Source organism: Phenylobacterium sp. LjRoot219, from assembly GCF_964252995.1.
GTDB lineage: Bacteria > Pseudomonadota > Alphaproteobacteria > Caulobacterales > Caulobacteraceae > Phenylobacterium.
In genome coordinates this window covers 1-114080 of the sequence record NZ_CAXUQI020000001.1, presented here as the reverse complement: position 1 = coordinate 114080, position 114080 = coordinate 1, and the positions used below count along the sequence as shown (strand labels likewise).

Genomic DNA, 114080 nt, shown 5'->3' with positions numbered 1-114080 from the left:
TGCGCCCGGCGATGGTGGTGGTCGCCGCCAAGGTCCCCGGCGCCGCGCCGGACGCCGCGGGCGGCGCCAACCCCTACGCCGCCAACGACGAGGACGCCGGCGGCGGCTCGGTCGACACGCGCGCCTAAGGCTGAAGCTCCTCCCCCGCTGGGGGAGGTGTCGGCGCAGGCCGACGGAGGGGGTTTCAGCCGCCGAGCCGGCGGGCTTCAACCCCCTCAGTCCCTTCGGGACAGCTCCCCCTCAGGGGGAGCATTTCGCGGCTCCGAACCCGCGTTAACCTTTGCTTCATCACCCCCTCTTCCCCGCCTCGTTTTTTTGGCTAATGTCGCAAGTCCCCTCCAGTCGGGGGGCGCCGAGCGCATGATTCGCGCCGGCGCAGGCGCGAGCGGGACCAAGGCATGAAGCTGACGATTGAACGGGCGGCGCTTCTGAAGGCGCTGGGGCACGTGCAGAGCGCCGTCGAGCGGCGCAACACCATCCCGATCCTGTCGAATGTGCTGCTGTCGGCCGAGCGCGACCGGCTGACCTTCTCGGCGACCGACCTCGACCTGGAGATCATCGACGAGGCCTTCGCCCAGGTCGACCAGCCGGGCCAGATCACCGCCCCGGCCCACACCCTTTACGAGATCGTCCGCAAGCTGCCCGACGGGGCCGACGTCTCGCTGACCTTCTCCGGCGAGGACCCGCGCCTGACGGTGCAGGCCGGCCGCTCCCGCTTCAGCCTGCCGGTGCTGCCGGCCGGCGACTTCCCGGTGATGTCCGCCGACGGCCTCGGCGAGCGCATGACGGTCGACGTCAACGACCTGATCCGGCTGATCGACAAGACCCGCTTCGCGATCTCGGCGGAAGAGACCCGCTACTATCTGAACGGCCTCTACCTCCACACCGTCAGCGACAACGGGGTGCAGAAGCTGCGCGCCGTCGCCACCGACGGCAGCCGGCTGGCGCTGGCGGAAATGCCGGCCCCCGAGGGCTCGGCCGGCGCGCCGGGGGTGATCGTGCCGCGCAAGACCATCAACGAGGCCCGTCGCCTGCTCGACGACGCCGGCGAGAGCGTTGAGCTGGCGATCAGCGCGCAGAAGGTCCGCTTCGAGCTGAACGGCGCGGCGCTCACCTCGAAGGTGATCGACGGCAACTTCCCCGACTACAGCCGGGTCATCCCGAAGGACAACACCCGCATCGTCCGCATCGACGCCAAGCTGTTCGCCAAGGCGGTCGACCGGGTCGCCACCATCTCGGCGGAAAAGAGCCGCTCGGTGCGCATGGCGATCGAGGCCGGCCGGGTGGTGCTGACCGTCCGCAACATGGAAGCCGGTCAGGCCGTCGAAGAGCTGGAGATCGACTACGACGGCGACTCCTTCGAGCTGTCGTTCAACGCCCGCTACCTGATGGACATCACCGACCAGATCTCCGGCGAGATGGCCGAGCTGCGCTTCGGCGGTCCGAACGACCCGGCGCTGGTGCTCGATCCGGCCGACGCCGACGTCCAGTACATCCTGATGCCGCTGCGGGTCTGAGTTAGCTCAACTAACGCCGCTCATCCCCGCGTAAGCGGGGACCCAGGCTTTTTGGTTCGTCGAGCCTTTCGGCGCCACGCGAGCTTCAGGTCAGCAGGGAAAAACACCCGGGTCCCCGCTTGCGCGGGGATGACCGGGTTTTGGGGCGCTAGTGCCCGTGCGCGCCTTCGTAGACGCCGGGGGCCAGGCGCTCGTCCTCGGGGCCTTCGGTGAGGCCGGTGGCCAGCACGAAACGGCGGTCGCAGTAGGGGCACTCGACGAAGGCGGCCTCGCCCATCTCCAGCCAGACCCTCGGATGGCCCAGCGCGCCGCCGACGCCGTCGCAGGCGATGCGGCCCGAGCGCACCTCGATGGTCTCGGGCGCGGGCTGGACCGCGACCTGGACCTGGGTCTCCACAGCCTTGTTGCGAACTCGGCGAGCCATCGGTGCACTTCTCCCGCCGCGGGCCCGCTTGGCGCGGCCGCGGCGCGCGCCTAGGTATGCGACCGCGCCTTTCTCCGTCAATCGAGACGCGGCGCAAAAAGAGGCCGCCGAAACAAGGTCATGACCCTTCCTGAGCACGCCATCGAGGCCCGCAGCCTCGTCAAGACCTATGCGGCGACCAAGACTACGCCGCAGATGCACGCCCTGCGCGGCGTCGACCTGACCATCCCGCGCGGCTCGATCTTCGGTCTGCTGGGGCCGAACGGGGCCGGCAAGTCGACCTTCATCAACATCCTCGCGGGGCTGTCCAAGAAGACTTCCGGCGAGGTGCGGATCTGGGGCCGCGACATCGACACCCGGCCCCGGGACGCCCGCGCCGCGCTCGGCGTCGTGCCGCAGGAGATCGCCGCCGACCCGTTCTTCACCCCGCGCGAGGCGCTGGAGGTGGCCGCCGGCATGTACGCCGTGCCGGCCAAGGAGCGGCGGACCATGGAGCTGCTGACCGCGCTCGGGCTCGCCGACAAGGCCGACGCCTACGTCCGCCAGCTGTCCGGCGGCATGAAGCGGCGGCTGATGGTCGCGAAAGCCATGGTCCACAACCCGCCGGTGCTGATCCTCGACGAGCCGACCGCCGGGGTCGACGTCGAGCTGCGCCGCCAGCTGTGGAGCTATGTGGTCGAGCTGAACCGCAAGGGGGTGACCATCGTGCTCACCACCCACTACCTGGAAGAGGCCCAGGAGCTCTGCGACCAGATCGCCATCATCAACCGCGGCCAGGTGGTGGCCTGCGAGCCGACCCCGACCCTGCTGAGGCGGATGGACACCCGCCACGTGCTGGTGACCCCGGAGGAGCCGATGACGCTGGCCCCGGCGCTGCCGGGCTTCGAGACCCGGCTGATCAAGCAGGGCGGCTTCTCGGTCAGCTACCGCACCGGCCAGTCCAGCGTCGAACAAGTGCTGGCGGCGATCCGCGCCGCCGGCCTGCACATCAAGGACATCTCCACCGAGGACCCGGACCTCGAGGACGTGTTCGTCGCCCTGACCAGCGAGGCGCCGCCGGAGGCGGCGTAGGCCCGAACACCGCTCATCCCGGCGAAGGCCGGGACCCAGGTTCAGCCTGAGCGGTCATCCGCAAGCCGAAACGGCGCTCGTGCGATGCCCTCAGCGTCTTCGATCTGGGTCCCGGCCTTCGCCGGGATGAGCGGTGTTCTAAGGCCTAACCCGTCAACCGCCCGATCTCCGGCCAGCGGTAGGTCACCTCCCAGACCTTGCCGCCGAACCCCGCCTCGTGCCGCGGTTCACCGGCCACGCCGCCGAGCCGCTCGTAGAAGCCGCGCGCGGGGGCGTTCTCCGCCAGCACCGAGATCATCAGCGAGCGTGCGCCATGCGCCGCCAGCGTCCGGGCCGCGTCGGTCAGCAGCCGGCGGCCGACGCCGCGGCCCTGTGCGCTGCGCAGAATGTAGAGGGTAGCGATCTCCGCCTCGCCCTCGACGCCGGCGCGCGACGGGCCGCCGGCGACATAGCCGAACACGCCGTAGGGGTTGATCGCCGCCAGCAGCACGTCGTGCGGCCCCGGCCGGGTCAGCTCGTGGCGGAAGCGGCGGGCATGGCCGGGCTCGCTCATCCGCGCGAGAAACGCCTCCGGCAGCAGGTCGCGGTAGGTTTCGCGCCAGGACGTCACGTGCACGCGGGCCAGCGCCTCGGCGTCGGCGGGGCCGGCCGGGACGATCAGGTAGGAGAAAGCCGCTCCACGGTGCTGCGACATCTACTCACAGCTTGGCGCCCGACGGCCGCGGTTCAAGGGGCTGACGCGAGTCGCCCTTAACGATAGCTTCACCCTTCCCATGAATGCGCCCTCGACCCCCGCTGACGCCCAATCGCCCGGCGTAACGCCCGCCGCCGGCGCTTCGCCGGTCATGGCCCAGTTCTTCGACGCCAAGGCCCGTCAGCCGGACGCCCTGGTGTTCTTCCGCATGGGTGACTTCTACGAGCTGTTCTTCGAGGACGCCCAGAAGGCCGCCGCGGCGCTCGGCATCACCCTGACCGCCCGCGGCCAGCACGGCGGCGAGCCTATCCCGATGGCCGGGGTGCCGGCCCACGCGATGGAGGCCTACCTCGCCAAGCTGGTCCGCGCCGGCTTCAAGGTCGCCCTCTGCGAGCAGATGGAGGATCCGGCCGAGGCGAAGAAGCGCGGCTCCAAGTCGGTGGTGCGGCGCGAGGTGGTGCGGGTGGTCACCCCCGGCACCCTGACCGAGGACGGCCTGCTGGACGCCCGCGGGGCCAACCGGCTGGCGGCGATCGCCGTGCGCGCCGGGGCCGCGGCGGTGGCCAGCGTCGAACTCTCCACCGGCGAGGTCGAGTGCCTGGCGACCAGCGTCGGCGGGCTCGGCTCGGCGCTGGCGGCGCTCGGCCCGTCCGAGGTGCTGGTGCCCGACCGGCTGTTCTCCGACGAGGCGGTCAACGCCGCGCTGAAGAGCGTCGGCGGCTTCGTCCAGCCGCTGCCGCAGGCGCTGGCCGAGCCGTCCGCCTCGGAAGCCCGGCTGAAGCGGCTCTACGGCGTCGACACCCTCGACGGGTTCGGCCAGCTGTCCGGCGCGGAGATCGCCGCGCTTGGCCTGATCGCCGCCCACCTGGAGACCACCCAGGCCGGCAAGCTGCCGGCGCTGTCGGCCCCGCGCCGCGCCGGCGAAGCCGACGTGATGGCGATCGACCCGGCGACCCGCGCCAGCCTGGAAATCGAGAAGTCGACCTCCGGCGCGCGCGACGGCTCGCTGCTGGCGGCCATCGACCGCACCGTCACCGCGCCTGGCGCGCGGCTGCTGGCCGCCCGCCTGGCGCGGCCGCTGCTCGACCCCGTGGCGATCGACGCCCGGCTCGACACGGTCGCCTGGTTCTGCGAGCACCGCGTCCAGCGTCAGCGCCTGCGCGAACAGCTGAAGGGCGTGGGCGACATGGCCCGGGCGCTCTCGCGGCTTGCGCTCGGCCGAGGCGGTCCGCGCGACCTCGGCACGCTGCGCGACGGGCTCTGCGCGGCCGAAAGCATCCTCGGCCTGTTCGCCCAGACCCACGACCCGCTGGTCGAGCCGCCGGCGGAGATCGCCGCCAGCCTCGGCGCGCTGCACCTCGACCTGCATCCGGAGCTGCTGGCCTTCCGCGACCTGCTGGCGCGCGGCCTGTCGGCCGAGCTGCCGGCGCTGGCCCGAGACGGCGGCTTCGTCGCCGAGGGCGTGCGGCCCGAGCTCGACCAGGCCCGCGCCCTGCGCGACGACAGCCGCCGGGTGATCGCCCAGCTCGAGGCCCGGCTGGTCGCCGAGAGCGGGGTGGCCCTGAAGATCCGCCACAACGCGGTGCTGGGCTATTTCGTCGAGGCGACGGCGAAGGCCGCCGAGCCGCTGATGACCGCGCCGCTGAACGCGACCTTCATCCACCGCCAGACCCTGGCCAACCAGGTGCGCTTCACCACCGTCGAGCTGGCCGAGCTGGACGCCAAGATCGCCCAGGCCGCCGGCCGGGCGCTGGGCATCGAGGTCGAGACCTTCGAGGCTTGGCGCAGCGCTGCCGTCGAGGTCGCCCTGCCGCTGCAGGCCGCCGCCGAGGCCGCCGCCCGGCTCGACGTCGGCTCCGGCCTCGCCGAATGGGCCGAAGACGCCGGCGCGGTGCGCCCGGAGGTCGACCGCTCCACCGCCTTCGAGGCCGAACAGGCCCGCCACCCGGTGGTCGAGGCCGCGGTGCGCCGCGCCGGCGACGCCTACACCCCGAACGACTGCCGGCTGGATGGGGCCGGGGCCAGCGGGCCCCGCCTGGCGATCGTCACCGGCCCGAACATGGCCGGTAAGTCGACCTTCCTGCGCCAGAACGCGCTGTTGGCGGTGCTCGCCCAGGCCGGCTGCTTCGTGCCGGCGAAGCGGCTGCGGCTCGGCGTGGTCGACCGGCTGTTCAGCCGCGTCGGCGCCGGCGACGACCTGGCGCGCGGCCGCTCGACCTTCATGCTGGAGATGGTCGAGACCGCCGCCATCCTGACCCAGGCGACGCCGCGCTCGCTGGTGATCCTCGACGAGATCGGCCGCGGCACCGCCACCTACGACGGCCTGGCGATCGCCTGGGCCTGCGCCGAGGCGCTGCACGAGACCAACCGCGCCCGGGCGCTGTTCGCCACCCACTACCACGAGCTGGCGGTGCTCGAGGACCGGCTGGCGTTCGCCGCCAACCTCAGCCTGCGAGCCAAGGAGTGGAACGGCGACCTGATCTTCCTGCACGAGGCCGGGCCCGGCCCCGCCGACCGCTCCTACGGCGTGCAGGTCGCCAAGCTGGCCGGGGTGCCGCCGCCGGTGGTCGCCCGCGCCAAGTCGGTGCTCGAGCGGCTCGAGCGCGAGGCCGGCGCGCCGGCGCACCTGGAAGACCTGCCGCTGTTCGCCGCCGCTGCGGCGGCCGAGGAGGTGGCCAGCGGGCCGAGCCTGGTCGAAGAGGCGCTGAAGGGCCTGGATCTCGACGGCATGAGCCCGCGCGAGGCGATGGACGCGCTCTACCGGCTGAGGGGGCTGCTGTAGCCCGCACCAACGCTGTCATCCCGGAAGCCGCACAGCGGCTGTCCGGGATCCAAGAACACCGCGCGTTCAGGACTGATCGCGGCGGCTACGCTCCAGCCAATCCCCGCTTCCAGTGTTCTTGGGTCCCGGTCTTCGGCGCTTCGCACCGAAACCGGGATGACAGGTGTTTGTGGCCCTTACAGCGGCCCCGACCCGTACGGCCTGGTGATGATCTCCAGGAAGTGCCCGGCGGGGTCGTCGAAATAGACCCCGCGGCCGCCGAAGTGGGTGTTGATCTCGCCCGGCTTGGCCTTCATCGGATCGGCCCAATAGGTCAGCCCGCGATCCTTCACCCGGCCGAAGATCGCGTCGAACTCGGCCTCGGAGACCAGGAAGGCGTAGTGCTGCTTGGGGATCGGCGGCGGGCAGTCGATGTAGTCGAGGCTGACGCCGTTGGCGGTGCGGACCACCAGGAACGGGCCGAACACCTCCGGCTCGGGCAGGCCGAACACCTCGACCATGAAACGCGCCGAGGCTTCGCGGTCGGCGGCGTGCACGATGGTGTGGTTCAGTTCGACGGTCATGAGCGCCTCCGAAGGCCTGTCCGCGCCAGCATACCTCGCCGGGAGCCGGGACGCGCAGCTGCGCGTTAAGGACAAGCTTCTCGTGTCCCAAGGCCGGTCCGCCTGCCTTTGCGCCGAGAAGTTCGGGCTCACAGGGATTGCTGGATGACGATTGAGTTTACGGGGCGCGATGCGGACGCCTCGACGTGCGTGCCTGGTCTGGACGACATTCTCGCCGGCGGGTTCGAGCGCCACCGGGTCTTTCTGCTGGAGGGGAGCCCCGGCACGGGCAAGACCACGGCGGCGCTGAGCTTCCTGCGCGCCGGCGCCGAGCGGGGTGAGCGGACGCTGTACATCACGCTCTCCGAGACCGAGGTCGAGTTGCGCGATACGGCGCGTTCCCACGGATGGGCCCTGGAAGGGGTCGAGGTGTTCGAACTGGTGCCGCCGGAAAGCCTGCTCGATGAGGACCAGCAGCAGAGCCTGCTCTACTCATCCGACCTCGAGCTTGGCGAGACCACGCGGATGATCTTCGCGGCGGTCGAGCGCGCCCGGCCGACGCGGGTGGTGATCGACAGCCTTTCGGAGATCCGCCTGCTGGCGCAGAGCTCGCTGCGGTACCGGCGCCAGGTGCTGGCCCTGAAGCACTATTTCGCCAAGCACGAGGCCACCGTCCTGCTGCTCGACGACCTGACCACCGACGCGCTCGACAAGACGGTGCACAGCGTGGCGCATGGCGTCATCCGCTTGGAAGAGCTGGCGCCGGAGTACGGTGCGGAACGCCGGCGTGTCCGCATCGTGAAGTACCGCGGCCGCAAGTTCCGGGGCGGCTACCACGACTTCACGATCAAGACCGGCGGGCTCGAAGTCTATCCGCGCCTGATCTCCAGCGAGCACAAGACGAGCTTCGATCGCGCGCCCTTGGCCAGCGGCGTCCCGGGCCTGGACTCGCTTCTGGGGGGTGGCCTCGAGCGCGGCTCAAGCTGTCTGATCCTCGGCCCCGCCGGCACCGGCAAATCGTTGATCTCGCTCTATTTCGCGCTCGCCGCCATAGGGCGTGGGGAGCGCGCGGCGATGTTCATCTTCGACGAGGAGCTCGGACTGCTGACCGAACGGGTGCGGCCACTCGGCTTTGATCTTCACCGCCTGGTGGATGAAAAACGGCTGCTGATGCAGCAGGTCGACGCGGCCGAACTGTCGCCCGGCGAGTTCACGGCCCGGGTCCGCGAGTGCGTCGAGAAGAGCGACGTGCGGACCATCATCGTCGACAGCCTGAACGGCTACCAAGCGGCGATGCCGGAAGAGCACTTCCTGCTGCTTCACATGCACGAACTGCTGCAGTTCCTGAATCGCCGGGGGGCCAGCACATTCCTGACCGTCGCCCAGCATGGCCTGGTCGGCGAAATGAAGGCGCCTGTCGACGTGACCTACCTCGCGGACACCGTTCTGCTGCTGCGCTACTTCGAGGCGTTGGGGGAGGTGCGCCGGGCGATGTCGGTGATCAAGAAGCGCTCGGGCCAGCATGAAAAGGCCATTCGAGAGTACGAGATCAGCGACGCTGGCTTGGCCGTCGGGCCGCCGCTCAAGGACTTCCAGGGAATTCTTCGCGGGGTTCCGAATTTCGTCGGTCCTGGGGCGGGCCTCATGGGCGAACGCTCAGCGTGAGTTCGGAAGCCGGGAACCTCACCGAGCGGGCCCTCATCGTCGCCCCGCATGGCCGCGATGGCCAGATCGCCTCGGCCATTCTCGCGGAAGCCGGCGTGTCGGCCAGGGTGTGCTGCGGTCTGGAGGACCTAGTAGGCGAGCTCGACGCCGGCGCCGGGGTCGCCATTGTCGTCGAAGAGGCGCTGCTTGGCCTCGGGTATGGCCGGCTGGTGCAGTGGATCGAGGACCAGCCGCCTTGGTCGGACCTGCCGGTGGTTCTGCTGGCCGGACGAGGCGCCGGGATCGACCGAAACGGCAGCGCCCGGCGGGTGGTTCAGGCGCTTGGCAATGTGAGCTTCCTGGAGCGCCCCTTCCATCCGACGACGCTGGTCAGCGTGGTGCAGGCGGCGCTGCGCGGCCGACGCCGGCAATATGAGGCGCGCGAGCGGCTGGAGACGATCCGGGCGGCCGAGGAGTCGCTGGAGCGGCGGGTCGCCGAACGCACCGCCGAACTCGAAAGCGCCAACCGCCAGCTGGCCAGCCAGATAAGCGAGCGGGAGCGCGTGGAATCCGCCCTGCATCATGCGCAGCGGCTGGAGGCGGTCGGCCAGCTGACCTCCGGCGTGGCCCACGACTTCAACAACCTGCTCATGGTCGTGCTCGGCAACATCCGGCAGATGCAGAAGCGCGAGCGGGACGCTGCTGAGCAGCGGCGACTGTCGTTGATTGTCGATGCGGCCGAACGCGGGGCGCAGCTCACGGCCCAGATGCTCGCCTTCTCCCGTCGTCAGAAGCTCGATCCTCGCTCGGTCGACCTGAACGAGACCGTGCAGAGGATGCACGACCTCCTGCGCAGCACCATGGGCGGCAGCGTCCAGCTGGAGACCGAGCTGCAGGCCGACTTGTGGCCGGCGATGATCGACCCGACGCAGATCGAGTTGGTCATTCTCAACCTCGCCATCAACGCACGGGACGCCATGGCGGTCGGTGGGCGGCTCACGGTGCGGACCGCCAATGTCCGGCGCGGCGCGCCCGAACGCCCCGAGGACCCCCCGGCCGGCGAATATGTGCTGGTCGAGGTGCGCGACACCGGTGAGGGCATGTCGGCCGAGGTTTTGAGCAAGGTCTTCGAGCCCTTCTTCACCACCAAGGAGGTCGGCAAGGGATCCGGCCTTGGCCTGAGCCAGGTCTACGGACTGGCGAAACAGTCCGGCGGCGGCGTCTGCATCGAAAGCGTTCTGGGCCAGGGCGCCTCGGTGCAGGTCTATCTGCCGCGCAGCCATGCGGCGCCCACTGGGGCGGAGCGCAGGTCATGGGCGGTCGCGCCCTTCGGACTGACGGATCACAAGGTCCTCGTGGTCGATGATGACGAGGCGGTGCGCGAAGTCACGGCCGGATTCCTTTTGGACCTGGGCTACGCAGTCATCGAGGCCGGCAGCGGCGGCGCCGCCCTGGAGGTCCTCGACCTGCACGACGGCATCGAACTGTTGCTGCTCGACTTCGCCATGCCGGGCATGAACGGCGCCGAGCTGGCGCGCGAGGCGCGTGCACGTCGCCCGCAGCTGCCGATACTGTTCGTGACGGGCTATGCGGACGCTCAGGCGCTGCCGCAACTCGGCCGCGAGGCAATCCTCCACAAACCGTTCAGCCAGCAGGAATTGGCGGCCAAGGTCTATGCGGCGCTCGGCCCTGATGCGCCGGAACGTTAACCGGTTTCAGCAAATCTCCTGCGGTGCGCTGAAGTCCTTGCAGATATGGCTTATATCACCGCTATGCCGCCGCGCCTCCGACCTACCCGCCTGGAATACGTCGTCGACGGCGTGAAGCTGCGAAGCCAGCTGACCACCGCCTGGCTGGAGAACCTGCACAGCGAGCAGGTGCAGCGAAAGGCGGCGCTGGATATCCTCAAGGCGGCGCTGTTCCGCGGCCGGATGATCGCCAAGGAGCGGCTGGAGAACGGCGCCGGCGGGATCGAGACCGCCCGGCTGCTGTCCGGGGTCACCGACGAGGTGATCACCGCGCTCTACGACTTCGTGACCGTCCACGTGTACCGCGCCCGCAACCCCAGCGAGGGCGAGCGGCTGGCGGTGATGGCGGTCGGCGGCTACGGGCGCGAGACCCTGGCGCCGTTCTCGGACATCGATCTGCTGTTCGTGCGGCCCTACAAGCAGACCGCCCATACCGAGAGCGTGATCGAGTACATGCTCTACGCGCTGTGGGACCTCGGCTTCAAAGTCGGCCACGCCTCGCGGACGATCGAAGAGTGCATGCGGCTGTCGCGCGAGGACTTCACCATCCGCACCTCGATCCTTGAGGCCCGCCGGCTGACCGGCGACCAGGCCTTGGCGGACGAGCTGATCCGCCGCTTCCAGACCGAGGTGGTGAAGGGCACCGGCCCGGAGTTCGTCGCCGCCAAGCTGAAGGAGCGCGACGAGCGGCACGCCCGCGCCGGCTCCAGCCGCTACCTGGTCGAGCCCAACGTCAAGGAAGGCAAGGGCGGCCTGCGCGACCTCAACACCCTGTTCTGGATCGCCCAGTACCTGCACCCAGGCGAACCGATCGAGAAGGTCATGCAGCTCGAGATGTTCGAGCGGCGCGAGGTGCGCGCCTTCCTCAAGGCCTTCGACTTCCTGTGGGCGGTGCGCAGCCACCTGCATTTCGCCACCGGCCGCCCCGAGGAGCGGCTGTCGTTCGACCTGCAGCCGGAGATCGCCCGGCGGATGGGCTACGGCGACCGCGGCGATGCGCCGGCGGTCGAGCGCTTCATGCGCCGCTACTTCCTGGTGGCCAAGGAGGTCGGCACCCTGACCCGGGTGTTCGCCGCCAAGCTCGAGGCCGAGCAGGTGAAGAGCGCGCCGAAGGGCATCTCGCGGCTGCTGCCGCACCGCAAGCCGCCGAAGGTCAAGCCGCTCGACGAGCCGGGCTTCCATGAGCTCGGCGGCCGGCTGAACGTCGACGGGCCGCAGACCTTCGAGAGCGATCCGATCAATCTGCTGCGGCTGTTCCGCCTGGCCGACCGGCGCAACCTCGACCTGCATCCCGACGCCTTCACCCTGGCCAACCGCGGCCAGCTGCTGATCACCTCGGCGGTGCGCCGCGACCGCCACGCCGCCAAGGTGTTCCTCGACATCCTCGCGCGCGGTCGCGACCCGCAGCGGACGCTGACCCTGATGAACGAGGCCGGGGTGCTCGGTCGCTTCATCCCCGAGTGGGGCCGCATCGTCGCCCAGATGCAGTTCAACATGTACCACTCGTACACGGTGGACGAGCACACCCTGCGGGCGGTCGGGGTGATCGCCGACATCGCCGCCGGCCGCCTCGGCGAGGACCACCCGCTGTCGACCCAGATCATGCCGCTGATCGATGACCGCGAGGCGCTGTTCCTGGCGATGCTGCTGCACGACACCGGCAAGGGCGGGGCCGGCGGCCAGGAGAAGGCCGGCGCGCGCGCCGCCCGCCAGGCCTGCGAGCGGCTCGGGCTGGAGCGTTCGAAGATCGAACTGGTCGCCTGGCTGGTCGAACACCACCTGGTGATGAGCGACTACGCCCAGAAGCGCGACGTCTCCGACCCGCGCACCGTCGCCGACTTCGCAAGCATCGTGCAGACGCCGGAGCGGCTGCGGCTGCTGCTGGTGCTGACCACCGCCGACATCCGCGCGGTCGGCCCGGGCGTCTGGAACGGCTGGAAGGGCCAGCTGATGCGCGAGCTCTACATGGCCACCGAGGCGGTGTTCCGCGGCGGCCGCGGCTCCGACGCAGCGGCGGCGCTGAAGCGCTACTACGAAAACCAGGCCTATGACGCCCGGGTGCAGATCGCCAAGGCCGACAGCTCGGCCGAGCCGTGGGCGGATTCGATGGAGGACGCCTATCTCAGCGCCTTCTCGACCCAGGAGGTGCTGGCGCACGCCAGGCTCGCCGCCCGCGCCGACGCATCCGAGGGCGCGGCGGCCGAGGGTCGGATCGTCACCGCGCGCAACGCCGCCGAGGTGGTGGTCGCCGCCGCCGACCGTCCGCGGCTGTTCGCCGATCTCGCGGCGGCGGTCACCGCGTCCGGCGCCAACGTCGTCGGTGCGCGGGTGTTCACCTCGCGGCGCGGCCAGGCGCTCGACGTCTTCTATGTGCAGGATGTGACCGGCCAGCCGTTCGGCAGCGACACGCCGAAGGCGCTGGAGCGGCTCGCCCAGACGTTGGAGGCCGCCGCGCGCGGTGAGCCGACGACGCGCGAGGCGCGGCGCACGCCGGACCTCGGCCGCGCCGCGGCCTTCTCCATCACCCCGACGGTGATGCTGGACAACGACGCCTCGGAGACCTCGACGGTGGTCGAGGCCTCGGGCCGCGACCGGCCGGGTCTGCTGGCGGCGCTTGCCGGCACGCTGTCGGACGCGGACCTCTCGATCCTCTCGGCGCACATCGACAGCTACGGGGAGCGCGCGGTCGACGCCTTCTATGTGGTGACGCCGGACGGCCGGAAGCTGACCGACGCGCGCAAGAAGACCGCCCTGAAGGCGGCGCTCGAGACGGCGCTCGGCGACGAGGGCGACACCCAGGGGCGGCGCGCCAATTTGCAGCGCGCGCGGGCCAGCGTCGCACGCTAGGTTGCGCTCCGTTTTTCCCAGGATTCGCCGCCCCGTGACCGAGACGAAGCCGCTGTCCGCCAGCGAGACCCGGGCGACCGGACCGGAGTCCGCGCCGCCCCCGGCCAAGGTCCCGGCGAAGAGCGGCGGCCTGCTGCGCTCGTCGATGATCTATTCCGGCCTGACGCTGATCAGCCGGTTCATGGGCCTGGCGCGCGACCTGGTGATCACCGCCCGCCTCGGCGCCAGCCAGACCATCGCCGCCGACGCCTACTACACGGCGCTGACCTTCCCGAACCTGTTCCGCCGGATCTTCGCCGAGGGCGCCTTCGCCGCGGCCTTCGTGCCCGACTATTCGAAGAAGCTGGCCGGCGAGGGCAAGGAGGCGGCCGACCGCTTCGCCGCCGACGCGCTGGCCACCGTCGCCGCCGCCACGGTCGCGCTGACCATCGTCTGCCAGCTGGCCATGCCCTGGCTGATGATGGCCTACAGCTACGGCTACGTCGCCGACCCCGAGAAGTTCAAGCTGGCGGTGCTGCTCACCCAGATCACCATGCCCTACCTGCCGTGCATGGCGATCGCCGCGCTGCTGGCTGGCGTGTTGACCGCCCGCGGCCGGTTCATCATCTACGGCTTCTACCCGACAATCCTGAACGTGGTGATGCTGGCGGTGGTGCTGCCGCAGCACGACCCGACCCGCGCCGCCGTCGCCGCCTCGATCGGCGTGGTGGTGGCCGGGGTCGCCCAGGCGGCGCTCTGCTGGTGGGGCGCGCATCGAGCCGGCGCGCGGATCCATGTGCGGCACCTGCGGCTGACGCCGGAGATCCGCCAGCTGGTCCGCCGCATGGTGCCCGGGGTGATCGCCTCCAGCGCCACCCAGATCAATCTGTTCATCTCCGCCATCCTGGCCTCGAAGGTCGCCGGCATGCGGGTGTGGTTGAATGTCGCCGAGCGCTTCTACCAGCTGCCGCTCAGCCTGATCGGGGTGGCGATCGGCGTCGCCCTGCTGCCCCGGCTCGCCACCGCGCTGCAGCGCAACGAGCACGGCGACGTCCAGGGCTCGCTGGACCAGGCGATCGTCTTCGGCATGGCGCTCTGCCTGCCGGCGGCGGCCGCGCTGATGGCCATGCCGGGCTATCTGGTCGAGGGCCTGTTCGCGCGCGGCAACTTCACCGCGGAAGACGCGGCCAATTCGGCGAAGCTGCTGTTCCATTACGGCTGGGGCGTGCCGGCCTTCGTGCTGATCAAGATCCTGCAGCCGGCCTTCTTCGCCCGCGGCGACACCAAGACGCCGATGCGCTTCTCGCTGATCTCGGTGGCGGTGAACATCGTCCTCGGCGTGGCGCTGTTTCACACCATCGGCTTCCAGGGGATCGCGCTGTCGACCACCATCGCCTCCTGGATCACCGTGCTGCAGATGGCGGTCTGCCTGAAGCGCGACGACATCTACCAGCCAAGCGCCAAGGCCTGGGGCAAGCTGATCCGGGTGGTGCTGGCCTGCCTCGGCATGGGCGGCTTCCTGGCGTTCGCCTCGCACTCGCGCGGCACGCTCGAGGGCGCGGTCGGCGGCGTGCTGGCGGGCGGGGCCAAGGAGATCACCGTGCTGGCGGCCTGCCTGGCGGGCGCGGCGCTCTATGCGGTGCTGCTGTTCGCGTTCGGCGGCGTCACCCCGGCGGAGGCCAAGGCGGCGCTGCGCCGGCGCAAGGGCGACAAGGCGATCCCCGCGGGCGAGCTCTGAGGCGCGCCGGCCCGGGACTTGCCCCCGGGCCGCTCTGGGCCTATTCGCTCGGCCATGGCTCATCCCGGTCGCAACACCTGGCGATGGCGCTGAGGCGCCTCATCCCGCCTGCGCGCAGCTGCGCGCCCGTTCGCGTCCCTCTTTCCTCAAAGCCCTAAAGCCAGACCCATGACCGACCAGCCCCCGGCCCCCTACGCGGGTCCCCAGCGCGTGCTCTCCGGCGTGCAGCCCTCCGGCAACCTGCACCTCGGCAACTATCTCGGCGCGCTCGTAAAGTTCGCCCGCCTGCAGCACGAGATCGAGACCTTCATCTTCGTCGCCGACCTGCACGCCATCACCGTGTGGCAGGACCCGGCGAAGCTGAAAGACCAGGTCCGCGAGATCGCCGCCGCCTATCTGGCGACCGGCCTCGACCCCAAGGTGGCGACCATCTTCGCGCAATCCGCAGTGCCGGCGCACGCCGAGCTGGCCTGGGTGTTCAACTGCGTGGCCCGTCTCGGCTGGCTCGACCGCATGACCCAGTTCAAGGACAAGGCCGGCAAGCACAAGGAGCGCGAGAGCGTCGGGCTCTACACCTACCCGGTGCTGCAGGCGGCCGACATCCTGGTCTACAAGGCGACCCACGTGCCGGTCGGCGAGGACCAGAAGCAGCACCTCGAACTGACCCGCGACATCGCCCAGAAGTTCAACAACGACTTCTCCGCCCCGGGTTTCTTCCCGCTGCCGGAACCGGTCACCCAAGGCCCCGGCGCGCGGGTGATGAGCCTGCGCGACGGCTCAGCCAAGATGAGCAAGTCGGACCCGTCCGAGTACTCGCGCATCAACCTGACCGACGACGCCGACGCCATCGCCCAGAAGGTGCGCAAGGCGCGCACCGACGCCGAGCCGCTGCCGGAGACGTCCGAGGGACTGGAATCCCGGCCCGAGGCGCGCAACCTGGTCGGCATCTACGCCGCGCTGGCCGGCGTCAGCGAGGCCCAGGTGCTGGCCGAGTACGCTGGTCAGGGCTTCGGCGCCTTCAAGCCGAAGCTGGCCGACCTCGCGGTCGACAAGCTCGGCCCGATCGGCGGCGAGATGCGCCGGCTGCTCGCCGATCCGGCGGAGATCGACCGGATCCTGGGCGCTGGGGCCGAGCGCGCCAACGCCGTCGCCCGGCCGACCCTGGCCGAGGTGAAGAAGCTCGTCGGCTATTGGGCTGGTTGAGGCCGAACGCCCGGTCATCCCGGATCCGCGCGCCCGCGCGGATCCGGGATGACGGTCGCTAAGACTTCGACAAGGAGACCGCGCCCAAGGTCGTGACGAGGTTTGCGTCGGGGCGGGTCATGAGCAGGCTGGACTTCTCGCACGTTCGATCAATGTCGGAGGTGGAGCGGCTGATAGCGAGCGGAAGCCTCGTAACGGCTCTTCTTCTTCCGTGCGAACTCGGCGGCGAAGAGGTCCCGCAAAACGTCGTCTATGTGCCTCCGGAGACTCTGGCCGCTCAGCGGCCGATCATCGAGCGTATCGAACACTCGGTGAGTCAGGGGCTGGTCACCGAGCTGGACGTGCGCCCTGAATACCGTGGCGACAGTTTGGTGCCATTCCGCATCTTCTATCAGGCGACCCATTTGCAAGACCTGGGACCCGTGTCGGTGCTGCAGATCTGGTAGCTCTGGGCGATTTCGAGCGCCGCGCAGCGGGGCGCTTAACGCCGCTGGCTGTTTGCGACATCTGAGATGTCTCTTCCGAGCGGCCTGCGCTTGCACCGATCTCTCCGACGGGCCACATCAGGCGCATGTTCATTCAGACCGAAGCCACGCCCAATCCCGAGGTGCTGAAGTTCCTTCCCGGCCGCGAGGTCATGGGCGAGGGCGCGCGCGACTTCCGCGACGCCGGCGAGGCGGGCGCCTCGCCGCTGGCCGCCGAGATCTTCAGCGTCGACGGAGTGCGGCGGGTCTATTACGGCCCCGACTTCCTGACCGTCGAAAAGGCCGCCGACATCGACTGGGCGGTGCTCAAGGCGCCGATCCTGGCGGCGATCATGGACCACTTCACCGCCGGCGCGCCGTTGTTCGCCGCCGCGGGCGAGGCCGCCGCGATGGGCCACGGCGAGGGCGACTACGAGGGCGAGACCGCCCAGATCGTCGCCGAGATCAAGGATCTGCTCGACACCCGCATCCGTCCGGCGGTGGCCCAGGACGGCGGCGACATCCTGTTCGACCGCTTCGATCCGAACACCGGCGTGGTCTGGCTGCACATGCGCGGCGCCTGCTCCGGCTGCCCGTCGTCGTCGGCGACGTTGAAGGCCGGCGTCGAGAACATGCTGAAGCACTACGTGCCCGAGGTGACCGGGGTCGAGCAGACTCTCTGATCCGCAAGACCGGCGCGCGATGATCGTCCTCGGACTCGACACCTGCCTGACGGCCTGCTCGGTCGCCGTGTGCGACGGCGCGCGCGTGCTCGCCTACGAGTCCGAGGCCATGGCCCGCGGCCACCAGGAGCGGCTGGCGCCGATGGCCGAGCGGGTGATGGCCCACGCCGGCCTGCCGTTCGCCGCGCTGGAGCGGATCGGCGTGACCGTCGGGCCGGGGTCGTTCACCGGCCTGCGCGTCGGCCTGGCCTTCGCCAAGGGGCTGGCCGCCGCGCTCGGCTCGCCGCTGGCCGGCGTCGGCGCGCTCGAAGCGCTGGCCGCCGAGGCCGACGGCCTGACCTTCGCGGTCATCGATGCGCGCCGCGATCAGGTCTACCTGCAGGGCTTCGAGGACGGCCGCCCGCTGATGGCCCCTGACGCGTTGGAGCTCGGCGCCGCCGCCGCCCGCGTGGCCGAGATCGCCGCCGGCCGGTCGCTGACCCTGGTCGGCTCCGGCGCGCCGCTGCTGGCCGACGTGGCGCCCGGCGCCCGGGTGCTGACGCCCGAGGGCGCCGACGCGCGATGGGTCGCCCGGCTCGCCGCCGTCCGCGCCCCGGGCCCCGCCCGGCCGCTCTATCTGCGCGCGCCCGACGCTCGGTTGCCGGCGTGAGGCTGGTCTGGACCACTCCGGCCGACGCCGCCGCCATGGCCGCGGTGCACGCCCAGGCCTTCCCCGCGCCCTGGGATGCGGCCGCCTTCAGCGAGTTGATGGACGGCGCCGGCGTGTTCGGCCTGCTGGCCGGCGAGGACCCGGTGCTCGGGGTCATCCTCTGCCGGGTCGCGGCGGGCGAGATGGAGGTGCTGACCATCGGCGTCGATCCGGCGGCGCGCCGCCGCGGCGTCGCCAAGGCGCTGGTGGTGGCCGCGGTCGGCGCCGCGCGCCAGGCCGGCGCCGACACCGCGTTTCTGGAAGTGGCGGTGGACAACGCCGCCGCCGCCGCTCTTTATGCCGGCCTGGGCTTCCGCCGCGCGGGAGTCAGGCGCGGCTACTACGACCGTGGCGCTGCGGGTCGGGCTGACGCGCTTGTGATGCGTCTCGACCTCTCCGCTTCTTAGACGTATCAAGTTTCAATATGGACATGGAGCCGAGGCCTGTGCCGGACCGGATCGAACAGCTCTGCATCGAAAAAGGCATGCGCATGACCGAGCAGCGCCGGGTGATCGCCCGCGTGCTGTCGGACGCCCACGACCACCCCGACGTCGAGGAGCTGCATCGCCGCGCCCACGCGGTCGATCCGCACATCTCGATCGCCACCGTCTACCGGACCGTGCGCCTGCTGGAGGAAAGCGGGATCATCACCCGCCACGACTTCCGCGATGGCCGCTCGCGCTATGAGGAGCACGGCGACGAGCACCACGACCACCTGATCGACCTAAAGACCGGCAAGGTCGTCGAGTTCGTCGACAAGGAGATCGAGGAGCTGCAGGAGGCGATCGCCAAGCGCCTCGGCTACAAGCTGGTCGAGCACCGGCTGGAGCTCTACGCGGTGCCGATCGAGGATTAGGGCGGGGATTCCAGCCGCGGAGGCTGCGGGCTTCAACCCCCTCAGTCCCTTCGGGACAGCTCCCCCTAGGGGGAGCACCTAAGGCCGCGAACTTGCACAGGCTTCCCAGCGCCCCCATAACGCCGTCCATGTCCGAGACCGCGCCGCTGAAGCGCCTCTACATCAAGACCTACGGCTGTCAGATGAACGTCTACGACAGCGAGCGCATGGCCGACGTGCTGGCGCCGCTGGGCTATGGCATGACCGACAGCCCCGAGGGTGCGGACCTGGTGGTGCTCAACACTTGCCACATCCGCGAGAAGGCGACCGAGAAGGTCTATTCCGAGCTCGGCCAGATCAAGCGGCTGAAGGAGACGAAGCGCGCCGAGGGCGGGGCGATGACGATCGCCGTCGCCGGCTGCGTCGCCCAGGCCGAGGGCGAGGAGATCCTCCGCCGCCAGCCCGCCGTCGACCTGGTGGTCGGCCCGCAGGCCTATCACCAGCTGCCGGAGCTGATCGCCCGCGCCCACCGCGCCCGCGGCGAGCGGCTCGCCGCCGCCTTCGCGCCCGAGGAGAAGTTCGACGCGCTGAGCGTCGAGCGCCGGCCGACCGGCGTCACCGCCTTCCTGACGGTGCAGGAGGGCTGCGACAAGTTCTGCACCTTCTGCGTCGTGCCCTACACCCGCGGCGGCGAGTGGTCGCGTCCGGCCGAGACGATCGAGGCCGAGGCCCGGTCGCTGGCGGAGAAGGGCGTGCGCGAAGTCACCCTGCTCGGCCAGAACGTCAACGCCTACGCCGGGGAGGGCGGCCTGGCCGGCCTGGTCCGGCGGCTGGCGACGATCCCCGGGCTCGACCGCATCCGCTACACCACCAGCCATCCGCGCGACATGGACGAGGCGCTGATCGCCGCCCATGCCGAGGTCGAGGCGCTAATGCCCTACCTGCATCTGCCGGTGCAGGCCGGGTCGGACCGCATCCTCAAGGCGATGAATCGGGCGCACACCGCCGACAGCTATCTGCGGCTGATCGAGAAGATCCGCGCCGCCCGGCCGGACATCGCCATCAGCGGCGACTTCATCGTCGGCTTCCCCGGCGAGCGCGACGCGGATTTCGAGGCGACCCTGCAGCTGGTCCGCGAAGTCGGCCACGCCAGCGCGTTTTCGTTCAAATACTCGCGCCGACCTGGCACGCCGGCCGCGGCCATGCCGGGCCAGGTGGCCGAAGAGGTCAAGGACGAGCGGCTCGCCAGGCTCAACGCCCTGCTTGACGAGCAGCGGTTGGCGTTCAACGCCGCCCAGGTCGGCCGCACCCTGCCGGTTCTTTTTGAGAAGCTCGGCCGCCACCCTGGTCAAATCATCGGCCGCAGTCCCTATCTCCAGTCGGTGCACGTCGCGGCTCCCGATCGGCTGATCGGCGAGATCGTTCCCGTGCGCATCGAAAGCTCGGCCAGCAACAGCCTGGCCGGCGCCCTGGACCTGGAGACCGTTTGAGCCGCGCGCCTGAATTCCTGCCGATGTCCGACGCCGCCGTCCGTGCGGTGGCCGGAGCCAACAGCCGCCATGCGGCGCTGATCGAGGACGCCTTCGGCGTGCTGGTCGAGACCCCCGGCGGCGGCGTGTCGCTGAGCGGCGACGCGCGCGCCCGGGCGCAGGCGAAGAAGGCCGTGCAGGCGATCGCCGACCGCGCCGACCAGGGCCTGGAGATCGCCGAGGCCGACGTCCGCGTCGCCATCGGCCACGCCCGCTCGGGCCATGGCGCGCCCGGCGGCGCTCTGCCGATCGGACGCCGCGGCCAGGTCGCGCCGAAGACCGCCACCCAGGCGGAATACCTGCAGGCGCTGGCCGCCGACGACCTGGTGTTCGGCCTGGGCCCGGCCGGCACCGGCAAGACCTTCCTCGCCGTGGCGCACGGCGCGGGCCTGCTGCTGCGCGGCGACGTCGATCGGCTGATCGTCTCGCGCCCGGCGGTCGAGGCCGGCGAGCGGCTGGGCTTTCTGCCGGGCGACATGAACGAGAAGGTTGACCCCTACATGGCGCCGGTCTGGGAGGCGCTGACAGACATCCTCGGCGCCGAGCAGCTGCGTCGACGGCGCGAGAAGGGCGAGATCGAGGTCGCGCCGATCGCCTTCCTCCGCGGCCGCACGCTGAGCCACGCCTTCGTCATCGTCGACGAGGCGCAGAACGCCAGCCGCGCGCAGATGAAGATGGTGCTGACCCGGATCGGCGAAGGCTCGCGCATGGCGGTGACCGGCGACCCGACCCAGATCGACCTGCCGAACCCGCAGGATTCCGGCCTGGCCCACGCCGTCGGCCTGCTGGAAGGCGTCAAGGGCATCGGCGTGGTCCGGTTCGGCGCCGAGGACGTGGTGCGCCACCCGCTGGTCGAGCGGATCGTGCGCGCCTACGACGCCGACGCGGCCAAGCGCGGGCGCACCGTGTGATCGAGATCGAGATCGAGGATCCGGCCTGGACCGCGGCGTTGCCGCAGGCCGAGGCGCTGGTGAGGGCGGCCGCCCTGGCGGCGCTGGAGCAGGACGGGGCGCAGGACGAAGGCGTGGTGCTGCTGCTCACCGATGATGCGGCGGTGCAGGATCTCAACGCCCGGTTCCGGTCGAAAGACCAGCCGACCAATGTTCTGTCGTTTCCGGCCCCGCCGAATCTCGAGCGCCATTTGGGCGACGTGGCGCTGGCCTTTGGCGTCTGCGCGCGTGAAGCTGCCGAGCAGAGCAAGCCGCTGGCCAATCATTTGCAGCATCTGGTGGCGCACGGCGTACTGCACCTTTTAGGATACGACCACATGAGCGATGATGAGGCCGAAGCTATGGAAGGCCTCGAACGCGTCGTCCTGGCCGGGCTAGGGGTGCCGGATCCCTACCAGGCGGACGGAAGGGACCATGACTGACCCCGACCCCTCAAGTAGCAACGACCCCCGGACCAAGGGCCGCGGGGTCATGGCTATCTTCAACACCCTCTTCCGCAAGAACCACGGCGAGGGCGAGTCCCATGCCGAGGAGCACGAGACGCCGGAGACCGGCGAGCTCGTCAGCCACGCCCGGGAGTTCCAGGACCTGCGGGTCGAGGACGTGATGACGCCGCGGGCGGACATCGTCGCGATCGAGCAGAGCAGCGGGTTCGCCGAAGTCGTCGCCCGCTTCGTGGAGGCCGAGCATTCGCGGATGCCGGTCTACCAGGAGACGCTCGACGAGCCGGTCGGACTGGTCCACGTCAAGGACGTGTTCAAGCTGCTGGCGCGCAAGACCGGCGGGCCGGCGGCGAACGACCAGATCCTGCAGGACGGGCGGCGCATCCTGCGCAAGCTGCTGTTCGTGCCGGGCTCGATGCGCGCCTCCGAACTGCTCGCCCTGATGCGCGGCCGGCGCACCCACATGGCGCTGGTGATCGACGAGTTCGGCGGCACCGACGGGCTGGTCACCTTGGAAGACCTGCTGGAGCGGCTGGTCGGCGACATCTCCGACGAGCACGACGTCGAGTCCGACCAGGGCTTCGCGCCGATCGCCGAGGACGCCATGGGCTGGATTGCCGACGGCCGCGTGCCGCTCGAGGAGCTGGAGGCGGCGATGGGCGCCGGCGTCGACCTGGCCCCGCCCGACCTCGACGAGGAAATCGACACCGTCGCCGGCCTGGTGAACGCGCTGGCCGGCCGCGTGCCGCAGCGCGGCGAGGAGATCGAGCATCCCGGCGGCTTCGCCATCGAAGTGCTGGCCGCCGATCCGCGGCGGGTGAAGCGGGTCCGGGTCCGCCGCGCCGCCGCGCCGGCGGCCGGGGCGCAGGCTTGAGCGCCGCGGCGTGAAGCGGCGCTCAGCGTGGCCTGAACGCGGCCTGGCGCTGCTCGCCGGCCTGGCGGCCGGGTTCGCCCATCCGCCGTTCGGCCTGATCGTCGGCCTGCTGGGCTACGCCCTGATGCTGCGGATGGTCGACGCGCCCGCCGAGCGGCCGCTCAGGCAGGCTTTCTTCCGCGGCTGGCTCGCCGGGCTCGGGTTCTTCGCCGTCAGCGTCTGGTGGATCGTCGAGCCGTTCATGGTCGACGCCGCGACCCAGGGCTGGATGGCCCCGTTCGCCTTGCTGTTGCTAGCCGGCGGGCTGGCGCTGTTCTGGGGCGCCGCGGCCTCGCTCTATCGCGCCCTGAAGCCGCACGGGTTCATACGAGTGCTGGTGTTCGCCGGCTGCCTGGCCGGCTTCGAATGGCTGCGCGGCCATGTGCTGACGGGGTTTCCCTGGAATCCTCCGGGATCCAGCTGGCGGGCGGGCTCGGCGCCGTCGCAGATCGCCGCGGTGGTTGGCGTCTACGGCCTGAGCTGGATCACCCTGGCGATCGCCAGCGCGCCGGCGCTGCTGTTCGACGCGCGGCCGCGCGCGGCCCGCGCCATGGCCCTGGGCGCCGCCGTGCTGGCGCTGGTCGGCCTCTACGGCTTCGGCGCGGCGCGGCTTGCAGGCGCCCAGCCGGCGTCGGCGTCGGCCCCGATGATCCGCGTCGTGCAGGCCAACATCGACCAGAAGGAGAAGTGGCGGCCGGAGAACCTCGACTCGATCTTCGCCACCTATCTCGAGCTGTCGCGCCGGCCCGCCGCGGTGCAGCCGGACATCGTCGTCTGGCCGGAGGGCGCGCTGCCGGCGGTGGTCGACCAGCTGCTGGCCCCCGGCCTGCCCTATGCGCCGGCGCTGACGGCGACCTTCGCCCCGGGCCAGAGCCTGCTGATGGGGGCCAACCGCGCCGAGCGCGGACCGGACGGCGAATACCGCTACTTCAACAGCCTGGTCGCCTTCCGCCGCGAGGACGTCGGCCTGCGGCTGACCGGCGTCTACGACAAGCACCACCTGGTGCCGTTCGGCGAGTACATGCCGCTCGGCGATCTGGCGACCAAGGTCGGCTTCCGCAGCTTGGTGCACATGCCGGAGGACTTCACCGCCGGTCCGCCGGCGCGGCCGATGATCGCCGCGGGCGTACCGCCGGTGCAGCCGCTGATCTGCTACGAGGCCCTGTTCCCCGGCCTGGCGCGCCGCGGCGTCGCCGAGGCCGGGGTGCGGCCGGCCTGGATCCTCAATGTCTCCAATGACGCCTGGTTCGGCATGGCCAGCGGCCCGCTGCAGCACCTCAACCTCGCCAGCTACCGGGCGATCGAGGAGGGACTGCCGATCGTCCGCGCCACCCCCACCGGGGTCTCGGCGGTGATCGACGCCTACGGCCGGTTGCTGCCGGGCGCGCGGCTGGGGCTGGGCGAGTTCGGAGTGATCGACGCCCGGCTGCCGCCGGCGCTCGCGCCGACGCCCTATGTGCGCTGGAACGACGCCGCCTTCGCGCTGATGTTGCTCGCGTCGATAGGCGCCGCGTTGGCAAATCGCGTCCGGCGAGCATGATTCCTTGAACGTCGTCGTGGATTGTTTCAGAGTTTACGAACTTTGAGGCGGGGACCCATGGACAAGCTCGCAGACCTCGAGGCCGGTCCGAATCCGATCGACCGTCACGTCGGCTTGCGCATCCGTCTGCGCCGCAAAGAGCTGGGCATCAGCCAGGAGAAGCTGGCGGAGTCCATCGGCCTGACCTTCCAGCAGGTGCAGAAGTACGAGCGCGCCGCCAACCGGGTTAGCGCCTCGAAGCTGTGGGAGCTCGCCCGCGCCCTCAACACCAGCATCGCCTACTTCTTCGAGGGGCTGGGGACCGACGGGGCGCTCTGCGTCGACGGCGGCCCGGGGCTCGAGGAGTTCCTGCTGACCAGCGACGGCATGGAGCTCGCCCGCTACTTTCCGCAGATCCAGAAGCCGCGCGTGCGCCGGCAGATTATCGAGCTGGTCCGCACCATGGCGGCCGAGCCGGAAGAGGGCTGAGACGCTCCGTCGCCTGCGGACCTGTCTTGGCGGGACATAAAGATTTCTTTATAGGCTTTGCGACCTATCCTCGGCTGCCGTTCGAGCGGCGCCTCTAGTTCCCGGAGCCTGAGCGTGAGCCGTTCCAGCTACATCTTCACCAGCGAGAGCGTGTCCGAGGGTCACCCCGACAAGGTGGCCGACCGTATCTCCGACACCGTCGTCGACGCCTTTCTGAGCGTCGAGCCGGAAGCGCGCGTCGCCTGCGAGACCCTGGTCACCACCAACCGCATCGTGCTGGCGGGCGAAGTCCGCGCCGGCCGGCCGGGCGGCTCGAAGGCCGAGAACAAGGCACTGACGAAGGAAATCGTCAAAAGCCTGGAGCCGAAGGTCCGCGAGGCGGTCAAGGCGATCGGGTACGAGCAGAAGGGCTTCCACTGGGCCAAGGCCAAGTACGCCTGCTTCCTGCACGAACAGTCCGCGCACATCGCCCAGGGCGTCGACGCGAACGACAAGAAGGACGAGGGCGCCGGCGACCAGGGCATCATGTTCGGCTACGCCTGCAACGAGACGCCGGAGCTGATGCCGGCGACCCTGCAGTACAGCCACAACATCCTGAAGAAGCTGGCCGAGGTGCGTCACAGCGGCGAGTGCGAAGCGCTCGAGCCGGACGCCAAGAGCCAGGTCACCCTGCGCTACGAGAACGGCCAGCCGGTCGAAGTGCTGCAGATCGTCGTCTCGACCCAGCACAAGAAGCGCATCGGCATCCATCTCGCGACGCCCAAGCGCGTCGAGGCGGAGATCCGTCCCTACGTCGAGAGCGTCTTCCCGGCCGGGCTGATCACCAAGAAGACCAAGTGGCACGTGAACCCGACCGGCCGCTTCGAGATCGGCGGCCCGGACGGCGACGCCGGCCTGACCGGCCGCAAGATCATCGTCGACACCTACGGCGGGGCCGCGCCGCACGGCGGCGGCGCCTTCTCCGGCAAGGACCCGACCAAGGTCGACCGGTCGGCGGCCTACGCCTGCCGCTACCTGGCGAAGAACGTGGTCGCCGCCGGCCTGGCCAAGCGCTGCACCATCCAGATCAGCTACGCCATCGGCGTCGCCAAGCCGCTGAGCTTCTACGTCGACCTGCACGACACCGGCGAGATCGACCCGGCCAAGCTGGAAGTCGCCCTGCCGGAAATGCTCGGCGGCGCCACGCCGCGGGCGATCCGCGAGCATCTCGGCCTGAACCGGCCGATCTACGCCCGCACCTCGGCCTACGGCCACTTCGGCCGCGCGCCGGACAACGAGGGCGGCTTCTCCTGGGAGAAGACCGACCTGATCGATCAGCTGCGCGCGCTGGCGTAAGGCGGCGCACTAGGTGCTCCCCCTGAGGGGGAGCTCCCGCGAAGCGGGTGAGGGGGTTGAAGGCCGCAGAGTCGGCGGCTGAAACCCCCTCCGGCCGTCGGCCACCTCCCCCTGTGGGGGAGGATCTCGGCGCTCAGTCCGCCAGCTCGATCCAGACCGGCGCGTGGTCGCTGGCCTTCTCCCAGCCGCGGACCTCGCGGTCGACCTCGGCCGCCTTCAGCCGCGGCGCCACCGCCGGGCTGAGCAGCAGGTGGTCGATGCGCAGGCCGGCGTCGCGCGCATAGGCGTTCCGGAAATAGTCCCAGAAGGTGTAGATCCGCTCGCCCGGATGCCGCGCGCGCAGGGCGTCGGTCCAGCCCTGTGCGAGCAGCTCGGCGTAGGCCTGCCGTACCTCCGGGCGGAACAGGGCGTCGTCCAGCCAGCGCTCCGGCTTGTAGACGTCGAGGTCGGTCGGCATGACGTTGTAGTCGCCGGCCAGCACCACCGGCAGGTCCTGCGCCAGCAGGCCGCGCGCCACCGCCTTCAGCCGCTCGAACCAGGCCAGCTTGTAGCTGAACTTGGGCCCTGGGGCGGGGTTGCCGTTCGGCAGGTAGAGGCAGCCGATGAGCACCCCGCGGACCGCCGCCTCGAGGTAGCGGCTCTGGGTGTCTTCGTCGCCGCCCGGCAGGCCGCGGCGCGTCTCGTGCGGCTCGCATCCGCGCGCCAGGATGGCGACGCCGTTCCAGCTCTTCTGACCCTGCCAGATCGCGCCGTAGCCGGCCGCCTCGATCGCCGCGCGCGGGAAGTTGTCGTGCTGCGCCTTCAGCTCCTGCAGGCAGACGACGTCGGGCCGGGCTTCGTCCAGCCAGCGCAGCAGCACCGGCAGGCGGCCGTTGATCCCGTTCACATTGAAGGTGGCGATCTTCATCATCCCCTCGCTTCAGACGGCAACGCCTGAAGCCGGGCGCGGATCACTCGGCCCCAGCCGTCGGTTTCGGCGGCCGCGGCGCGCCGTCGATCTGGCTGAGCCAGCGCTCCACCAGCGCCTCGGTTTCGGCGTGGCCGGCGCTGATGCCGACGCCGTCCTCCATCCGCAGGAACAGCGACAGGCTGGTCAGCAGGACCGAGACGATCGCCGGCGGATAGAGCTCCAGGTCGACGCCGCGCGCCGCGAGGTGACGGGTGAACGCGGTGGTCTGCATTTCGCGCAGCTTCTCGCCATAGCGCTGGATCTCGGCGGCGATCACCTTGCGGTGGTTGGCCAGCGCCGAGAATTCCATGATCACCGCCGTGCCTTCCGGGTCGCGGCTGATCTCCCACATGGCCCGCAGCGGCTGGTCGGACTCCAGCGCCTGGGCGTGGCGCGCCAGCCCTTCGTCCGTGCGCCGCTGGAACAGCGCCAGGAACAGGTCGTCCATGGTGCGGAAGTAATAGTGGACCAGCTGCGGCTTCAGGCCCGCCCGGCTGGCCACCCGCCGCGAGCTGACCGCGGCGTAGCCCTCCTCGCGCATGACCGTCTCGGTGGCGTCAAGCAGCAGCGCGCGGGTCTTGGACTGCTCCAGACCGATCCGTCGGTTCGACGACACCACACTCACCTCCGCCCTGCGGCATTCTCACGACGGACCCCTCAGGATCAAGGCCGCAGGCCGTAGGCGTCAGGACGCCGGCGTGGCCATCTCGAAGTCGATGTGCAGCCGCGTGAGCTTCAGGGCGGCGATCTTCCACTCGCCGTTCTGGCGCACCCAGCGCTCGTGGTAGTGGCCGTAGCCGGTGAGCGCCTTGCCGGGCCCCCAGACCACCCGGTCCTGCAGGGCCCAGATGGCGAAGGCCTCGTCGCCGTTGATGGTGATCTCCGGCGAGTGGACCTGGTGGGCGGTCTTGGCGGTCAGGATCGACGACTGGACCTGGGCGATGGCGGCGTCGCGGCCGCGGATGATCGGCAGGTCGGTGCCTTCGCTGACGTCCAGTTCATAGTCCTCGGTGAACAGGTCGCGGTAGCCGGCCCAGTCCTTGGTGTCCAAGGTCCGGCAGTAGCGCGCCTTGGCGTTGCAGATCGCCATCCAGTCCTTGATCGTGTCGACGTCGCTCACGGCGCTCTCCTCGTCTCTCAGGTCACCGACCATCCGCCGTCGACCGCCAGCGTCTGGTTGGTGACGCGGGCCGCGCCCGGCGAAGCGAAGAACAGCACCGCCGCGCCGATGTCACGCGGCTCGCACATGCCGAGCGGCGGCCGGCGGCGCGCCGGGCCGTCCGGGGCGGGCCCCTGGGCGCCGATCGCGCCGGGAGTGGCGACCCCGCCCGGCAGCACGGTGTTGACGGTGATCCCATGCTCGATCAGGTCGAGCGCGCTGGCGTGGGCGAGGCCGACCAGCGCGGCCTTGGCGCTGGCGTAGGCCGCGTGGCCCTTGACCAGCGAGCCGATCAGCGCGGCCGAGGCGATGTGGACGATGCGGCCGCCGTCGCCCTGGGCGACCATCGCGCGGGCCGCCTCGCGGCTCATCAGGAAGGGCCCGCGGGTGTTGACGTCGAGCGTGCGGTCCCAGAAGGCGACGGTGCCGTCGAGCAGCATTTCGCGATCCTGCAGGCCGGCGTTGTTCACCAGGATCCAGGGGGCGCCGTAGGTCGCGACGACCTCGGCGTAGCCGGCCACGACCGAGGCTTCGTCGGCGACGTTGATCTGCACCGCGCCGGCGCGGTGGCCGGCGGCGGTCAGCGCCTCGACCTGGGCCTGCGCTTTGGCCTTGTCGAGATCGGCGATCACGACGGTGGCGCCGGCCTCGGCCAGCACCTCGGCGATGCCGACCCCGATGCCGCTGGCGGCCCCGGTGACGAGCGCGGTCCTGCCGCTCAGGTCGAAGATCCTGGTCACGCGTCGTCCCCCCGTCTCTCGTTGCTTGCGCAGGAGATGACACCAGGGCGGCGCGGAGCGCCAGGGGCCCGCTCCGGCGCGATCACTTCATCGCCGGAGCGGTCGCCAGGATCAGCCCTCGGCTTCGACCTCGTAGCGCGACAGGTAACGCTCGAACTTGCCGCGCACCTGGTCGGGGGTCAGGCCGAACTCGGCGAGCTTGTACTCGTGGCGGCCGAACTTGCCCTGCGGGTTGTCGTCCAGCCAGCCCTGCATGCCGGCCTGGGCCTCCGGGGTGAACTCGTCGCCCAGCGCCGCGTACAGCTTGCGCATCTGCTCGATCGGGCTGCGCATCAGGTCGGCGTAATGGACGTCGATCACCCGGTCCTCGCCGGCGCGGTCGCGGAAGTCCATGATCCGGTCGGCGTGCAGCACCGCCTGCCACGGCATGTCCTCGGCGATCCAGTCCTTGTCGATGCGCCCGCTGCCGCCGCGATGACCCAGCGTGATCAGGCTGCAGAACGAGCCGACGGCGGTCAGCGGGTCGCGGTGCGTCCACACCAGGCGCGCGTCCGGATAGATCTTCAGCAGCGTGTCGAGCCACAACGCGTGCGAGGGCATCTTCAGGTTAAACGTCCCGGGCGCCTGGGACTGCAGCACCTGCAGGAATTTCTTGTGGTACTCGTAGGTCGACGTCGTGTCGGTCGAGAAGATGTAGTCCTTGTAGTTCGGCAGCTTGCCCTTCGATTCCCAGTTCAGGGTTTTGAAGTCGCTGTGCATGAAGAAGATGCACTCGTTCGGATAGATGGCCGAGTTGCGGTAGTACTTGCCCATGTCCGGATTGGCGGCGAGCATCGCCTTTTCCTGCTCCAGCCGGGCGATCGCGCGCGGGTCGCTGTAGAGCGTCGCGGTGGTCGCCGGCGGGACCGGATCGTCGATCTCCCAGGTCAGCGGCGAGCGGCGGTTGGGGTCGGCGGCCAGCAGGTTGGAGAGCAGGGTCGTGCCGGTGCGCGGCACGCCGAAGACGAACACCGGGCGCTCGACCGGCCGCTGCAGCAGCTCCGGGTTCTTCGCCAAGTAGTCCGTGATCTTCAGCCGGTTGGCGAGCGCGTTGACGATCTCGTTCTCGTTGCGCGGCACGAGCTGCTCGACGACGCCGAGATCGTTGAGATCCTTCACCAGGATCTCGAGGCCTTCGCGGAAGGATTCGGAGTCGAAGCGCTCGAGGCCGGTCGCGGCCTGGGCTTTTTCAATCAACTGGTCGACGACCAACGGCTGGGCCATGTCCGGCGTATCCTCTCAGAGCGCCCGGCGCGCCAGGCGCGCGGGCTTCGATGGAAACGGTTGTCCTGCGCCGGCCGGCGTCTTGGCAACGCCGTTGGCGGTCGAGCCCCGGCCAGAATGTGCGATTCAGGCCGTCGGCCGCCGTCGCGCGACCCTAATGGCTGCCGCGCAGCACGCGGGTGCGGAATGTTCGCGGCGTGACGCCGGCGCCGCGGCGGAAGGCGTAGCTGAAGCTGGAGGCCGAGGCGAAGCCCATCGAGCGGGCGATCGCCTTAATGCTCTCGTCGCTGTCCAGCAGCCGCTTGGCGATGTCGATCCGGCTCTGGGTGATGTAGTCGCCGATCGAGCAGCCGCGGCTGGTGCGGAAGCCGCGGGTCAGCTGCCGCACCGACATGTTGCAGAGCGAGGCGAGCTCGGTGAGCGTCGGCGCCTCGCGGACCTCGGCCAGCCGCTCGTCGATCATCCGCAGCCGCCAGGAGGCGAGGCCGCCGCTGGCCGGCGCCTCGTCGATCGCCGAGCAGTAGCGGCCGAGTTCGATGCTGATCTGGCCGGCGATCAGCTCGGCCATCATCTCGCTGGCGAAGCCCGGATAGCGCAGCTCCTGGCCGAGCCGCCGCAGCAGGCCGCGGATGTTGTCGTTGGAAATGTCGAGGCTGGCCTGCAGCCGCCGGTCGGTCCACGACAGCCGCTGCTCGAGGAACTCGCGGATCGGCTCAGGCTTGAGCTGGCAGATGATCGAGGCCTGGGAGCCGCCCTCGCTCTTGAACTGCAGCGCCTCGCCGCGCGGCAGCATGAACACCGGGCCGACCCGCTCGAAGCGGTGCGGGCCCCAGCGGTCGCGGTAACGCGCCCGCGTCTGGTTCGGCCGCGGCGTCAGGCACAGGTCGAGCCAGTAGTCGTCCTTCTCCTGGTAAGTGTGGTCGGCCGGCCCGGGCACATCGAAGCGCGCAAGCAGAGCTGTCGCGATCGGCACGCGCAGCTCGGCCTCGATGGTGACTGTCGGTGTGTTCATGTCGCCGGTTCCGGCCCCACCGCCGATCCCGTGCCGGCTTGCCCGCCAATATAGGGGCATTGCGCGCACGGACAAAATTCCTTTGCGTCCGGCTTTCGGCCCAGTGTCCCGATATCGACATATTCGACCGTTGCCGGCCCTGCCCCCGCAGGCGGAGGATCGCGGGAAATTCGCATCGCGCGACGACCGGCGCACAGGAGGAAACGCATGCCCGCAGACACCCCGCCGGCCGGCCTCGACGACTTCGGCGGCCTGCTCGATTGGCCCCGCCTCAATGCGTGGATTCAGGCTCAGGACATTCCCGGCGCCGGCCCGGTCACCGGCGTGAAGAAGCTGAAGGGCGGCCTGGCGAACAGCGTGTTCCTGCTCGATCGCGGCGGGGAGGCCATCGTGCTGCGCCGGCCGCCCAAGCACCTGCGGCCGAACAGCAACGAGACCATGCTGCGCGAGGCGCGCGTGCTGCAGGCGCTGGCCGGCAGTCCCGTCCCGCACCCCGACTTCTACGCCGGCTGCGACGATCCGGAGGTGATCGGCGCGGCCTTCTACCTGATGCAGCCGCTTGAGGGCTTCGCGCCGATGGGCGAGCTGAAGGGCGACTACGCGACCGACTCCGGCTGGCGTGCGGCGATGGGGCCGGAAATGGTCCGCGCCGCGGCGGCGCTGGCCGCGGTGGACCCGGCCGCGGTGGGCCTCGCCGACCTCGGCAAGCCGGACGACTGGCACGCCCGCCAGGTCGCCCGCTGGCGCTCGCAGCTCGAGGGCTACGCCACCACCCCCGGCTACAATCCGAAGGACCTCCCGCACTTCGACGAGGTCGGCCAGTGGCTGTCGGACCATCTGCCGACCGAGCGCCGGATCGGCCTGATCCACGGCGACTTCCAGTTCGCCAACGTGATGTTCTCGCTCGCGGCGCCGCGGATCTCCGGCGTGATCGACTGGGAGCTGACGACGCTCGGCGATCCGATGCTCGACCTCGGCTGGATCCTCACCAGCTGGTGGGAGGACGGCGATCCGCCCGGCAAGAAGCCGCTGGTCAGCCCGTGGCGGGACTTCGGTTCGCGCGCCGACCTCATCCGGCTCTACGGCGAGCTGACCGGCCGCGACATGAGCGCGACCCCGTGGTTCTTCGCCCTGGGCTGCTACAAGCTGGCCTGCCTGCTGGAAGGCACCGTCGCGGCCTCGAAGGCCGGCAAGGTCCCGGCCGAGGTCGGCGAGAGCGTTCACGGCTACGCCACGTGGCTCACCACCAAGGCCCGTCAGATCATCGCCGGCTGAGCCCGGCCCCCTCGGCACACCGCCCAGTCAGCACGACGATTTCAAGGACAACGACCATGGATTTCCGCGTCGACCCCGAATTCCAGGAAAAGCTCGACTGGATGAGCCGCTTCGTGCGCGAGGAGGTCGAGGATCTCGACCTGCTGTTCCCCGACGGCGGCGCGCCCTACGACAAGAAGAACCCGGTCTCGCAGGCGATCCTCGAGCCGCTGCGCGACCAGGTGAAGGCCCAGGGGCTGTTCGCCTGCCACCTCGACCCCAGCCTTGGCGGCAAGGGCTACGGCCAGCTCAAGCTGGCCTTGATGAACGAGATCATCGGCCGCGCCTCCTGGGCGCCGACGGTGTTCGGCTGTGCGGCGCCCGACACCGGCAACGCCGAGATCCTGGCGCTCTACGGCACGCCGGAGCAGAAGCAGCGTTTCCTGCAGCCGCTGCTCGACGGCGAGATCGTTTCGACCTTCGCCATGACCGAGCCGCAGGCCGGCGCCGACCCCAAGGAGTTCGTCTGCAAGGCCTGGCGCGAGGGCGACGAGTGGGTGATCGACGGCGAGAAGTGGTACGCTTCGAACGTCAAATACGCCGCCTTCCACATCGTCATGGCGGTGACCAATCCCGAGAGCCCGCCGCACGAGCGGATGTCGATGTTCATCGTGCCGGCGGAGACCCCGGGGATCGTCATCAAGCGCAACGTCGCCGGGATGAACGAGCCGGAAGACCAGGGCATCCACGGCTACATCCGCTACGACCACGTCCGCGTGCCGCTCGACGCCATGCTCGGCCAGCCCGGCGGCGGCTTCAAGGTCGCGCAGTCGCGGCTCGGCGGCGGGCGCATCCACCACGCCATGCGGGTGGTCGGCCAGTGCAGCCGGGCGCTGGAGATGATGCTCGAACGCGCGGTCTCGCGCCGCACCCAGGGCCGGCAGCTCGGCGACCACCAGTTCGTCAAGGGTCAGATCGCCGACACCGCGATCGAGCTCGAGCAGTACCGGCTGCTGGTGCTGAAGACCGCCTGGATGATCGACAACCTGCCGCACGGCGCGGCGCGCACCCACATCGGCATGTGCAAGGTGGCGATGGCCAAGGTCTACGGCGACATCGCCGGCCGCGCGGTGCACCTGTACGGGGCGCTCGGCACCACCCATGAGACGCCGCTCGCCAAGATGTGGATGGGCGTGCCGATGCTGGCGGTCGCCGACGGCCCGACCGAGGTGCATCAGGTGCAGGTGGCCAACGCCCTGTTGAGGACGGCGGTCCCGGCGCCGGGCCTGTTCCCGACCGAGCACATCCCGACCAAGCGCGAGAAGGCCCGGGCCAAGTACGCCCACCTGCTTGACGGCGCGGCGGCGCGGCCGGCGGAATAGGCGCAAGCGGCTTCGCCTTGCGCTGAACGCCCCCTCCACTGAGGGGGCGTTACGGCGTGGGCGGAGCCATAAGCCGTCCAAGAAGGAAACAGCATGGCCGACGCCGAGGCGGGATCGCCGCCCAAGACGACGCGCGCGATGATCGCGCCGGAACTCGCCCCGGCGCTCGAGCTGATGCCGAGCTTCGAGCTGAACGACGCCTTCATCGCCTACCTGCGCAGCGGCGAGGCCCTGCAGTCCGGTTTCACCCAGCCGCCGTTGTCGGCGGAGCAACAGGCGGTGGCGTGCGAGGACCGGTTCGTGCCCGGACTGAACGGCGCGCCGGACGTCCGCGTGCTGGTCTACACCCCGCCAGGCGCGGCGACAGCGCCGCGGCCAGCCTTCCTGCATCTGCATGGCGGCGGCTATGTGCTGGGCACGGCCGACCTCAACGACGGCTCCAACCGCAGCCTGGCCCATGAGCTGGGCTGCGTGGTGGTCTCGGTCGACTACCGGCTGGCCCCGGAGACCCGCTTCCCCGGCGCGGTCGAGGACGGCTATGCGGCGCTGAAATGGCTGCACGCCGAGGCCGAGGTGTTGGGCGTCGATCGCGGCCGGATCGCCGTCGGCGGCGAGAGCGCCGGCGGCGGCCACGCCGCGGCCCTGGCGATCTACGCCCGCGACCGCGGCGAGATCCCGATCCTCTTCCAGTCGCTGGACTCGCCGATGCTCGACGATCGCACCGGCGCGACCAGCGATCCACACCCCTATTGCGGCGAGTTCGTCTGGCCGCCGGCCAACAACCGCTACGGCTGGAAGGCGCTGCTGGGCATCGAGCCCGGCGGGCCGGAGACGCCCTACGGCGCGGCGCCGGCCCGGGTCGCGGACCTCGCCGGCCTGCCGCCGGCCTTCATCCTGGTCGGCGCGCTCGACCTCTTCCTGGAAGAGGATGTGGAGTACGCCCGGCGCCTGATCCGCGCCGGCGTGCCGGCCGAGCTGCACGTGATCCCCGGCGGGTTCCACGGCTTCGGCGCCGCCGGCCTCGGCGCGCCACAGGTGCAGACCACGCTGCGGCTGCGCCGCGAGGCCTTGGCGCGGGCCTTCGCCGGGCTCTGAGGCCGCTCCCTTGACCGGCTGAGCGGTGTCGTGCTTCCTTGACACAAAGACAAGGGAGCATGACATGTCAGCCGTGGGCGCCGCCAGTCGCCGCTACGTCCGACGCTTCGTGACGGCGATGGCGATCTACGTCGTCCTGCTCGTCGGGGTGATCTGGCTGATGCAGAGCGCGGCCGCGCCCGGGCCGCCGCTGCGCTATGGGCTCGCCGTGCTCCCGGCCCTGCCGATCCTGGCGGTGGTCTGGGCGCTCGGCCGGCTGCTGGTCGAAGAGACCGACGAAGTGCTGCGGGCGCGGGTCATCCAGCAGCTCCTGTGGGGCTCGGCGCTGGCGCTGTCGGCCTCGACCGTCTGGGGCTTCCTCGAGGCGTTCGGCGGCGCGCCGCACCTGCACGCCTACTGGGTGTTTCCGGTCTTCTGCCTCGGCATGTTGATCTCCCTGCCGTTCGTCTGGCGGAAGTACAGTTGAGAAACCGCCTGAAGGTGCTGCGCGCCGAGCGCGCCTGGAGCCAGGCCGACGCCGCTGCGCGCCTGCAGATTTCCCGGCAGAGCTTCAACGCGATCGAGACCGGCAAGTTCGACCCGAGCCTGCCGCTCGCCTTCCGCATCGCCCGGCTGTTCGGGGCCCGCATCGAAGACATCTTCGAGGACCCGGACGTCGACGCCCGCGCGACGGCCTGAACCCACAACCAAACAACATTCGGAGGAACCTAGAGATGGCGACATTCGTGCTGATCCACGGCGGCGGCCACGGCGGCTGGTGCTACAACAAGCTCTCGCCGCTGCTGCGCGAGGCCGGCCACTTGGTCTATTCGCCGAGCCTGACCGGCTGCGGCGACCGCAAGCACCTGGTCAGCGCCGACGTCGGCCTCGGCACCCACGCCACCGACGTCGCCAACCTGCTGGAATACGACGACCTGACCGACGTCATCCTGCTCGGCCACAGCTACGGCGGCATGGTGATCACGGGCGCCGCGGGCCTGGTCCCCGAGCGGATCGGCAAGCTGGTCTACCTCGACGCCGCCCATCCGAAGAACGGCGAGGCGCTGGCCGACGTCGCCAAGCCGATGATGCAGATGGCCCACAGCATGATGCGCGAGCAGGACGGCGTGGAGATGGTGCTCTGGCCTGACGCCCTGGGCCCGGTCGGCTACTTCGGCGTCACCGACGAAGCCGACATCGCCTGGATGAAGACCAAGCTGACGCCGCATCCCTGGAAGTGCTTCGCCGAGAAGCTGCAGCTGAAGGACGAGGCGGCGGTGCGGGCGATCCGCCGGTTCAACATCAACTGCACCCAGGCGCTGGCCCACAGCGAGCCGGACTCCCGCGCCCGCCAGCTCGACGGCGAGCGCAACTTCGAGATCGACACCGGCCACGACCTGATGATCACCGAGCCGCGCGCGGTGGCCGACATGCTGCTGGAGATCGCCCGGGCCTGATTTCGACAGAGGGGGCGGGGCGAGGCCCAAAACGCCCCCTCAGTCAGCTTCGCCCCAGATCCTCCACCGCGCAGCGGGGGAGGTGGATCGCGCCGTCAGGCGCGCGAGACGGAGGGGGCGTTTTGACCTCACCGGCGCTTCCCCGCCCGGCCGGTTCCGTCCCAAGGCGCGGAATCCGCACGTCTTTGGCCGGCATGCATCATTGCGGCCGGCGCTCGACACTGTGCGTCGTTGCGAGGATGGTTCCCACTCGCCAAACCATCAGGCCTCGCGCCGAGAAGGTTTTGGCGCACATGGGAGGAACCGATGGCGAAGGGCCTGTTTGATCTCAGCGGCAAAGTGACGGTGATCACTGGCGGCAACGGCGGCCTCGGCCTCGGCTTCGCGCGCGGCATCGCCAAACAGGGCGGCGACCTGGAGATCTGGGCCCGCTCGGCCGAGAAGAACGCCAAGGCGAAGGCCGAGCTGGAACAGTACGGCGTGCGCGTCATCACCCGCCAGGTCGACGTCTCCAACGAGGACGCAGTCGCCGCGGCCTTCGAAGACACCGTCAAGGATTTCGGCCGCGTCGACTGCGTGATCGCCAACTCCGGCGTGCCGCCGACGACCAACTCGACCTTCGAGCTGACCGCCGAGAAGTGGCACGACCTGCTGAAGATCAACCTCGACGGCGCCTTCTTCACCCTGCGCGAAGGCGCCCGGCAGATGGTCAAGCGCGCCGAGGCCGGCGAGCCCGGCGGTTCGCTGGTGTTCTGCGGCAGCCTGTCGATGCTCCACGGCCTGCCCGGCAAGGGCAACTACGCCGCCGCCAAGGGCGCGATGGGCGCGGTGATCCGCGGCATGGCCGTCGAGTTCGGCAAGTACGGCATCCGCGCCAACACCGTCGCGCCCGGCTACATCAAGACCGAGATGACCGGCTCCGGCGAAGAGTGGAGCGGCATCGACAAGTTCTTCGCCTCGCGCACGCCGATCCAGCGCCCGGGAAAGATGGCCGACTTCGAAGGCATCGCCGCCTACCTGGCCAGCGACGCCTCGTCGTTCCACAGCGGCGACACCATCGTCATCGACGGGGCGAGCGTGATCATGCCCGCCTACTCATCCTTCTGACCGACGACCGAAGACTCGAAGGGAGCTTTCCGATGCGAGTGCTGAACATTCACGGGGTGGGCGACGTGCGCCTCGACCCGCGCGATCCGCCCAAGGCCGGCGACAATGACGTCGTGGTCAAGGTCAAGGCCTGCGGCGTCTGCGGCAGCGACCTGTCCTACATCAAGTTCGGCGGCATCAACCGCAAGGAAGGCGGCGTCACCCCGATCGGCCACGAGGCGGCCGGCGAGGTGGTGCAGATCGGCAAGGCGGTCGAGGGCCTGAAGGTCGGCCAGCGGGTGGTCATCAACCCGATGCAGACCTCGACCTTCATCGGCAGCGGCGGCCCGGACGGGGCCTTCACCGACGAGGTGCTGGTCGGCGACGCCAAGGTCGGCGACAGCCTGCTGCCGATCCCCGACGACCTGCCCTTCGACGTCGCCGCCCTGACCGAGCCGCTGGCGGTCGCGCTGCACGGCGTGAACCGCATGCAGGTGAAGCCGGGCGACAAGGTCGTGGTGTTCGGCTGCGGGCCGATCGGCCTGGGCATGGTGCTGTGGCTGGTCGACCGCGGGATCAAGGACGTGGTCGCCGTCGACCTGTCGCCGGAGCGGCTCGACCGCGCCCAGGCGCTGGGCGCCAAGGCGGTGATCAACGCCGCGTCCGAGGACGTGCGCGAACGCCTGCTGGAGATCCAGGGCCGCACCACGGTGTTCGGCCGCGAGGCGGTCGACGTCGACGCCTACATCGACGCCGCCGGCGCGCCGAGCCTGGTCAGCGACGTGATCCGCATGGCCAAGAAGCACGCCAAGCTGGTCATCACCGCCGCCTATATGAAGCCGGTCGAGGTCGCGCTCGGCTCGATGCTGACCACCGAGATGAGCATCACCACGGCGGTCGGCTATCCCGACGAGATGCCCGAGGTGCTGGCCGCGCTGCCGCGGCTGAAGGACAAGGCGCGCTCGCTGATCAGCCACCGCTACCAGTTCGACGACGTGCTGAAGGCCTTCGAGACCGCGGGCACCCCGCAATCGGCCAAGGTGATGGTCGAGTTCGGGGAGCTTTGATCATGAGCGCTGAGGAAAAGAAGAATCCGCCGCTGGCTGGCCTGGTGAACGCCGGCCAGCAGCAGTCCGAAGCCGTCGCCATCACCGACTACATCTTCATGGCGAAGGACATCTCCAACGCCTACCTGGTGACGACTTCGGACGGCGACCTACTGGTCAACGCCGGCTTCCCGACCAGCGCCGAGCGCAACAAGGCGGTGCTCGCCCCGGCGCGCACCGGGCCGCTGCGCTACATCGTGCTGACCCAGAGCCACCCGGACCACTTCGGCGGCGTGCCGGCGCTCAAGGAGCCGGACACCAAGGTCGTCGTCGAGCGGCGCTACGTCGAGACCGCCGCCTGGTACGAGAAGCTGCGGCCGCACGGCGAACCGCGCTCGCGCAAGCTGTGGGGCGGGACGGTCAACACCGGCGGCCCGCCGCTGGAAGTGCCGGTCATCTCGCCGGACATCGAGGTCGACCGCGAGTACGCCTTCGAGCTCGGCGAGCGGCGCTTCGAGGTGATCTCGACGCCCGGCGGCGAGACCCTGGACTCGCTGACCGTCTGGATGCCGAACGAAAAGGTCGCCTTCACCGGCAACCTGTTCGGGCCGGTGTTCCTGTCGATGCCGTTCCTCAACACCATTCGCGGCGACAAGCCGCGCCTCGTGGTGCGCTATCTGAAGTCGCTCGATCGGGTCCGCCAGTTGGGCGCAGAAATCCTGATCACCGGCCATGGCGACCCCATCGTCGGCGCCGAGAAGATCCGCGCGGACCTCGACAAGATGTACGCCGCCGTCTCCTACATTAACGAGGCGACGATCGCCGGCATGAACGCCGGAAAGGATGTCTTCACCCTGATGCGGGAGATCCGCCTGCCGGATCACCTGAAGATCGGCGAGTTCCACGGCAATGTGCGTTGGGCGGTCCGGGCGATATACCACGAGTATACGGGCTGGTTCCTCTACGACTCCACCACGTCGCTCTATGGCGTTCCTCGCTCGAGCGTGGACAAGGACTTGGTGGAACTCGCCGGCGGCGCCCAGATTCTCGCCGGGCGTGCCCGAGAAAAGCTGAATGGCGGGGCCCCCCTCGAAGCCCTACATCTCCTCGACGTGGCCCTGGGCGCGGAGCCTTCCAACTCCGACGCCCTGGCCGTGAAGAAAGACGCGCTGCAACGGCTCCTGACGGAGTCGGGCGGCGCGAACCTCAGCGAGACCATGTGGCTGAAGTCTGAAATCGCCGCGGCGGAGGCGGCCTTGAGCCCGAACGGAGCCGGCGCGGCCTAGGCCCGCCGCAACCGTCTCGGAACCAAGTGCGCTCTCAGGATTGTAAGTGAGCATATGTCGATAGAAAAACCCGTCGGCGAGAGGCTGACCCACCTTCAACGCCTTGAGGCGGAGAGCATCCACATCCTGCGGGAGGTGGTGGCTGAGGCTGAGCGTCCGGTGATGCTCTACTCGGTCGGCAAGGACTCCGCGGTGATGCTGCACCTGGCGCGGAAGGCCTTCTACCCGTCGCCGCCGCCGTTCCCGCTGCTGCACGTCGACACGACGTGGAAGTTCAAGGCGATGTACGAGCTGCGCGACCGCATGGCCCGCGAGAGCGGCATGGAGCTGCTCGTCTACCACAACCCGGAAGCCATGGAGCGGAAGATCAATCCGTTCGACCACGGCCCGCTGCACACCGACATGTGGAAGACCGAGGGCCTCAAGCAGGCGCTCGACAAGTACGGCTTCGACGCGGCCTTCGGCGGCGCCCGCCGTGACGAAGAGAAAAGCCGCGCCAAGGAGCGGATCTTCTCGTTCCGCTCGGCCAACCACCGCTGGGACCCGAAGAACCAGCGTCCGGAACTCTGGCGGCTCTACAACGCCAAGAAGTCCAAGGGTGAATCCATCCGGGTGTTCCCGATCTCCAACTGGACCGAGCTGGACATCTGGCAATACATCCATCTCGAGGACATCCCGATCGTGCCGCTCTACTTCTCGGCCAAGCGGCCGACGGTCGAGCGCGACGGGATGCTGCTGATGGTCGACGACGAGCGCTTCCCGCTGAAGCCGGGCGAGGTCCCGGTCGAACGGTCCATCCGCTTCCGCACGCTCGGCTGCTACCCGCTGACCGGCGCGGTGGAGAGCGAGGCGGCCACGCTTCCCGAAGTGATCCAGGAAATGCTGCTGACGACGACGTCGGAGCGGCAGGGCCGGGTGATCGACAAGGACGGCGGCGCCGCGTCGATGGAGAAGAAGAAGCAGGAGGGATATTTCTGATGAGCGAGACCACCCTCCCCAAGGCTGGCGCCGAGGGCGCCGGCTACGAGTACAAGACCGACGACCTGATCGCTCAGGACATCGACGCCTATCTCGAGACGCACCAGCACAAGACGCTGCTGCGCTTCATCACCTGCGGCTCCGTCGACGACGGCAAGTCGACGCTGATCGGGCGGCTGCTCTACGACTCGAAGATGATCTTCGAGGACCAGCTGGCGGCGCTCGAGGACGACTCCAAGCGCGTCGGCACGCAGGGGCAGGAGATCGACTTCGCCCTGCTGGTCGACGGCCTGGCCGCCGAGCGTGAGCAAGGCATCACGATCGACGTCGCCTACCGGTTCTTCGCCACCGAGAAGCGCAAGTTCATCGTCGCCGACACGCCCGGCCACGAGCAGTACACGCGCAACATGGTGACCGGCGCCTCGACCGCCGACCTGGCCGTGATCCTGATCGACGCGCGCAAGGGCGTGCTGGTGCAGACCAAGCGCCACTCCTACCTGGCGCACCTGATCGGCATCCGGAACATCGTCCTGGCCGTCAACAAGATGGACCTGATCGGCTACGACCAGGCCAAGTACGAGGCGATCGTCGAGGACTACCGCGCCTTCGCCAAGAGCATCGGCATCGAGGACTTCGTCGCCATGCCCATCTCGGGCTTCAAGGGCGACAACATCACCACCAACTCGCCGAACACGCCCTGGTACAAGGGCCCGGCGCTGATCGAGCACCTGGAGTCGGTCGAGCTCGACCAGACGATCGACCAGGCCAAGCCGTTCCGCATGCCGGTGCAGTGGGTCAACCGTCCGAACCTCGACTTCCGCGGCTTCTCCGGCCTGGTGTCCTCGGGCGTCGTGAAGCCCGGCGACACCGTGCGGGTGCTGCCGTCCGGCAAGACCTCGACGGTGGCCCGCGTGGTCACCTTCGACGGCGACCTGCCGCAGGCGGTCGCCGGCCAGTCGGTCACCCTGACGCTCGCCGACGAGATCGACTGCTCGCGCGGCGACGTGCTGGCGGTCGCCGACAATCCGCCGGAGGTCGCCGACCAGTTCGAGTCGACCATCGTCTGGATGTCCGACGAGCCGCTGCTGCCGGGCCGGTCCTACTGGCTGAAGCTCGGCACGCAGACCGTCACCGCCCAGGTGCAGGCGCCGAAGTACCAGGTGAACGTCAACACGATGGAGCACCTGGCGGCCAAGACGCTGGAGCTCAACGCCATCGGCGTGGCCAACCTGTCGACCGACAAGCCGATCGTGTTCGAGGCCTACACCTCGGATCGCGACCTCGGCGGCTTCATCCTGGTCGACAAGATCACCAACGCGACCGTCGCCGCCGGCATGCTGCACTTCTCGCTGCGTCGCAGCCAGAACGTTCACTGGCAGGCGCTCGACGTCACCCGCGAGAAGCACGCCGACCTGAAGAACCAGAAGCCGGCCGTGCTGTGGTTCACCGGCTTCTCCGGCGCGGGCAAGTCGACGATCGCCAACCTGGTCGAGAAGAAGCTGGTGCGGATGAACCGCCACACCTTCCTGCTCGACGGCGACAACGTCCGTCACGGCCTGAACAAGGACCTCGGCTTCACCGAAGCCGATCGGGTGGAGAACATCCGCCGCGTCGGCGAAGTGGCCAAGCTGATGACCGACGCCGGGCTGATCGTGCTGACCGCCTTCATCTCGCCGTTCCGTGCGGAGCGTCGGATGGTGCGCGAGATGATGGCCGCCGGCGAGTTCATCGAGGTCTTCATCGATACGCCGCTGGCTGACGCCGAGGCGCGGGACGTGAAGGGCCTCTACAAGAAGGCGCGCGCGGGCCAGCTGGCCAACTTCACCGGCATCGACAGCCCGTACGAGCCGCCGGAGAACGCCGAGATCCGCATCGACACGACCAAGCTGACGCCGGAGCAAGCGGCCGACCTGATCGTGGAGAAGTTGATCGGATGAGCCAGTCCCCAACCCCCGCGACGATGAACGACGTCGAGCTCGCCCGGCACATCGCCGAGACCGCCGGGCGGATCCTGGTCGAACTCCAGCGCTCCGGCCTGTTCGAGGGCAAGGCCCTCGGCAAGGCCGGGGACCGCACGGCCAACGCTTTCATCATCGAGGCGCTGAAGACCAACCGGCCGGACGACGCCATCCTCTCCGAAGAGGAGAAGGACAACCCCGAGCGGCTGAAGGCCAAGCGGGTGTGGATCGTCGACCCGCTGGACGGCACCCGCGAGTACGGCGAAGGCCGCACCGACTGGGCCGTCCACGTGGCGCTCAGCATCGACGGCGAGCCGTCGATCGGCGCGGTGGCCCTGCCGGGCTTCCCGCTGACGCTGTGCAGCGGTCAGCCGCCGCAGGTGCCGCCCAATCCGGGCAAGCTGCGGATGCTGGTCAGCCGCACGCGGCCGGCGGCGGAAGCCGTCGCCGTGGCCAACGCCCTGGACGCCGAGCTGGTGCCGATGGGCTCGGCCGGCGCCAAGGCGATGGCGGTGGTGCGCGGCGAGGCCGACATCTACCTGCACAGCGGCGGCCAGTACGAGTGGGACAACTGCGCCCCGGCCGCGGTGGCCGCGGCCGCCGGCCTGCACGTCAGCCGGGCCGACGGCTCGCCGCTGCGCTACAACAACGAAGACACCTACCTGCCCGACCTGCTGATTGCGCCTAAGGACGTCGCCGCGCGGGTGCTCGAGGTGCTGCGGACGATGGAGCCCGCCGCCGGCTGAGCCGGCAGGGTCCAGACAAGACGGCGGGGATCGGGGGCGGCGGAGCAATCTGCGCCGTCCCCGGTCCCGGACCGCGCGCCGCGCGGCGCCTATATTTTTCTCATGCCTGCCCAATATTGCTGCGCTGGCTCTGTGGCGCGCCTGACCGCTCGATGGCCTGTGCGCTGCGGTCGGTCGACCTCCAGGCGACCAGCCGCCCGCCGGCGGAGCGCCGTGCGCCTGAGGCAATCTGTCCCTTTGTGAATGTGGCCGCTTTTCGGCATTGCAGCGGTCGCGGGCGAACGCCGGTCGACCAGCGTCGGCGAGCCGACGAATTGCGGCGAAAGTGGGATCCATTCCCGATCATGAGGATTGCGCGCATAGGTAGCGACAGACTATCCGCACCTCACGCGAGCATAAAATACAACCAAAAGTGATCAAGTAACTCGAAATCTAAGATTAGACACTCATAGGTGCTTCGCGATCACCTACTCGAAATGGGTAAATCTCGAGCGCGTGACCTTTCATCGCAGCCCGTTCCACTTAAAACATTTGAGTGTTCTGCGCCGCAGCGTTAGCTCGCAGGTGCACGCTGGGGCTCGCCGTGAACGATATTCGCAATCTCATGGACAATCTCCACACGCAATTGGAGTATAAGGAGTTCGATATCGCTATGCGTGTGCCCACCGACTCCTGGCCCGTGCTTGATCGCCTCAACCGTTCGGCGATCCCGCCTGAAGCCCCGACCCCGACCGCGACCGCGACCGTCGCCCGCGAGCCGGCCGTGATCGCGCCGCGTCGCGCCGCCGTCGAGGTTGAGGCCGCGCCGGCCCGCCGCGCCGGGCGCTCGCTGCTCGGCCGCTACGCCGACACGCCGGAGCCGGCCGCGCCGACCGCCGAAGCTGCACGGCAGATGCCGCTGGCGGACGTGTTCGCCCGGCTCGAGCTCGCCGGACGCTGACCATGCCGGTGGTGGTCGTCTCCTCGCCGAAAGGCGGCGCTGGCAAGACCACGCTCACGGCCAACATGGCCGTCGCCATGCGCCAGCGTGGCTGGCGGGTCACCGCGATCGATTTCGACAGCCAGAACGCGCTGCGCTTCCACCTCGGCCCCGAGGCCGGTGAGACCGACGGCGTCGCGCGGGCGACCTACGAGGGCCGGGCCTGGCGCACGGTCTGCGCCACCACCCGTAGCGGCGTCGACCTGATCCCCTTCGGCCCGAGCAACCGCGACCAGCGCTTGCACCTCGACGAGGCGCTCACCGTCGCGCAGCTGCGGGCCGAATTCGCCGATCTTCAGCGGAGCCCCGCCGACCTGATCCTGGTGGACACCGCCCCGGGCGAGGGCCTGCTGCAGGAGCGGCTGGACGAGCTCGCCGACGTGGGCATGACGGTGTTCCTCACCGACGGCGCTTCAATCGCGCTGCTGCCGAACTATCGGGGCGGAGCTTTCCTGCATCCGCCGCTGCCGGGCGAGATCCCGCGCTTCGGCGTCCTGAACCAGGTCGACAAGCGTCGGCGGCTGAGCCGCGACATCGCCGATTTCGTGGCCGAACGCGCCAGCCGGCGCTTCATGGGCTCGGTGCGCTACGACGAAGCGGTCGCCGAGGCCGCGGCGAGCGGCTTCACCGCGCTCGAAGCGGATGTCGAGGATGTCGGCGCGGTCGCGGACATCCGGCGTCTCGCGGCGAGCCTTGATCAGCTGGTGCGGGACGTCTGCGTGGCCTAAAGGCCGCGTCTAGGGGGAGTGCGATGGTGGACCTGGCCGGGGGGCGCGGCGGCGTTCGGACGTTGATCGAACGCTTCGCGGCGGGTGCGCTGCTGCTCGTGGGCGTCGTCGCCCTGGCGCTGGCCATCACCGTGCCGATGAGTCTGACCCAGCAGGTGGCGTTCGGCCTGGCGGCGTTCGTGCTGGCGTCGCTGCTGCACCGGCTGGACCAGTCGAAGCGGACGACGATCGCGATCGCCATCCTCTCCACCGCGATCACCAGCCGCTACGTCTACTGGCGGGTCACCGAGACCCTGCATTTCGACGGCCCGCTGGCGGCGATCCTCGGCGCCGGCCTGCTGCTGGCCGAGATCTACGCCTGGCTGATCCTGTTCCTCGGCTACATCCAGTGCGCCTGGCCACTGAAGCGGCCGGTGAAGCCGATCCGCGGCGAGCCGGCCGAATGGCCGCGGGTCGACGTCTACATCCCGACCTACAACGAGCCGCTCGACATCGTGCAGGACACGGTGCTGGCGGCGATGTCGATGGACTATCCGGTCGACCGCTTCCGGGTCTTCCTGCTGGATGACGGCAAGCGGCCGGAGTTCGCCGCCTTCGCCAAGGCCGCCGGCTGCGACTACCTCACCCGGCCGGACAACAAGCACGCCAAGGCCGGCAACCTGAACCACGCGCTCGCCCGGACCGACGGCGAGCTCGTCGTCGTCTTCGACGCCGACCACGTCGCCACCCGCGCCTTCCTGCAGATGACGATCGGCTGGTTCAGCGCCGATCCGAAGCTCGCCCTGATCCAGACGCCGCACTACTTCTACTCGCCCGACCCGGTGCAGCGGAACGTCACCGCGGTGCGCGACATCCAGGGCGAGGGGGCGCTGTTCTACGGCGTGGTCCAGGAGGGCAACGACTTCTGGAACGCCGCCTTCTTCTGCGGCTCCTGCGCGGTGATCCGCCGCTCGGCGCTCGACGAGGTGGGCGGCTTCGCTCCGGAGACCGTCACCGAGGACGCCCACACCGCGCTGAAGCTGCAGCGCCGGGGCTGGAACACGGCCTACCTCAACGTCCGGCTGTCGGCCGGCCTGGCGACCGAGCGGCTGGCGCTGCACATCGGCCAGCGCGCGCGCTGGGCGCGCGGCATGACCCAGATCCTGCGGCTCGACAATCCGCTGTTCGGGCGCGGCCTGAAGCCGCTGCAGCGGCTGTGCTACCTGAACGCCTTCCTGCACTTCCAATTCCCGCTGCCGCGGGTCGTGTTCCTGACCTCGCCGCTCTGCTACCTGCTGCTCGGCCAGAGCATCATCCACGCCTCGCCGCTGATGATCCTGGCGTTCGCCGGCCCGCACCTGCTGTTCGCCCACCTCGGCAACGCCCGCGTGCAGGGCAAGTACGGCCGGTCGATCTGGAACGAGGTCTACGAGAGCATTCTCGCCTTCCACCTGGTGAAGCCGTCGATCCTGCCGTTGTTCAATCCGCGGGCCGGCAAGTTCAACGTGACGGACAAGGGCGGCTTGCTGGAGAAATCCTACTTCGACTGGCGCTCGCTCGCGCCGCACCTGTTCGTCTCCACCCTGCTGCTGATCGGCATCATCACAGCGGCGACCAAGCTGGCTATCGGCCAGGCGGACGCCGGCACAACCGCGCTCAACATTTTCTGGTCGACCTACAACATGATGATCCTGCTCACGACGATCGTGGTCGGGCGTGAGAACCGCCAGGTGCGGGTCAACTTGCGCGCGGACGCCAACCTCCCGGCCACCCTCTACTTTGAGGACGGCCACATCGCCCGCGGGGAAACCCGCGACATCTCCATGGGCGGGGTGGCGGTCGTCAGCCCGAAGGCGGGGGCCTGGGACGGGCGCAACGTCAGCCACGTCGAGCTCGAGGCCGGCGGCCACAGCTTCCTGTTCCCGACCTCGACCCTGCGGGTCGACGGCGATGTGATGTCGCTCCGCTTCGGCGAGATGACGCTGGAGAACCGCCGCTGGCTGGTGCGGGTGGTGTTCGGCCGCGCCGACGCCTGGCCGGATCCGGAAAGCGCGCCGCAGCTGTCGGTGACCAAGGCGTTCCGCGACCTGCTGAGCGCCAACCTGCTGCTGCTGCGCCCGATTGACCGCAAGAGCCGCGCGGCGCGGCCCTCGCGCCGCGACCGGCGCGAGGGCGCCAAGCGTGGCCAGGCCGGGCGTCGCGCCGCGGCGGCGATCGCGCTCATGATGCTGACGGGCGCGGCCCTGCGTCCGGCCCGGGCGGAAGCCGCAGTCGCCCCGGCCCCGGTCGAAGCGGCCGTCGCCGCGCCGGCCGCGCCGGGCGTCGGCACGCGCACCGTCTCGCTGTCGATGAAGTCGCTCGGCGTCGAGCAGCCGATCCAGCTGCTGGGCGTCCGCGGCGAGGCGGGGATCCCCTACAACGTCCGGCCGGACGAGGTGGTCACCCAGGCCAGCCTGACGCTCAACTTCGCCTATTCGCCGGACCTGCTGCCGGACCTCAGCCATCTGGTCATCCTGCTGAACGACGAGGTGGTCGGCACGGTGGGCCTGGTGCGCGACGGCGCCGGCGGGGTGTCGCTGACGGTGCCGATCGACCCGGACCTGTTCGCCAGCCGCAACCGGCTGAACTTCCGGCTGATCGCCCACTACACCAAGGACTGCGAAGACCCGCTGCACTCGTCGCTGTGGGCCAACGTCAGCAACACCCGCACGACGCTGAACCTGACCTTGCAGCGGCTGGAGACCGGCCACGACCTGGCCCGGATGCCGGCGCCGTTCCTCGACATGACCTCGCCGATCGGCCTGAACCTGCCGTTCGTCTTCCTCGGCGCGCCGAGCAACGACATGCTGCAGGCCGCCGGCGCGCTGGCCGGCTACTTCGGCATGAACGCCAGCTACCGCGGCTTCGACTTCCCGGTGGCCTACAACGACATTCCGGCCGGCGACGCGGTGGTGCTGGTGCGCAACGGCGACACCGTGCTGGGCGGGGCGCTGCCGCCGCTCGACGGGCCGACCGTGGCGCTGGTCCCCAATCCGAAGAACCGCTTCGCCACCCTGCTGGTGATCGGCGGCCGCAATGACGAGGAACTGCTCGCCGCGGCCCGGGCGTTCGCCTCGTCGTCGAGCGCCTTCTCCGGCGGACGGGTGACGGTGACCCCGGTCAGCCTGCCGGCGCGCAAGCCCTACGACGCGCCGCGCTGGGTCCCCGCGGGCCGCGCCGCCCGCCTCGGCGACTTCGTGCGGCCGGAACTGCTGGAGGGGCAAGGGCTGCGGCCGGGCCTGCTCACCGCCTCCTTCCGCACGCCGCCCGACCTGTTCTTCTGGCCGGCCCGCGGTCCGACGCTGAAGCTCGGCTACCGCTACCCGAACGGCGAATGGCTGGACCACAAGACGTCGCGCCTCGACGTGCTGATGAACGGCAAGTACCTGAACACCGTGCCGCTCACCGGCCCGACCACGCGCGACAAGGCGCGGGACCTGATCGGCGGCGCGGCGACCCACCGGACCGAGAAGGTCGAGCTGCCGGCCTACAACCTGTTCGGCGGCGACCAGCTGCAGTTCTATTACGACCTGCGCTTGACCAAGAAGGGCCGCTGCGAGGGCGAGGTCCCCGGCAACATCCGCACCGGCATCGACGCCAACTCCAAGCTCGACCTGTCCGACGCGCACCACTTTGCGCGCCTGCCGGACCTGGCCTTCTTCGCCAGCGCCGGCTTCCCCTACACCCGGATGGCCGACCAGGCCGACACCGTGGTGCTGCTCGCGGCGCAGCCGACGCCGGCCGAGGTGGAGGCCTATCTGGAGACCATGGGCCGGTTCGCCGACGCGACCGGCGCGGCCGGGGTGCGGGTCACCGTGGCCCGCGCCGGCGATACGGTCTCGCTGGCGAAGAAGGACGTGCTGGTGATCGGCCCGGCCTCGCTGATCCAGGCCCTGCCGGACCTGTTCAAGGGCGCGCCGATCCAGGCGGCCGACACCTCGCTGCGGGTCCGCGCCGGCCGGGTGCTCGATCGGCTGTTCCACGCCTGGGGCTCGAACGTCGATCCCTCGCCGTCGAGCCAGATGAACGAGCTGCTGGTCAACGGCGGCGACTTCCTCGGGCTGATGAGCTGGCGCTCGCCGGTCGACCGCAGCCGCGTCGTCACCGCGGTGCTGGCCGGCTCGCCGCAACGCCTGCCTTCGCTGATGGAGCGGATGGGCGACGACAAGGCCAACTATGCGATCCAGGGCGACCTGACGGTGCTGTCCGGCGCCGGCTTCACCAGCCTGCGGATCGACCGGGGCTTCTGGAGCGGCGACCTCCCCTGGCACCTGCGGATCATGTGGTGGATGAGCCGCAACCCGCTGACGCTGGCGCTGACCGCCCTGGGCGCCAGCCTGATCCTCGCCACCGGGGCCTACGCCCTCCTTAAGCGGCTCGAGCAGCGCCGGCTGCGCGAGTTCGGAGAAGACGATGTTTCTGCGTAGCTCGGTGTCCCTGCTGGTCCTGACCTGGGCCAGCGCGGCGGTGGCCCAAAGCGCGACCGCGCCGGTGCTGCTGCCGCGCACCGGTGAGGCGGTTCGCGCCGCCACGCCGTCAGGGGTCCAGGCCCCGGTGAAGCTCGAAGGTTCGCGCGCGGCGGCCGGGGCGACCAGCGCGACGCTGCTGCGGCAGGCGCAGAGCTGGCGCAAGCGCGGCCGCAAGGACCTGGCGCGCGATGCGTTGGACCGGGCGCTGCGCGCTGCGCCGAACGATCCCCAGGTGCTGTACCACGTCGCCCTCTATGCGGCGCAGGACGGCCAGGCGGGCGTCGCGTCGGAGTATCTGTCGCGCCTGCGCGGCGTGGTCGGCGGCCAGGACAAGCGGGTGACCGAGGTCGCCGCCCTGCTCAACGGCGGCACGTCGCAGGCCGCCGCCGCGCCGGCGCCGGGTCCGGCCCGGGTCGCGACCCCGGCCGCGCCGCCGGCCGATCCGGAGAAGCCGATCGCCACGCGCGCCGGCCACGCCGGCGAAGCCCTCGGACCCGTCCGGCGCCGCGCGCGCCGCCGGCTTCGTCGCCTTCAACCGCGGCGACCTGGCCACCGCCGAGCAGCGGTTCGGCGAAGCGCTGCGCCAGCGCGCCTCCGACACCGACGCCAGCGGCGGCCTGGGCCTGGTGCGCCTGCGCCAGGAACGCTTCGCCGACGCCGCCGAGCTGCTCGGCCGCGCCGCCCGCGGCCCCGGCGGCGAGCGCTGGCGCGAGGCGCTCACCAGCGCCAGATTCTACGCCGGCCTGCAGGCGGCGCGCGCCGACCTCGCCGCCGGCCGCCTTGAGAAGGCGGCGGCTTCGGCCCGCACGCTCGCCCGCAGCGGCGCGAAGGATTCGATCGAGGCCTCGATGGTGCTCGGCGAGGCGCTGACCGCCCAGCAGCGCTACGCCGAGGCCGCCGACGCCTACCGCGAGGTGCTGGCCCGCGACCCGCAACGGCTGGAGGCCCGCGCCGGGCTCGCCGAAGCGCTCAGCCGCACCGGTCAGGTCGACGAGGCCGCCCGCCTCGCGGCCGACCTGCCGCGCACCCGCGAAGGCGCGGCCCAGCGCGGCCGCATCGAGCGCGCCCGCGCCGACGAGCTGCAGGCCCGCGGCGACGCCTTCGGCGCCGGCGCGGCGCTCGCCGCCTCGGTCGCCGCCGACCCGACCAATCCCTGGAGCCGCTATCAGTATGCGCGCTTCCTGGTCGGCCAGGGCCAGACCCAGCAGGCCGCCCAGGTGGCGACGCCGCTGTTCACCGCCGAAGCCCCGGACATCGACACCCTGCAAGCCGCCGCGCTGTACGCGGAGTTCGCCGGCCGCCCGGATCAGGCGCTGGCCCTGATCGGCCGCATTCCGCAAGGCGCGCGCAATCCGGCGGTGCGCGAGCTCGCCCAGCGGCTCGACGTCCAGGCGGTGATCGAGCGCGCCAAGCTCCAGGCCCGCTCCGGCCAGAGCGTCCAGGGGGTCGCGACGCTGCGCGACTTCGTGGCGCAGAACAACCTGCCGTTCGCCGCCCGCAGCCGCGCCGCCGAGGCGCTGCTGGACATGGGCGACAGCTATCAGGCGGGCTCCCTGGCGCTGGCCGCCGCCCGCGAGCCGCTGCCGGAAGGGACCCGTCCCGGCGACGTCGCCGGCTTCGTCAATGTGCTCGGCGCCGCCGGTCAGGACGACGCCGCCGCCGCTCTGCTCAACGCCACGGCGCAGACCGCGCGCACCGCCGAGGAGCAGACCGCCTGGCGGCAGATCTACGCCGGCTACAGCGTGCGCCGCGCCGACCAGCTGCGTCAGGCGGGCGACTATTCGCGCGCCTTCGACACCTTGTCGGCCGGCTTCGCGGTCGCGCCGAACAGTCCCGATCTGCTGGCCGGGCTCGGCCGGCTCTACCAGACCGGCGGCATGCCGGACAAAGCCGCCCAGGTGTACGACGCCCTGCTGCGCCAGCGGCCGCGGGATCCGGCGGTGCTGCTCGACGCCGCCCGCGCCGCGAGCAGCGCCGGCGACCAGGGCCGCGCCGCCAGCCTGTTGCGGATGGCCACCGAACTGAAGCCCAACGACGCGGAGCTGTTCTACGAGCTCGGCCGGGTCGAGCAGGCCCGCGGCCGCGACCGCGAGGCGCTGCGGGCGATGAAGCGCGCCGAGGCCCTGCTGCAGGGCCCGGGCCCCGGCGGGATGGCCGCCGCCGGCGCGGCGCCCGGCGCGGGCGGCGTGCTCGGCCCCAATCCGTTCGGTGCCGCCGGCGCCTCGCCGATCCCCGGGTTCGCGCCATCGGCCCCGGCCTGGCCGGCTGCTCCGCCCGCGCCGAGCTACGGCGTGCCGGCGAACAGCAATCCGGCCGCCAGCTTCCCGGGGACCGTCGCCGGCGGCTCGCCGCCCGCGACGAGCGCGGCCTACGCCGGTTTGGTCAGCCCCGCCGGCTACGCCGGGCCGGGGGCCGCGCCGGCCTTCCCGCAAGCCGCCTATCCCCAGGCCCCTTACCCGCAGCCCGGCTACCCGCAGCCCGGCTACCCGCAGCCCGGCTACCCGCAAGCCGGCTACCCGCAGGCGGGCGGCGTCTATCCGCCGCCGTTGCCGCAGGGCGCCGCGGCGCAGCCGTCGTCCGGCTGGCTGCAGCCGCCGACGCAGAGCCGCCGGCAAGGCGCGGTGGATCCCTCGGCCCCGTTGGGCGACCGGGTCCGCGGCGAGATCGTCAATCTGCAGGAGGACACCGCCGCACGGCTGGAGGGCAAGTTCCACGCCCGGGTCCGCAGCGGCGATTCCGGCACCAGCGAGCTGGCGGAGGTTTCGGCCCGCGGCACGGCCGCAGCCTCGCCGTTCGGCCGCGGCCGTCTCGGCCTGGTGGTTGAGCCGGTGTGGCTGAACGCCGGCACGCCGGAGACCTATGCGGCCGCCAACCTCGGGACCAACCCGCTGCTCGGCCAGCCGCCCGGGACGTTTCCGACGTTGAAGGCGCGCTCCGACATGGGGGCAGCTGTGTCGATCAACTACGACAGCAAGTCGGTGCACGTCGACGTCGGCACCACCCCGCTCGGTTTCGACACCACCAACCTGAACGCCGGCGTCGTGGTGTCGCCGAAGGTCGGGCCGATGACCGTGCGCGCCAGCATCCAGCAGCGGCCGGTGACCGACAGCGTGCTGTCCTACGCCGGCGACACCGACCCGGTGACCGGGATCGAATCCGGCGCGGTGGTGCGTCAGCAGGGCGGGCTGGGCGTCTCCGCCGACTTCGGCCGCGCCGGCCTCTACGCCGACGCCTACGCCAAGAAGTACCGCGGTCGGAAGGTCGCCGAGAACACCGCCTACGAGGTCAACGGCGGGGCCTATCTGCGCGCCTACGACGACGGCGAGAACACGCTGCAGCTGGGGGTGAACGTCAACTTCCAGTCCTACGACAAGAACCTGCGTTTCTTCAGCCTCGGCCACGGCGGCTATTTCAGCCCGCAGACCTATGTCGCCGCCGCCCTGCCGGTGACCTTCACCCACAAGAGCGCGCTGTGGAGCTTCAGCGGCAACCTGTCGCCGGGGCTGCAGTCCTACACCGAGGACAGCGCGCCGGTGTTTCCGAACAATCCGGCGTTGCAGTCGCGGCTGACAACCATGACGATCACCAACGCGAACGTCGTCCCCTACTATCCGAGCGCCAGCCGCACCGGCTTCGGCCTGGCCGGCAAGGCGAACGGCGAATACCGGGTCGACACCCGGACCTTCGCGGGCGGCGAGTTCGCCTTCGATACGTTCGGCCGCTATTCCGAGTACGTGTTTAACATCTACCTGCGCCAGCTCCTCGGCACTCCGTAAAGGCGAGCTCTCATGAAACAACTGCCGATCGAGGCTCAGCCTGCCGCCGAGGATCTGGACCTGCTCTACATGCGCGAGCAGCTGTTCAGCCGGCAGTGGCGGCCGTTCATCTCAAGCCTGATGACCGAGCTGTTCAGCAACTTCGAAGTCGAGGAGGCCTGCGGCTTCCTGCGCCAGATCGGCGGCGGGGTCGCCGTCGAGACGCCGCTGCCGAAGCTCGGCAACCTCGAGGAGCTGGAGGCCGGCGCCAACGCCGCGCTCGCCGAGATGAGCTGGGGCTACGTCCAGCTGGGCCTAGTCGGCGCCGAGATCGAGATCGTCCACCGCGCGCACCCCGAGTTCGGGCCGGCACATCCGGCGCGGCAGGCCTGGCGCACCGGCTTCAGCGCCATCCTCGAGGGGCTCTACACCACCTGGCTGCAGATGCAGGGCGGGCGGCACGACATGCGCGCCCGCGCCCAGGCCGAGCCGGCCGATCCATCGGCGGTGGTCCTGCGCTTTGGTCTCTAGACGCGTCTTCACCGCCGGCGCGTTGGCGCTGAGCGGCATGGGTCTGGCCTGCGCCGGACCGGCGTCGACCGCGCCGCGGCTCGACTGGGCCGGCTTTCGCAGCCGGTTCGTGCAGGACGGGCGGGTGGTCGACACCGGCAACGGCGGGATCAGCCACTCCGAGGGCCAGGGTTTCGGCCTGCTGCTGGCCGCCGTGGCGGACGACCGCGAGAGCTTCGCCCGCCTGTGGCGCTGGACCGAGACCACCCTGCGGCGTCCGGAGGACGGGCTGTTCTCCTGGCGCTACGAGCCGCAGGGCGGCGTCACCGACCGCAACAACGCCACCGACGGCGACCTGCTGATCGCCTGGGCCCTGCTGCGCGGCGGCCGGCGCTGGGGCGAGCGCAGCTACCTCGCCGCGGCGCGCGACGCGGCGGCGGCGGTGCGCAAGCGGCTGTTCATCCAACAGGCCGGACGGCTGCTGCTGCTGCCCGGCCTCGACGGGTTCCGCGCCAAGGACGGCGCGGTCACCGTCAACCCGAGCTATCTCGTGCTGCCGGCCTTCCGCGCCTTCGACAAGGCCGGCTTCGACGGCGGCTGGGGCGACGTCGCCGACCGCAGCCTGAAGTTCCTGCGCGACGTGCGCTTCGGGCCCTACGACCTGCCGATCGACTGGGTGCGGGTCGACGCCGCCGGCGCCATCTGGGCGGAATCCGGCCGGCCGCCGCGGTTCGGCTTCGACGCTCTGCGGACGCCGCTCTATCTGAAATGGGCCGGCCACCGGAACGAGCCGGCGGTGCGCGCCGCGGCGCGCTGGTGGCAGGTCCCGCGCCCGCACGGCGCGCCGCCGCCGGCCTGGGTCGACGTCACCACCGGCGCCGTCGCCGACTACCCGGCCTCGCCGGGCGCGCTGGCGGTCGCGGCCTATGTCACCGGGGCGCCGCTTTCGCCGCTGCCGGCGAACGCCGACTACTACGCCTCGGCGCTGTGGAACCTCGCCGCGCTGGCGGCCGCCGAGAGCTGAGCCCCCGCGTGGCCCGCAAGGTTAAGCCTCTCGCCACGTTTTACCCCTAGGGCTTTCGCCATGACCGATCGCGCCCCGTCTGCCCACGAACGCCGCCAGCACCCGCGGCTGCCGACCAATTGCGCCGGCCGGGCCTGGTACGGCGCCCAGGGCGCGATGTGGGCCGACTGCACCCTGCGCGACCTGAGCGTCGGCGGCGCCCGCATCGAGATCCCGGCCGCCTACGAACTGCCGCGGCGGCTCTACTTCGCGCACAAGAACGAGCCGGCGATCTATCTGGCGGTGCTGAAGTGGCAGCGCGGCGGGGCCGCGGGCATCGCCTTCCAGGAAGGCTATCCGCTCGACGCCTGCACCACCGCGCCGCTGGACCGGATGGCCGCGGAGTGGCGGGCGCTGTACGCCTGAGCCTGCGTTAGCCCGCATACAAGCATCGGGCCGGCGTCAGGACGCCGGGCCGTCGCGCCTGCGCCTTGACTGGGCGCGCGAACCCAGGCGCCGGTCTGCGCCATATTTCAGACTTGTCACGACCACGGCTTGACCGTGGCTGCATCCCTCGCGACACTCCGCCGCCAAAATCGCCCGCCGCCCAATGTGCGGGTTTGCAAGACGTTCAAGGGAACTCGAGGGCCGCTTTCACAGCCCCGCCTTGAACCTGAGGGGAGAGAGAACTGTGAAGAGCACTCCGATTTCGCGCGCGCGCATGTTGAGCGGCGCCGCCGTACTGGCCCTGGCCGCGAGCCTTGTCGCGCCGACCCAGGCCAGCGCCCAGGCCGCCGCGGCCCAGCCGCAGGGCCAGGGCGCCGCTCAGCTCGACGAGATCGTCGTCACCGCCCAGCGCCGCGCTGAAAACCTGCAGGAAGTGCCGATCGCTGTGTCCGCGGTCACCGCCAACACCCTGTCCGAAGTCGGCATCGAGGCGACCAACGCCCTGCCGCAGATCGTCCCCAGCGTGCAGATGACCCGCTCGGGCCCCAGCGGCCTGTTCTTCGTCCGGGGCGTCGGCACAACAAATGCCGCCGCTGGCGAGGAAGGGGCCAACGCCGTCTACGTCGACAACGTCTACCTCGGCGACCTGAGCCAGACGATCAACAACTTCAACAACATCTCGCGGATCGAGGTGCTGAAGGGCCCGCAGGGCACGCTGTTCGGCCGTAACGCCACCGGCGGCCTGATCCACATCATCACCGAGGAGCCGGGCCAGGAGTTCGTGTTGCGCGGCCAAGTCGGCTACGCCAACTACGACACCCTCTCGAGCAAGCTCTACATCGCTGGTCCGGTGAACGATATGATCAGCGCCGACCTGGCGCTGACCAGTTCGGACCAGGGCGACGGCTGGGGCCGCAACCTCACCCGCAACGAAGACATCCACATCCAGGAGTTCTGGGGCGCCCGCTCGAAGGTCGTCGTCCGGCCCGCTGACCGCCTGAAGCTCACCCTCGCCGGCGACTTTTTCAAGAGCGACGACAACCTGGCGATCGCCTGGCGACTGGAGGACGGAGTCGTCGGCACCGGCGGCACCCGCGGCCCGGGCGGCTTCGACACCACCTCGAACATGCCGGCGATGACCCGGTTGAAAATCTGGGGCCTGTCCTTCACCGCCGAGGCGGACCTCGACTTCGCCACCTTCACTAGCATCTCGGCGATGCGCCGGACCCGTAACCACTCGGACTTCGACGTCGACGGCGCCCAGCTGAACCTGGTCAACATCGACTACGTCTCGAGGAACAAGACCTTCCAGCAGGAATTCCGCCTCGCGTCCAACTCAACCGACCCGCTGGCCTGGCAGGCGGGGTTGTTCTACCTGCGCTCGGAAGCCGAGAACGACCAGCAGCAGCGCGGCCTGGCCTTCGCTCCGGCCAGCCTGCAGGGCTTCAACATCAACTCCGACCTGACCACCAATTCCTACGCCGCGTTCGGCGAGGCGACCTACGCGATCACGGAATCGACCCGGCTCACCGCCGGTCTGCGCTACACGTCCGACCGACGCAAGTTCAATGGCGCCCAGACGCCGGTCACCCTGGCCGGCGTGATCGGCCGCCCGAGCGTCAACCCCGACCCCAAGCTGAGCTATGACGAGTTCACCTATCGGGTCGCCCTGCGCCAGGACATCACCGACGACATCAACGTCTACGCCTCGGTGAACCGCGGCTTCAAGGCCGGCTCCTTCAGCCTGCAGGCGCCGCTCAACGCGCCGGTCGATCCGCAGTTCATCATGGCCTACGAAGTCGGCCTGAAGTCGGAGTTCTTCGACCGCCGGCTGCGCCTGAACCTGGCGGCCTACCACTACGACATCGACGACTATCAGGTCCGCTCGGCGGCGGTGGCGACCCCCGGCTCGTCGGTGCTGCTGAACGCCGCGACCGTGAAGGTCGACGGCTTCGACCTGGAGTTCGAAGGCGCCCTGACCCGCGACTGGCGGGTGTTCGGCGGCTTCACCGTGCTGGACTCCCGGTTCGACAAGTTCGGCGGTCCCGGCGCGCCGGTGCAGGCGCCGATCGCCTATCCGAACCCGGCGACCTGCCCGGCGGCGCTGGTCGGCACCGCCAACCCCGGCGTGCTGGGCGCGGGCGTGCGCACCGGCGGCTTCACCACCTGCCTCGGCGACGCTTCGGGCAACCGCATGCCGATGGCTCCGGAGTTCAGCGCCAGTCTCGGCACCACCTACAACCTGGCGGTGGGCGACGAGGGCAATGTGCGGTTCTCGCTGCTCTACAGCTACAATGACGGCTATGTGTTCGAGCCCGACAACATCATGAACCAGGGCGCCTTCAGCCTGGTCAATGCGTCGGTCGAGTACCGGCCGACCGACCGCTACGGCATCGAGTTCTGGGTCAACAACCTCACCGACGAGGATTACGCGGTTCAGAAGATCACCACCGGCACCGGCGTCACCACCGCGATGGGCGCGCCGCGGACCTACGGGGTCAACCTGAAGGTCGACTTCTAAGCCGGACTTAGGTCACGACCGACCTGGAGGGGCTCCCGCCGTCGGCGGGGGCCCTTTTTGCATGCGCGGCCGCGATCGCCGCACACGCGCGTGCCGGCGCCGGGCGTGGTGAAGTGCTGAAACTGAAGGGAAAAAATGGTGCCGCCAGGGTGACTCGAACACCCGACCTACGCATTACGAATGCGCCGCTCTACCGGCTGAGCTATGGCGGCCCTGACCGTCCGCGGCCGAATCTGGAACCCGGCCGGGCGAAGGAGGCCGCTATTTAGCGGGTCTTCGGCCGCTCGCCAAGCGTCAGCGGCGCCGCAATGCTCAGAGAGGCTTTTCGATCAGCTGCAGCAGCGCGGCTTCGAGCGGGTAGGGCGGGGCGAGCTTGGCGGCGAGCTTCACCCGGACCAGCGGCTTGAGCACCGCTTTCGACAGGCCGAAGGCGCACATCTCCGGCGCCGGGTGCTTGCGCAGGATCGGCGCCAGCGCCTGGGCGGCGCGCGGCGAGTGCAGCAGCACGACGTCGGCGCGCAGCAGCGGCTTGAGCTGCGCCTCGTCCAGCGTCACCGGCCGGGTCTCGTAGAGCACCAGGCGGCGGGTCTCGACGCCCTTCTCGGCCAGTGCGCCAGTCAGGTCGCCGGCGAGCTCGGCGGCGCCGGCGTGCAGCACCGCCCCCTTCAGCTCGCCGCGCCGCGCGGCGATGCCGTGGGCCAGCGAGGCGACGTCGCCGTCGGTGGAGAGAACCGAATGGAAGCCGGCGGCGCGGGCGGCCTGGGCGGTGGCGGCGCCGACGCAGAAGGCCTTCAGCCCGCGGTCGCCGCTGCGCTCGGCGAAGGCGCGCACGCCGTTGGCCGAGGTGAAGGCCAGCGCCGCGACGCCGGCCAGGTCGATCGTCACGTCGTCGAGGTGGTGCACCGCCAGCAACGGCGCGACCAGCGCCTCATGGCCCATGCCGCGCACCCGCTCGGCGGTGGCGCTGGCCCCGGGCTGGGCGCGGGTGATCCAGATCTTCTTTCGTCGGCCGGACATCAACGGTGAGTAAGGCAGCGAACCTTAAGCTTTGGACACCAATAGAGTGTGCTGGCGGAATTTGACCACCCGAGACGCGAACCGCGCGGCGCGGCCGGCGCTCAGCGGCCGATCGCGTCGCCCGCAGCTTCCTTGACGGCCAGCCCCAGCGAGAGACCGAGATCGTGCGCCGAGGTTTCCGGCTCCGCAAGTTGCGTGACGTCGGTTTCGCCGACATGCCGGAATCGCTGCCGCCCGTCCGAGGACAGCGCCTCGACCACCAGCTTCAGCACGCCGCCGTCGAACCAGGCGTGGGCCCCGATCGCGGTCTTGCAGGAGGCCTCGAGCGCGGTCAGCGCGCCGCGCTCGGCGGCGACGGCGATCACCGTCGGCTGGTGGCGGATCGCCCGCACCCAGGGCAGGTCGCGGTCGGTCTCGCGGGTCTCGATCGCCAGCGCGCCCTGGCCGGGGGCCGGCGGGCGTTCGATCGGATCGATCAGGCTCTTCGGCAGGTGGCCGAGGCCCAGCCGCCGCAAGCCGGCGTAGGCCAGCAGGATGGCGTCGACCTCGCCGGCTTCCATCTTGGCGATCCGGGTGTCGACGTTGCCGCGCAGCATCTCGACGTCAAGGTCGGGGCGGTGGTGCAGCGACTGCGCCTGCCGCCGCAGGCTGGCGGTGCCGAGCTTGGCGCCCTGGGCCAGGTCCTCCAGCCGCTCGGCCTTGAGGCTGAGGAAGGCGTCGCGCGGATCCTCGCGCTCGGGCACGGCGCCGATGCACAGGCCGGGCGGCAGGTGCGCCGGCATGTCCTTCATCGAGTGCACCGCGCAGTCGATGCGGCCGTCGAGCAGCGCCTCCTCGATCTCCTTGGTGAACAGGCCCTTGCCGCCGATGTCCATGAGACGGCGGTCCTGCACCCGGTCGCCGGTGGTGGTGATGATGACCAGCGGGCAGGCGGCCTCAGCCTGCTCCGGCGGGACACCGAGCGCGGCGGCGATGCGGCGTTGCATCTGGCCGGACTGGGCGCGCGACAGCTTGGAGCCGCGGGCGCCGATCCGGACGAGCGGTTGCGTGGGCACGGCGGGCGGTCTACCTCGAAGCGCTGACAACTGAAGGCCTGCTACAGGAGCAGACCGTCCCCGGCAACCAATGAGCCCTGCGCGCACCGATCCCGGCCCGCCTGAACAGGTCCAGACCGTCCTCGGTCTGGAGACCAGCTGCGACGAGACCGCCGCGGCCGTGGTGCGGCTGAACGCGGCCGGTGAGGCCGAGGTGCTGTCGTCCGTCGTCGCCAGCCAGATCGCCGACCACGCGCCCTATGGCGGGGTGGTGCCGGAGATCGCCGCCCGCGCCCATGTCGAGAACGTCGACGCGATCGCCGCCCAGGCGCTGAGCGACGCCGGGCTCGGCTACGACCAGCTGACCGGGGTGGCCGCCACCGCCGGGCCCGGCCTGGTCGGCGGGGTGATGGTCGGCCTGTCGTTCGGCAAGGCGGTGGCGCTGGCCCGCGGCCTGCCGCTGATCGCGGTCAATCACCTCGAGGGCCACGCGGTCTCGGCGCGGCTGGCCGCGCACCTGCCCTATCCCTTTCTGCTGCTGCTGGTCTCCGGCGGGCACTGCCAGCTGCTGTCGGTCGACGGCGTCGGGGCCTGCCGCCGGCTCGGCTCGACCATCGACGACGCCGCCGGCGAGGCGTTCGACAAGATCGCCAAGACCCTGGGCCTGCCCTATCCCGGCGGCCCGGCGCTGGAGAAGCTGGCGCAGGGCGGGCGTCCCGAGCAGTTCGTGCTGCCGCGCATGCTGCTGGGGCGCAAGGACTGCGACTTCTCCTTCTCCGGCCTGAAGACCGCCGCGGCGCGGCTGGCCGAAGGTCTGACCACCGAGTCCGACCGGCGTGACCTCGCCGCCTGCGTCCAGGCCGCCATCGCCACGCAGCTGGCGGAGCGCAGCGACCGGGCGATGGCCGCCTACGCCCAGGAGCACGACGGCGCCGGCCTGCGCTTCGTGGTCGCCGGCGGGGTGGCGGCCAACAAGACGGTGCGCGCGACCCTCGAGGCGGCGGCCGCCAAGCGCGGGTTCAGCTTCACCGCCCCGCCGCTGGCCTACTGCACCGACAACGCCGCGATGATCGCGCTGGCCGGGGCCGAGCGGCTGGCGCTCGGCCAGGCCGATCCGCTGGACGCCCCGGCCCGGCCCCGCTGGCCGCTGGACGCGGCGGCGGCGGCGGCCAATCCAACCCATCAGCCCGGACGTAAGGGAGCGAAAGCATGAAGCGCGCAGGAGTCGTCGGCGGCGGCGCCTGGGGGACGGCGCTCGCCCAGGTCTGCGCACGCGCAGGTCTGGAGACCGTGCTCTGGGCGCGTGAGCGCGACGTGGTCGACGGCGTCAACGCCGCGCACGAGAACGCCCTGTTCCTGCCCGGGGTGGCGCTGGATCCGGCGATCCACGCGACCCACGACTTCGTCGACCTGGCGCGGGCCGAGCTGATCCTGGCGGTAGCGCCGGCGCAGCACCTGCGGTCCACCCTGCAGGGTATGGCCCCGCACGTCGCCGCCGGTCTGCCGGTAGTGCTGTGCGCCAAGGGCGTCGAGCAGGGCTCGCTGAAGCTGATGACCGAGGTGCTGGCCGAGACGATCCCGGCCGCCGCGCCGGCGGTGCTCTCGGGCCCGAGCTTCGCCGGCGAGGTGGCGCGCGGCCTGCCGACCGCGGTCACCCTGGCCTGCCCCGACGAGGAGCTCGGCCGGCGGTTGGCCCAGGCGCTCGCCACCCCGACGTTCCGGCCCTACCTGGCCCAGGACATGGTCGGGGCCGAGGCCGGCGGGGCGGTGAAGAACGTGCTGGCGATCGCCTGCGGCGTCGTCGAGGGCCGCGAGCTCGGCCGCAGCGCGCACGCCGCGCTGATCACCCGCGGCTTCGCGGAGATGACCCGGCTGGCGGTGGCGCTGGGCGCGGAGGCCGAGACGGTCGCCGGCCTGTGCGGCCTCGGCGACCTGGTTCTGACCTGCTCCAGCCCGCAGTCACGCAACATGAGCGTCGGCATGGCGCTCGGCCGCGGCCAGACGCTGGCCCAGGCGCTGGACGGCAAGCTGTCGGTGGCCGAAGGCGTCGCCTCGGCGCCGGCGGTGCGCGAGCTCGCCGCCCGGCTGGGCGTGGAGATGCCGATCTGCCAGGCCGTCGCCGCCATCCTGGCCGGCGAAGCCGAGGTCGACGCGGCCATCGGGGACCTGCTGTCGCGCCCGCTGCGCGACGAGCGCTAGTGAGCCGCTTCAAATCCCCGCTCGTACCGGCGAAGGCCGGTACTCGGATTCAGCCTGAGCCTTTCGTGGGTTTCACCTGGATCTCGGCCTTCGCCGGGCTGAGCGGTTCATGGGATGACCCGGGCTCCAACGCCAAAACCTAAGGAAGCTGCATGCCGCTCTTCGTCCTGACCTGCATCGACAAGCCGAACGCGCTGGAGCAGCGCCTGGGCGCGCGTGAGGCGCACATCGCCTACGTCCGCGGCTCCGGCGCCTGCAAGGTCGGCGGGCCGTTCCTCGACGAGGCCGGCGAGATGGTCGGCTCGATGCTGATCATCGAGGCCGATGACTTCGCCGCCGCCAAGGCGTTCGCCGCGGCCGACCCCTACGCCGCCGCCGGGGTGTTCCAAAGCGTCGACGTGCGGCCGTTCAAACTCACCCTTGGCAGCCTCTAGCCCGGCCCAGTCCAACCCGGCCCGGCCGGTCGCGGGCGTGCGGCTCTGCGCGCTGGACGAGCTCGCCGATCCCGGGGCCAGGGGCTTCCGTTTCCGCCAGGACGGCGCGCTGTTCGCCGGCTTCGTGGTCCGCCGCGGCGCGCTGTTGGCCGGCTATGTCGATAGCTGTCCGCACGCCGGCTGGCCGCTCGGGGCGCTGGACGAGCGGTACCTGACCCGCACCGGCGAGCACATCCTGTGCGCCGGTCACGGGGCGCTGTTCGCCCTGGCGGACGGCGCCTGTCTCGCCGGCCCCTGCGCCGGCGACCGGCTTTTGCCGTGGCCGATCGAGCTGCGCGGGAATGATCTGTTCACGGCCTGAGCAACGCGATGCCGGCCTTGAGGCGCCTCCGACGCGGTTAAGGATGTCTTAAAATAAAGACTCGCTTTTGCGCGCACTGTTCAATTACTGGGACGCTTCCTGGAACTGGGGCTGGACCAGAGAGTGTTCTTCCGTCTTCGCGATCATCTGAAGCGGCACCACGCCGTGCACGTCGCCGGCGCGCAGCTGGGCGTGGTGGCGGCGCTTTGCGTCGGGCTCGTCATCGCCTCGGCCAGCGCCTGGCCGGCCTATGCGCGCCTCGACGACGTCCGCGCCGCGACCCTGCGGCCGACCGTGACGCCGGGGACGATCACCCGGGCGACCGCGACCACGCCGGCCCAGGCTGACGCCGGGCTGATCAGCCTGCAGGACCTGTCGCCGGAGCAGGCGCGGCTGTGGAACGCGTCCAACCCGATCTCGACGTCGCCGAACCCGGCGGCCAAGCCGTTCAAGCTGGCGGCCGAGGGCGTGCTCGACGAGGCCCGCGCGCTCGATTGCATGACCGCCGCCATCTATTACGAGGCCGCCTACGAGAGCGCCGACGGCCAGCGTGCGGTGGCCCAGGTGGTGCTCAACCGGCTGCGCAACCCGCTGTTCCCGAAGACCGTCTGCGGCGTCGTCTTCCAGGGTTCGGAACGCGCCACCGGCTGCCAGTTCACCTTCACCTGCGACGGCGCGCTGGCGCGCAAGCCGACGGAAGAAGGCTGGGCGCGCGCCCGCAAGGTCGCCGCAGCCGCGCTGAACGGCCAGGTGATGAAGCAGGTCGGCAACGCCACCCACTATCACGCCGCCTACGTCGCGCCGTACTGGAGCCCGAGCCTGGTGAAGGTGGCGGTGATCGGCCAGCACATCTTCTACCGCTGGACCGGCGGGCTCGGCCGGCCGCCGGCCTTCGGCGGCCGCTACGCCGGCGGCGAGGCGAACGGCTTGCAGATCGCCACCCTCGACAGCCTGGCCCAGGGCCAGGCCCGGCTGGCGCTCGACGCCGCGCCGGCCAGCGCCGAAGCCGCGCCGCAGGAAGTCGCCGTGGTCGAGGCCGCGCCGGCGCCGAAGGCCGCCGCCGAGGCGGTGGTCGCGGCCGCTGAGGAACAGCTGGTCACCGCCAGCTCGGTCGCCGCCGATGCCGGCGCCCTGCTGCAGGCCGAGGAGCTCGACTGGCAAGGTCGGCCGCGCCAGAAGAGCGCGCCGCGCGTGGCGATGCCGGGCGGGTTTTGACCTAAGCTCTCCGTCATCCCGGATCGGCCCTTCGGGCCGTCTGGGATGACAAACGTTCTACGGCCTCAGCGCACCGCCGGCTCGGCGGCGAAGCGGGCGACGTCCTCGATCAGCGCGCTCGCCGCGGCGGCGACCAGTTCGCCGCCCTTCTCGGGCGAGGCCTGGGCCGGGTCGGAGCCCATCCGGCCGTCGGCATAGCGGGCGCGGAAGTCCAGCGCCTCGCGGATCGGCCCGGTCGGCGCGATCTTCGGCGTATAGTCGGCGGACTTGATGGCGTCGGGATAGGCCCACTGGGTGATGGCGATCTCCGACGGCGTGGCGTGGCTGCCATGGCCTTCCGGGAACTGCTTCTGGGCCACCCGCATCACCCCCTTGAGGTCCCACCAGTTCATCAGCTTGCAGGCGAAGCCGCGCGGCCGGCCGGCGAAGCTGGCCTCGGCGTAAAGCTCGGAGAAAGCCGCCTCGATGGTGGCGACGTTGCCGCCGTGGCCGTTGAGGAAATACAGCTTCTCGAAGCCGTGGCCGGCGAGGCTGAGGCACCAGTCGCCGATCGCCGCCATGAAGGTCGAGGGCCGGAGCGCGATGGTGCCGGGAAAGCCCAGATGGTGCTGCGCCATGCCGATGTTGAAGGTCGGCGCGACCAGCAGGTCGGCGGACGTCTGCGCCTTGTGGGCGATGATCTCCGGGCACATCCAGTCGGTGCCGAGCAGGCCGGTCGGCCCGTGCTGTTCGTTGGAGCCGATCGGGATGATCACCGTCTTGCTCCGCGCCAGATAGGCTTCGATCTCGATCCAGGTCGATTTGTGCAGCAGCATCGCGAGGTCCTGTCCCAGATCCGGTTGGCATAGTCCGTTCGGCCAGGACGGTTAAGGGGCCATCGCGCCGCGCCCGGGCCGGCGGCGGCGAAAAATCCCGCCGAGGCTGAAGCCGCCGGCAGAGGCCGGCTGGCGGTGGTGAAGACTGGTGCAGGTCTTCGGTATGGCCGCGGTAGCGCCAAGCATCTGCTCACGGTGCAGCGACCCTGCGGCGTCAGTTCTGCGGCGATTCTGTGTCCGGAGGCGCGCGTCGGCGCCTGATCTCTTAGACTACGACGCTGAATTTGAGGTCATACGAAGTCATATCTGTATGACTACTCATAGTAGCGCCGCAAGCGTGCGGTAGTCGATGCGAGATCAGTCGGCACGTTGCTTAGACAAGCTGCGCCATTAATCATCAATTTATAGGTTCCACGCCAAGTGGCTCATAACAGAGCCCCAGAATGGGGGAGGAACCTACGCGTCCTCGCTGCGTGGCGAAGACGTTTGTTACCTGGAGACCGAGATGAAATCGCTCCGCTTCGCCGACCTGTCACTCGTGGTGAAGATGGCGCTCGCCCCGGCGTTCGCCGTCGTCGTCCTCGCCGCGGTGTCCGCCGGCGGGTTCTACACCCAACAGCTGCAGGGCCGTGCGCTCGACCGCGTCGTCCAGCACGACATGAGCGCGACGCTCAAGCTCGCCGCCATCTCGAAGCGGATCACCGCGGCGCACCTGCAGATCTATCAGCTGCTCACCCAGCAGGCGCAGAGCACGGGCGGCGCGGCCGCCGGCTCGGCCGAGAAGGTGCAGGCGCTGATCGCCGAGGTGGACGGGATCAAGACCGACCTCACCAAGCTGAAGGCGGACCTCCCGGCCTCGCAGCAGGGCAACTTCAACAAGATCATCAAGGACCTCACCGAGTACCGCGCCGGCATCGACGTCGTCGGCTCGATGCTGAGCGTCGACTTCAACACCGCGGCCTCGTTCGTCGCGCCGTTCGAAGACCAGTACGTCCGGATGACCGGCAACCTCGAGGACTCGGTCAAGGCCGTGCAAGGCGAGGCGGCGGCCAGCGCGGCGAAGAGCGCCGAGGACGCCAAGACCGTCGGTCAGTGGGTGCTCGGCGCCTCGCTGGCGACCCTGCTGGCGGTGATCGGCCTGTCGATCGCCAACATCCTCGGCGTCAAGCGCGGCATCAACGACATCGCCGGCGCCACCGAGAAGCTGGCCGCGGGCGACCACGGGGTCGACACCGACAAGCTGCAGCGCAAGGACGAGCTGGGCGCCATCGTGCGCGGCCTGGCGGTCTTCAAGGACAACCAGCAGCGGCTGGCGGCCATGCGCAAGGAGCAGGAAGAAAGCCAGACCCGCGAGGCGGCCATGCGCGAGCAGGTCGAACGCGACCGCGCCAAGGCCGAAGAAGAGCAGGCCCAGGTGGTTCGCGCTCTGGCCGACGGCCTGTCGCGCCTGAGCCAGGGCGACCTGACGCATCGCGTCTCCAGCCCCTTCAGCCCCGAGTACGAGCAGCTGCGCAGCGACTTCAACGCCGCCGTCGAGAAGCTGCAGGAAGCGATGCAGGTCATCGCCTCCAACACCTCGCAGATCGGCTCCAGCGCCGACGAGATCGCCGGCGCCTCCGACGACCTGTCGCGCCGCACCGAGCAGCAGGCGGCAAGCCTGGAAGAGACCGCCGCGGCGCTCGACCAGATCACCGCCACCGTCAAGAAGTCGGCCGAAGGCGCGCAGAACGCCCGCGCCGCGGTGCAGACCACCAAGACCAGCGCGGCCACCGGCGGCGACGTCGTTCGCCAGGCCGTCCAGGCGATGGGCGAGATCGAGAAGTCGGCCGGCCAGATCAGCCAGATCATCGGCGTGATCGACGAGATCGCCTTCCAGACCAACCTGTTGGCGCTGAACGCCGGGGTCGAGGCCGCCCGCGCCGGCGAGGCCGGCAAGGGCTTCGCGGTCGTCGCCTCGGAAGTCCGCGCGCTGGCCCAGCGTTCGGCCGACGCCGCCAAGGAGATCAAGACGCTGATCTCGGCCTCCAGCCAGCAGGTCGGCGCCGGCGTCGACCTGGTCGGCAAGACCGGCGAGGCGCTGAAGCAGATGGTCGCCCAGGTCGAGCAGATCGACCTGCTGGTGTCGGAGATCGCCTCCTCCGCCCAGGAGCAGGCCACCGGCCTCAACGAGGTCAACAGCGCCGTCAACCAGATGGACCAGGTGACCCAGCAGAACGCCGCCATGGTCGAGCAATCGACCGCGGCGAGCCACGCCCTGCGCGGCGAGGCCGCCGAGCTGCGCCGCCTGATCGGCGAGTTCCGGGTCGGCGACGCGGCTCCGGCCGCCCGCACCACCACGCGGGCCCCCGCCCCGGCGACCGCGGCCTCGCGCCCGGGCGCCTCGGAGCCCCGGCGGATGACCGAGCGCCTGCGCCACGCCTACAGCGGCGGCGCGGCGACCGCCGCGGCCATCCAATCGGACTGGGAAGAGTTCTAAACCCGGCGTCGCCCGCTGACGCTGGCGATCCCCGCGCGCGTCCGGCCTCCGCGGCCGGGCGCGCGTCGGCGTTTTAGGAGTTTTCGCCCTGCGGCTCTTCGGTCACCGGAATCGTGAAGCCCGCCGGGGCCATCGCGACCAGCCGCCAGACGTCCTTCACCCGGGCGAAGGTCAGCAGGCAGAGTTGTTGCGGCGTCTGGTCGTGCAGGCAGACGCGGTCCTTGCCGAGCGACTTCAGCAGCGCCGCGGTCTGCGCCCGGCTGGGCGCGCGGGTCAGCGGCGCGCCGGTGTGCGCCTCGACGAGCCGGAAGGCGAAGGGCGTGATCATCCGGTCCAGCGCCGCGTCCGAGGCGCCGCCCTCGACGGCCAGCATGTTGGCCTGGGCGACCTGCAAGAGCTGCTGGCGCAGGTCGGCGCGCAGCGCCGTGCGGTCGATCACCGCTTCGAACCCGCTGGTGTCGCCGGACCAGGCGGAGGCCAGCAGCGCCTGGACGGCCCCGGTCTCGGCGCGCGCTTCCGGCTTGCGCGCACACCCCTGCGCCATGACCACCAAGGCGGCGACCGCCGCGACTGAGAGCTTGCGAACCATTGGCTGGACCATGGCGAGGCCGGCCGGCGACGGCAAGCTGAGCCGTAACGGCCGGTTGCGTCGAAAGCGCCCAGGCCGTTATTCGTCCCCAGATTTTCACCACGATGCGACAGGGAAACATGCGGATGTCCGGCGGCGAGCTTCGCGCGCAGCGCTACGATCCCGCCCGGCCGCTGTTCTCGCTGCATGTGCCGAAGACCGCCGGCACCAGCTTCCGCAACGACCTCGAAGCCTGGTTCGGCCGCGACCGGCTGGCCTTCCACTACCGCGGCGACCAGGGCGAGGCGCCGCCGCGGGCCAAGCTCGGGCCCGGGCTGTGCGTGCACGGCCATTTCAATCGGCTCCGCGATATCGGCGTGCGCCAGTACTACCCCGAGGCCGACCAGTTCATCGTCCTGCTGCGCGATCCCTACGACCGGTTCGTCTCCACCTGGCGCTATCTGCATTTCCAGGTCCGCAGCGGCGTGGCGGTCCCGGCGTTCGTCGACCGGCCTGACCTGGCCGCCTGGCTGGACCGCCGCCGCGCGGCGCTGGAGACCGGCGAGGATCCCTTCTCCTTCCTGGCGCAGCTCGCCGACCCGGTCGATCCGGCTGCGCCTGCCGAGGCGTTCGGGCCGCAGTACCTGGCGGTCGGCGTGACCGAGCGCTACGCGGACTCCGTGGGGCTGTTCGCCGCGGTGCTCGGACGCGAGCCGCCGAAGGTTGAAACGCGCCTGAACCTCGCCAGCGAACCGCACCGCGCCGGCGATCCCGATTTCGACCTGCCGGACCTGCGCGCGGCCTACGCCCGCGCCTTCCCGCTGGAGTACGCGGTCTACGAGGCGGCGACCGCCCGCCTCGATCTGGGGCGTCGCGCGCTGGGGCTGTAGGGCCGGCCCGCGATTGCACGCCGCCCCGCCATACGCATATTGGCCCCAACGAGTTCGGAGGACGTGATGAGCGACGAGGTGTTTCCGGTTCCGGCTGAGTGGGCCAAGCGGACGCTGATCACGGCCGAGGACTATGAGGCGGCGATCCGCCGGGTGGAGAGCGATCCGGAAGGCCACTGGGGCGACCTCGCCAAGCGGCTGACCTGGAGCAAGCCGTTCACCCAGGTGAAGGACGTCTCCTTCAATCGCGACGACTTCCGCATCCGCTGGTTCGCCGACGGCGAGCTGAACGTCTCGGTCAACTGCATCGATCGCCACCTGCCGCAGCGCCAGGACGACGTCGCCTTCATCTGGGAGAGCGACGACCCCGAGGTCACCTCGACGGTGACCTACGGCCGGCTGCTGTCGGAAGTCTGCCGGATGGCCAACGTCCTCAAGGCGAAGGGCGTCAAGAAGGGCGACCGGGTCACCATCTACCTGCCGATGATCCCGCAGGCGGCCTTCGCCATGCTGGCCTGCGCACGGATCGGCGCGGTCCATTCGGTGGTGTTCGGCGGCTTCTCGCCCGACAGCCTGGCCGGCCGCATCCAGGACTGCGACTCCAAGGTGGTGATCACCGCCGACGAGGGCGTCCGTGGCGGCAAGACCGTGCCCCTCAAGCGCAACGTCGACGCCGCGCTGCAGGACTGCCCCGGCGTCAGCAATGTCATCGTCGTGCGCCGCACCCGCGCCGACGTGCCGATGGCCGCCGGCCGCGACGAGTTCTATTCGGACCTGAAGACCACCGTCGAGGACTGGTGCGAGCCGGAGCCGATGAACGCGGAAGACCCGCTGTTCATCCTCTACACCTCGGGCTCGACTGGGAAGCCGAAGGGCGTGCTGCACACCACCGGCGGCTACCTGGCCTGGGCCGCCTACACCCACGAGGCGGTGTTCGACTACCGGCCGGGCGAGGTGTTCTGGTGCACCGCCGACATCGGCTGGGTCACCGGCCACTCCTATGTGGTCTACGGGCCGCTGGCGAACGGCGCGACCAGCCTGATCTTCGAGGGCGTGCCGAACTACCCGACCGCGTCGCGCTTCTGGGAGGTGGTCGACAAGCACAAGGTCGAGATCTTCTACACCGCGCCGACGGCGATCCGGGCGTTGGAGCGCGAAGGCGAGGAGCCGGTGAAGCGCACCTCGCGCAAGTCGCTGCGGCTGCTGGGCACGGTCGGCGAGCCGATCAATCCGGAGGCCTGGCTCTGGTACCACCGGGTGGTCGGCGAGGAGCGCTGCCCGATCGTCGACACCTGGTGGCAGACCGAGACCGGCGCCTGTCTGATGAGCCCGCTGCCGGGCGCGATGGCGCTGAAGCCCGGCTCCTGCGCCAAGCCGATGCCGGGCGTGAAGCCGCAGCTGGTCGACGGCGAGGGCAAGGTGCTGGACGGCGCGGTCAGCGGCAACCTGTGCATCACCGACAGCTGGCCGGGCCAGATGCGCACGGTCTACGGCGACCACGAGCGGTTCATCACCACCTACTTCACCACCTACCCCGGCAAGTACTTCACCGGCGACGGCGCGCGCCGTGATGCGGACGGCTACTACTGGATCACCGGCCGGGTCGACGACGTCATCAACGTCTCCGGCCACCGGCTCGGCACCGCCGAGATCGAGAGCGCGCTGGCCGCGCACGAGGCGGTCACCGAGGCCGCGGTGGTCGGCTATCCGCATCCGGTGAAGGGGCAGGGGATCTACTGCTACGTGACGCTGATGGCCGACATCGAGCCGACCGACATCCTCGAAGCCGAGCTGAAGGGCTGGGTGCGCCGCGAGATCGGCCCGTTCGCCGCCCCCGACGTGGTGCAGTTCGCGCCGGGCCTGCCGAAGACCCGCTCGGGCAAGATCATGCGCCGGATCCTGCGCAAGATCGCCGAGAACGACCTGGCCAACCTGGGCGACACCTCCACCTTGTCGGATCCGGCGGTGGTCGACGACCTGGTGAAGAACCGGCCGCCGGTCTGAAGCTGAGGTAGACCAGTGTCCGTCGAGCTTCCCGCGCCGCTGCGCGCGGCCATCGCGCGGGAGCTCGAAGGGGTGTCGCGCAAGGGCCTCGCCGAGCGCGCGGCCCGCACCTCCCTGGCCTATCGCGCCGGGAAGGGCTCGGCCGGGGTGATCCGCGAGGCCGACGACGCGCTGGCCTATGCACTGGCCCGGCTGCCGGCGACCTACGCCGCCTGCGCCTCGGTGTTCGAGGAAGCCGTCGCGCGCGCGCCGGGGTTCCGGCCGCAGCGGTTGCTGGACGCCGGGGCCGGCCCGGCCGCGGCGAGCTGGGCGGCGCTGGAGGCCTGGCCGGAGCTCGGCGCGGTCAACTGGCTCGACGCCAGCCCGCAGTTCCTGGAGATCGCCGCGCGGCTGGCCACCGACGGTCCGGACGTGCTGCGCGTCGCCGAAGCCCGCCGCGGCGACCTGACCGCCGGCGGCGCGGACTGGCCGCGCGCCGACCTGGTCGCCTGCAGCTACGCGCTGGCCGAGATCGCGCCGGCGCGCCAGGCCGCGGTGGTCGCCGACCTGTGGGCGGCCTGCGACGGCCTGCTGGCGCTGATCGAGCCCGGCACGCCGGCCGGCTTCGCCCGCCTGCGCACGGCGCGCGAAGCGCTGATCGCCGCCGGCGCCGAGATCCTCGCCCCCTGTCCGCACCACGGCGCCTGCCCGATGGCCGGCGAGGACTGGTGCCACTTCAGCGTCCGCCTGCCGCGCTCGCGCGACCACCGGATCGCCAAGGGCGCCGAGGTTCCCTACGAGGACGAACGCTACGCCTATCTGCTGGCCGCCCGCCCAGGGCTCGGCGCGCCGGTCGCCGCCCGGGTGCTGGCCCCGCCACGGAGCGGCAAGCCGGGGATCGACCTGAAACTCTGCACGCCGGGCGGTCTGGAGGCGCGTTTTGTCGCCAAACGCGATAAACAGGCCTTCTCCGCCGCGCGGCGCCTCGACTGGGGCGATCCCGCGCTCTAATTCGCGGCGCTCAGATTTCTTCCGGCCGAGCCGGCCGGACCTGTGCGCCCTCAACCCCTCCCACTGAACCCGAGCCTGTGACGCAAACCACGCCCAAGCCGTATTGGGACCGGTTGGACCATCTGCGCGGCGTCGCCGCCTTCATGGTGTTCGCCTGGCATTTCACCCACGCCCGCGGGGTCGTGCCGGCGGTCGAGCCGTCGCTGCTGTCGATCTTCGAGGAGGGGCACACCGGCGTCTCGCTGTTCATGGTGCTCAGCGGCTACCTGTTCGCCAAGATCGTCGGCGAGCGCCGGATCGACATCGTCCGCTTCGTCCAGGCCCGGGCGATGCGGCTGGGGCCGATGCTCGCGGTCGGCCTCGCCTTCGCCTATGCGGCGCATCCGGCGCGGTGGTCTGAAATCCCGCTCGGGCTGGTGTGGCCGGTCTGGGACAACGGCTGCTGGTCGGTGGCGGTCGAGCTGCAGTTCTACCTGCTCTTGCCGGCGTTGCTGTTCGCCTTCCGCCGCGCGCCGGCCGCGGCGCTGGGGATCGTCGTCCTGGCCGCCGCCGCCCGCTGGGCGCTGTTTGAGGGCGGCGCGGACCTGCAGTTCTTCGCCTACTACAGCCTGCTTGGCCGCATCGACCAGTTCGTGCTCGGCATCTTCGCCTGGAAGCTGCTGCAGGGACGCCCCGTGCCGCTGCCGGTGTTCGCGCTCGGCTTCGGCGGCTTCCTGGTCGCGCTGCACGGCTTCAACCTGGCCGGCGGCCACGTGGGTACCGCGGCCTCGCCGCTGTGGATCTGGTGGCCGACCGTCGAGGCGCTCGGCTTCGCCCTGCTGATCGCCTGGTACGACGGCGGCCGCTGGTCGCTGCCGCGGCCCTTCGCCTTCATCGGCAAGGTGTCGTTCTCGATGTACATCCTGCACTTCGTCGTCGTGACCCACCTCGCGGACCTGGCGCTGCGGCTGCTGCCGGAGCCGGGCTTCTACGGGATGTTCCTGGCCTCGATCGCCGCGTTCGCCCTGATGCTGCCGGTCGCCTGGCTCGGCTGGCGGCTGGTCGAGACCCCGGCGATGCGGCTGCGCCGGCCCTACCTGCTCGCCGCCGAGCCCGCGCCGGTCGGCGAGCCGGTCAAGCAGGCGGCCTGAGCCTCAGATGCTCCCCCTCAGGGAGAGCTCCGCCGGAGGCGGTGAGGGGGTTTCCGCTCAGATGCGGATGACGCCGAACACTGAGCTTCTGAGCTGAAACCCCCTCCGGCCTTCGGCCACCTCCCCCTGAGGGGGAGGATCTACTGCTCATGACAACGGCTTAAGCTTCCCTGGACGCCTTCGGGTGTTAAGCATTCGCACGCTCGCTCTTTCCGGGAAGCCTTCATGATCCGCACCTTCCGCGCCGCCGGCCTGGCGCTCGTCCTGGCGACGGCCGCGATTCCGGCCCTGGCGCTGGCGCAGACGCCTGCGGCCGCCGACAGCGCCGTGCCGCCGATCGTCTTCAACAAGCGCACCCTGCCGAACGGCCTGCGGGTGTTCAGCTCGCTCGACCGGACGACGCCGAACGTGACGGTGCAGGTCTGGTACGGCGTCGGCTCGAAGGACGACCCCAGCGGCCGCTCCGGCTTCGCGCACCTGTTCGAACACATGATGTTCAAGGCGACGCGCAACCTGCCGGCCGAGAGCTTCGACCGGCTGACCGAGGACGTCGGCGGGGTCAACAACGCCTCCACCTGGGACGACTTCACCAACTACTTCGAGGTGGTGCCGGCCAACCACCTGCAGCGGCTCTTATGGGCCGAGGCCGAGCGGATGGGCTCGCTGGTCGTCGACGAGGCCAACTTCAAGTCCGAGCGCGACGTGGTGAAGGAGGAGCTGCGCCAGCGGGTGCTGTCCGCGCCCTACGGCCGGCTGTTCTCGCTCTACCTGCCGGAGGCGACCTACAAGGTTCACCCCTATCACCGGCCGGGCATCGGCTCGATCGAGGACCTCGACGCGGCGACCATCGACGACGTCCGCGCCTTCCACCAGCAGTACTACCGGCCGGACAACGCCGCGGTGATCGTCGTCGGCAACTTCGACGAGGCGCAGCTCAACGCCTGGATCGACCAGTATTTCGGTGCGCTCAAGAACCCGAAGACGTCGATCCCCCGCGTCGATGCGGTCGAGCCGGCGCGCACCGGCTCGGGCGTGTTCGACGGCTACGGCCCGAACGTGCCGTTGCCGGCGGTGGCGATCACCTGGCTGGGGCCGAAGGCGGCCGACGCCGACGCGCCGGCGCTGAAGGTGCTCGACGCCATCCTGTCCGGCGGCAAGTCGTCGAGGCTCTACGACAGCCTGGTCTACGATCAGCAGATCGCCGCGGAGATCTTCTCGAACGCCGACCTGCCGCAGCAGCCGGGCAGCTTCATGGTCGGCGCGGTGATGGCCTCGGGCCACGACCTCGCCAAGGGCGAGGCGGCGCTGTTGGCCGAGGTCGCGCGGCTGCGCGCCGCCCCGCCGTCGGACGCCGAGCTGGCGGAAGCCAAGAACGAGCTGGTCGCCGGCAAGCTGCGCGAGCGCGAGACCATCGACGGCCGCGGCTTCGCGCTGGGCTACGCGCTGCAGGTGCAGGGCGATCCGGCCAAGGCCAACACCGAACTCGCCGACCTGCAGGCGGTGACCGCCGCCGACGTCCAGCGGGTGGCGCAGAAGTACGTCGACCCGGAGCGGCGCATGACCATCCGCTACCAGGCGGAGAGCGCCCGGCCGAAGGGCCAGACCACGGCGAAGGAGCCCGCCCCGCCGCGGACCTCGGCCAAATACACCGGTCCGGTCGAGACCCTGGCGCCGGAGGGCCAGCGCCAGGCGCTGCCGCCGATCGCCAAGCCGGTTCAGCCGGTGCTGCCGACCCCGGCGGAGCGGACGCTGGCCAATGGGCTGCGGGTGATCGTCGCCCGCTCGTCGGACCTGCCGCTGGTCACCGCCGACCTGACCATCAGGACCGGCGCCTGGGCCGACCCCGCCGGGCTGGCCGGCGCCACCGGCATGACCGCCGGCATGCTGACCGAGGGCACCACCACCCGCTCGGCGCAGGAGATCGCCCGCCAGGTCGAGGCGCTGGGCGCCAACCTCGACGCCGGCGCCAGCCTCGAGGCCTCGTCAGTGACGCTCAACGTCATGCCCGACAAGCTCGCCGCCGCCCTGCCGATCATGGCCGACGTCGCGCGCAACCCGGCCTTCAAGCCCGAGGAGTTGGAGCGGCAACGGCAACAGGCGCTCGACGGCCTGCAGGTCGCCTACCAGGAGCCCGGCTCGATCGCCGGCTACGCGATCGCCCCGGTGGTGTTCGCCGGCACCCCGTTCGGCCACGTCGCGGTCGGCACGCCGGCCTCGATCGGCCGGCTGAAGCCGGCGGACCTGAGCGCCATCCACCGCGCCTGGTACCGGCCGGACAACGCGGTGCTGGTGCTGACCGGCGACATCACCGCGGAGCAGGGCTTTGCTTTCGCCGAGCAGACCTTCGGCGACTGGAAGCGTCCGGCCACGCCGCTCGCCCCGGCCCCGACGATCACGCCGACTCTAAAGCCCCGCGCCGTGGCGATCGACCTGCCGGGCGCCGGCCAGGCCTCGGTCAATGTCACCAAGCCGTCGATCGCCCGCTCGGACCCGGCCTACTACACCGCCCTGGTGACCAACATGGTGCTGGGCGGCGGCTACTCGGCGCGGCTGAACCAGGAGATCCGGGTCAAGCGCGGCCTCAGCTACGGCGCCTCGGCGCGGTTCTCGGCCAACCGCACCACCGGCCTGTTCCGCGCCGGCGCCCAGACCAAGAACGAGTCCGCCCCGGTGGTGCTGGGCCTGATCGACGAACAGATGAAGGGCCTGGCGGCGGCCCCGCCGAAGCCGGAGGAGCTGACCGCCCGCAAGTCGACGCTGGTCGGCGGTTTCGGCCGCGAACTGGCGACCACCGGCGGCCTGGCCGACATCCTCGGCAACCTGGCGCTCTACGGCGTGCCGCTCGACGAGGTGAAGGTCTACACGACCAAGGTCGAAGCGGTCACCGGCGGCGAGGTGCAGGGCTTCGCCGGCAAGTGGCTGGATCCGTCCTACGCCAGCGTGGTGGTGGTCGGCGACGCCAAGAGCTTCGCGGGCCCGCTGAAGGCCGCGCGGCCGAACCTGGAGGTCATCCCGGCCGCCCAGCTCGACCTCGACAGCTCGACGCTGCGGAAGCCTTGAACTAGCGCGTCATCCCGGACGGCCTGGAAGGCCGATCCGGGACCCAGGGGCCGTGCGCGCCGCCCTGGGTCCCGGCTCTTCGCTACGCTTCGGCCGGGATGACGAAGGAAATTGCTGCGCCTACGCCGCGGCCTGGGTCCAGCGGTCGAGGTCGCGCTCGCGGCCGATCAGCGCCAGGCCCGAGGCGATCGATTCCAGCTCCGCGCCGGTCTCGATCCGCTCGGCCGGGAACCGGCGGTGGAAGATGCGGCGCACGGCCGGGGTCAGCGACGAGCCGCCGGTCAGGAACACCCGGTCGATGTCGCCAGGTCCGAGGTTGGCCTCGGCCAGCGCCCGGTCGACGGCCTGCTCTATCAGCGCCAGCTCCGGCGCGATCCAGCTTTCGAACTCCGCGCGGGCGACGTCGCGGCCGATGTCGATCGAGCCGGCGGCGAAGCGGAACTCGTGCGCCTCCTCGGCCGACAGGGCGATCTTCAGCTCGGAGATCGCGCGGTAGAGCTGGTAGCCGAGGTTCTCGTCGAGCACCTCGATCAGCCGGCCGAGCTTTTCCGGCTCGACGGCGTCCCTCTCCAGCGCGCGGATCTCGCGCATGTCGCGGCTGCCGCGCATCAGGGCGAGCTGGTCCCAGCGGGCGAAGGCCGAGTAGTAGCGGTTCGGGATCGGCAGCACTTTGCCGAAGCTCTCGTAGCTCGAGCCCTTGCCGAGCGAGGGGGAGACCAGGTTATCGATGATCCGGTAGTCGAAGGCGTCGCCGGCCACGCCGACGCCGGAGCGGCCGAGCGGATGGGCGCGGATCTCGCCGGCCTCACGCTCGAAGCGCAGGACCGAGAAGTCCGAGGTGCCGCCGCCGAAGTCGCCGACCAGCACGGTGGCGTCCTCGGTCAGCTCGCGGGCGAAAAAGAAGGCCGCGCCGACCGGCTCGTAGGCGTAGCGGATCTCCTCGAAGCCGAGCCGGCGGAAGGCGGTCTCATAGCGCTCCAGCGCCAGGGTCTCGCTGGGCGAGCCGCCGGCGAACACCACCGGGCGGCCGACGACGATGCGCTTGAGCGCCGGCAGGTCCTCGCCGGCGTGCTCGCGCAGCTTCAGCAGGAAGGCCGACAGCAGGTCCTCGAAGCGGTAGCGCTTCCCGAGGATCTGGGTCTCGCTGAAGCTCGCCTGGGCGGCGAAGGTCTTGAACGACTGGATGAAGCGGACGTCGTGCGGGTCCTCGGCGTAGGCCTCGATCGCCCAGGGCCCGGCGGTGATGGCGCGCTCGTTGGGGCGCTCCGGCGGCTGCTGGAAGCCCAGCGCCGAGCGGAACGCGCTGGCCTCGCCGCCCGGCGCATCCAGCCGCACCAGCGCCGCAGGGCCTTGCGGCCGGGCCAGCGCCAGCACGGTGTTGGTCGTGCCGAAGTCGATGCCGAGGGAGAGGTCGGACATGCGCCGCTCCAATGCCGCAAGATCCCCCTCAGGGGGAGGTGGCGCGGAGCGCCGGGGCCACCGCTCATACACAAACCGCTCGTTCCGGCGAAGGCCGGGATCCAGATTCAGTCAGGGCGGCGGCAAGACGACGCAAAACGGGCAGCGTCGGCCGGCGCCGCGCGCGTCATCTGGGTCCCGGCGTTCGCCGGGATGAGCGGGATTAAGGGGCTCCCTAGGGGGAGCCCCTCTCCGTTTTCTAGGCGTCGACGACCGCCAGGTCGCCGTCGTGGGCGGCCACGGTGGCCATCTGCAGGATCTTCGACACCGAGGCCGACAGCGGGCAGATCTGCACCGGCTTGGCCAGGCCGAGCAGCAGCGGGCCGATCACGGTGGCCCCGCCCAGGGCCTGGATCAGCTGGGTGGAGATCGCCGCCGAGTGGATCGCCGGCATGATCAGCACGTTGGCCGGGCCCGACAGGCGCATGAACGGGTAGTTGACCCGCGCCTCGGGGATCAGCGCCAGCTCCGGCGGCATCTCGCCTTCGTACTCGAAGTCCACGCCTTCCATGTCGTCGAGCATGGCGACCGCTTCGCGCACCCGCTCCGAGCGTTCGCCCATCGGGTTGCCGAAGGCCGAGTAGCTCATGAAGGCGACGCGCGGCGTGTAGCCGAGGTTGCGGACCGCGCGGGCCGCTTCCAGGGCGATTTCCACCAGTTCCTCGGCGTCCGGCAGTTCGGTGACGTTGGCGTCGGCGATGAACAGGGTGCGGCCCTTGGCCAGCACCACGCTCATGCCCATCACCCGGCCGCCGGGGGCCGGGTCGATGACCTGCAGCACCTCGTTCAGCACCTGGTCGAAGGCGCGGGTGACGCCGGTCACCATGCCGTCGGCGTAGCCCAGCGCCACCATGGAGGCGCCGAAGGCGTTGCGGTCCTGGTTGATGAGCCGCTGCACGTCGCGGCGCAGGAAGCCTTCGCGCTGCAGCCGCTCATAGAGGTTGTCGACGAACTCCTGGTTCCAGTGGGACAGGCGCGCGTTGATGATCTCGAGCTTCACGTCGGCCGGGTCGAGGCCGACCAGCCGCATGTTGGCGTGCACCAGCTCTTCGCGGCCGACCAGCACGGCGTCGCCGAGGCCGCTCGACTGGAAGGCGTAGGCCGCGCGGATGACGCTCGGCTCTTCGCCCTCGGCGAAGACGATCTTCTTCTTCTTCGGGCCGGCCTGCACGGCGCCCTGCAACTTCTGCAGGAAGGCCGCGGTCGGGTCGAGCCGCTGGGCCAGCGACGCGCGGTAGGCGTCCATGTCCTCGATCGGCTTGCGGGCCACGCCGGTGTCCATCGCCGCCTGGGCGACGAACGGCGGGATGTAGGAGATCAGCCGCGGGTCGAACGGGGTCGGGATGATGTATTCCGGCCCGAACTTCAGCTGGGTGCCGTGGTAGGCGGCGGCGACCTCGTCGGGCACGTCCTCGCGGGCGAGCTGCGCCAGCGCGTTGGCGCAGGCGACCTTCATTTCCATGTTCACCCGCCGCGCCCGCACGTCGAGCGCGCCGCGGAAGATGTAGGGGAAGCCCAGGACGTTGTTGACCTGGTTGGGGTAGTCGCTGCGGCCGGTGGCGACGATCGCGTCCGGACGCACGGCCAGCACGTCCTCCGGCAGGATTTCCGGATCCGGGTTGGCCATGGCGAAGATGATCGGCTTGGCCGCCATCGACTTGACCATGTCCTGGGTCAGCGCGCCCTTCACCGACAGGCCGATGAACACGTCGGCGCCTTCCAGCGCTTCCGCCAGCGTGCGCGTGTCAGTGTCGATCGCGTGCGCGCTCTTCCACTGGTTCATGTCGTTGGTGCGGCCGCGGTAGATCACGCCCTTGGAGTCGCAGGCGATCACGTTCTGATGCGACACGCCCATGGCCTTGATCAGGTCGAGCGTGGCGATGCCCGCCGCGCCGGCGCCGTTCAGCACCACCTTGATCTCGGCGATGTTGCGCCCGGTGATCTCGCAGGCGTTGATCAGGCCGGCGGCGGAGATGATCGCCGTGCCGTGCTGGTCGTCGTGGAACACCGGGATGTCGAGCAGCTCCTGCAGCTCGGTCTCGATGCGGAAGCACTCGGGGCTCTTGATGTCCTCGAGATTGATGCCGCCGAAGGTGACGCCGATGTTCTTGGCGACGGTGATGATCTCGTCCGGATCGGTCGCCGAGCACTCGATGTCGATCGCGTCGACGTCGGCGAAGCGCTTGAAGAGGACGCCCTTGCCCTCCATCACCGGCTTGGAGGCCAGCGCCCCCAGATTGCCCAGGCCGAGGATCGCCGTGCCGTTGGAGAACACCGCCACCAGGTTGCCCTTGGAGGTGTAGTCGTAGGCGGTCTCGGGATCCTCGGCGATTTTCAGCACCGGTACGGCCACGCCGGGCGAATAGGCCAGGCTGAGGTCACGCTGGGTGGCCATCGGCTTGGTCGCCGCGATGGCGATCTTGCCCGGGGTCGGGTGCTTGTGGAAGCTGAGAGCTTCCTCATCGGTGAAGGTGCGCTTTTCGGCGTCGCTCATACGCGCGGCGAAGTCCCTTTTTTTAGGGCCGGTGAAGGGGGCACCTATAGAGGGCGCCGCCCGTCGGAACAACCTTCACCCTGGACCGCTTCGCGCGTGCGGCCCAGCAGGGTTCAAGTCGGCGTGCAGGCAAGGTCAACGGCGGTGCAGCCCCATTGACCGGCGGACCTGCGCGCGAGACTAACGGCTCTCGCCATGGACGCCTGGGAGGCCCGCGTGACTGAGCCGCTGAAGATCGCCGTCGCCGGAGCCCTGGGCCGCATGGGCCGCGCGGTCGCCGCCGTGGTCCAGGCCGACCCGAAGCTGAGTCTCGCGGCGCGCTTCGATCGGCCGGGCGCGGCCGATCCCGACCTCGTCGACCAAGCAGCGGCGCTGGCCGCCGCCGACGTGGTGATCGACTTCTCCTCCCCCGAGGCCTCGACGGCGCTGGCCGAGACCTGCGCCGCGCGCGGCGGCCCGGCGCTGGTGATCGGCACCACCGGGTTCGACGACGCCCAGCTGGCGCGGCTCGCCGCCGCCGCCGAGCGGATGGCGATCCTGCGGGCCGGCAACTATTCGCTCGGGGTCAACATGCTGATGGGGCTGGTCGAGCAGGCCGCCCGCGCGCTGCCGGCCGACTACGACATCGAGGTCTTCGAGGCGCATCACCGCCGCAAGGTCGACGCCCCCTCGGGCACCGCCCTGATGCTGGGCGAGGCCGCCGCCAAGGGCCGCGGCGTTGAACTGGCCAAGGTCGCCCAGCGGGTGCGCGACGGCATCACCGGGGCCCGGCCCGAGGGCGAAATCGGCTTTTCGGTGATGCGCGCCGGCGGCGTCATCGGCGAGCACAGCGTGGTGTTCGGCTCCGATGAGGAACTGCTGACCCTGTCGCACTCGGCGATCGACCGCAGCCTGTTCGCCAAGGGCGCCGTCGCCGCCGCCCGCTGGCTCGCCGCCCGCCCGCCGGGCGCCTACGACATGCAGAACGTGCTGGGGTTCAAAAGCTAGCCGAAGCCTGGCGGCCGGCCTCGCTGAAACACAACCTGTCATCCCGGTTTCGCGTAGCGAAGACCGGGATCCAAGCACACAGCGAGACCCGATCGGGCGCAGCTGCGCCGCTTCGCTTCAACACCGCTTTCGGTGTTCTTGGGTCCCGGACACGCGCTGCGCGCGTTCCGGGATGACAGTGAAGCTCACCCGTGCCCGGTCGATCCGAAGCCGTTCGCGCCGCGGGCGGTCTCGTCGAGGCTCGCCACTTCGCTCCAGCTGGCCTGCACCACCGGCGCGATCACCAGCTGGGCGATGCGGTCGCCGCGGCGGATGGTGAAGTCCTCCTCGCCGAGGTTGATCAGGATCACCTTCACCTCGCCGCGATAGTCGGCGTCGATGGTGCCCGGCGTGTTCAGGCAGGTGACCCCGGCCTTCAGCGCCAGCCCCGAGCGCGGCCGCACCTGGCCCTCGAAGCCCGGCGGCAGGGCGAAGGCCAGGCCGGTCGGCACGGCGTGGCGCGAGCCCGGCTTCAGCACGAACGGCTCGTCGTCGGGGACGGCGGCGCGCAGGTCCATGCCGGCGGCCTGGCTGGACTCATAGGCGGGCAGCGGCAGGCCTGCGCCGTGCGGCAGGCGCTGGATCGGGATGGTCGGCGGGGTCACGAAAGCTCCTGGGCGATCCGTTCGGCGAGTTGGCGGGCGACGTCGGCCTTGGACAGGCGCTCCCAGCGCTCGACGCCCTGGGCGCTGACGATGGCGACGGTGTTGTCGTCGCCGCCCATCACGCCCGGAACGCTGACGTCATTGGCGACGATCCAGTCGCAGCCCTTCTTCGCCAGCTTGGCGCGGGCGTGGTCCTCGACGTCGTGGGTCTCGGCGGCGAAGCCGACCACCAGTCGCGGCCGCGTCGCGCCCTTCGCCAGGGTCGCCAGGATGTCGGGGTTCTCGACCAGGGCGATCGGCGGCGGTCCGCCCTCGCCCTTCTTGATCTTGCGGGTCCCGAGCGTCTCCGGCCGCCAGTCGGCGACCGCGGCGACGCAGACGGCGATGTCGGCCGGCAGCGCGGCCTCGCAGGCGGCCAGCATCTCGCGCGCGGTCTCGACGTCGACGCGGCGCACGCCGGCGGGGGTCGGCTGGGCGACCGGGCCGGCGACCAGGGTCACCTCCGCCCCGAGGGCGGCCAGGGCGCCGGCGATGGCGAAGCCCTGCTTGCCGGAGGAACGGTTGGTGATCACCCGCACCGGATCGATCGGCTCGGCGGTCGGCCCGGCGGTGACCACGGCGCGCTTGCCGGCCAGCGGCCGCGCGGCCGGACCGGCCAGCGCCGCCAGGATCGCCGCCAGGATCGCCGGCGGCTCGGCCATGCGGCCGGGGCCGAACTCGCCGCAGGCCATCGCGCCCTCGTCGGGACCGACGAACAGCACGCCGTCGGCCTTCAAGGTCGCCAGGTTGCGCTGGGTCGCGGGGTGTTCCCACATCCGCACGTTCATCGCCGGGGCCATCAGCACCGGCTTGTCGGTGGCCAGCAGCGTGGTGCTGGCCAGGTCCGAAGCGTGGCCGTGCGCGGCGCGGGCCATCAGGTCGGCGGTGGCCGGGGCCACCACCACCAGGTCGGCCGAGCGCGACAGCTCGATGTGGCCCATCTCGGCTTCGTCGGTCAGCGAGAATAGTTCGGCATAGACCTTGTCCTCGGCCAGCGCCGAGAGCGACAGCGGGGTGACGAACTGCGCCCCCGCCGGGGTCAGGATCGGCCGCACGGCCAGCCCGGCCTTGCGCGCCAGGCGCGTCAGCTCGAGCGCCTTGTAGGCGGCGATGCCGCCGCCGACGATCAGGAGAATGCGCTTATCGGCCAAGGCTTGTCCCGCGAACGCTCGAAGGGCGCAGCTTTAAGCCAAGAGGGGGCCGGCGCCAAACCACGCGGGCCGAAACCCGGGGCTGCACTACCTCTGCGGTAGGGACTCGACTTGTTCGCATTTCCATGTTCATCCTTTGTTCCAAGCTGAGCTTCAATGGAGAACAGAAGATGGCTGGGAACAGGACGGCCGTGGCTTGGGTGATCGCCGGCGCGGCCGCGGCGCTGCTGGCGGGCTGCGACAACGGCCCGTCGGCGGTGGCCAGCAAGCAGGCGGCGGGCACGCAGATGGCCTACGCCGAGCGACCGGGCGACGCGGTCCGGCGCAGCGAGCGCGCCGACGAGATCGATCACCGCCAAGATCCGGTGAAGCTGGTCGACGGCAAGCCGGTGTGGGCCGCCAGCCGCCGCTATTCCGCCGAGGACAGCGCCCAGCGCGCCTTCGACCGCAATGGCGAGGCGTTCGGCGCCAAGAGCCTCGACGACTACGTCCGCAAGGCCCGGGCCTTCGTCGAGCAGCCGCCGAAGGGCGTCGAGACCCTGACCCGGGCCAACGGCGACACCCTGTTCTACGACGCCAAGGCCAATGTCTTCGCCGTCGCCGACAAGGCCGGCAGCCCGCGCACCATGTTCAAGCCGGACGAAGGCCCCGCCTACTGGCAGGAACAGAAAGACCGCGAAACCCGCCGTCAGACCGCCCGCGCCGAGCGCCGGTCGGAGCGCTCCGACGACGACGCGGCGTAGGGCGGCGTCACCACCTGATCTGTCATCCCGGTTTTCGCGCCGCGAAAGACCGGGACCCAGGAACACGGCGACGCCAGACGCTCCGCGGTGGCGACGCTTCGGCCAAACACGCCCTCTGGTGTTCATCGGTCCCGGACACGCCGCTCACGCGGCGTTCCGGGATGACAGCAGGTAGCTGGGCGCGGCCGGCGGCTCGCTACCGCAGCCACATCGCCAGCAGGAAGGCCAGGCCCGAGGTCAGCGCGCCGAGCGCGAACCACAGCAGCGGCGGGCGGCCGCGGGCGGCGGGGGCGGGCGCTTCGACGACCACTTCAGTCGGCTCGGCCGAAGCGAGCCGGGCGAGGTTGCGCACCGCCTGTTCGGCTTCGCCGGCGAAGCGGCGGATGCGGGTCGCCGGCGACAGTTCGCGGGCGATCCAGCGGCGCACGACCGGCTCGGCCGCCGACCAGATGTCGTGCTCCGGATCGATCCGCCGGGCGACCCCCTCGACCGCCATCATGGTCTTCTGCAGCAGCACCAGCTCGGTGCGCAGCCGCATGTCGAAGAGTGCGGTGATCTCGAACAGCTGGGTCAGCACCCGGCTCATCGGCACCTCGCTGGCGGCGCGACCGAACACCGGCTGGCCGACCGCGCGCAGCGCCTGGGCGAACTCGGCGACGCTGTGGCGCGCCGGCACATAGCCGGCGTCGAAGTGCACCTGGGCGACGCGCTGGTAGTCGCGCTGCAGGAAGCCCCAGAGGATCTCGGCCAGGTAGCGCCGCTCCGGCGCGCCGAGCCGGCCGATGATCCCGAAGTCGATGGCGGTGATCTGCGCCGGGGCGGCGACGAACAGATTGCCCTCGTGCAGGTCGGCGTGGAACACGCCGCGGTCGAGCGCCTGCGAGAGGAAGGCGCGGATCAGGTTGTCGGCCAGCTGCCGGCGGTCGAGCCCCGGCTGGTTCAGCGCCTCGTCGCTGGAGAGCGGCTTGCCCGCCGCCCACTCCATGGTCAGCACCCGCTTGCCGACCCCGTCCCAGACGACCTTCGGCGCGCGCATGTAGCCGTCCTCGGCCATCACCTCGCCGAGCTCGTCGGCGCCGGCGGCCTCGAGCCGCAGGTCCAGCTCCAGCTCGGTGGCGCGGATCACGGTCTGGGCGAAGCCGATCGGCTCCAGCCGGCGCGCCGGCGGCGCCAGCCGTTCGGTCAGGCGCGCGGCCAGCATCAGCACCTCGGCGTCGCGCGCCACCCGCTGCGCGATCCGCGGGCGCAGGATCTTCACCGCCACCCGGCGGCCGTCGAGCAGCACCGCCTCGTGCGCCTGGGCCAGCGAGGCGGCGGCGACCGGCGGGCCGAAATTGGCGAACAGCGTCTCCAGCGGCTGGCCGAGCGCCAGCTCCAGCTCCTTGCGCGCGGTCTCCATCGGGAACGGCGCCAACCGGTCTTTCAGCCGCGCGAGGTCCTCGGCGAACTCGCGGCCGAAGATGTCGGCGCGGGTCGACAGCAGCTGGCCGAGCTTGATCGCCACCGGCCCGAGCCGCTCCAGCGCGCGCGCCAGCCGCTCGCCGGGCCGGCCGACCTTGGCCTGCGGCCCGGCCAGCACGCGCAGCATGTTGGACATCGCCGCGACCGGCGGCGGATACAGGTTGTCGAGCTCGCGCGGCAGCAGCGCGTCGTTGCGCGCCAGCATCCAGCCCGCGCTCATCAGCCGCCCGAATGCGGCGGGGCCGCTCATCGGCCCAAGCCTTTCCCGCTCAGGTCGGACAGACCTGAGCGGAAAAGGCGGGAATCAAAAATTTGAGCGCGTTCTGATCGCAAACCGGTCTCCACTTTTGCGGAACGCGCTCAGATCGCCCGGCCGGTGTGCAGGGCGGCGACGCCGCCGGTGAAGTTGGTGAACTCCACGCGGCTGAAGCCGGCCTCGGCGATCATGTTGGCGAAGGTCCGCTGGTCGGGGAAGCGGCGGATGCTCTCGACCAGGTACTGGTAGGACTCGCGGTCGCCGGCGACGCGCGCGCCGATCTCCGGGATCACCTTGAAGGAGTAGGCGTCGTAGAGCTTCTGCAGCGGCTCGGTGGTCGGCTTGGAGAACTCCAGGCACAGGAAGCGGCCGCCGACCTTCAGCACCCGGCGCGCCTCGCGCAGCGCCGCGGCGACGTCGGTGACGTTGCGGATGCCGAAGGAGATCACATAGGCGTCGGCGCAGCCGTCCGGCAGCGGCAGGCGCTGGGCGTCGCCCACCGCCCAGGCCATCTCCGGCTCGCCGCCCTTTTCGCGGCCGGCGGCGATCATCTCGGCGTTATAGTCGATGACGAAGACCTGGGCGTCGGCCCCGCCGCGGCGCAGCTGGGCGCGCCGGGCCATCTTCGAGAACCGCCGGGCCATGTCGCCGGTGCCGCCGGCGACGTCGATGATCAGCTCGCCGGGCTGCGGATTGAGCCTTGCCGCGACCGCGTCCTTCCAGAGCCGGTGCACGCCGCCGCTCATCAGGTCGTTCATCAGGTCGTAGCGCTTGGCGACCCGGTCGAATACGCCGCGCACCAGGCCCGGCTTGGCGTCTGGGTCGACGTCGCGAAATCCGAAGGAGGCGGCGGGTCCGGTCATGAGCACGCTCTTAACCCCGCGACCGCAGGGCTCCAAGGCCCACAAGCCGCCGATCCGGCCGTTCGGCCACGCTTTCGCGGGTTTCGCCGGATGGACCGGCGTAGGGTGGGGCGCAGGCTGCCATGGCTGAGGTTCGGGCGCCGCGGTCCGCCGCGGACGGACGAGACGCCCCGACGCCGCCTTCAAGCGAGGAGGCCTGGGCCATGTATGCGCCGCTGCTGAACATGCTGGTCGCCCTGGGCGCGGGCCTCCTCATCGGCCTCGAGCGCGAGCGCTCAAGCGCCGGGTCCGGCGAGGCCGTTGCGGGGCTGCGCACCTTCGCCCTCGCCGCGCTCGCCGGGGCCGTCTCGGCCGAGATCGGCGGCGCGGCTCTGCTGGGCGTCACGGCCGGCGTCGCGGCCCTGTTCGCCGGCCTCAGCTACTGGCGGACGCTCACCCAGCAGGGGCCGGGACTGACGACCGAACTCGCCCTGGTGTTCACCGTGCTGATCGGCGGCCTGGCGATGACCGCCCCGAACGTCGCCGGCGCGGTCGCCGTCATCACCGCCCTGCTGCTCGACTCCCGCGAGCGGCTGCATCACTTCGCAAGTTCGGTGCTGACTGAGGAGGAGGTCCGCTCCGCCCTGATCCTCGGCGCGGCGGCGATCGTCATCCTGCCGCTGCTGCCGAACGAACCGATGGGGCCGTTCGACGCGCTCAATCCCCGGTCGGTCTGGCGGCTGGTCGTGCTGGTGCTGTTGATCGGCGCCGCCGGCCACGTGGCGACGCGCATCCTCGGGCCCCGCTTCGGGATGCCGGTCTCCGGTCTGGCCTCCGGCTTCGTGTCGAGCTCGGCGACGATCGGCGCGATGGGCTCGCACGCGGCGAAGGAGCCAGGCGTCATGGGTGCGGCGGCGGCCGGCGCGGTGCTCTCCACCGTCGCCACGGTGGTGCAGATGGCGGTGGTCGTCGGGGCGACCAGCCCCGCAGCCCTGCGCGTCATGACCATCCCGCTGGTCTGCGCCGGCGTCGCCGCGGCGGCCTACGGCGCGATCTTCACCATCTCGGCCATGCGGCAGAAGACCGAAGGGGAATCCGCCGGCGAGGCGCTCAGCCTGAAGACGGCGCTGATCTTCGCCGCCACCCTGTCGGTCGTGCTGCTGATCTCGGCGGCGCTGCGCGAATGGTTCGGCGAGGCGGGCGCGATCGCCGCCGCGGCGCTGGCCGGCTTCGCCGACACCCACGCCTCGGCGATCTCGATCGCCTCGCTGGTCGCGAGCGGCCGCATGGAGCCGATCGAGTGCGTCGTGCCGATCCTGGCGGGCTTCACCACGAATTCGGTGACCAAGGTGATTGTCGCCGTCGCCGCCGGCGGCCGCGCCTTCGCCCTGCGGGTGGTGCCGGGCGTGCTGCTGGTCGCCGCCGCGGCCTGGGGCGGAGCTCTGTTCAGCTTCGCCGCCGGTTGATGCGCGGCAGTTGATGCATGGGCGGGGGCGTGCCACTCACGCTCCATGCCCGAATTGCCCGAGGTCGAAACCGTCCGCGGCGGCCTGGCCCCCGTCCTCGAAGGCCGCCGGCTGGCGCGCGTCGAGGCGCGCCGGCCGGACCTGCGCTTTCCCCTGCCGGAGAACTTCGTCCAGGTGCTGACCGGGGCGACGATCGTCTCGCTGAGCCGCCGGGCCAAGTATCTGCTCGCCCGGCTCGACCGCGAAGACACCCTGGTGATGCACTTAGGCATGAGCGGCCGCTTCGAGATCGCCCGGGCGGAGGGGGAGGAGCGGCCCGGCCACTTCCTCTACGCCCCGGATCCCGACCCGAAGCACGCCCACATCGTCTTCGAGACCGAGGCCGGCGCGCGGGTGACCTATTACGACCCGCGCCGCTTCGGCTACATGGCGCTGGTCAACACCGCGACGCTCGAGCTGCACCCCTGGTTCGCCGGTCTCGGGCCCGAGCCGCTGTCCGAGGGCTTCGACGCCGCCCGGCTGAAGACCTGCTTCCAGGGCCGCAAGCAGGGGCCGAAAACCCTGCTGCTGGACCAGAAGGTCGTCGCCGGCCTGGGCAACATCTACGTCTGCGAGGCGCTGCACCGGGCGCGCATCTCGCCGTTCAAGCCGGCGGGAAAGATCAGCACGGCCCGGCTCGAGCGGCTGGTGGAGACCGTGCGCGAGGTGCTGCGGGCGGCGATCGCCGCCGGCGGCTCCAGCCTCAAGGACTACGCCCAGGCCAACGGCGCGCTCGGCTACTTCCAGCACAGCTTCGGGGTCTACGACCGCGAGGGCCGGCCGTGCCCGAACGAGGGCTGCGGCGGGACCATCCACCGGGAGGTGCAGGGCGGCCGCTCGACCTTCTACTGCCCGACTTGCCAGCGCTGACCGGCCGCGCCGGTCTGGCGGCGCTCGGCGGCGCGAGCTAGCGTCGCCGCATGAAGAGCTTTCGCCTGAACAGCGTCCAGTCGGGCTTGCTCGCCCTGATCGCGGGCCTGCTGGCCGCCGGCGCCGCCCAGGCCCGGCCTCCCGTCTGGGTCGTCCGCGACGCCGATTCCGAGCTGGTGCTGTTCGGCTCGGTGCACCTGCTGCCGCCCGGCCTCGACTGGCGCCCGCCGCCGCTCGCCCAGGCGGTGCAGGCCGCCGACGACGTCTGGTTCGAGCTGCCGATCGACACCGCCAGCGAGACGGAGACCGCGCAGCTCGCCGGCCAGCTCGGCCTGCTGGCCCCGGACCAGTCGCTGTTCAAGCTGGTGCCGCCCGGCGACGCCGAGCGGTTGATGCGGGTCGCCAAGCTCTACGGCGTCGATCTCGCCGTGCTCGACCGGCTGAAGCCCTGGCTGGCCGACGTCGCCCTCAGCGGGGCGGCCTACCAGAAGGCCGGCGCCGGGGTGCAGGACGGCGTCGAGAAGGCGGTGGCCGCGCAGGTGCCGGCGCGCGCCCAGCGGCGCGCCTTCGAGACGCCGCGCGAGCAGGTGGAGATCCTCGCCGGCGCGCCGATGGCCGAGCAGATGGCCTCGCTCTCGGAGACCCTCAAGCAGCTGGAGAGCGCGCCCGACGAGTTCGCGATCCTGGTGCGCGCCTGGATGGCGGGCGACCTCGAAACCCTCGACCGCGAGGCGCTGGAGCCGGTCCGCCGGGTCACCCCGACCCTGTTCCGTCGGCTGGTCAGCGACCGCAACGCCCGCTGGACCTTGACCCTCGACGAACGTCTGAAGGGCCAGGGACGCACGGTCGTGGTGGTCGGCATGGGGCATTTGATCGGACCCGATGGGGTGCCCGCTCGGCTGCGTGCGCTTGGCTACGCGGTCGAGGGGCCTTAAAGCGCAAACGACGCAACAACGATCGGCCAGAGAGACGCGCATGAGCTTCCAGAACATCCTCGTCGAGACCAACGACGGCGTGACCCTGATCCGGCTGAACCGCCCGCAGGCTCTGAACGCGCTGAACTCCCAGCTGCTGGACGAAGTCAGCCTCGCGCTGGACGCCGCGGAAGAAGATCCCGCGGTCGGCTGCGTGGTCCTGACGGGGTCGGAGAAGGCCTTCGCCGCCGGCGCGGACATCAAGGAGATGACCGACAAGGACTTCGCCCAGATGTACCGCATGGACTACTTCGCGAAGTACGGCCGGCGCATCGAGCAGTTCCGCAAGCCGATCATCGCCGCGGTCGCCGGCTACGCGCTCGGCGGCGGCTGTGAGCTCGCCATGCTGTGCGACTTCATCATCGCCGCCGACACCGCCAAGTTCGGCCAGCCGGAGATCAACCTCGGCGTCGCGCCGGGCCTGGGCGGCACCCAGCGACTGACCCGCCTGGTCGGCAAGTCCAAGGCGATGGACATGATCCTGACCGCCCGCCAGATGGACGCCGCCGAGGCCGAGCGCTCCGGACTGGTGAGCCGGGTCGTGCCGGCCGACAAGCTGCTCGAGGAAGCCCTGGGCGCGGCTAAGCGCATCGCCCGCCAAGCCCCGCTCGCGGTGATGATGAACAAGGAAATGGTCAACGCCGCGCTCGAGACGACGCTGGCGACCGGCCTGATGGTCGAGCGCCGGCTGTTCCACTCGCTGTTCGCCTTCGAAGACCAGAAGGAAGGCATGGCCGCCTTCGTCGAGAAGCGGAAGCCCGAGTTCAAGGGCAAGTAGGTGCGGCTGCTCGCCTTCGGCGAGAGCTTCGTCGCAGGCGCGGGTGACCCGGACCATCTCGGCTGGGTCGGCCGCGCCCTGCGCGGCCGCCGCGCCGTCACCCTCTACAATCTGGGCATCCGCGGCGCGACCACCACCAAGCTCGCCGGGCTCTGGCGCGGGGAGGCGCAGGCGCGGCTGAGCGATGAGGAGCCCTGCCGGATCGTCTTCTCCTTCGGGGTCAATGACACCTGGGAGGAGGCCGGCGCCGCCCGCGTCGCCCCGGCCCAGAGCCTGCTGAACGCCCGCGCCATGCTGAGCGAGGCGGGCGCGCTCTGTCCGGTCCTGCTGGTCGGGCCGCCACCGGTCCCCGACGCCGGGCGCCAGGCGCGGATCGCGGCGCTCAACGAAAATCTCCGGCAGCTCTGCGCGAGCTTGCAGGTCCCCTTCATCGATGTCTTCCAACCGCTGGCGGCGGACGGCCCGTGGATCGCCGAGGCGGCGGCCTGGGACGGCGCGCATCCCGGGGCGGAGGGCTATCAGCGCATGGCGGAGCTGGTCGCGGCGCATCCGGCGTGGCGCAGTTTGACGCTGGCGGACTGATCCGTGCTACGGCCATTGACCCGGAGCCCGTGCTTGCGTATATCCGCGCCTCCTAATTTCCCCGCCCGGTTCGCCGGGCGTGCTTGCTTTTGAGAGCTGAACCAATGGCCAACACGCCCGGCGCCAAGAAGGCGGTCCGCAAGATCGAACGTCGCACTGAAGTCAACAAGGCGCGCCGTTCGCGCGTCCGCACCTTCCTGCGTCGCTTCGAGGAAGCGATCGCCGCCGGCGACGCCGCCAAGGCGAAGGACGCCTTCGTCGAAGCCCAGTCGGAGCTGATGCGCGCCGTGTCCAAGGGCGTGGTGCACAAGAACACCGGCTCGCGGAAGGTTTCGCGCCTCGCCGCTCAGCTGAAGAAGCTGGCCGTGGCCTAAGGCCCGCCAGGCCGCTCGCGCGGCCTGACCACAGCTATAAGTTGATCAGACAGCGCCCGATTCCGGGCGCTGTTTTTTTTGCGCGCAATCTGGGCGCGAGAAGCGGCCGATCTATTCAGCGCGCGGAGAGAAAAATGCAGCTTCCCCTTGGCCGCGCTTGGGGTTCTGCAAGTCAATGAAAATATCCGCGCGGCCGTCGAAGAATCCCCGTTGACCCTCCAGGGTCCCCGACTACTGTCAGCCTTCTTACAGGCGTCTTCCATCTGATCCCGGAAAATCGGGACGCCGGCGGGGCTCATGCATCCGCCGTGTAAGTGGTTGTGTTTGTTGAGGAACGGGCCAGTCTCAGCGCGGGGCGGGGGCTGCCAGGGGCGGGGTTGTGAACATGTCGACTAGGGGGGCTGCGGGAGCTATGGCTGAAGCGCCGGCCGGGGCGGTCTGGACCAAGACCTGCCAAGTGCTCAAGCGGGAATTGGGTGAGGCGACCTTCGGTTCTTGGCTCGGTCAAGCGGCGCTGCGGGAAAGCGGCGACGAGGTTTGTCTGGTGGCGGCCACGGGGGTGGCGCGCGACTGGATCCGGCGTCACGCCTGGCGCCGCATCGGGGAGTTGTGGGCCCAGAACGATCCGCTGGGTCGCCGGCTCGACCTGAAGTCGAAAATGGAAGTCGACAGCGCCGGCGTGGTAGCGCGGGCGTCGATCCCGGCGCCGGTGGCGGCCAACGCCTCTGTCGCGCCCGTCGCGCCGGAAGTCTTCGAGGTCGAAGTCGAGGCGCCGCCGATGGCGGTGAAGCAGGGCCGCATGCAGGGCCTGCAGGAGCGCTTCTCGTTCGAGAGCTTCGTCTCCGGCCCGGCCAACGAATTCGCCTTCGCCGTCGCCCGCCGGGTGGCGACCTGGGCTGACGGACACTTCAATCCGGTGGTCTTCCACGGCCCCTACGGCTTCGGCAAGACGCACCTGCTGAACGCCCTGGCCTGGGAGGCCATGCGCAGCGCGCCGTCGAAGCGCGTCGTCTATCTCTCGGCCGAGCGGTTCACCTCGACCTTCGTCAAGGCGCTGCAGGACCGTCAGACCGCGGCCTTCAAGGAAGAGCTGCGCAACGCTGACCTGCTGCTGATCGACGACGTCCACTTCGTCGCCGGCAAGACCTCCACCCAGGAAGAGCTGTTCCACACCCTGATCGCCCTCGTCGAGGACGGCCGCCGGGTGGTGATGACCGCCGACCGCTCGCCGACCGAGATCTCCGAAATGGAGCCGCGGCTGCGCTCGCACCTGCAGGCCGGCCTGGTCTGCGGCATCGAGCCGGCCGACCGCGCCCTGCGCCTCGGCATCCTGGAGCGCAAGCTCGCCACCCTCGCGAACCAGGGCAAGTTCCACCCCTCGGCCCGGCCCGAAGTGCTGCAGTTCCTGGCCGACCGCTTCACCGACAGCGTGCGCGAGCTGGAGGGGGCGCTGAACACCCTGGTGGCCCGCGTCGGCGGCGACGTCGCCCGCCTGGGCCTGGACGAGGCGCAGGCCATCCTGCGGCCGCACCTGGCCTGCAACGAGCGCAAGGTGACCGTGGATATGATCCAGAAGACGGTCGCCGAGCACTACAGCCTGAAGCAGGCGGACCTGATCTCCGAGCGTCGCGCCCGCGCGGTCGCCCGCCCGCGGCAGGTGGCGATGTGGCTGGCCAAGCAGATCACCACCCGCTCGCTGCCGGACATCGGCCGCCGGTTCGGCGGACGCGACCACACCACGGTGCTGCATGCGGTGCGCCGCATCGAGTCGCTGAAGGCCGAAGACCCGGCGCTCGCCCGCGACGTGGACGTGCTGCTGCGCAAGCTGCGCGGCTGACCGGACCGCCCGGGCAGACATGAAAAGGCCCGCCGCAAGGCGGGCCTTTTTGTTTATGCGCTGCAGGTGCTCCCGCTTCTTCTTTCCTCCCCCTCGTAGAGGGGGAGGGGGACCGTCCGCCGGGAGCGCGGGCGGTGGAGGGGGCAAGCCGCAGGCGCAGACTTCCGACTGGAACGACCGGGTCTACGGCGTGGCGAGGCCCCGCGCGCCGCTCGCCCCCCTCCACCACGCGCTCTACGACGCGTGGTCCCCCTCCCCGGCTTCGCGAGGGAGGAGCGAGTGGTCCCCTACAGCTCGACGTAGACGTCCGGGCCTTCGATGCTGACCGGGAAGGTGCGGATCGGCTGCGGCTTCTTGCCGAACGACAGCAGCGTGCTCGACCAGCCCGGGATCTTCATCCCGGCGACGGCCGAGACCCAGTCGGTGTTCTCGCCGGTCTTGAGGTTGAACCGCGAGCCGTGGAACGGGCAGACGATCTCGTCGCCCTCGATCTTGCCGCGGCCGAGCGGCAGGCTCAGGTGCGGGCACTTGTTCTCGACGGCGTGCACTGCGCCGCCCGTCTTGATCAGCACCAGGCTGACGTCGTTGGCCTTGACGCAGAGGCCCTTGCCGTCCTCCAGCGCCCCCACTTCGGCGACTTTGGTCTTCATGTCGTCCCCCCAGGACCGTGGTCGCCGGCGGATGCGCCGGCGCAGATCTACTTGCTTAGCCGAGATCGCGGCGTTCGGAGAAGCCCGGGTCGCGTGGCGGCGGACGGCGCCCCTCGCGGCCGATGGATTCTGCCGCTAGCCTGAGCGGGTGGCCGCAAGGGCCGCGCGGGCTCCCCCATGATCGTCTTCGCCTCCGTCGTCGTCCTGCTTCTCGTGGTGTTGAACGGCCTGTTCGCCATGTCCGAGCTCGCCGTGGTCTCGTCCCGGCGCGCCAAGCTCCAGGCGCGGGCCGAGCGCGGCGACAAGGGCGCCCAGACGGCGCTGCGGCTGGCTGCGGACCCGACCCGCTTCCTGTCGGCCGTGCAGGTCGGCATCACCCTGATCGGCATTCTCGCCGGGGCCTACGGCCAGGCGACGATCGCCGGCGAACTCGCCCGCCTGCTGACGGCCTATCCGGTGATCGCGTCCTACGCTCACCAGATCGCCACCGGCGTGGTCGTGGTGATCCTGACCTACGTCTCGCTGATCGTCGGCGAACTGGTGCCCAAGCGGTTGGCGCTGATCCACCCCGAGGCGATCGCCGGCGTGGTGGCGCGGCCGCTCAGCGCGCTGGCGCGGGTCATGGGGCCGTTCGTCACCCTGCTGACCTTCTCCACCGCCGCGGTACTGCGGCTGATGCGGGTCCGCGACCGCGACGGCAGCACGGTCACCCAGGAGGAGGTGGAGATGGTGCTGGCCGAAGGCGCCGGCGCCGGGCTGATCGAGCCGCAGGAGCAGGCGATGATGCACGAGGTCATGCGGTTCGGCGACCGGCCGGTCCGGGTGGCCATGACCCCGCGCAAGGACATCTACTGGGTCTCGCTGGACGATCCGCCGGACCAACTGCGGCAGGAGGTCAAGGCCTGCCCCTACTCGCGCTTCGTGGTGGCCCGCGGCGACGATTTCGAAAGCCCGCTGGGGGTCGTGCACAAGCGCGACGTGGCCGACGCCCTGCTGGGCGACCAGGCGCTCGACCTGGGCGCACTGGCGCAGGCGCCGCTCTACATCCCGGAGACCACCTCGCTCCTGCAGGCGCTGGAGCAGTTCAAGTCGGCGCCCAGCCACATGGCCTTCGTCGTCGACGAGTTCGGCTCGCTGCAAGGGCTGCTGACGCCGACCGACCTCCTGGAGATGATCGCCGGCGACCTGCCGGAGCAGCACGACACCGCCCGCTCGACGATCGTCCGCCGCGACGATGGCAGCTGGCTGGTCGACGGCCGCGCCGACCTGGTCGAGCTGAGCGACGCGCTCGGCGAGCACTTTGAGGAGGGCTCGTTTCACACCGCCGCCGGCCTGGTGCTGAACGTGCTCGGCCGCTTCCCGCGCGAGGGCCAGATCGTCCGTATCGGCGGCTTCGACGTCGAGGTGATCGACATGGATCTGCGGCGGATCGACAAACTGCTGTTCCGCCGCGTGCGCAACGGCCGGAGCTGATCCGCCAGAGGCTGTTGCGGCGCGCGATGTCACCCGCCGGGGAAGCCAGGTGGGCGATATTTGTCTGTCTAATTCGATGAAGCTGGTTCGGCAATCGAACTAGATCGCTGGCCGCGACCACGAGAAAGGGCGGCCGCATCGCTGCGGCCGCCCCGATCGTCTCCAGCCTTGCGGCGGACGCTTACGCGTCGGCTTCGGCCGGCTCTTCCTTCTTCGACAGGTCCTCGCCGGTCTCCTGGTCGACGACCTTCATGGAGAGGCGGGTCTTGCCGCGGTCGTCGAAGCCGAGAAGCTTGACCTTCACGACCTGGCCTTCCTGCAGCACGTCCGAGACCTTGTTCACGCGCTCGTTGGAGATCTGGCTGACGTGCACCAGACCGTCCTTGGCGCCGAAGAAGTTCACGAAGGCGCCGAAGTCGACGATCTTCACGACCTTGCCGCTGTAGATCGCGCCGACCTCAGCTTCCGAGGCGATCGACTTGATCCAGTCGCGGGCCGCGTCGATCTTCGAGGCGTCGGCGGCCGCGATCTTGATCGTGCCGTCTTCGCCGATGTCGATCTTCGCGCCGGTCTTTTCGACGATCTCGCGGATCACCTTGCCGCCCGAGCCGATCACTTCCCGGATCTTGTCGACCGGGATCTTCATCGTCTCGATCTTGGGCGCGAACTCGCCGAGCTCCTGGCGCGGCGCTTCCATGGCCTTGCTCATCTCGTTCAGGATGTGGTCGCGACCACCCTTCGCCTGCTCGAGCGCCTTGCGCATGATCTCTTCGGTGATGCCGGCGATCTTGATGTCCATCTGCAGGGAGGTGATCCCGTCAGCGGTGCCGGCGACCTTGAAGTCCATGTCGCCCAGGTGGTCTTCGTCGCCGAGGATGTCGGATAGGACGGCGAAGCCGTCGCTTTCCAGGATCAGGCCCATGGCGATGCCGGAGACCGGCTTCTTCAGCGGCACGCCCGCATCCATCAGCGCCAGCGACGAGCCGCAGACCGAGGCCATCGACGACGAGCCGTTGGACTCGAAGATCTCCGAGACCAGGCGGATGGTGTAGGGGAACTCTTCCGCCGACGGCAGCATCGGACGGATCGCCCGCCACGCCAGCTTGCCATGGCCGACTTCGCGGCGGCCCGGCGCGCCCATGCGGCCCGTCTCCCCGACCGAGAACGGCGGGAAGTTATAGTGCAGCATGAACTTCTCGTAGTACTTGCCCTCGAGCGCGTCGATCAGCTGCTCGTCGTCGCCGGTGCCGAGCGTGGCCACGACCAGCGCCTGGGTTTCGCCACGGGTGAACAGCGACGAACCGTGGGCCCGGGGCAGCACGCCCACTTCCGAGACGATCTGACGGACCTGATCGACGGTGCGGCCGTCGATGCGCTTGCCGGTCTCCAGGATCGAGCGGCGAACGATGTCGGCCTCGAGTTCCTTGAAGACGCCGCCCAGCTTGTTGGCGTCATAGCCGTCCGGGTTGGCTTCCGACTTGGCGAACTGCGAGATCGCCTTGTCCTTGGCCGCGACGATCGACGCGTGGCGTTCGGTCTTGCCGGTGATCTGATAGGCCGCGCGCAGGTCGCCGCCGATCACCGCCTTGATCTTTTCCTTGATGGCGTCGGTGTCGTCCGGCTGGAAGTCGAACGGTTCCTTGGCCGCGTGCTCGGCCAGCTCGATGATCGCCTGGATCACCGGCTGCATGCCCTTGTGGGCGAAGGTGACGCCGCCCAGGACTTCCTCTTCGGTGAGCTCCTGGATCTCGGACTCGACCATCATCACGGCGTCTTCGGTGCCGGCGACGACCAGGTCCATCTTCGACTGCTTCAGCTCGTCCAGGGTCGGGTTGAGCACGTACTGGCCGTCGACGAAGCCGACGCGCGCAGCGCCGATCGGGCCCATGAACGGGGCGCCCGACAGCACCAGGGCGGCCGAGGCGGCGACCAGGGCGACGATGTCGGGATCGTTCTCGAGGTCGTGGGCGAGGACGGAGGTGACGACCTGGACTTCGTTCTTGAAGCCCTTGACGAACAGCGGACGGATCGGACGGTCGATCAGTCGCGAGGTCAGGGTTTCCTTCTGCGACGGCGCGCCTTCGCGGCGCGGGAAGGAACCGGGGATCTTGCCGGCGGCGTAGAATTTCTCTTGGTAGTTCACCGTCAGCGGGAAGAAGTCCTGGCCGGGCTTCGGCGACTTGGCGAACACCGCGGTGGCGAGCACCATGGTCTCGCCGTAGGTGGCCAGCACCGCGCCGTCGGCTTGACGGGCCATGCGGCCGGTTTCGAGCGTGAGCGTCTTGCCGCCCCACTCGATGGTCTTGCGCTTGATATCGAACATTTTGGCTTCTTTCTCATCCCGCGGGCGTATTCCCAGGCGGGGACGGACAGGGCGTCGGACTTCCGAAATCCTCTCCATTCGAACAGGCATATGAGGATTTCTGTGAACCCTCGGCGTACGGATGGGGTCCCCACGCTTCAGGGAGCCCCGTAGGCGCCGCATCTGAACCCCCGGCCTGTCGCGGAGGAGCGGCGAAACAGCAGTATTCAGAGCCGCTCGCCCGGTTGGATCAACCGGGGAGCGGTTCACGGACCGGTGACTAGCGGCGCAGGCCGAGGGTCTCGATCAGCTTTTGGTAACGGGCGACGTCGGACTTCTTCAGGTGGTCCAACAGCGACCGGCGGGCGGAAACCAGCTTGAGCAGGCCCCGGCGCGAGTGGTTGTCCTTCTTGTGCGTCTTGAAGTGCTCGGTCAGGTTCGCGATCCGTTCGGACATGATCGCCACCTGGACTTCAGCGCTGCCCGTGTCCGCTTCGCCGCGGGCATGGGTCTTGATCACTTCAGCCTTACGTTCGGCCGTAATCGACATCGGTTTAGTCTCCGCTCTTTTCAAGATGGAAGACCCGCGAGGGTTCGAGCCGGCCCGCGCGCATCTCGCAGAGGGCGACGACGGTCCCGCCCGACATCGCCGAAACGGTGCGCGAGCCGGGCCGGAGCCTGGCTTTCACCGTCTCAACCTGTCGGGGAACGAGAACGATCGACCGTCCCTGCTTTAGCCGGAAAGCGTCTTCGTCGGTCACGGCCAGCGCCGGGATGTCGTCCAGCGCGGTCTCGACCGGAAGCAAGGCCTCCGACTGGCGGGCCTTATGCCCCAATTCCTCAAGCAATTCCAGTGTTACCGCAGTTTGCTCGGTGAACCCGCCGACTCGCGTTCGGCGCAGTTCGCTGACATGGCCGCAGGCGCCGAGCGCCTCGGCGATGTCGCGCACCAGGGCGCGGACATAGGTGCCCTTGCCGCACTCGATCTCGATGACGACGTGGTCGGCGTCCGGGGCCTCGGCGACGCGGGCGGAATGGACCACCACCGTCCGGGCCTTCAGCTCGACCGTCTCGCCGGCCCGGGCCAGGTCATAGGCGCGCTCGCCGTCGACCTTGATCGCCGAATAGGCCGGGGGGATCTGCTCGATCTCGCCGACGAACCGCGGCAGCACCGCCTCGACCTCGGCGGGCGTCGGCCGCACGTCGGACTCGGCCAGGGTTTCGCCCTCGCGGTCGAGGGTCGACGTCGTCCGGCCCCAGGCGATGGTGAAGCGGTAGGCCTTGTCGGCGTCCATCAGGAACGGAACGGTCTTGGTCGCCTCGCCGAGCGCCAGCGGCAGGATGCCGGTGGCCAGCGGGTCGAGGGTGCCGGCGTGGCCGGCCTTCTGGGCGTTGAAGATCCGCCGCACCCGGCTGACCGCATGGGTGGAGGTGATGTCGTAGGGCTTGTCGAGGCAGATCCAGCCGGAGATCGCATCGCCCTTGCGCCGCCGCGCCATCAGTCCTCGTCCTTCCAGGAGTCGGAGGGCGCGTCGGCGGTGAAGTCCGAGCGCAGGTCCTGCTGGACCTTCGGGTTGTCGAACAGCCGGTCCATCCGCGCCGCCTCGTTGAAGCTCTCGTCGTGCAAGAACTTCAGGTCCGGGGTGAACTTCATGTCGATGCTGCGGCCGAGCTGGCCGCGCAGGTATTTGGCGTGGCGGTTCAGGCCCTGGACCACCTCGTCGGCCTTAACGCCGCCGAGCGGCTCGACGAACACCGTGGCATGGCGCAGGTCCGGGCTCATCCGCACTTCGGTGACGGTCACCGAGACGCCCTGCAGGGCGGGGTCGGAGAAATCCGCCTCGCGCAGGATCTCGACGAGCGAATGGCGCATCAGCTCGCCGGCGCGCAATTGGCGTTGGGTGGGGCCTTGGGCTTGGCCGCGGTCGGTGGAACGTTTCATGGGACTTGCCTTGACGGGCTGGGGCGCGGGTCGGACGCGACGGCTCAGCGAAGAAGGGCGCGCTTCTAGGCGCGAAGACCGGCGAAGTCCAGATTGAAGGGCCGGCGTCGGGCCGCCGCCCGGCTGCTTTGAGGCTAGAGCTTCAGCCGCAGCATCGAGGCGTCGCCTTCGAAGCCGCTCAGCTTCCAGACGCCCTGTTCCCTGGAGAAGATCAGCAGGCAGGGGCCGTTCTTCTTGGTCACTGCGCAGACCCGGCCGTCCGGCAGCGGCTTCAGGGCCGCGGCGATCTCCACCTGGTTGGGGATGCGGGTCTGCGAGGTGTAGCCGTAGTGCGCGGCGACCAGCTTGAAGACGCTAGGCTGCAGCAGGGCGTCGCCGGCGACGTTGATCACCGAGGGGCCGAACACTGCGGCCAGGCCGCGCAGCTCGGGCTGCTTGGCGATCTGCTGGTCGAGCCGCACCTGCAGCTCGCGCTTCAGGGCCGGCCGGTCGACGTGGGCGTCGAAGGTCGCCTCGTCGTTGTCGCGGATGGAGATCAACAGGGCGTGGACGTCGGCGGCGGCGTCGAGCCGCTGCACCGAGGCGCAGGCGGTCAGGGTGAGCGCGGCGAGGCCGATCAGAAGAGCGCGGATCCGGGTCATTATCCGTGGCCTCTACTGCAAGATGTCGGCGAGATCACGGCCGGGGTAAGCCAAAGCTCCCCCGCAAAGGAGGGAGCTCCCGCGAACGGGCGAGGCGAGGGGCGCGGTGCGGACCGCCGCCCCCGCGAAGGGGCGGCGCTCGGCCTTACAGCGACCGCTTGACCTCTTCGAGGGTGAAGCACTCGATGGTGTCGCCGGCCTTGATGTCCTGGAAGCCCTGGAACGCCATGCCGCATTCCTGGCCCGCATTGACCTCGTTGACCTCGTCCTTGAAGCGCTTGAGCGTCTGCAGGACGCCGAGTTCGAGCACCACCACATCCTGACGGATGATCCGGACCCGGGCGCCCTTGCGGACCACGCCTTCGGTGACGCGGCAGCCCGCGACCTTGCCGACCTTGGTGATGTCGAACACCTGCAGGACGTCGGCGTTGCCGAGGAAGGTTTCGCGCTGGATCGGCGCCAGCATGCCCGAGAGCACGCCTTTGATGTCGTCGATCAGGTCGTAGATGATCGAGTAGTAGCGGATCTCCACGCCTTCGCGCTCGGCCAGGTCGCGCGCCTGCTTGGAGGCGCGGACGTTGAAGCCGAGGATCGGCGAGCCGGCGCCTTTGGCCAGCATGACGTCGCTTTCGCTGATCGCGCCGGCGCCCGACAGGATGATCCGCGCACGGACCTCGTCGGTGCCCAGCTTGTCCAGCGAGCTGACAATGGCTTCCGCCGAACCCTGCACGTCGGCCTTGATGACCACCGGCAGCTCGGAGACCTTCTTGTCGGCCAGCCGCGCCATCATGTCGGCGAGGTTGGCGCCTTGCATCGGCGAACCGGACTTCTCGCGCTTCATCCGCACGCGGTACGCGGTGAGTTCGCGGGCGCGGGCGTCGTTCTCGACGACGGCGAAGGGCTCGCCCGGCGCGGGCGTGCCGTCCAGGCCGAGGATTTCCACCGGAACCGAAGGCCCGGCCGCCGTCAGCTGCTCGCCACGCTCGTTCAGCAGGGCGCGAACCCGGCCGAAGGTATCGCCGGCGACGACGATGTCGCCACGCTTCAGGGTGCCGCGCTTGACCAGCACGGTGGAGACGGCGCCCCGCCCACGATCCAGCTTGGCTTCGATGACGATGCCGTCGGCGGTGCGGTCCGGGTTGGCCTTCAGGTCGAGCACTTCGGCCTGCAGCAGGATGCCTTCGATCAGGTCGTCCAGGCCCAGCTTCTCCTTGGCGGAGACCTGGATGGCCTGGGTTTCGCCGCCGAGGCTTTCAACCACGATCTCGTGCTGCAGCAGCTCGTTGATCACCCGGGTCGGATCGGCGCCCGGCTTGTCGATCTTGTTGATCGCCACGATGATCGGCGCGCCGGCGGCCTTGGCGTGATTGATCGCCTCGACCGTCTGCGGCATCACGCCGTCGTCGGCCGCGACCACCAGCACCACGATGTCGGTCACGTTCGCGCCGCGCATCCGCATGGCGGAGAAGGCGGCGTGGCCGGGGGTGTCGAGGAAGGTCACCGCCTGGCCGTTGGCCAGCCGCACCTGATAGGCCCCGATGTGCTGGGTGATGCCGCCGTGTTCGCCGGCGACCACGTCGGTGGCGCGCAGCGCGTCGAGCAGCGAGGTCTTGCCGTGGTCGACGTGGCCCATGACGGTGACCACCGGCGGCCGGGCCACCAGATGATCGTCCACGTCCTCGGCGCCGATGAAGCCTTCTTCGACGTCGGCTTCCGAGACGCGCTTCACGGTGTGGCCGAATTCGGTGGCCACCAGCTCGGCGGTGTCGTTGTCGATCACGTCGTTGATCTTCAGCATCACGCCCTGACGCATCAGGAACTTGATGACCTCGACGCCGCGGGTCGCCATCCGGTTGGCGAGCTCGCCCACGGTGATGACGTCGGGGATGACCACTTCGCGGGCCACGCGGGCCTGCTCCTGGCCGCCGCCCTTGCGCTTTTCACGCTCGCGTTCGCGGGCCCGGCGAACCGAGGCCAGCGAGCGCATCCGCTCGGCGCCGTCGCCGTCGCCGGCCACGGTCTGGATGGTCAGGCGGCCTTCGCGGCGCTGCGGCGCGCCCTTGGCGCGGCTGATCGCCTTGGTGGGCGTGGCGGCGCGGCGGCGCGCGTCGTCGTCCTCGTCCGGACGGCGGTCGAGGCCGGCGCCGGGACGCGGCGCCTGACGGGCGGCGCGCTGGATTTCGGGGGTGGCCGGCGCGGCGGCCGGGCCGATGCGCGGACCGCGCGGGCCGCCAGGACCGCCGGGACCGCGGGGAGCCGGCCGCGGGGCCAGCGCCGAGTAGCGGACGGTGCCTTCGGGACGCGGAGCCGGACCACGGTCGTCGGCGCGCTGCGGCCGATCACCGGTCGGACGCGGGCCGCGGTCGGCGCCGGCGGGACGCGGGCCCCGGTCGTCGTCGCGTCGCGGCGCACGCTGGTTGAAGGTCGCGCCTTCATAGCGGTTCGCGGGCCGTTCCGGGCGGTAGGTGGTGGTCGACGGGCGGTCGTCGCGACGCTCCGGCGACGGCTGGTAGGTGCGGGTCTGGCCGGCGCCCATCGGACGCGCATCGGCGGCCGGGCGCTGCGGGGCCGGCGTGGCCGGGCGTTGCGGCGGCGCAGCCGGACGCGGCGCGGCGGCCTGCGGCGGCGCAGCCGCAGGGGCCGGAGCCGCCGGGGCGGCGGGGGCGGCGGCGACGGGCGCCGCCGGAGCCTGGGCGACCGGGGCCGGAGCGGCGGGGGCTTGCGGAGCGGGCGCAGCCGGAGCGGCCGGCGCAGCAGCTGCAGCCTGGGCGGCGGCCTGCGCCTGCGCGGCGGCCTGGGCGGCGCGCGCGGCGGCCTCAGCCTCGGCGCGAGCGCTCTCTTCCCGGGCGCGGCGCTCGGCTTCCTGAGTGGCCTGGTTCTGCCGGGCGAATTCGATGGCGCGCTGGCGAGCGGCCTGCTCCTCGGCGGAGAGGCCGCGGCCGTCCTGCGGACCGCGCGATTGCGGGGCGCCGCCGGGACGCGGTTCGTGGCGCTTTTCTGCCGACGAGGGCGCGGCCAGGTTGCCGCCCGCCGGCGCATGGGTGCGCGTGCGCTTGGTCTCGACCACCACAGTCTTCGAACGGCCGTGGCTGAAGCTCTGCTTCACCGTGCCGGCGCTGACCGATCCGGCCCCGCGGGGCTTAAGGGTCAGGGGCTGGCGTCCGCCCGGGGCGGAGTTGCGGCCGTTGTTGTTCTCGTCGCTCATGCGCTCGCTTTACTCAGCGGCCGGGCGGTCCCGGCCAACGGATCGATCAAATGCGAGAGGGGCGGAAACCGTCTCAGGTCTCCGCTTGCCCCTCAAGGCTCCTCGCGCCAACTCTCAGGAAGGAGCGGGCAAAAGCCCGACAACCGATGAACGTCCTGCGCCCAACGATCGGCGGTACGCCCCGCAAGGAAGGCGGTGTGTATCACATTCTCCAGGCCTAAGGCCAAACCCAATTCCGTCGCGGTATAGAGACCGATCAGGCCGGGCGCCCGGGACTGCTTGCGGGCCAGAGCGCGGAGCTTGCGGCGGCCGTCCGCGGCGCCATCCGACGCCTCGATCAGCCAGGCGGCCTTGCCGGACGTGATCGCGGACGAGACCTTCTCGAACCCCGAAGTAAGGTCGCCGGCGCGGCGTGCAAGCCCGAGGCCCGACAAAAGCCGGCGTTTCAGCAACACTTCCACCTGATCGGCGAGATCCGGCGCGGCCGTGAGCTTGGCCTTGGCGGCGCGGGAGAACAGGCCCTTCTTCGCCGCGGTCTCGACCGAGGCGCGGTCGGCGGCGCACCACAGGCCGCGTCCAGGCAGCTTGCGCGCGAGGTCCGGCACCACCACGCCGTCGGGCCCAGCGACGAAGCGGATCAACTGCGCCTCGTCCTGCACCTCGCCGGTGACGACGTCGCGGCGTTCGCGCGGATCCTTGCGCGGGTCCGGGCGCGGCGCGCGGTCTTCGGTCAGGCCGGGATCATCGGGGGAGTTCTCCACGACGGGCCACCCCTCTACCGCTTATCCCCGCGAACGCGGAGACCCAGGCTGTTTTGGTTGCGGTTCAAATGGGCGGGCTTTCGTGGAGCGTCTGGTCGGAAACAGGAAAAACGTCGGAAACAGCAAGCCCGCCTGCGCCCCCGCTGACGCGGGGGCGGGCGGACGAAGGCGATTACGCGTCGCGCGCTTCGCCTTCCATCTGGGCTTCGGCGAAGGCTTCGGTGTCTTCGATCGCCACCTCGGCTTCTTCTTCCGGCTCGGGTTCGGGCGGGGCTTCCACCCAGCCCATGACGATGCGCGCGCGCATGATCAGCAGCTCGGCGTCCTGCGGGTCCAGGCTGAAGCTTTCCAGAATGCCCGGCTCGCGCACGCGCTCGCCGTTCTTGGATTCGAACCAGCCGCGCAGGTCGTCGGGCACCAGGCCGGCGAGATCCTCGACGGTCTTCACGTCGCCCTCGCCGAGCGCCACGGCCATCGGCAGGGTGATCCCTTCGATTTCCAGCAGCGCGTCGTCGACGCCGAGTTCGCGGCGCTTGGCGTCGTACTCGGCCGCTTCCTTCTCCAGGAAGTCGCGGGCGCGGGCCTGGATCTCTTCGGCGGTGTCCTCGTCGAAGCCCTCGATCGTGGCGACTTCCGAGTTGTCGACGTAGGCGACGTCCTCGACGCTGGCGAAGCCTTCGGTGACCAGCAGCTGGGCGATGACCTCATCGACGTCCAGGGCTTCCTGGAACAGGGCGGTGCGCTCGGTGAACTCGCGCTGACGGCGCTCGCTCTCCTGGCTCTCGGTCATGATGTCGATCTGCCAGCCGGTCAGCTGGCTGGCCAGGCGGACGTTCTGGCCGCGGCGGCCGATGGCCAGCGACAGCTGCTCGTCCGGCACCACGACTTCGACGCGCTCGTCTTCCTCGTCCATGACGACCTTGGAGACTTCCGCCGGGGCCAGGCCGTTGACGATGAAGGTCGCCTCGTCCGGGCTCCACTGGATGATGTCGATCTTCTCGCCCTGCAGTTCGGCGACGACCGCCTGCACCCGGCTGCCGCGCATGCCGACGCAGGCGCCGACCGGGTCGATCGAGCTGTCGTTGGAGACCACCGCCATCTTCGCGCGGCTGCCCGGATCGCGCGCCACGGCGCGGATCTCGATGACGCCGTCGTACACTTCCGGCACTTCCTGGGCGAACAGCTTGGCCATGAAGCCGCCGTGGGCGCGGCTCAGCAGGATCTGCGGGCCCTTGGTCTCGCGGCGGACGTCGTAGATGTAGCAGCGGATCCGGTCGCCGATGTTGAAGTTCTCGCGCGGGATCGACTGGTCGCGGCGCATGATGCCTTCGCCGCGGCCCAGGTCGACGACGACGTTGCCGTATTCGACCCGCTTGACCACGCCGTTGACGATCTCGCCGACGCGATCCTTGAACTCTTCGTGCTGGCGCTCGCGCTCGGCCTCGCGGACCTTCCCGGTCACCACCTGGCGGGCCATCTGGGTCTGCACCCGGCCGAACTCGAACGGCGGCAGGACCTCTTCATAGGTGTTGCCGATGGCCGCGTCCTTGTGGATGCGCTTGGCCTCGGTGAGGCGCACGACGCCCGGCGGCTCGTCCGCCGGCAGGCCCTCTTCGGTCTCGCCGAAGGTCGCGTCGTCGGCGATCACGGTGATCACCCGCTTGACGATCATCTCGCCGGTCTTCGGGTCGATCTTGACCCGGATGTCGTGCTCGGCGCCGTAGCGCGAGCGCGCGCCCTTCTGGATCGCCTCTTCGATCGCCTCGATGACGATCTCTTTGTCGATCGACTTCTCGCGCGCGACAGCCTCGGCGATCTGCAGAAGTTCAAGCCGGTTGGCGGAAATGCCCGTCAGGCTCATGAGTCAGGTCCCTTACTCGGAAGTCTGTTGTTGCTCGTCGGCCGCGATGCGGGCGGCGCGCACATCGGCGCCGCGCTTCATCAGCTCGTCGCTCAGCACGAGCTTGGCCTCGATGATCCAGGCGAACGGGACGAGCGCGGTGTGGTCCTCGCCCTCCAGGTCGATCGCCACGTTGTCGCCGTCGACGCCGGCGAGGACGCCGCGGAAGCGCTTGCGGCCCTCGGCCATGCGGTCGAGCTCGAGCCGCGCCTCGTAGCCTTCGTAGGTGGTGAAGTCCGGCAGCCGGGTCAGCGGCCGGTCGATGCCGGGGGAGGAGACCTCCAGCACGTACTCGCCGGTGATCGGGTCGGCGGCGTCCATGATTTCGGAGATGGCGCGCGACAGCCGCGCGCAGTCCTCGACGTTCATGTCGCCGTCGATCGGCCGTTCCGCCATGATCTGCAGGCGGCGTTGCTTCTCGCCGCCCATCAGCCGCAGGCGGACGATCCCATAGCCGGTCGCCTCGGCCACGGGGTCGAGCAGCTCCAGCAGTTTCAAGTCCTCGGCGGTCTTCCCGCGCATAAGCTTGGCCGTCCTCAGGCAAACAAAAAAGCGGCCGGGCCGCAGCCCGCCGCTTGAAAGCGCCATCCAGCGCGATCAGCGATGTTGGGGGCAACTATAACGGCCCGGGGCGGGGTTGTCAGCCCCAAACGGCTCAACCGCACGATCTGGGTAGAAAAGCGTGTGCGTCCCTCTTCCCTGAGGCCGTCAGTTGGTCCACAGAGCGCGCGTTCCTCCCCATCAGTCTAATGTGTGTGAAGGCCCCATGGACCTTTCCAAGATCCCCACCGGCGCTAACCCGCCTTACGACGTCAACGCCATCATCGAGATCCCGCAAGGCGGCGAGCCGGTGAAGTACGAGCTGGACAAGGACTCCGGCGCGATCTTCGTCGACCGTTTCCTGCACACGGCGATGTTCTATCCCGGCAACTACGGCTTCATCCCGCACACCCTCGCCGACGACGGCGACCCGATGGACGTCATGGTGGTCGGCCCGACCCCGGTCGTCCCCGGCGCGGTGATCCGCTGCCGTCCGGTGGGCGCGCTGATCATGCGCGACGAAGCCGGCGGCGACGAGAAGATCCTGGCGGTGCCGGTCGACAAGCTCCACCCGTTCTACAACGGCGTCGACAGCTGGCGGGCGCTGCCCTCCATCCTGACCGAGCAGATCGCGCACTTCTTCCAGCACTATAAGGACCTGGAAAAGGGCAAGTCGGTCGAGATCGTCGGCTGGGCCGATCCGGCCGAAGCCGCCGACCTGATCCGCACCTCGATCGAGCGCTACAAGCAGCAGGGCTGAGGCCTGTTTTCCTCTCCCCGCTCGCGGGGAGAGGTCAGGTGAGGGGTGGCGCCGGCATATCCGCGTGGCTGCGGTTCAGCCAGCGCCCCCTCGCTGCGACATCGGTGACAGGCGCGGCTCCGAGCCGCCCCTCACCCAACCCTCTCCCCGCTGGCGGGGAGAGGACTTATGCCGTCCGCACGAAATCCAGGAACACCGGCGCACAGTCGCCGAGGCGCTTTTCCTCGTAGCGCGTGGTCACGTGGTCGGCCGGCGGCGTGCGCCAGTCGCTCGCCTGGTCGGCGGTCCAGGTCAGCCCCGGGGTGGCGATCAGCCGCTCCAGGCTCCAGTCCACATAGTTGGCCCAGTCGCTGGCGAAGCGCAGGCGTCCGCCGGGCTTGAGCACGCGCGCCAGCTCGACGGCGGTGTCGGCCTGCAGCAGGCGGCGCTTGTGATGGCGCACCTTCGGCCAGGGATCCGGGAACAGGATGAACACCCGCTCGAGCGAGGCGTCCGGCAGCCGGTCGAGCAGCTCGCGGGCGTCGCCGTCGTGCAGCCGCACGTTCTTCAGCCCGGCTTCGTCGATGTGGCGCAGCGCGCTGGCCACCCCGTTCTGGAACGGCTCGGCGCCGATGAACTGCACGTCGGGCCGGCGCTGGGCCTGGGCGGCGAGGTGCTCGCCGCCGCCGAAGCCGATCTCCAGCCAGACCTCGGCGGCGCCGGGCGTCAGCGCGCGCGGGTCGAAGGGTTCGGCCGGCACGCGCAGCTCCGGCAGCAGGGTGTCCATCAGCGCAGCCTGGCGCGGCTTGATGGTGCGGGATTTCAGCCGGCCGTAGGAGCGCAGGGGCGGATGGGGCGAGGTCATGGGCGCCTTCTAATCGCCCGCGGGCCGCCTGCGAAGCCGCCGTCGCGTCGTCAGTTGACGCTGGTGGCGACCGTGCGCAGGCCCTTCAGCACTTCTTCGCGGATCGCCGCGGCGTGGTCGCCGGGCGTGCGCAGCAGGCGCAGGCCGTCGAGGTGCACCTGGATCATCGACCACTGGAAGCGCTCCAGCGTCTGGAAGCGGCTGACCAGCTCGCAGAGGCTGTAGGCCGCCTGGCCCAGCTCGCCCAGGCCGAACACCCCACCCATCGCCACCACCCGGTTGGCGCACAGGTACATGCGCTGCAGCGCCTCTTCGTCGAAGGCGTTCGCCGTCTTGAGCTGGTCGCCCAGCGCGTTGATCTCGGCCAGGTTCGCGTCGATCTCGGCGATCGTCGGCTCGCGCACCTCATTGACCGCCCGCTGGGCGGAGGACAGGGCCTCCGACGCGGTCATCCCGCCCCGGGTGACCACGGACTTCGCCAGCCGGTTCTCGTACTTGAAGGTATTGCCGGGGGGTTTCACACAGAGGCCTTTTTCGGATTGAGCAGCGCGTCGATGTCGGACTGCGACATGTCCGGACCGACGGGCTTGCCAAGCTTGGCGGAGAGGTCGTCGTGGCGCCGGCCCTTGGTGCCGGCGGGCGGGCCGAAGGTTTTGTGCCGCCGGTCGGGACCTGAGTAGGTGTCGGTGACGACGAACTGCCGCTCTTCGCGCGCCAGCCACATCACCCGGTCGAACATCACCTTCGGGGTGATCGGCTTGGCGACCACGAAGTTGGCGCCGCAATCGCGCGCCTTGGCGATCGAGCTGGGCGCGGTGTGGCCGGAGACCAGCATGATCGGGGCCAGCCGGTTGTCGCTGTCCTCCATCCGCCGCAGCCGCATGACGAAGTCGAAGCCGGCCTGAGCGGGCATGTCGCAGTCGACCACCAGCAGGTCGAAGACGATGCCGGCGCGGATGCACTCCTCGGCCTCGCTCAGCGTCAGGCACTTGCGGATCGCCTTGACGCCGAAGCCGATGAACACCTGCCCGAGGATGTCGAGCTCGGTCTGGTTGTTCTGCAGCAGCAGCACTGTCGCCTTGGACAGGTTGAGGCGGGTTTCGGCCCTCTCCGTCATGAAGAGGCTCCGAAGAAGTCGAGTTCGCCGCTCTCCGGCGGCGAGGGCATCGGGCCGCCGACCAGCCGCCAGGCGAGCTCGGCGAGCGGGACGGCCCGCGCCGGTCCGTTCGGATCGACCCGCCAGTCGCCGGGCAGGGTCTCCGACAGGGCGTGCAGATAGTCGGCGACGGCCGCCAGGCTCTGGGTCAGCAGATCAAGGGTCTGCGCCTCCTCGATGGCGGCCCCGCTCTGCAGCGCCGGCGCCAGCCCGGCCTGCAACGTCTCGCAGCGGTCGGCCAGCGCGGCGAGCTCGCCGGCGCAGGCGCCGAGCGTCCGCGATAGGGGTTGCAGGGCGGGGGCCACGGCGGCGGCGTCCTCAGAACAGCTCGAGCGCGCCGGTGTCGACGGCGGGCTTCGGAACGGGTGCGACCTCGCGGGCGAAGACTTCGCGGGTGTCCTTCGGCAGGAAGACCTGGCGGGCGCGGCCGCTGACCGGCCAGAACTGGATCCGCCGCCCGGCGTCGCCGCGCAGCGAACCGCCGACGTGGTTCAGGCCTTCACGCCGCAGGAAGTCCTCGGCGAAGGTGGCGTTCATCTCGCCGACGTCGGTCAGGCCGGTGATCAGCCGGGCGCCGCCGAACAGCTTGCCTTCCAGCCGTTCGCGCCGCGCGCCGCGCGACAGCAGCGCGTTCACCAGCAATTCCATGGCGTGCACGCCGTAGCGGACGGAATCGGCGTCGCCTTTACGCGGGTCGCCGCCCGGCAGCAGGAAGTGGTTCATGCCGCCGACGCCGGCGACGGGATCGCGCAGGCACGCGGCCACGCAACTGCCCAGGATGGTGGTCAGCACCGCCTCCGGGTCGTCGGTGACGTAGTGCTCCCCCTGCACGATGTGCACGGGGCGCAGGCCGTCAGCTCTCGGGCGCGTCCCGACGTGCGTCACGTGAGCGGACCGAACACCGCCTCGATCTTTTCCTTCAGCGTCTGCACGGTGAAAGGCTTCACGAGGTAGTTGTTGACGCCGAACTGCACCGCGCGCTGCACCAGCTCCTTGTCCGCCCGGCCGGTCAGCATGATGAAGGCCGTGCCGCGGATCGGCTCGTGGGCGCGCACCGCGCGCAGCAGGCCCAGGCCGTCGAGCTTGGGCATGTTGTAGTCGGAGATGATCAGGTGCGCCTTGCTGGTCAGCATGGCGCGCAGGCCGTCCTCGCCGTCCGCGCACTCTCGGATGTCCTTGAATCCGAGCTGCTGCAGACCACTGCGAACCAGCGACCGCATGGTCTGCTGGTCATCGACGACGAGCACCTTCAGGGAAGCGGCTGCAGGCATCAGACGTTCTCGATCACTTTGGAGCTGGGCGCTTTGAGGAGTTCGGCGGCGATCCGGTCGAGCGGCGCTTGACGCTCGACGGCCCCGAGTTCGAAGGCGGCCTTGGGCATGCCGTAGACGACGGACGACGCCTCGTCCTGGCCGAAGGTGCGGGCCCCGGCCTGGCGCATCGCCAGCAGGCCTTCGGCGCCGTCGCGGCCCATGCCGGTCAGGATGGCTCCGACGGCCCGGCCGCCGGCGACCTTGGCCACCGAGCGGAACAGCACGTCGACGGACGGCCGGTGGCCGTTCACCGCCGCGCCGGGCGTAAGGCGGCAGCGCGGGGTGCCCGAACCGCTGACCTCGAGATGGTTCTCGCCGCCCGGGGCGATGTAGATGCGGCCGTTCTCCAGCACCGCGCCGTCGTGCGCTTCGGCCACTTTCGGCGCGCACAGGCGGTCGAGCCGCTCGGAGAAGCTCTTGGTGAAGGTGGCCGGCATGTGCTGGGTGATCACCGTCGGCGGGCAGTTGGCCGGGAACCGGCTGAGCACCGCGATCAGCGCCTCCACCCCGCCGGTCGACGAGCCGATGGCGATCAGCCGGCCGTCCGGCGTGTGCTCCAGCGGCGCCGGCTTCGGCGCATTGGGCTCGGCCTGGCGCAGCGGCCGCACCTTCGCCTTGGCCGCGGCCTTCACCTTGAACGGCAGGTCCTGGAAGCCTTCCAGCCCGCCGGTCGAGGGCTTGGCGACGCAGTCGATCGCGCCGAGCTCGAGGGCCTCCATGGTCGCTTCCGCCCCGCGCACGGTCAGCGTCGAGACCATCACCACCGGCATCGGCCGCAGGCGCATGATCTTCTCGAGGAACTCGATGCCGTTCATGTTCGGCATCTCGACGTCGAGCGTCAGCACGTCGGGGTTCAGGCGTTTGATCGCCTCGCGCGCCTCGAGCGGGTCGCCGGCTTCGCCGACCACCTCGATCTCGGGATCACGCTGTAGAATAGTGGCGATAAGGCTCCGCATGGTGGCGGAGTCGTCGACAATCAGCACACGGACCATTAGCGCACCCGCAGGCGGTAGGTGGTCACGCCGTCCGTCTCCAGGCGTTCCGCGGCCGGGCCGCAGACGCGTTCGGAGTGGCCGATGTAGAGCCGTGCATCCGGGCTCATCAGCGGCATGAAACGGCTGAACACCTTCGACTGCGTCTCCTCCTCAAAATAGATTACGACGTTGCGGCAGAAGATCGCCTGGAACTGGCGCCGCATGGGCCAGTCGCCGATCAGGTTCAGCTCGTTGAAGGTGATCAGCCGGCGCAGCGGCTCGCTGGCGCGCCAGGAGTCGCCCTCGCGCTCGAACCAGCGCGCGCGCATCTCGCCCGGCACCGGGGCGATCACCTGGCTGGTGTAGAGACCCGCCCGGGCCTCGGCCAGCATCTGGATGTCGATGTCGGTCGCCAGGATCTTGATGTCGTAGTCCGGCGCGTCCGGCATCATCGACAGGATCGTCAGCGCGATCGAATAGGGCTCCTGGCCGTTCGAGCAGCCGGCCGACCAGATCCGCACCGCCCCGCCGCGCTTGGCGTTGGCCAGCAGCGGCGGCAGCAGCTGCTCTCTCAGGTGGTCGAAGTGGTGGGGCTCGCGGAAGAAGCGGGTCACATTGGTGGTCAGCGCGACGATCATCTGCTGGCGCTCGTCCAGCCCGTCGGCCCCGGTCACCAGGGCGCAGTACTCGCGGAAGCTCTCCAGTCCGAGCGCGCGCAGCCGCTTGGCCAGCCGTGAGTAGACCAGCGTCGCCTTGCTGTCGGGCAGGGCGATGCCCGCCGCGGCGTGCAGGGTCGCCGCGATCGTGCGGAAGTCTTCCGCGGTGAACAGGAATTCCCCGTCCACCAGCTGCGCGCGGCGGTCTTCACGTAGGGCCATGTGCGGCGTGACCGTCATGCAGCGTGGTCGAGTTCGCTGTCGGGCAGGACCCGGTCGAGCGAGATGAAGCTGACCATCCGGCCGTCGATCGCCAGCAGGCCGCGGACGAAGGTGCGGACCATTTCCGAGGCGACGTCCGGCGTCGGCTGGATCATGTCGTCAGTGACGGTCAGGATGTCGGAGACCGCGTCGACCAGCAGGCCGACGACCTGGTTCTGCACCTGGGCGACGATGATCACGTGGCGGGCGGTCGGCTCGGCGACGCCGAGCCCCAGGCGGGCCCCCAGGTCGACGATCGGCAGCACCGCGCCGCGCAGGTTGATCACCCCGCGGACGAAGGCCGGGGCCTGCGGCAGCGCCGTGGCCGGAGTCCAGCCGCGGATCTCGCGGACTTCCATGATGTCGACGCAGAACTCCTGCGCCCCGATCCGGAAGGAGATCAGCTCTTTGCCCACGCCGCCTTGATTGGCCGGTTCACTCATTGTCCTTAACCCGCTTGCAGGAGCCTGGGGACCTCAGCCGTACGCGAGGCCGCCACCAGGGCGTCGATGTCGAGGATCAGGGCGACGCGGCCGTCGCCGGTGATCGTCGCCGCGGCGATGCCGGGCACGCGGCGGTAGTTCGCCTCCAGGCTCTTGATCACCACCTGGCGCTGGCCCTGGATGGCGTCGACCAGCAGCACCGCGCGGGCGCCGCCTTCGGCCTCGATCAGCAGGGCCACGCCCTGCTCGGCGTCGAGCGGTTCGGCGCGATAGCCGAGCGACAGGCCGACGTCGACCAGCGGCACGTAGGACCCGCGGATGGCGATGACCCGGGCGCCGCCGCCCAGGCCGTGCACGTCGGCGCGCTTCGGCTGCAGGGTCTCGATGATCGCCGTCAGCGGCGCGATCAGGGTCTGCTGGCCGGCGGTGACCACCATGCCGTCGAGCACCGCCAGGGTCAGCGGCAGGCTCATCGAGAAGGTCGAGCCGAGGCCGGGGCGCGAGGTGATCGAGATGCGCCCGCCGAGGTCCTGGATCGAGCGCTTGACCACGTCCATGCCGACGCCGCGGCCGGAAATGTCGGAGATCGTGCTGGCGGTCGAGAAGCCCGGCAGGAAGATCAGGTTGTCGACTTCCTCGTCGGTCAGGCTGGCGTCGGCGGCGATCAGCCCCTTGTCGACGGCGATCTGCTTGACGCGTTCGCGGTTGATGCCGCCGCCGTCGTCGGCGACTTCGATGACGATGCGGCCCGAGCGGTGCGCCGCCGAAAGCTTGACCACGCCTTCCGGGTGCTTGCCGGCGGCGATGCGCGTGTCCGGCCGCTCCAGCCCGTGGTCGATGGCGTTGCGGATCATGTGCGTCAGCGGGTCGGTCAGCCGCTCGACCACCGTCTTGTCGACCTCGGTGCCTTCGCCCTCGGTGACCAGCCGGACCTGCTTGCCGGTGATCGCGGCGACTTCGCGCGCCAGGCGCGGCATCCGCTGGAACACCGACTTCACCGGCTGGGCGCGGATCGCCATGACGCTGTCCTGGATCTCGCGCGTCAGCTGCTCGAGCTCGTCCAGGGCGCTGGCGACGTGGGAGGCGCGGGCGACCCCCAGTTCGTTGACCCGGGCGGCCATCATGGCCTGGTTGATCACCAGCTCGCCGACCAGGTCGATCAACCGGTCGACCCGCTCCAGGTCGACGCGGATGGTCGGCGCGGTGGCGGCGGC

Annotated in this window: 102 protein-coding genes, 1 tRNA gene and 1 pseudogene (1 of these 104 running past the window's edge); 63 read left to right on the top strand and 41 right to left on the bottom strand. The window is 70.3% G+C overall.

Features of this window, described 5'->3' with window-relative positions; translation table 11 throughout:
* Positions 1-128, top strand: the end of a protein-coding gene (gene grpE / locus ACSQ14_RS00520) for a nucleotide exchange factor GrpE (RefSeq protein ID WP_436008654.1). The gene continues 490 nt to the left of window position 1, outside the view; 128 of the gene's 618 nt are visible here — the last part of the coding sequence; its start codon lies off the left edge, out of view; it ends in the stop codon at positions 126-128.
* 270 nt (positions 129-398) lie between these two features.
* Positions 399-1517: a DNA polymerase III subunit beta gene (gene dnaN, locus ACSQ14_RS00515; protein WP_436008652.1), complete on the top strand. Its 1119-nt coding sequence runs from the start codon at positions 399-401 to the stop codon at positions 1515-1517.
* Positions 1518-1665: 148 nt separating this feature from the next.
* On the opposite strand, the gene ACSQ14_RS00510 is transcribed toward dnaN, so the two are convergent.
* Positions 1666-1941, bottom strand: coding sequence for a zinc-finger domain-containing protein (locus tag ACSQ14_RS00510; protein WP_436008647.1), 276 nt, complete (start codon positions 1939-1941; stop codon positions 1666-1668).
* Positions 1942-2061: 120 nt separating this feature from the next.
* On the opposite strand from ACSQ14_RS00510, the gene ACSQ14_RS00505 reads away from it, so the two are divergent.
* On the top strand, positions 2062-3012 hold the full coding sequence (locus tag ACSQ14_RS00505) for an ABC transporter ATP-binding protein (protein ID WP_436008645.1): 951 nt from the start codon (positions 2062-2064) through the stop codon (positions 3010-3012).
* A 145-nt stretch (positions 3013-3157) separates the two neighbouring features.
* On the opposite strand, the gene ACSQ14_RS00500 is transcribed toward ACSQ14_RS00505, so the two are convergent.
* Positions 3158-3706, bottom strand: a complete 549-nt coding sequence (locus tag ACSQ14_RS00500) for an N-acetyltransferase family protein (protein WP_436008643.1) — start codon at positions 3704-3706, stop codon at positions 3158-3160.
* A 79-nt stretch (positions 3707-3785) separates the two neighbouring features.
* Here ACSQ14_RS00500 and mutS point away from each other — a divergent pair, with 79 nt between their 5' ends.
* The gene (gene mutS, locus ACSQ14_RS00495) at positions 3786-6488 is read left to right on the top strand and encodes a DNA mismatch repair protein MutS (RefSeq protein WP_436008641.1); all 2703 of its coding nucleotides are present in this window, start codon (positions 3786-3788) and stop codon (positions 6486-6488) included.
* A gap of 176 nt (positions 6489-6664) precedes the next feature.
* Here mutS and ACSQ14_RS00490 read toward each other — a convergent pair whose 3' ends face one another.
* On the bottom strand, positions 6665-7051 hold the full coding sequence (locus ACSQ14_RS00490; RefSeq protein ID WP_436008639.1) for a VOC family protein: 387 nt from the start codon (positions 7049-7051) through the stop codon (positions 6665-6667).
* Positions 7052-7195: 144 nt separating this feature from the next.
* On the opposite strand from ACSQ14_RS00490, the gene ACSQ14_RS00485 reads away from it, so the two are divergent.
* The 17 genes from ACSQ14_RS00485 to metK all read left to right on the top strand — a co-directional run bounded on the left by ACSQ14_RS00485 (position 7196) and on the right by metK (position 26037).
* Positions 7196-8695 carry an ATPase domain-containing protein gene (locus ACSQ14_RS00485; RefSeq protein ID WP_436008637.1) on the top strand — a complete coding sequence of 500 codons (1500 nt, stop codon included), beginning with the start codon at positions 7196-7198 and terminating at the stop codon, positions 8693-8695.
* A complete protein-coding gene (locus ACSQ14_RS00480; RefSeq protein WP_436008635.1) occupies positions 8692-10383 on the top strand; it encodes a response regulator in 1692 nt (563 codons plus the stop codon). Before ACSQ14_RS00485 ends, ACSQ14_RS00480 begins: the two co-directional genes overlap by 4 nt.
* A 63-nt stretch (positions 10384-10446) precedes the next feature.
* Positions 10447-13269 carry a [protein-PII] uridylyltransferase gene (locus ACSQ14_RS00475; protein WP_436015303.1) on the top strand — a complete coding sequence of 941 codons (2823 nt, stop codon included), beginning with the start codon at positions 10447-10449 and terminating at the stop codon, positions 13267-13269.
* Between the two features lie 34 nt (positions 13270-13303).
* Positions 13304-14986 carry a murein biosynthesis integral membrane protein MurJ gene (murJ, locus tag ACSQ14_RS00470; RefSeq protein ID WP_436008633.1) on the top strand — a complete coding sequence of 561 codons (1683 nt, stop codon included), beginning with the start codon at positions 13304-13306 and terminating at the stop codon, positions 14984-14986.
* 168 nt (positions 14987-15154) lie between these two features.
* Positions 15155-16189, top strand: a complete 1035-nt coding sequence (trpS, locus tag ACSQ14_RS00465; protein ID WP_436008631.1) for a tryptophan--tRNA ligase — start codon at positions 15155-15157, stop codon at positions 16187-16189.
* A 119-nt stretch (positions 16190-16308) separates the two neighbouring features.
* Entirely contained in the window at positions 16309-16635 is a 327-nt protein-coding gene (locus ACSQ14_RS00460; RefSeq protein WP_436008629.1) for a hypothetical protein, read from the top strand.
* A gap of 125 nt (positions 16636-16760) precedes the next feature.
* A complete protein-coding gene (locus tag ACSQ14_RS00455; protein WP_436008627.1) occupies positions 16761-17336 on the top strand; it encodes a NifU family protein in 576 nt (191 codons plus the stop codon).
* A gap of 22 nt (positions 17337-17358) precedes the next feature.
* Positions 17359-17985, top strand: coding sequence for a tRNA (adenosine(37)-N6)-threonylcarbamoyltransferase complex dimerization subunit type 1 TsaB (tsaB, locus tag ACSQ14_RS00450; protein ID WP_436015301.1), 627 nt, complete (start codon positions 17359-17361; stop codon positions 17983-17985).
* Positions 17982-18431 (top strand): GNAT family N-acetyltransferase, encoded by a 450-nt coding sequence (locus tag ACSQ14_RS00445; RefSeq protein ID WP_436008625.1) that lies wholly within the window; start codon positions 17982-17984, stop codon positions 18429-18431. The genes tsaB and ACSQ14_RS00445 overlap by 4 nt, the downstream gene beginning before the upstream one ends.
* A gap of 77 nt (positions 18432-18508) precedes the next feature.
* On the top strand, positions 18509-18880 hold the full coding sequence (locus ACSQ14_RS00440; protein ID WP_436015299.1) for a Fur family transcriptional regulator: 372 nt from the start codon (positions 18509-18511) through the stop codon (positions 18878-18880).
* A 128-nt stretch (positions 18881-19008) separates the two neighbouring features.
* Positions 19009-20349, top strand: a complete 1341-nt coding sequence (gene miaB, locus ACSQ14_RS00435; protein WP_436008623.1) for a tRNA (N6-isopentenyl adenosine(37)-C2)-methylthiotransferase MiaB — start codon at positions 19009-19011, stop codon at positions 20347-20349.
* Positions 20346-21299 carry a PhoH family protein gene (locus ACSQ14_RS00430; RefSeq protein ID WP_436008621.1) on the top strand — a complete coding sequence of 318 codons (954 nt, stop codon included), beginning with the start codon at positions 20346-20348 and terminating at the stop codon, positions 21297-21299. The genes miaB and ACSQ14_RS00430 overlap by 4 nt, the downstream gene beginning before the upstream one ends.
* Complete coding sequence (gene ybeY, locus ACSQ14_RS00425; RefSeq protein ID WP_436008619.1) at positions 21296-21760, top strand: rRNA maturation RNase YbeY; 465 nt, start codon at positions 21296-21298, stop codon at positions 21758-21760. Before ACSQ14_RS00430 ends, ybeY begins: the two co-directional genes overlap by 4 nt.
* Positions 21753-22655 (top strand): hemolysin family protein, encoded by a 903-nt coding sequence (locus tag ACSQ14_RS00420; protein ID WP_436008617.1) that lies wholly within the window; start codon positions 21753-21755, stop codon positions 22653-22655. The genes ybeY and ACSQ14_RS00420 overlap by 8 nt, the downstream gene beginning before the upstream one ends.
* Positions 22656-22665: 10 nt before the next feature.
* Positions 22666-24234: an apolipoprotein N-acyltransferase gene (lnt, locus tag ACSQ14_RS00415; RefSeq protein ID WP_436008615.1), complete on the top strand. Its 1569-nt coding sequence runs from the start codon at positions 22666-22668 to the stop codon at positions 24232-24234.
* Positions 24235-24291: 57 nt separating this feature from the next.
* Positions 24292-24702 carry a helix-turn-helix domain-containing protein gene (locus ACSQ14_RS00410; RefSeq protein WP_436008613.1) on the top strand — a complete coding sequence of 137 codons (411 nt, stop codon included), beginning with the start codon at positions 24292-24294 and terminating at the stop codon, positions 24700-24702.
* A gap of 114 nt (positions 24703-24816) precedes the next feature.
* A complete protein-coding gene (gene metK, locus ACSQ14_RS00405; RefSeq protein WP_436008611.1) occupies positions 24817-26037 on the top strand; it encodes a methionine adenosyltransferase in 1221 nt (406 codons plus the stop codon).
* A gap of 133 nt (positions 26038-26170) precedes the next feature.
* Here the strand turns inward: metK and xth are convergent, their stop codons facing one another.
* The 6 genes from xth to ACSQ14_RS00375 form a co-directional block, all read right to left on the bottom strand.
* A complete protein-coding gene (gene xth, locus ACSQ14_RS00400) occupies positions 26171-26944 on the bottom strand; it encodes an exodeoxyribonuclease III (RefSeq protein WP_436008609.1) in 774 nt (257 codons plus the stop codon).
* 43 nt (positions 26945-26987) lie between these two features.
* The gene (locus ACSQ14_RS00395; protein WP_436008607.1) at positions 26988-27602 is read right to left on the bottom strand and encodes a TetR/AcrR family transcriptional regulator; all 615 of its coding nucleotides are present in this window, start codon (positions 27600-27602) and stop codon (positions 26988-26990) included.
* A gap of 69 nt (positions 27603-27671) precedes the next feature.
* Complete coding sequence (locus ACSQ14_RS00390) at positions 27672-28106, bottom strand: nuclear transport factor 2 family protein (RefSeq protein ID WP_436008605.1); 435 nt, start codon at positions 28104-28106, stop codon at positions 27672-27674.
* A gap of 17 nt (positions 28107-28123) precedes the next feature.
* A complete protein-coding gene (locus ACSQ14_RS00385) occupies positions 28124-28885 on the bottom strand; it encodes an SDR family NAD(P)-dependent oxidoreductase (RefSeq protein WP_436008603.1) in 762 nt (253 codons plus the stop codon).
* 111 nt (positions 28886-28996) lie between these two features.
* Positions 28997-30148 carry a sulfotransferase family protein gene (locus ACSQ14_RS00380; protein WP_436008601.1) on the bottom strand — a complete coding sequence of 384 codons (1152 nt, stop codon included), beginning with the start codon at positions 30146-30148 and terminating at the stop codon, positions 28997-28999.
* A gap of 154 nt (positions 30149-30302) precedes the next feature.
* Entirely contained in the window at positions 30303-31160 is an 858-nt protein-coding gene (locus tag ACSQ14_RS00375; RefSeq protein WP_436008599.1) for a helix-turn-helix transcriptional regulator, read from the bottom strand.
* A 207-nt stretch (positions 31161-31367) separates the two neighbouring features.
* On the opposite strand from ACSQ14_RS00375, the gene ACSQ14_RS00370 reads away from it, so the two are divergent.
* The 20 genes from ACSQ14_RS00370 to ACSQ14_RS00275 all read left to right on the top strand — a co-directional run bounded on the left by ACSQ14_RS00370 (position 31368) and on the right by ACSQ14_RS00275 (position 57857).
* Positions 31368-32435 (top strand): phosphotransferase family protein, encoded by a 1068-nt coding sequence (locus tag ACSQ14_RS00370; RefSeq protein ID WP_436008597.1) that lies wholly within the window; start codon positions 31368-31370, stop codon positions 32433-32435.
* Between the two features lie 56 nt (positions 32436-32491).
* Positions 32492-33796 carry an acyl-CoA dehydrogenase family protein gene (locus ACSQ14_RS00365; RefSeq protein ID WP_436008595.1) on the top strand — a complete coding sequence of 435 codons (1305 nt, stop codon included), beginning with the start codon at positions 32492-32494 and terminating at the stop codon, positions 33794-33796.
* A gap of 93 nt (positions 33797-33889) precedes the next feature.
* Positions 33890-34891: an alpha/beta hydrolase gene (locus ACSQ14_RS00360; protein WP_436008593.1), complete on the top strand. Its 1002-nt coding sequence runs from the start codon at positions 33890-33892 to the stop codon at positions 34889-34891.
* A 64-nt stretch (positions 34892-34955) separates the two neighbouring features.
* The gene (locus ACSQ14_RS00355) at positions 34956-35357 is read left to right on the top strand and encodes a hypothetical protein (protein ID WP_436008591.1); all 402 of its coding nucleotides are present in this window, start codon (positions 34956-34958) and stop codon (positions 35355-35357) included.
* Positions 35354-35569 carry a helix-turn-helix transcriptional regulator gene (locus ACSQ14_RS00350; RefSeq protein ID WP_436008589.1) on the top strand — a complete coding sequence of 72 codons (216 nt, stop codon included), beginning with the start codon at positions 35354-35356 and terminating at the stop codon, positions 35567-35569. Before ACSQ14_RS00355 ends, ACSQ14_RS00350 begins: the two co-directional genes overlap by 4 nt.
* A 35-nt stretch (positions 35570-35604) precedes the next feature.
* Positions 35605-36327, top strand: coding sequence for an alpha/beta fold hydrolase (locus ACSQ14_RS00345; RefSeq protein ID WP_436008587.1), 723 nt, complete (start codon positions 35605-35607; stop codon positions 36325-36327).
* Positions 36328-36633: 306 nt separating this feature from the next.
* On the top strand, positions 36634-37434 hold the full coding sequence (locus ACSQ14_RS00340; RefSeq protein WP_436008585.1) for an SDR family NAD(P)-dependent oxidoreductase: 801 nt from the start codon (positions 36634-36636) through the stop codon (positions 37432-37434).
* Between the two features lie 32 nt (positions 37435-37466).
* Positions 37467-38480 (top strand): zinc-dependent alcohol dehydrogenase, encoded by a 1014-nt coding sequence (locus tag ACSQ14_RS00335; RefSeq protein ID WP_436008583.1) that lies wholly within the window; start codon positions 37467-37469, stop codon positions 38478-38480.
* 2 nt (positions 38481-38482) lie between these two features.
* Positions 38483-39745: an MBL fold metallo-hydrolase gene (locus tag ACSQ14_RS00330; protein ID WP_436008581.1), complete on the top strand. Its 1263-nt coding sequence runs from the start codon at positions 38483-38485 to the stop codon at positions 39743-39745.
* A gap of 54 nt (positions 39746-39799) precedes the next feature.
* Complete coding sequence (cysD, locus tag ACSQ14_RS00325; RefSeq protein ID WP_436008579.1) at positions 39800-40723, top strand: sulfate adenylyltransferase subunit CysD; 924 nt, start codon at positions 39800-39802, stop codon at positions 40721-40723.
* A complete protein-coding gene (gene cysN, locus ACSQ14_RS00320) occupies positions 40723-42660 on the top strand; it encodes a sulfate adenylyltransferase subunit CysN (RefSeq protein ID WP_436008577.1) in 1938 nt (645 codons plus the stop codon). Before cysD ends, cysN begins: the two co-directional genes overlap by 1 nt.
* Complete coding sequence (locus ACSQ14_RS00315) at positions 42657-43427, top strand: 3'(2'),5'-bisphosphate nucleotidase CysQ (protein ID WP_436008575.1); 771 nt, start codon at positions 42657-42659, stop codon at positions 43425-43427. Before cysN ends, ACSQ14_RS00315 begins: the two co-directional genes overlap by 4 nt.
* A gap of 652 nt (positions 43428-44079) precedes the next feature.
* A complete protein-coding gene (locus ACSQ14_RS00310; RefSeq protein WP_436008573.1) occupies positions 44080-44367 on the top strand; it encodes a hypothetical protein in 288 nt (95 codons plus the stop codon).
* Between the two features lie 2 nt (positions 44368-44369).
* Positions 44370-45134, top strand: a complete 765-nt coding sequence (locus ACSQ14_RS00305; protein ID WP_436008571.1) for a cellulose synthase operon protein YhjQ/BcsQ — start codon at positions 44370-44372, stop codon at positions 45132-45134.
* 23 nt (positions 45135-45157) lie between these two features.
* Positions 45158-49579 (top strand): UDP-forming cellulose synthase catalytic subunit, encoded by a 4422-nt coding sequence (gene bcsA / locus ACSQ14_RS00300; protein ID WP_436008569.1) that lies wholly within the window; start codon positions 45158-45160, stop codon positions 49577-49579.
* A gap of 482 nt (positions 49580-50061) precedes the next feature.
* Positions 50062-53397 (top strand): cellulose synthase subunit BcsC-related outer membrane protein, encoded by a 3336-nt coding sequence (locus tag ACSQ14_RS00295; protein ID WP_436015297.1) that lies wholly within the window; start codon positions 50062-50064, stop codon positions 53395-53397.
* A 12-nt stretch (positions 53398-53409) separates the two neighbouring features.
* Positions 53410-53907 carry a cellulose biosynthesis protein BcsD gene (gene bcsD / locus ACSQ14_RS00290; RefSeq protein WP_436008567.1) on the top strand — a complete coding sequence of 166 codons (498 nt, stop codon included), beginning with the start codon at positions 53410-53412 and terminating at the stop codon, positions 53905-53907.
* The gene (locus ACSQ14_RS00285) at positions 53897-54910 is read left to right on the top strand and encodes a glycosyl hydrolase family 8 (protein WP_436008565.1); all 1014 of its coding nucleotides are present in this window, start codon (positions 53897-53899) and stop codon (positions 54908-54910) included. Before bcsD ends, ACSQ14_RS00285 begins: the two co-directional genes overlap by 11 nt.
* 60 nt (positions 54911-54970) lie before the next feature.
* Positions 54971-55315, top strand: coding sequence for a PilZ domain-containing protein (locus tag ACSQ14_RS00280; protein WP_436008563.1), 345 nt, complete (start codon positions 54971-54973; stop codon positions 55313-55315).
* Positions 55316-55580: 265 nt separating this feature from the next.
* Positions 55581-57857 carry a TonB-dependent receptor gene (locus ACSQ14_RS00275; RefSeq protein WP_436008561.1) on the top strand — a complete coding sequence of 759 codons (2277 nt, stop codon included), beginning with the start codon at positions 55581-55583 and terminating at the stop codon, positions 57855-57857.
* 136 nt (positions 57858-57993) lie between these two features.
* On the opposite strand, the gene ACSQ14_RS00270 is transcribed toward ACSQ14_RS00275, so the two are convergent.
* From ACSQ14_RS00270 to hemC, 3 genes are all read right to left on the bottom strand, one after another.
* Positions 57994-58069 (bottom strand) — tRNA-Thr (locus ACSQ14_RS00270).
* Positions 58070-58169: 100 nt separating this feature from the next.
* Positions 58170-58874 (bottom strand): uroporphyrinogen-III synthase, encoded by a 705-nt coding sequence (locus ACSQ14_RS00265; RefSeq protein ID WP_436008559.1) that lies wholly within the window; start codon positions 58872-58874, stop codon positions 58170-58172.
* 101 nt (positions 58875-58975) lie between these two features.
* Entirely contained in the window at positions 58976-59929 is a 954-nt protein-coding gene (gene hemC / locus ACSQ14_RS00260; protein ID WP_436008557.1) for a hydroxymethylbilane synthase, read from the bottom strand.
* A 70-nt stretch (positions 59930-59999) separates the two neighbouring features.
* Here hemC and tsaD point away from each other — a divergent pair, with 70 nt between their 5' ends.
* From tsaD to ACSQ14_RS00235, 5 genes are all read left to right on the top strand, one after another.
* Positions 60000-61121 carry a tRNA (adenosine(37)-N6)-threonylcarbamoyltransferase complex transferase subunit TsaD gene (gene tsaD / locus ACSQ14_RS00255; RefSeq protein ID WP_436008555.1) on the top strand — a complete coding sequence of 374 codons (1122 nt, stop codon included), beginning with the start codon at positions 60000-60002 and terminating at the stop codon, positions 61119-61121.
* On the top strand, positions 61118-62107 hold the full coding sequence (locus ACSQ14_RS00250) for an NAD(P)H-dependent glycerol-3-phosphate dehydrogenase (protein WP_436008553.1): 990 nt from the start codon (positions 61118-61120) through the stop codon (positions 62105-62107). The genes tsaD and ACSQ14_RS00250 overlap by 4 nt, the downstream gene beginning before the upstream one ends.
* 152 nt (positions 62108-62259) lie before the next feature.
* The gene (locus ACSQ14_RS00245; protein WP_436008551.1) at positions 62260-62541 is read left to right on the top strand and encodes a YciI family protein; all 282 of its coding nucleotides are present in this window, start codon (positions 62260-62262) and stop codon (positions 62539-62541) included.
* Entirely contained in the window at positions 62528-62902 is a 375-nt protein-coding gene (locus ACSQ14_RS00240) for a Rieske (2Fe-2S) protein (protein WP_436008549.1), read from the top strand. The genes ACSQ14_RS00245 and ACSQ14_RS00240 overlap by 14 nt, the downstream gene beginning before the upstream one ends.
* 123 nt (positions 62903-63025) lie before the next feature.
* Positions 63026-64117: a cell wall hydrolase gene (locus ACSQ14_RS00235; protein WP_436008547.1), complete on the top strand. Its 1092-nt coding sequence runs from the start codon at positions 63026-63028 to the stop codon at positions 64115-64117.
* 65 nt (positions 64118-64182) lie between these two features.
* Here the strand turns inward: ACSQ14_RS00235 and ACSQ14_RS00230 are convergent, their stop codons facing one another.
* On the bottom strand, positions 64183-64932 hold the full coding sequence (locus ACSQ14_RS00230) for a creatininase family protein (RefSeq protein ID WP_436008545.1): 750 nt from the start codon (positions 64930-64932) through the stop codon (positions 64183-64185).
* 505 nt (positions 64933-65437) lie between these two features.
* Between ACSQ14_RS00230 and ACSQ14_RS00225 the strand changes: the two genes are divergently transcribed.
* Positions 65438-67408 carry a methyl-accepting chemotaxis protein gene (locus tag ACSQ14_RS00225; protein ID WP_436008543.1) on the top strand — a complete coding sequence of 657 codons (1971 nt, stop codon included), beginning with the start codon at positions 65438-65440 and terminating at the stop codon, positions 67406-67408.
* 73 nt (positions 67409-67481) lie between these two features.
* Here the strand turns inward: ACSQ14_RS00225 and ACSQ14_RS00220 are convergent, their stop codons facing one another.
* Positions 67482-67997 carry a hypothetical protein gene (locus ACSQ14_RS00220; protein ID WP_436008541.1) on the bottom strand — a complete coding sequence of 172 codons (516 nt, stop codon included), beginning with the start codon at positions 67995-67997 and terminating at the stop codon, positions 67482-67484.
* A 125-nt stretch (positions 67998-68122) separates the two neighbouring features.
* Here ACSQ14_RS00220 and ACSQ14_RS00215 point away from each other — a divergent pair, with 125 nt between their 5' ends.
* The 5 genes from ACSQ14_RS00215 to ACSQ14_RS00195 all read left to right on the top strand — a co-directional run bounded on the left by ACSQ14_RS00215 (position 68123) and on the right by ACSQ14_RS00195 (position 76050).
* The gene (locus ACSQ14_RS00215) at positions 68123-68866 is read left to right on the top strand and encodes a sulfotransferase family 2 domain-containing protein (RefSeq protein WP_436008539.1); all 744 of its coding nucleotides are present in this window, start codon (positions 68123-68125) and stop codon (positions 68864-68866) included.
* Between the two features lie 66 nt (positions 68867-68932).
* Positions 68933-70870: an acetate--CoA ligase gene (acs, locus tag ACSQ14_RS00210; protein WP_436008537.1), complete on the top strand. Its 1938-nt coding sequence runs from the start codon at positions 68933-68935 to the stop codon at positions 70868-70870.
* Positions 70871-70885: 15 nt separating this feature from the next.
* Positions 70886-71860, top strand: coding sequence for a small ribosomal subunit Rsm22 family protein (locus ACSQ14_RS00205; RefSeq protein WP_436008536.1), 975 nt, complete (start codon positions 70886-70888; stop codon positions 71858-71860).
* Between the two features lie 77 nt (positions 71861-71937).
* Complete coding sequence (locus ACSQ14_RS00200; RefSeq protein ID WP_436008534.1) at positions 71938-72990, top strand: acyltransferase family protein; 1053 nt, start codon at positions 71938-71940, stop codon at positions 72988-72990.
* Between the two features lie 225 nt (positions 72991-73215).
* A complete protein-coding gene (locus ACSQ14_RS00195; RefSeq protein ID WP_436008532.1) occupies positions 73216-76050 on the top strand; it encodes a M16 family metallopeptidase in 2835 nt (944 codons plus the stop codon).
* Between the two features lie 2 nt (positions 76051-76052).
* On the opposite strand, the pseudogene ACSQ14_RS00190 reads toward ACSQ14_RS00195, so the two are convergent.
* From ACSQ14_RS00190 to ACSQ14_RS00180, 3 genes and pseudogenes are all read right to left on the bottom strand, one after another.
* Positions 76053-76151 (bottom strand): annotated as a pseudogene (locus ACSQ14_RS00190) (hypothetical protein); the annotation flags it as partial.
* A gap of 19 nt (positions 76152-76170) precedes the next feature.
* Positions 76171-77469: an Hsp70 family protein gene (locus ACSQ14_RS00185; RefSeq protein WP_436008530.1), complete on the bottom strand. Its 1299-nt coding sequence runs from the start codon at positions 77467-77469 to the stop codon at positions 76171-76173.
* Between the two features lie 238 nt (positions 77470-77707).
* Positions 77708-80002 (bottom strand): NADP-dependent malic enzyme, encoded by a 2295-nt coding sequence (locus ACSQ14_RS00180; protein ID WP_436008528.1) that lies wholly within the window; start codon positions 80000-80002, stop codon positions 77708-77710.
* Between the two features lie 216 nt (positions 80003-80218).
* Between ACSQ14_RS00180 and dapB the strand changes: the two genes are divergently transcribed.
* Positions 80219-80989, top strand: a complete 771-nt coding sequence (dapB, locus tag ACSQ14_RS00175) for a 4-hydroxy-tetrahydrodipicolinate reductase (protein ID WP_436008526.1) — start codon at positions 80219-80221, stop codon at positions 80987-80989.
* A 185-nt stretch (positions 80990-81174) separates the two neighbouring features.
* Here the strand turns inward: dapB and dut are convergent, their stop codons facing one another.
* A complete protein-coding gene (gene dut, locus ACSQ14_RS00170) occupies positions 81175-81633 on the bottom strand; it encodes a dUTP diphosphatase (RefSeq protein ID WP_436008524.1) in 459 nt (152 codons plus the stop codon).
* A complete protein-coding gene (gene coaBC, locus ACSQ14_RS00165) occupies positions 81630-82823 on the bottom strand; it encodes a bifunctional phosphopantothenoylcysteine decarboxylase/phosphopantothenate--cysteine ligase CoaBC (protein ID WP_436008522.1) in 1194 nt (397 codons plus the stop codon). Before coaBC ends, dut begins: the two co-directional genes overlap by 4 nt.
* Positions 82824-82993: 170 nt before the next feature.
* Here coaBC and ACSQ14_RS00160 point away from each other — a divergent pair, with 170 nt between their 5' ends.
* Positions 82994-83566: a hypothetical protein gene (locus ACSQ14_RS00160; RefSeq protein WP_436008520.1), complete on the top strand. Its 573-nt coding sequence runs from the start codon at positions 82994-82996 to the stop codon at positions 83564-83566.
* Between the two features lie 196 nt (positions 83567-83762).
* Here ACSQ14_RS00160 and ubiB read toward each other — a convergent pair whose 3' ends face one another.
* Positions 83763-85277 (bottom strand): 2-polyprenylphenol 6-hydroxylase, encoded by a 1515-nt coding sequence (ubiB, locus tag ACSQ14_RS00155; protein ID WP_436008518.1) that lies wholly within the window; start codon positions 85275-85277, stop codon positions 83763-83765.
* Between the two features lie 110 nt (positions 85278-85387).
* Complete coding sequence (locus tag ACSQ14_RS00150; protein ID WP_436008516.1) at positions 85388-86146, bottom strand: class I SAM-dependent methyltransferase; 759 nt, start codon at positions 86144-86146, stop codon at positions 85388-85390.
* A 203-nt stretch (positions 86147-86349) separates the two neighbouring features.
* Between ACSQ14_RS00150 and ACSQ14_RS00145 the strand changes: the two genes are divergently transcribed.
* The 7 genes from ACSQ14_RS00145 to dnaA all read left to right on the top strand — a co-directional run bounded on the left by ACSQ14_RS00145 (position 86350) and on the right by dnaA (position 93045).
* A complete protein-coding gene (locus ACSQ14_RS00145) occupies positions 86350-87591 on the top strand; it encodes an MgtC/SapB family protein (protein WP_436008514.1) in 1242 nt (413 codons plus the stop codon).
* Between the two features lie 45 nt (positions 87592-87636).
* Positions 87637-88500, top strand: coding sequence for a bifunctional DNA-formamidopyrimidine glycosylase/DNA-(apurinic or apyrimidinic site) lyase (mutM, locus tag ACSQ14_RS00140; RefSeq protein ID WP_436008512.1), 864 nt, complete (start codon positions 87637-87639; stop codon positions 88498-88500).
* 50 nt (positions 88501-88550) lie between these two features.
* Positions 88551-89435, top strand: coding sequence for a TraB/GumN family protein (locus tag ACSQ14_RS00135; RefSeq protein ID WP_436008510.1), 885 nt, complete (start codon positions 88551-88553; stop codon positions 89433-89435).
* Between the two features lie 40 nt (positions 89436-89475).
* Positions 89476-90252 carry an enoyl-CoA hydratase gene (locus tag ACSQ14_RS00130; RefSeq protein WP_436008508.1) on the top strand — a complete coding sequence of 259 codons (777 nt, stop codon included), beginning with the start codon at positions 89476-89478 and terminating at the stop codon, positions 90250-90252.
* Positions 90253-90834, top strand: coding sequence for a GDSL-type esterase/lipase family protein (locus tag ACSQ14_RS00125; RefSeq protein WP_436008506.1), 582 nt, complete (start codon positions 90253-90255; stop codon positions 90832-90834).
* Between the two features lie 104 nt (positions 90835-90938).
* On the top strand, positions 90939-91208 hold the full coding sequence (gene rpsT / locus ACSQ14_RS00120) for a 30S ribosomal protein S20 (protein ID WP_436008504.1): 270 nt from the start codon (positions 90939-90941) through the stop codon (positions 91206-91208).
* Between the two features lie 385 nt (positions 91209-91593).
* The gene (dnaA, locus tag ACSQ14_RS00115; protein WP_436008502.1) at positions 91594-93045 is read left to right on the top strand and encodes a chromosomal replication initiator protein DnaA; all 1452 of its coding nucleotides are present in this window, start codon (positions 91594-91596) and stop codon (positions 93043-93045) included.
* A 287-nt stretch (positions 93046-93332) separates the two neighbouring features.
* Here dnaA and ACSQ14_RS00110 read toward each other — a convergent pair whose 3' ends face one another.
* Positions 93333-93695, bottom strand: coding sequence for a Rieske (2Fe-2S) protein (locus ACSQ14_RS00110; protein WP_436008500.1), 363 nt, complete (start codon positions 93693-93695; stop codon positions 93333-93335).
* A gap of 177 nt (positions 93696-93872) precedes the next feature.
* On the opposite strand from ACSQ14_RS00110, the gene ACSQ14_RS00105 reads away from it, so the two are divergent.
* Positions 93873-95168 carry a hemolysin family protein gene (locus ACSQ14_RS00105; RefSeq protein WP_436008498.1) on the top strand — a complete coding sequence of 432 codons (1296 nt, stop codon included), beginning with the start codon at positions 93873-93875 and terminating at the stop codon, positions 95166-95168.
* Positions 95169-95349: 181 nt separating this feature from the next.
* Here ACSQ14_RS00105 and pnp read toward each other — a convergent pair whose 3' ends face one another.
* The 9 genes from pnp to rimP form a co-directional block, all read right to left on the bottom strand.
* Complete coding sequence (gene pnp / locus ACSQ14_RS00100) at positions 95350-97491, bottom strand: polyribonucleotide nucleotidyltransferase (protein WP_436008496.1); 2142 nt, start codon at positions 97489-97491, stop codon at positions 95350-95352.
* A gap of 259 nt (positions 97492-97750) precedes the next feature.
* Positions 97751-98020 (bottom strand): 30S ribosomal protein S15, encoded by a 270-nt coding sequence (rpsO, locus tag ACSQ14_RS00095; protein ID WP_436008494.1) that lies wholly within the window; start codon positions 98018-98020, stop codon positions 97751-97753.
* 4 nt (positions 98021-98024) lie between these two features.
* On the bottom strand, positions 98025-98969 hold the full coding sequence (truB, locus tag ACSQ14_RS00090; protein ID WP_436008492.1) for a tRNA pseudouridine(55) synthase TruB: 945 nt from the start codon (positions 98967-98969) through the stop codon (positions 98025-98027).
* Positions 98969-99412 (bottom strand): 30S ribosome-binding factor RbfA, encoded by a 444-nt coding sequence (gene rbfA / locus ACSQ14_RS00085; RefSeq protein WP_436008490.1) that lies wholly within the window; start codon positions 99410-99412, stop codon positions 98969-98971. The genes truB and rbfA overlap by 1 nt, the downstream gene beginning before the upstream one ends.
* A gap of 134 nt (positions 99413-99546) precedes the next feature.
* Complete coding sequence (locus tag ACSQ14_RS00080) at positions 99547-100053, bottom strand: DUF2939 domain-containing protein (RefSeq protein ID WP_436008488.1); 507 nt, start codon at positions 100051-100053, stop codon at positions 99547-99549.
* Positions 100054-100198: 145 nt separating this feature from the next.
* A complete protein-coding gene (infB, locus tag ACSQ14_RS00075) occupies positions 100199-103258 on the bottom strand; it encodes a translation initiation factor IF-2 (RefSeq protein ID WP_436008486.1) in 3060 nt (1019 codons plus the stop codon).
* 92 nt (positions 103259-103350) lie between these two features.
* Entirely contained in the window at positions 103351-103992 is a 642-nt protein-coding gene (locus ACSQ14_RS00070; RefSeq protein WP_436015295.1) for an RNA-binding protein, read from the bottom strand.
* A gap of 199 nt (positions 103993-104191) precedes the next feature.
* The gene (gene nusA, locus ACSQ14_RS00065) at positions 104192-105880 is read right to left on the bottom strand and encodes a transcription termination factor NusA (protein WP_436008484.1); all 1689 of its coding nucleotides are present in this window, start codon (positions 105878-105880) and stop codon (positions 104192-104194) included.
* 12 nt (positions 105881-105892) lie between these two features.
* Entirely contained in the window at positions 105893-106441 is a 549-nt protein-coding gene (gene rimP / locus ACSQ14_RS00060; RefSeq protein WP_436008482.1) for a ribosome maturation factor RimP, read from the bottom strand.
* A gap of 244 nt (positions 106442-106685) precedes the next feature.
* Here rimP and ppa point away from each other — a divergent pair, with 244 nt between their 5' ends.
* Positions 106686-107219, top strand: a complete 534-nt coding sequence (gene ppa, locus ACSQ14_RS00055) for an inorganic diphosphatase (protein WP_436008480.1) — start codon at positions 106686-106688, stop codon at positions 107217-107219.
* Between the two features lie 166 nt (positions 107220-107385).
* Here the strand turns inward: ppa and trmB are convergent, their stop codons facing one another.
* From trmB to ACSQ14_RS00005, 10 genes are all read right to left on the bottom strand, one after another.
* Positions 107386-108063, bottom strand: a complete 678-nt coding sequence (gene trmB / locus ACSQ14_RS00050) for a tRNA (guanosine(46)-N7)-methyltransferase TrmB (protein WP_436008478.1) — start codon at positions 108061-108063, stop codon at positions 107386-107388.
* Between the two features lie 50 nt (positions 108064-108113).
* Complete coding sequence (locus tag ACSQ14_RS00045) at positions 108114-108584, bottom strand: hypothetical protein (RefSeq protein WP_436008476.1); 471 nt, start codon at positions 108582-108584, stop codon at positions 108114-108116.
* Positions 108581-109180 (bottom strand): response regulator, encoded by a 600-nt coding sequence (locus ACSQ14_RS00040; RefSeq protein WP_436008474.1) that lies wholly within the window; start codon positions 109178-109180, stop codon positions 108581-108583. Before ACSQ14_RS00040 ends, ACSQ14_RS00045 begins: the two co-directional genes overlap by 4 nt.
* Positions 109177-109524, bottom strand: coding sequence for a hypothetical protein (locus ACSQ14_RS00035; RefSeq protein WP_436008472.1), 348 nt, complete (start codon positions 109522-109524; stop codon positions 109177-109179). Before ACSQ14_RS00035 ends, ACSQ14_RS00040 begins: the two co-directional genes overlap by 4 nt.
* 13 nt (positions 109525-109537) lie before the next feature.
* Complete coding sequence (locus tag ACSQ14_RS00030) at positions 109538-110068, bottom strand: chemotaxis protein CheD (protein ID WP_436015293.1); 531 nt, start codon at positions 110066-110068, stop codon at positions 109538-109540.
* Between the two features lie 32 nt (positions 110069-110100).
* Positions 110101-110490: a response regulator gene (locus tag ACSQ14_RS00025; RefSeq protein WP_324089060.1), complete on the bottom strand. Its 390-nt coding sequence runs from the start codon at positions 110488-110490 to the stop codon at positions 110101-110103.
* The gene (locus tag ACSQ14_RS00020) at positions 110490-111524 is read right to left on the bottom strand and encodes a protein-glutamate methylesterase/protein-glutamine glutaminase (RefSeq protein WP_436008469.1); all 1035 of its coding nucleotides are present in this window, start codon (positions 111522-111524) and stop codon (positions 110490-110492) included. Before ACSQ14_RS00020 ends, ACSQ14_RS00025 begins: the two co-directional genes overlap by 1 nt.
* Positions 111524-112402, bottom strand: a complete 879-nt coding sequence (locus ACSQ14_RS00015; RefSeq protein WP_436008467.1) for a CheR family methyltransferase — start codon at positions 112400-112402, stop codon at positions 111524-111526. The genes ACSQ14_RS00020 and ACSQ14_RS00015 overlap by 1 nt, the downstream gene beginning before the upstream one ends.
* A complete protein-coding gene (locus ACSQ14_RS00010; RefSeq protein WP_436008465.1) occupies positions 112399-112866 on the bottom strand; it encodes a chemotaxis protein CheW in 468 nt (155 codons plus the stop codon). Before ACSQ14_RS00010 ends, ACSQ14_RS00015 begins: the two co-directional genes overlap by 4 nt.
* Before the next feature lie 5 nt (positions 112867-112871).
* A partial coding sequence (locus ACSQ14_RS00005; protein WP_436008463.1) for a chemotaxis protein CheA occupies positions 112872-114080 on the bottom strand: 1209 nt, incomplete at its 5' end.

Excerpts from the sequence above, each read along its gene's own strand:
- rbfA (WP_436008490.1), bottom strand. The coding sequence starts at position 99,412 with ATGAAACGTTCCACCGACCGCGGCCAAGCCCAAGGCCCCACCCAACGC.
- ACSQ14_RS00105 (WP_436008498.1), top strand. The coding sequence starts at position 93,873 with ATGATCGTCTTCGCCTCCGTCGTCGTCCTGCTTCTCGTGGTGTTGAAC.
- nusA (WP_436008484.1), bottom strand. The coding sequence starts at position 105,880 with ATGAGCCTGACGGGCATTTCCGCCAACCGGCTTGAACTTCTGCAGATC.
- ACSQ14_RS00355 (WP_436008591.1), top strand. The coding sequence starts at position 34,956 with ATGTCAGCCGTGGGCGCCGCCAGTCGCCGCTACGTCCGACGCTTCGTG.
- ACSQ14_RS00505 (WP_436008645.1), top strand. The coding sequence starts at position 2,062 with ATGACCCTTCCTGAGCACGCCATCGAGGCCCGCAGCCTCGTCAAGACC.
- ACSQ14_RS00305 (WP_436008571.1), top strand. The coding sequence starts at position 44,370 with ATGCCGGTGGTGGTCGTCTCCTCGCCGAAAGGCGGCGCTGGCAAGACC.
- dnaA (WP_436008502.1), top strand. The coding sequence starts at position 91,594 with ATGTCGACTAGGGGGGCTGCGGGAGCTATGGCTGAAGCGCCGGCCGGG.
- ACSQ14_RS00360 (WP_436008593.1), top strand. The coding sequence starts at position 33,890 with ATGGCCGACGCCGAGGCGGGATCGCCGCCCAAGACGACGCGCGCGATG.
- ACSQ14_RS00220 (WP_436008541.1), bottom strand. The coding sequence starts at position 67,997 with ATGGTTCGCAAGCTCTCAGTCGCGGCGGTCGCCGCCTTGGTGGTCATG.
- ACSQ14_RS00330 (WP_436008581.1), top strand. The coding sequence starts at position 38,483 with ATGAGCGCTGAGGAAAAGAAGAATCCGCCGCTGGCTGGCCTGGTGAAC.
- rimP (WP_436008482.1), bottom strand. The coding sequence starts at position 106,441 with ATGCGCGGGAAGACCGCCGAGGACTTGAAACTGCTGGAGCTGCTCGAC.
- ACSQ14_RS00250 (WP_436008553.1), top strand. The coding sequence starts at position 61,118 with ATGAAGCGCGCAGGAGTCGTCGGCGGCGGCGCCTGGGGGACGGCGCTC.
- bcsD (WP_436008567.1), top strand. The coding sequence starts at position 53,410 with ATGAAACAACTGCCGATCGAGGCTCAGCCTGCCGCCGAGGATCTGGAC.
- ACSQ14_RS00335 (WP_436008583.1), top strand. The coding sequence starts at position 37,467 with ATGCGAGTGCTGAACATTCACGGGGTGGGCGACGTGCGCCTCGACCCG.
- rpsO (WP_436008494.1), bottom strand. The coding sequence starts at position 98,020 with ATGTCGATTACGGCCGAACGTAAGGCTGAAGTGATCAAGACCCATGCC.
- ACSQ14_RS00040 (WP_436008474.1), bottom strand. The coding sequence starts at position 109,180 with ATGACGGAGAGGGCCGAAACCCGCCTCAACCTGTCCAAGGCGACAGTG.
- mutM (WP_436008512.1), top strand. The coding sequence starts at position 87,637 with ATGCCCGAATTGCCCGAGGTCGAAACCGTCCGCGGCGGCCTGGCCCCC.
- ACSQ14_RS00160 (WP_436008520.1), top strand. The coding sequence starts at position 82,994 with ATGGCTGGGAACAGGACGGCCGTGGCTTGGGTGATCGCCGGCGCGGCC.
- ACSQ14_RS00460 (WP_436008629.1), top strand. The coding sequence starts at position 16,309 with ATGAGCAGGCTGGACTTCTCGCACGTTCGATCAATGTCGGAGGTGGAG.
- ACSQ14_RS00025 (WP_324089060.1), bottom strand. The coding sequence starts at position 110,490 with ATGCCTGCAGCCGCTTCCCTGAAGGTGCTCGTCGTCGATGACCAGCAG.
- bcsA (WP_436008569.1), top strand. The coding sequence starts at position 45,158 with ATGGTGGACCTGGCCGGGGGGCGCGGCGGCGTTCGGACGTTGATCGAA.
- ACSQ14_RS00500 (WP_436008643.1), bottom strand. The coding sequence starts at position 3,706 with ATGTCGCAGCACCGTGGAGCGGCTTTCTCCTACCTGATCGTCCCGGCC.
- ACSQ14_RS00110 (WP_436008500.1), bottom strand. The coding sequence starts at position 93,695 with ATGAAGACCAAAGTCGCCGAAGTGGGGGCGCTGGAGGACGGCAAGGGC.
- tsaD (WP_436008555.1), top strand. The coding sequence starts at position 60,000 with ATGAGCCCTGCGCGCACCGATCCCGGCCCGCCTGAACAGGTCCAGACC.
- ACSQ14_RS00215 (WP_436008539.1), top strand. The coding sequence starts at position 68,123 with ATGTCCGGCGGCGAGCTTCGCGCGCAGCGCTACGATCCCGCCCGGCCG.
- dnaN (WP_436008652.1), top strand. The coding sequence starts at position 399 with ATGAAGCTGACGATTGAACGGGCGGCGCTTCTGAAGGCGCTGGGGCAC.
- ppa (WP_436008480.1), top strand. The coding sequence starts at position 106,686 with ATGGACCTTTCCAAGATCCCCACCGGCGCTAACCCGCCTTACGACGTC.
- ACSQ14_RS00150 (WP_436008516.1), bottom strand. The coding sequence starts at position 86,146 with ATGACCGGACCCGCCGCCTCCTTCGGATTTCGCGACGTCGACCCAGAC.
- cysN (WP_436008577.1), top strand. The coding sequence starts at position 40,723 with ATGAGCGAGACCACCCTCCCCAAGGCTGGCGCCGAGGGCGCCGGCTAC.
- ACSQ14_RS00130 (WP_436008508.1), top strand. The coding sequence starts at position 89,476 with ATGAGCTTCCAGAACATCCTCGTCGAGACCAACGACGGCGTGACCCTG.
- ACSQ14_RS00245 (WP_436008551.1), top strand. The coding sequence starts at position 62,260 with ATGCCGCTCTTCGTCCTGACCTGCATCGACAAGCCGAACGCGCTGGAG.
- ACSQ14_RS00015 (WP_436008467.1), bottom strand. The coding sequence starts at position 112,402 with ATGACGGTCACGCCGCACATGGCCCTACGTGAAGACCGCCGCGCGCAG.
- ACSQ14_RS00280 (WP_436008563.1), top strand. The coding sequence starts at position 54,971 with ATGACCGATCGCGCCCCGTCTGCCCACGAACGCCGCCAGCACCCGCGG.
- ACSQ14_RS00380 (WP_436008601.1), bottom strand. The coding sequence starts at position 30,148 with ATGGCCCAGCCGTTGGTCGTCGACCAGTTGATTGAAAAAGCCCAGGCC.
- truB (WP_436008492.1), bottom strand. The coding sequence starts at position 98,969 with ATGGCGCGGCGGCGCAAGGGCGATGCGATCTCCGGCTGGATCTGCCTC.
- ACSQ14_RS00080 (WP_436008488.1), bottom strand. The coding sequence starts at position 100,053 with ATGACCCGGATCCGCGCTCTTCTGATCGGCCTCGCCGCGCTCACCCTG.
- mutS (WP_436008641.1), top strand. The coding sequence starts at position 3,786 with ATGAATGCGCCCTCGACCCCCGCTGACGCCCAATCGCCCGGCGTAACG.
- ACSQ14_RS00485 (WP_436008637.1), top strand. The coding sequence starts at position 7,196 with ATGACGATTGAGTTTACGGGGCGCGATGCGGACGCCTCGACGTGCGTG.
- ACSQ14_RS00010 (WP_436008465.1), bottom strand. The coding sequence starts at position 112,866 with ATGAGTGAACCGGCCAATCAAGGCGGCGTGGGCAAAGAGCTGATCTCC.
- ACSQ14_RS00265 (WP_436008559.1), bottom strand. The coding sequence starts at position 58,874 with ATGTCCGGCCGACGAAAGAAGATCTGGATCACCCGCGCCCAGCCCGGG.
- ACSQ14_RS00375 (WP_436008599.1), bottom strand. The coding sequence starts at position 31,160 with ATGAACACACCGACAGTCACCATCGAGGCCGAGCTGCGCGTGCCGATC.
- ACSQ14_RS00345 (WP_436008587.1), top strand. The coding sequence starts at position 35,605 with ATGGCGACATTCGTGCTGATCCACGGCGGCGGCCACGGCGGCTGGTGC.
- rpsT (WP_436008504.1), top strand. The coding sequence starts at position 90,939 with ATGGCCAACACGCCCGGCGCCAAGAAGGCGGTCCGCAAGATCGAACGT.
- trpS (WP_436008631.1), top strand. The coding sequence starts at position 15,155 with ATGACCGACCAGCCCCCGGCCCCCTACGCGGGTCCCCAGCGCGTGCTC.
- ACSQ14_RS00420 (WP_436008617.1), top strand. The coding sequence starts at position 21,753 with ATGACTGACCCCGACCCCTCAAGTAGCAACGACCCCCGGACCAAGGGC.
- pnp (WP_436008496.1), bottom strand. The coding sequence starts at position 97,491 with ATGTTCGATATCAAGCGCAAGACCATCGAGTGGGGCGGCAAGACGCTC.
- ACSQ14_RS00315 (WP_436008575.1), top strand. The coding sequence starts at position 42,657 with ATGAGCCAGTCCCCAACCCCCGCGACGATGAACGACGTCGAGCTCGCC.
- ACSQ14_RS00365 (WP_436008595.1), top strand. The coding sequence starts at position 32,492 with ATGGATTTCCGCGTCGACCCCGAATTCCAGGAAAAGCTCGACTGGATG.
- ACSQ14_RS00230 (WP_436008545.1), bottom strand. The coding sequence starts at position 64,932 with ATGCTGCTGCACAAATCGACCTGGATCGAGATCGAAGCCTATCTGGCG.
- acs (WP_436008537.1), top strand. The coding sequence starts at position 68,933 with ATGAGCGACGAGGTGTTTCCGGTTCCGGCTGAGTGGGCCAAGCGGACG.
- miaB (WP_436008623.1), top strand. The coding sequence starts at position 19,009 with ATGTCCGAGACCGCGCCGCTGAAGCGCCTCTACATCAAGACCTACGGC.
- cysD (WP_436008579.1), top strand. The coding sequence starts at position 39,800 with ATGTCGATAGAAAAACCCGTCGGCGAGAGGCTGACCCACCTTCAACGC.
- ACSQ14_RS00410 (WP_436008613.1), top strand. The coding sequence starts at position 24,292 with ATGGACAAGCTCGCAGACCTCGAGGCCGGTCCGAATCCGATCGACCGT.
- ACSQ14_RS00225 (WP_436008543.1), top strand. The coding sequence starts at position 65,438 with ATGAAATCGCTCCGCTTCGCCGACCTGTCACTCGTGGTGAAGATGGCG.
- ACSQ14_RS00310 (WP_436008573.1), top strand. The coding sequence starts at position 44,080 with ATGCGTGTGCCCACCGACTCCTGGCCCGTGCTTGATCGCCTCAACCGT.
- ACSQ14_RS00475 (WP_436015303.1), top strand. The coding sequence starts at position 10,447 with ATGCCGCCGCGCCTCCGACCTACCCGCCTGGAATACGTCGTCGACGGC.
- ACSQ14_RS00135 (WP_436008510.1), top strand. The coding sequence starts at position 88,551 with ATGAAGAGCTTTCGCCTGAACAGCGTCCAGTCGGGCTTGCTCGCCCTG.
- ACSQ14_RS00510 (WP_436008647.1), bottom strand. The coding sequence starts at position 1,941 with ATGGCTCGCCGAGTTCGCAACAAGGCTGTGGAGACCCAGGTCCAGGTC.
- trmB (WP_436008478.1), bottom strand. The coding sequence starts at position 108,063 with ATGACCTCGCCCCATCCGCCCCTGCGCTCCTACGGCCGGCTGAAATCC.
- ACSQ14_RS00145 (WP_436008514.1), top strand. The coding sequence starts at position 86,350 with ATGTATGCGCCGCTGCTGAACATGCTGGTCGCCCTGGGCGCGGGCCTC.
- xth (WP_436008609.1), bottom strand. The coding sequence starts at position 26,944 with ATGAAGATCGCCACCTTCAATGTGAACGGGATCAACGGCCGCCTGCCG.
- ACSQ14_RS00440 (WP_436015299.1), top strand. The coding sequence starts at position 18,509 with ATGCGCATGACCGAGCAGCGCCGGGTGATCGCCCGCGTGCTGTCGGAC.
- ubiB (WP_436008518.1), bottom strand. The coding sequence starts at position 85,277 with ATGAGCGGCCCCGCCGCATTCGGGCGGCTGATGAGCGCGGGCTGGATG.
- infB (WP_436008486.1), bottom strand. The coding sequence starts at position 103,258 with ATGAGCGACGAGAACAACAACGGCCGCAACTCCGCCCCGGGCGGACGC.
- ACSQ14_RS00455 (WP_436008627.1), top strand. The coding sequence starts at position 16,761 with ATGTTCATTCAGACCGAAGCCACGCCCAATCCCGAGGTGCTGAAGTTC.
- ACSQ14_RS00340 (WP_436008585.1), top strand. The coding sequence starts at position 36,634 with ATGGCGAAGGGCCTGTTTGATCTCAGCGGCAAAGTGACGGTGATCACT.
- ACSQ14_RS00180 (WP_436008528.1), bottom strand. The coding sequence starts at position 80,002 with ATGAGCGACGCCGAAAAGCGCACCTTCACCGATGAGGAAGCTCTCAGC.
- ACSQ14_RS00020 (WP_436008469.1), bottom strand. The coding sequence starts at position 111,524 with ATGGTCCGTGTGCTGATTGTCGACGACTCCGCCACCATGCGGAGCCTT.
- ACSQ14_RS00370 (WP_436008597.1), top strand. The coding sequence starts at position 31,368 with ATGCCCGCAGACACCCCGCCGGCCGGCCTCGACGACTTCGGCGGCCTG.
- ACSQ14_RS00185 (WP_436008530.1), bottom strand. The coding sequence starts at position 77,469 with ATGTCCGACCTCTCCCTCGGCATCGACTTCGGCACGACCAACACCGTG.
- ACSQ14_RS00490 (WP_436008639.1), bottom strand. The coding sequence starts at position 7,051 with ATGACCGTCGAACTGAACCACACCATCGTGCACGCCGCCGACCGCGAA.
- ACSQ14_RS00195 (WP_436008532.1), top strand. The coding sequence starts at position 73,216 with ATGATCCGCACCTTCCGCGCCGCCGGCCTGGCGCTCGTCCTGGCGACG.